Annotated in this window: 82 protein-coding genes (1 of these 82 only partly in view); 46 read left to right on the top strand and 36 right to left on the bottom strand. The window is 61.7% G+C overall.

What is annotated here, in order from left to right:
• On the bottom strand, window positions 1-651 hold the 5' portion of the coding sequence (locus OO25_RS01135) for an MFS transporter (protein ID WP_040178078.1). Its footprint begins 528 nt before the window's first position; 651 of the gene's 1,179 nt are visible here — the first part of the coding sequence; the start codon lies at window positions 649-651; its stop codon lies off the left edge, out of view.
• Between the two features lie 173 nt (window positions 652-824).
• On the opposite strand from OO25_RS01135, the gene OO25_RS01140 reads away from it, so the two are divergent.
• Complete coding sequence (locus OO25_RS01140; RefSeq protein WP_040178079.1) at window positions 825-1,979, top strand: DUF3095 domain-containing protein; 1,155 nt, start codon at window positions 825-827, stop codon at window positions 1,977-1,979.
• 33 nt (window positions 1,980-2,012) lie between these two features.
• On the opposite strand, the gene OO25_RS01145 is transcribed toward OO25_RS01140, so the two are convergent.
• Window positions 2,013-2,663 (bottom strand): carbonic anhydrase, encoded by a 651-nt coding sequence (locus OO25_RS01145; protein WP_040171620.1) that lies wholly within the window; start codon window positions 2,661-2,663, stop codon window positions 2,013-2,015.
• Window positions 2,664-2,801: 138 nt separating this feature from the next.
• Here OO25_RS01145 and OO25_RS01150 point away from each other — a divergent pair, with 138 nt between their 5' ends.
• The 3 genes from OO25_RS01150 (at window position 2,802) to OO25_RS01160 (ending at window position 5,746) form a co-directional block, all read left to right on the top strand.
• Window positions 2,802-3,197: a hypothetical protein gene (locus OO25_RS01150; protein WP_175304789.1), complete on the top strand. Its 396-nt coding sequence runs from the start codon at window positions 2,802-2,804 to the stop codon at window positions 3,195-3,197.
• Window positions 3,198-3,494: 297 nt separating this feature from the next.
• Window positions 3,495-4,889: a M17 family metallopeptidase gene (locus OO25_RS01155; RefSeq protein ID WP_040178080.1), complete on the top strand. Its 1,395-nt coding sequence runs from the start codon at window positions 3,495-3,497 to the stop codon at window positions 4,887-4,889.
• An 11-nt stretch (window positions 4,890-4,900) separates the two neighbouring features.
• Window positions 4,901-5,746: a C40 family peptidase gene (locus OO25_RS01160; RefSeq protein ID WP_040178082.1), complete on the top strand. Its 846-nt coding sequence runs from the start codon at window positions 4,901-4,903 to the stop codon at window positions 5,744-5,746.
• 37 nt (window positions 5,747-5,783) lie between these two features.
• Here the strand turns inward: OO25_RS01160 and OO25_RS01165 are convergent, their stop codons facing one another.
• Together OO25_RS01165 and OO25_RS01170 are read right to left on the bottom strand one after the other, a co-directional pair.
• A complete protein-coding gene (locus tag OO25_RS01165) occupies window positions 5,784-6,128 on the bottom strand; it encodes a DUF2794 domain-containing protein (RefSeq protein ID WP_173677666.1) in 345 nt (114 codons plus the stop codon).
• A 68-nt stretch (window positions 6,129-6,196) separates the two neighbouring features.
• Window positions 6,197-6,898 (bottom strand): helix-turn-helix transcriptional regulator, encoded by a 702-nt coding sequence (locus tag OO25_RS01170; protein ID WP_175304790.1) that lies wholly within the window; start codon window positions 6,896-6,898, stop codon window positions 6,197-6,199.
• A 163-nt stretch (window positions 6,899-7,061) separates the two neighbouring features.
• Between OO25_RS01170 and OO25_RS01175 the strand changes: the two genes are divergently transcribed.
• The gene (locus OO25_RS01175; protein ID WP_040178085.1) at window positions 7,062-7,610 is read left to right on the top strand and encodes a cytochrome c; all 549 of its coding nucleotides are present in this window, start codon (window positions 7,062-7,064) and stop codon (window positions 7,608-7,610) included.
• A gap of 26 nt (window positions 7,611-7,636) precedes the next feature.
• On the opposite strand, the gene OO25_RS01180 is transcribed toward OO25_RS01175, so the two are convergent.
• Window positions 7,637-8,260, bottom strand: coding sequence for a TetR/AcrR family transcriptional regulator (locus OO25_RS01180; protein ID WP_040178087.1), 624 nt, complete (start codon window positions 8,258-8,260; stop codon window positions 7,637-7,639).
• 358 nt (window positions 8,261-8,618) lie between these two features.
• Between OO25_RS01180 and OO25_RS01185 the strand changes: the two genes are divergently transcribed.
• The 7 genes from OO25_RS01185 (at window position 8,619) to OO25_RS01215 (ending at window position 15,112) form a co-directional block, all read left to right on the top strand.
• Window positions 8,619-9,557, top strand: coding sequence for an AEC family transporter (locus OO25_RS01185; protein WP_040178088.1), 939 nt, complete (start codon window positions 8,619-8,621; stop codon window positions 9,555-9,557).
• Between the two features lie 177 nt (window positions 9,558-9,734).
• Entirely contained in the window at window positions 9,735-10,568 is an 834-nt protein-coding gene (gene fghA / locus OO25_RS01190) for an S-formylglutathione hydrolase (protein WP_040178089.1), read from the top strand.
• Window positions 10,569-10,571: 3 nt separating this feature from the next.
• Window positions 10,572-12,065 (top strand): Si-specific NAD(P)(+) transhydrogenase, encoded by a 1,494-nt coding sequence (gene sthA, locus OO25_RS01195; protein ID WP_040171639.1) that lies wholly within the window; start codon window positions 10,572-10,574, stop codon window positions 12,063-12,065.
• Window positions 12,065-12,517 carry a YaiI/YqxD family protein gene (locus tag OO25_RS01200; protein WP_096788418.1) on the top strand — a complete coding sequence of 151 codons (453 nt, stop codon included), beginning with the start codon at window positions 12,065-12,067 and terminating at the stop codon, window positions 12,515-12,517. Before sthA ends, OO25_RS01200 begins: the two co-directional genes overlap by 1 nt.
• Before the next feature lie 80 nt (window positions 12,518-12,597).
• Window positions 12,598-13,563 (top strand): DMT family transporter, encoded by a 966-nt coding sequence (locus tag OO25_RS01205; RefSeq protein ID WP_040178090.1) that lies wholly within the window; start codon window positions 12,598-12,600, stop codon window positions 13,561-13,563.
• A gap of 11 nt (window positions 13,564-13,574) precedes the next feature.
• On the top strand, window positions 13,575-14,195 hold the full coding sequence (locus OO25_RS01210) for an HAD family phosphatase (RefSeq protein ID WP_040178091.1): 621 nt from the start codon (window positions 13,575-13,577) through the stop codon (window positions 14,193-14,195).
• On the top strand, window positions 14,192-15,112 hold the full coding sequence (locus OO25_RS01215; protein WP_040178092.1) for an ornithine cyclodeaminase family protein: 921 nt from the start codon (window positions 14,192-14,194) through the stop codon (window positions 15,110-15,112). Before OO25_RS01210 ends, OO25_RS01215 begins: the two co-directional genes overlap by 4 nt.
• Before the next feature lie 19 nt (window positions 15,113-15,131).
• Here the strand turns inward: OO25_RS01215 and OO25_RS01220 are convergent, their stop codons facing one another.
• Window positions 15,132-16,373, bottom strand: a complete 1,242-nt coding sequence (locus OO25_RS01220; RefSeq protein ID WP_040178094.1) for an MFS transporter — start codon at window positions 16,371-16,373, stop codon at window positions 15,132-15,134.
• 224 nt (window positions 16,374-16,597) lie between these two features.
• Here OO25_RS01220 and zapE point away from each other — a divergent pair, with 224 nt between their 5' ends.
• Entirely contained in the window at window positions 16,598-17,668 is a 1,071-nt protein-coding gene (gene zapE, locus OO25_RS01225; RefSeq protein ID WP_040178096.1) for a cell division protein ZapE, read from the top strand.
• A 127-nt stretch (window positions 17,669-17,795) separates the two neighbouring features.
• On the opposite strand, the gene OO25_RS01230 is transcribed toward zapE, so the two are convergent.
• The 4 genes from OO25_RS01230 to OO25_RS01245 all read right to left on the bottom strand — a co-directional run bounded on the left by OO25_RS01230 (window position 17,796) and on the right by OO25_RS01245 (window position 24,205).
• Window positions 17,796-19,064, bottom strand: coding sequence for a folylpolyglutamate synthase/dihydrofolate synthase family protein (locus OO25_RS01230; RefSeq protein WP_040178097.1), 1,269 nt, complete (start codon window positions 19,062-19,064; stop codon window positions 17,796-17,798).
• 95 nt (window positions 19,065-19,159) lie between these two features.
• The gene (gene accD / locus OO25_RS01235) at window positions 19,160-20,104 is read right to left on the bottom strand and encodes an acetyl-CoA carboxylase, carboxyltransferase subunit beta (protein WP_040171652.1); all 945 of its coding nucleotides are present in this window, start codon (window positions 20,102-20,104) and stop codon (window positions 19,160-19,162) included.
• 62 nt (window positions 20,105-20,166) lie between these two features.
• Complete coding sequence (locus tag OO25_RS01240) at window positions 20,167-21,087, bottom strand: CPBP family intramembrane glutamic endopeptidase (RefSeq protein ID WP_040178099.1); 921 nt, start codon at window positions 21,085-21,087, stop codon at window positions 20,167-20,169.
• Entirely contained in the window at window positions 21,077-24,205 is a 3,129-nt protein-coding gene (locus OO25_RS01245) for an ABC transporter transmembrane domain-containing protein (RefSeq protein WP_242406960.1), read from the bottom strand. Before OO25_RS01245 ends, OO25_RS01240 begins: the two co-directional genes overlap by 11 nt.
• A gap of 347 nt (window positions 24,206-24,552) precedes the next feature.
• On the opposite strand from OO25_RS01245, the gene OO25_RS01250 reads away from it, so the two are divergent.
• The 3 genes from OO25_RS01250 to OO25_RS01260 all read left to right on the top strand — a co-directional run bounded on the left by OO25_RS01250 (window position 24,553) and on the right by OO25_RS01260 (window position 26,540).
• Window positions 24,553-25,197: a hypothetical protein gene (locus OO25_RS01250; protein ID WP_242406961.1), complete on the top strand. Its 645-nt coding sequence runs from the start codon at window positions 24,553-24,555 to the stop codon at window positions 25,195-25,197.
• A gap of 182 nt (window positions 25,198-25,379) precedes the next feature.
• The gene (locus OO25_RS01255; protein ID WP_040178101.1) at window positions 25,380-26,141 is read left to right on the top strand and encodes a DUF6478 family protein; all 762 of its coding nucleotides are present in this window, start codon (window positions 25,380-25,382) and stop codon (window positions 26,139-26,141) included.
• Between the two features lie 21 nt (window positions 26,142-26,162).
• Window positions 26,163-26,540, top strand: coding sequence for a hypothetical protein (locus tag OO25_RS01260; protein ID WP_040171658.1), 378 nt, complete (start codon window positions 26,163-26,165; stop codon window positions 26,538-26,540).
• A 61-nt stretch (window positions 26,541-26,601) separates the two neighbouring features.
• Here the strand turns inward: OO25_RS01260 and OO25_RS01265 are convergent, their stop codons facing one another.
• Window positions 26,602-27,534: an ABC transporter ATP-binding protein gene (locus tag OO25_RS01265; protein ID WP_040178103.1), complete on the bottom strand. Its 933-nt coding sequence runs from the start codon at window positions 27,532-27,534 to the stop codon at window positions 26,602-26,604.
• Window positions 27,535-27,605: 71 nt separating this feature from the next.
• Here OO25_RS01265 and OO25_RS01270 point away from each other — a divergent pair, with 71 nt between their 5' ends.
• The 3 genes from OO25_RS01270 (at window position 27,606) to polA (ending at window position 33,091) form a co-directional block, all read left to right on the top strand.
• Window positions 27,606-27,788, top strand: coding sequence for a zinc-finger domain-containing protein (locus OO25_RS01270; RefSeq protein ID WP_040171662.1), 183 nt, complete (start codon window positions 27,606-27,608; stop codon window positions 27,786-27,788).
• Between the two features lie 207 nt (window positions 27,789-27,995).
• On the top strand, window positions 27,996-30,050 hold the full coding sequence (locus OO25_RS01275; RefSeq protein ID WP_040178104.1) for a bifunctional diguanylate cyclase/phosphodiesterase: 2,055 nt from the start codon (window positions 27,996-27,998) through the stop codon (window positions 30,048-30,050).
• Window positions 30,051-30,277: 227 nt separating this feature from the next.
• Complete coding sequence (polA, locus tag OO25_RS01280) at window positions 30,278-33,091, top strand: DNA polymerase I (protein ID WP_040178105.1); 2,814 nt, start codon at window positions 30,278-30,280, stop codon at window positions 33,089-33,091.
• A 209-nt stretch (window positions 33,092-33,300) separates the two neighbouring features.
• On the opposite strand, the gene OO25_RS01285 is transcribed toward polA, so the two are convergent.
• From OO25_RS01285 to OO25_RS01295, 3 genes are all read right to left on the bottom strand, one after another.
• Window positions 33,301-33,570 (bottom strand): DUF2798 domain-containing protein, encoded by a 270-nt coding sequence (locus OO25_RS01285; protein WP_052465578.1) that lies wholly within the window; start codon window positions 33,568-33,570, stop codon window positions 33,301-33,303.
• A gap of 148 nt (window positions 33,571-33,718) precedes the next feature.
• Complete coding sequence (locus OO25_RS01290) at window positions 33,719-34,471, bottom strand: hydroxypyruvate isomerase family protein (RefSeq protein ID WP_040171668.1); 753 nt, start codon at window positions 34,469-34,471, stop codon at window positions 33,719-33,721.
• A 277-nt stretch (window positions 34,472-34,748) separates the two neighbouring features.
• Complete coding sequence (locus tag OO25_RS01295; RefSeq protein WP_175304791.1) at window positions 34,749-35,366, bottom strand: DUF1285 domain-containing protein; 618 nt, start codon at window positions 35,364-35,366, stop codon at window positions 34,749-34,751.
• Window positions 35,367-35,430: 64 nt separating this feature from the next.
• Between OO25_RS01295 and OO25_RS01300 the strand changes: the two genes are divergently transcribed.
• Genes OO25_RS01300 through OO25_RS01315 form a run of 4 tightly spaced genes read left to right on the top strand, consistent with a single transcriptional unit; the run spans window position 35,431 to window position 42,350 of the window.
• The gene (locus tag OO25_RS01300) at window positions 35,431-36,438 is read left to right on the top strand and encodes a MoxR family ATPase (RefSeq protein ID WP_040178106.1); all 1,008 of its coding nucleotides are present in this window, start codon (window positions 35,431-35,433) and stop codon (window positions 36,436-36,438) included.
• On the top strand, window positions 36,435-37,358 hold the full coding sequence (locus tag OO25_RS01305) for a DUF58 domain-containing protein (RefSeq protein WP_040178107.1): 924 nt from the start codon (window positions 36,435-36,437) through the stop codon (window positions 37,356-37,358). The genes OO25_RS01300 and OO25_RS01305 overlap by 4 nt, the downstream gene beginning before the upstream one ends.
• Window positions 37,355-40,273, top strand: coding sequence for a DUF4159 domain-containing protein (locus OO25_RS01310; protein WP_040178108.1), 2,919 nt, complete (start codon window positions 37,355-37,357; stop codon window positions 40,271-40,273). Before OO25_RS01305 ends, OO25_RS01310 begins: the two co-directional genes overlap by 4 nt.
• Before the next feature lie 16 nt (window positions 40,274-40,289).
• Entirely contained in the window at window positions 40,290-42,350 is a 2,061-nt protein-coding gene (locus OO25_RS01315) for a membrane protein (RefSeq protein WP_040178109.1), read from the top strand.
• Between the two features lie 34 nt (window positions 42,351-42,384).
• On the opposite strand, the gene pbpC is transcribed toward OO25_RS01315, so the two are convergent.
• Window positions 42,385-44,412, bottom strand: a complete 2,028-nt coding sequence (gene pbpC, locus OO25_RS01320) for a penicillin-binding protein 1C (protein ID WP_040178149.1) — start codon at window positions 44,410-44,412, stop codon at window positions 42,385-42,387.
• 59 nt (window positions 44,413-44,471) lie between these two features.
• Window positions 44,472-49,940: an alpha-2-macroglobulin family protein gene (locus tag OO25_RS01325; protein ID WP_369808841.1), complete on the bottom strand. Its 5,469-nt coding sequence runs from the start codon at window positions 49,938-49,940 to the stop codon at window positions 44,472-44,474.
• 148 nt (window positions 49,941-50,088) lie between these two features.
• Here OO25_RS01325 and OO25_RS01330 point away from each other — a divergent pair, with 148 nt between their 5' ends.
• Window positions 50,089-52,383, top strand: a complete 2,295-nt coding sequence (locus OO25_RS01330) for a response regulator (protein WP_040171677.1) — start codon at window positions 50,089-50,091, stop codon at window positions 52,381-52,383.
• Window positions 52,384-52,410: 27 nt separating this feature from the next.
• Here the strand turns inward: OO25_RS01330 and yaaA are convergent, their stop codons facing one another.
• The 3 genes from yaaA to OO25_RS01345 form a co-directional block, all read right to left on the bottom strand.
• Window positions 52,411-53,175 carry a peroxide stress protein YaaA gene (yaaA, locus tag OO25_RS01335; protein ID WP_040178110.1) on the bottom strand — a complete coding sequence of 255 codons (765 nt, stop codon included), beginning with the start codon at window positions 53,173-53,175 and terminating at the stop codon, window positions 52,411-52,413.
• A gap of 29 nt (window positions 53,176-53,204) precedes the next feature.
• A complete protein-coding gene (gene recQ, locus OO25_RS01340; protein ID WP_175304792.1) occupies window positions 53,205-55,283 on the bottom strand; it encodes a DNA helicase RecQ in 2,079 nt (692 codons plus the stop codon).
• Between the two features lie 223 nt (window positions 55,284-55,506).
• On the bottom strand, window positions 55,507-55,794 hold the full coding sequence (locus OO25_RS01345; protein ID WP_014873231.1) for a YggT family protein: 288 nt from the start codon (window positions 55,792-55,794) through the stop codon (window positions 55,507-55,509).
• A 134-nt stretch (window positions 55,795-55,928) separates the two neighbouring features.
• On the opposite strand from OO25_RS01345, the gene OO25_RS01350 reads away from it, so the two are divergent.
• From OO25_RS01350 to OO25_RS01400, 11 genes are all read left to right on the top strand, one after another.
• Entirely contained in the window at window positions 55,929-56,516 is a 588-nt protein-coding gene (locus OO25_RS01350) for an acyl-CoA thioesterase (RefSeq protein ID WP_040178112.1), read from the top strand.
• 74 nt (window positions 56,517-56,590) lie between these two features.
• Window positions 56,591-57,955, top strand: a complete 1,365-nt coding sequence (locus tag OO25_RS01355) for an MFS transporter (protein ID WP_040178114.1) — start codon at window positions 56,591-56,593, stop codon at window positions 57,953-57,955.
• Window positions 57,952-58,875 carry a penicillin-insensitive murein endopeptidase gene (gene mepA, locus OO25_RS01360; RefSeq protein WP_040178115.1) on the top strand — a complete coding sequence of 308 codons (924 nt, stop codon included), beginning with the start codon at window positions 57,952-57,954 and terminating at the stop codon, window positions 58,873-58,875. Before OO25_RS01355 ends, mepA begins: the two co-directional genes overlap by 4 nt.
• Entirely contained in the window at window positions 58,848-59,777 is a 930-nt protein-coding gene (locus tag OO25_RS01365) for an esterase-like activity of phytase family protein (RefSeq protein ID WP_040178116.1), read from the top strand. Before mepA ends, OO25_RS01365 begins: the two co-directional genes overlap by 28 nt.
• A gap of 181 nt (window positions 59,778-59,958) precedes the next feature.
• A complete protein-coding gene (locus tag OO25_RS01370; RefSeq protein ID WP_040178117.1) occupies window positions 59,959-60,591 on the top strand; it encodes a queuosine precursor transporter in 633 nt (210 codons plus the stop codon).
• A 365-nt stretch (window positions 60,592-60,956) separates the two neighbouring features.
• Window positions 60,957-61,376, top strand: a complete 420-nt coding sequence (gene arfB / locus OO25_RS01375) for an alternative ribosome rescue aminoacyl-tRNA hydrolase ArfB (protein ID WP_040178118.1) — start codon at window positions 60,957-60,959, stop codon at window positions 61,374-61,376.
• 66 nt (window positions 61,377-61,442) lie between these two features.
• Window positions 61,443-62,204, top strand: a complete 762-nt coding sequence (locus OO25_RS01380) for an SDR family oxidoreductase (protein ID WP_040178119.1) — start codon at window positions 61,443-61,445, stop codon at window positions 62,202-62,204.
• A gap of 125 nt (window positions 62,205-62,329) precedes the next feature.
• Complete coding sequence (locus tag OO25_RS01385) at window positions 62,330-63,367, top strand: P1 family peptidase (protein WP_040178120.1); 1,038 nt, start codon at window positions 62,330-62,332, stop codon at window positions 63,365-63,367.
• A 154-nt stretch (window positions 63,368-63,521) separates the two neighbouring features.
• Complete coding sequence (locus tag OO25_RS01390) at window positions 63,522-63,986, top strand: cytochrome c family protein (protein ID WP_040178121.1); 465 nt, start codon at window positions 63,522-63,524, stop codon at window positions 63,984-63,986.
• Between the two features lie 258 nt (window positions 63,987-64,244).
• Entirely contained in the window at window positions 64,245-64,793 is a 549-nt protein-coding gene (gene idi, locus OO25_RS01395) for an isopentenyl-diphosphate Delta-isomerase (RefSeq protein WP_040178123.1), read from the top strand.
• Between the two features lie 102 nt (window positions 64,794-64,895).
• Entirely contained in the window at window positions 64,896-66,152 is a 1,257-nt protein-coding gene (locus OO25_RS01400) for a flavin-dependent oxidoreductase (RefSeq protein ID WP_040178124.1), read from the top strand.
• Window positions 66,153-66,273: 121 nt separating this feature from the next.
• On the opposite strand, the gene glpK is transcribed toward OO25_RS01400, so the two are convergent.
• From glpK to panB, 3 genes are all read right to left on the bottom strand, one after another.
• Window positions 66,274-67,758 (bottom strand): glycerol kinase GlpK, encoded by a 1,485-nt coding sequence (gene glpK / locus OO25_RS01405; RefSeq protein ID WP_040178125.1) that lies wholly within the window; start codon window positions 67,756-67,758, stop codon window positions 66,274-66,276.
• 67 nt (window positions 67,759-67,825) lie between these two features.
• Window positions 67,826-68,683, bottom strand: a complete 858-nt coding sequence (gene panC / locus OO25_RS01410) for a pantoate--beta-alanine ligase (RefSeq protein ID WP_040178126.1) — start codon at window positions 68,681-68,683, stop codon at window positions 67,826-67,828.
• Window positions 68,684-68,690: 7 nt separating this feature from the next.
• Entirely contained in the window at window positions 68,691-69,554 is an 864-nt protein-coding gene (panB, locus tag OO25_RS01415) for a 3-methyl-2-oxobutanoate hydroxymethyltransferase (protein WP_040178127.1), read from the bottom strand.
• A 160-nt stretch (window positions 69,555-69,714) separates the two neighbouring features.
• Between panB and OO25_RS01420 the strand changes: the two genes are divergently transcribed.
• Window positions 69,715-71,193 carry an ABC transporter substrate-binding protein gene (locus OO25_RS01420; RefSeq protein WP_040178128.1) on the top strand — a complete coding sequence of 493 codons (1,479 nt, stop codon included), beginning with the start codon at window positions 69,715-69,717 and terminating at the stop codon, window positions 71,191-71,193.
• 71 nt (window positions 71,194-71,264) lie between these two features.
• On the opposite strand, the gene OO25_RS01425 is transcribed toward OO25_RS01420, so the two are convergent.
• Complete coding sequence (locus OO25_RS01425) at window positions 71,265-72,449, bottom strand: acetoin utilization protein AcuC (RefSeq protein WP_040178151.1); 1,185 nt, start codon at window positions 72,447-72,449, stop codon at window positions 71,265-71,267.
• A gap of 196 nt (window positions 72,450-72,645) precedes the next feature.
• Between OO25_RS01425 and OO25_RS01430 the strand changes: the two genes are divergently transcribed.
• From OO25_RS01430 to OO25_RS01450, 5 genes are all read left to right on the top strand, one after another.
• A complete protein-coding gene (locus OO25_RS01430; protein WP_040178129.1) occupies window positions 72,646-73,593 on the top strand; it encodes an ABC transporter permease in 948 nt (315 codons plus the stop codon).
• Between the two features lie 121 nt (window positions 73,594-73,714).
• Window positions 73,715-74,530 carry an ABC transporter permease gene (locus OO25_RS01435; RefSeq protein ID WP_040178130.1) on the top strand — a complete coding sequence of 272 codons (816 nt, stop codon included), beginning with the start codon at window positions 73,715-73,717 and terminating at the stop codon, window positions 74,528-74,530.
• Entirely contained in the window at window positions 74,527-76,134 is a 1,608-nt protein-coding gene (locus OO25_RS01440; RefSeq protein WP_040178131.1) for an ABC transporter ATP-binding protein, read from the top strand. Before OO25_RS01435 ends, OO25_RS01440 begins: the two co-directional genes overlap by 4 nt.
• Window positions 76,131-76,604 (top strand): GNAT family N-acetyltransferase, encoded by a 474-nt coding sequence (locus OO25_RS01445; protein WP_040178132.1) that lies wholly within the window; start codon window positions 76,131-76,133, stop codon window positions 76,602-76,604. Before OO25_RS01440 ends, OO25_RS01445 begins: the two co-directional genes overlap by 4 nt.
• A complete protein-coding gene (locus OO25_RS01450) occupies window positions 76,597-78,054 on the top strand; it encodes an aldehyde dehydrogenase family protein (RefSeq protein WP_040178133.1) in 1,458 nt (485 codons plus the stop codon). Before OO25_RS01445 ends, OO25_RS01450 begins: the two co-directional genes overlap by 8 nt.
• A gap of 126 nt (window positions 78,055-78,180) precedes the next feature.
• Here OO25_RS01450 and pncB read toward each other — a convergent pair whose 3' ends face one another.
• The 3 genes from pncB to pncA form a co-directional block, all read right to left on the bottom strand.
• The gene (gene pncB, locus OO25_RS01455) at window positions 78,181-79,470 is read right to left on the bottom strand and encodes a nicotinate phosphoribosyltransferase (RefSeq protein WP_040178152.1); all 1,290 of its coding nucleotides are present in this window, start codon (window positions 79,468-79,470) and stop codon (window positions 78,181-78,183) included.
• Window positions 79,471-79,534: 64 nt separating this feature from the next.
• A complete protein-coding gene (locus OO25_RS01460; RefSeq protein WP_369808844.1) occupies window positions 79,535-81,673 on the bottom strand; it encodes an ATP-binding protein in 2,139 nt (712 codons plus the stop codon).
• A gap of 183 nt (window positions 81,674-81,856) precedes the next feature.
• On the bottom strand, window positions 81,857-82,462 hold the full coding sequence (gene pncA, locus OO25_RS01465; protein WP_040178153.1) for a bifunctional nicotinamidase/pyrazinamidase: 606 nt from the start codon (window positions 82,460-82,462) through the stop codon (window positions 81,857-81,859).
• A gap of 121 nt (window positions 82,463-82,583) precedes the next feature.
• Here pncA and OO25_RS01470 point away from each other — a divergent pair, with 121 nt between their 5' ends.
• The 3 genes from OO25_RS01470 (at window position 82,584) to OO25_RS01480 (ending at window position 85,027) form a co-directional block, all read left to right on the top strand.
• Window positions 82,584-83,498, top strand: a complete 915-nt coding sequence (locus tag OO25_RS01470) for a rhodanese-related sulfurtransferase (protein ID WP_040178134.1) — start codon at window positions 82,584-82,586, stop codon at window positions 83,496-83,498.
• Between the two features lie 310 nt (window positions 83,499-83,808).
• Window positions 83,809-84,033, top strand: a complete 225-nt coding sequence (locus OO25_RS01475) for a hypothetical protein (protein WP_040171796.1) — start codon at window positions 83,809-83,811, stop codon at window positions 84,031-84,033.
• 4 nt (window positions 84,034-84,037) lie between these two features.
• Window positions 84,038-85,027: a Hint domain-containing protein gene (locus OO25_RS01480; protein ID WP_040178135.1), complete on the top strand. Its 990-nt coding sequence runs from the start codon at window positions 84,038-84,040 to the stop codon at window positions 85,025-85,027.
• A gap of 93 nt (window positions 85,028-85,120) precedes the next feature.
• Here the strand turns inward: OO25_RS01480 and hpaH are convergent, their stop codons facing one another.
• From hpaH to OO25_RS01530, 10 genes are all read right to left on the bottom strand, one after another.
• The gene (gene hpaH, locus OO25_RS01485; RefSeq protein WP_040178136.1) at window positions 85,121-85,921 is read right to left on the bottom strand and encodes a 2-oxo-hept-4-ene-1,7-dioate hydratase; all 801 of its coding nucleotides are present in this window, start codon (window positions 85,919-85,921) and stop codon (window positions 85,121-85,123) included.
• Window positions 85,918-86,772, bottom strand: a complete 855-nt coding sequence (locus OO25_RS01490; protein WP_040178138.1) for a fumarylacetoacetate hydrolase family protein — start codon at window positions 86,770-86,772, stop codon at window positions 85,918-85,920. Before OO25_RS01490 ends, hpaH begins: the two co-directional genes overlap by 4 nt.
• Window positions 86,769-87,752 carry a 3,4-dihydroxyphenylacetate 2,3-dioxygenase gene (gene hpaD, locus OO25_RS01495; RefSeq protein WP_040178140.1) on the bottom strand — a complete coding sequence of 328 codons (984 nt, stop codon included), beginning with the start codon at window positions 87,750-87,752 and terminating at the stop codon, window positions 86,769-86,771. Before hpaD ends, OO25_RS01490 begins: the two co-directional genes overlap by 4 nt.
• Window positions 87,752-89,263, bottom strand: coding sequence for a 5-carboxymethyl-2-hydroxymuconate semialdehyde dehydrogenase (gene hpaE, locus OO25_RS01500; RefSeq protein WP_040178141.1), 1,512 nt, complete (start codon window positions 89,261-89,263; stop codon window positions 87,752-87,754). The genes hpaD and hpaE overlap by 1 nt, the downstream gene beginning before the upstream one ends.
• Entirely contained in the window at window positions 89,260-89,649 is a 390-nt protein-coding gene (locus tag OO25_RS01505; RefSeq protein ID WP_040178142.1) for a 5-carboxymethyl-2-hydroxymuconate Delta-isomerase, read from the bottom strand. Before OO25_RS01505 ends, hpaE begins: the two co-directional genes overlap by 4 nt.
• A 62-nt stretch (window positions 89,650-89,711) precedes the next feature.
• Window positions 89,712-90,971 carry a Tm-1-like ATP-binding domain-containing protein gene (locus tag OO25_RS01510; protein WP_040178156.1) on the bottom strand — a complete coding sequence of 420 codons (1,260 nt, stop codon included), beginning with the start codon at window positions 90,969-90,971 and terminating at the stop codon, window positions 89,712-89,714.
• Window positions 90,972-90,982: 11 nt separating this feature from the next.
• Entirely contained in the window at window positions 90,983-92,467 is a 1,485-nt protein-coding gene (locus OO25_RS01515) for an aldehyde dehydrogenase (protein ID WP_052465579.1), read from the bottom strand.
• 5 nt (window positions 92,468-92,472) lie between these two features.
• On the bottom strand, window positions 92,473-93,990 hold the full coding sequence (locus OO25_RS01520; protein ID WP_040178143.1) for a tripartite tricarboxylate transporter permease: 1,518 nt from the start codon (window positions 93,988-93,990) through the stop codon (window positions 92,473-92,475).
• A 12-nt stretch (window positions 93,991-94,002) separates the two neighbouring features.
• Window positions 94,003-94,542: a tripartite tricarboxylate transporter TctB family protein gene (locus tag OO25_RS01525; RefSeq protein ID WP_040178144.1), complete on the bottom strand. Its 540-nt coding sequence runs from the start codon at window positions 94,540-94,542 to the stop codon at window positions 94,003-94,005.
• A 64-nt stretch (window positions 94,543-94,606) separates the two neighbouring features.
• Window positions 94,607-95,551 (bottom strand): tripartite tricarboxylate transporter substrate-binding protein, encoded by a 945-nt coding sequence (locus OO25_RS01530; RefSeq protein WP_040171735.1) that lies wholly within the window; start codon window positions 95,549-95,551, stop codon window positions 94,607-94,609.
• A 116-nt stretch (window positions 95,552-95,667) separates the two neighbouring features.
• Between OO25_RS01530 and OO25_RS01535 the strand changes: the two genes are divergently transcribed.
• Both OO25_RS01535 and OO25_RS01540 read left to right on the top strand, forming a co-directional pair.
• Window positions 95,668-96,477 (top strand): IclR family transcriptional regulator, encoded by an 810-nt coding sequence (locus tag OO25_RS01535; RefSeq protein ID WP_040178158.1) that lies wholly within the window; start codon window positions 95,668-95,670, stop codon window positions 96,475-96,477.
• Window positions 96,474-97,820: an aminotransferase class III-fold pyridoxal phosphate-dependent enzyme gene (locus OO25_RS01540; protein WP_040178145.1), complete on the top strand. Its 1,347-nt coding sequence runs from the start codon at window positions 96,474-96,476 to the stop codon at window positions 97,818-97,820. The genes OO25_RS01535 and OO25_RS01540 overlap by 4 nt, the downstream gene beginning before the upstream one ends.
• Window positions 97,821-97,943: the final 123 nt, after the last annotated feature.

Here is a 97,943-nt window from a genome sequence, read left to right on the forward strand (position 1 = left end):
CGGAGCATAGGCCACAAACATCATGATGAATATCGGCCAAAGCACCGGCATGCGCAGAATATCCAGCACCGAGCCCTTCGGGCCATCGCTCATCTCGACCCGCGCCGGGTCCTTCACTGTCAGCGCAATACCAAGCGCTACCGCAGTCGAAATTCCCGCGAGCCCAAACAATGTGCCGCGCCATCCCAGCACCTCAACCGCAAGCGCGGTTGGATAAGACGCCACCAGGTTCCCTAGGGAACCAACACCCAGCATCAAGGCCGCCAGTGTCGCAAAGCGGCGCGGCGGATACTCCCGCGCGAATATGTAATAGGATGCCATGAGGACAGGCGAACATCCCACCCCGATCAGGACCATCGCAAGGCTAATGTGAACCGGCTGGCTGGCCAGCGCAAACACCAACGTCCCGCCGCCGCCACCCAGTAGCAACAACGCTGCGGCAGTACGGCTTGGCCCGATACGATCCAGCGCCCACCCCACCGGCAGCTGCATGACGGCGAAGGTCAGGAACCAAAGCCCGGAGGCAAAGGCAAGATCCTCCGGCGAAGCGCCCAGATCGGTTTGAAGCGCAGAACTGAGCACCGCCAGAAATGCGCGAAAGAACTGGCTGAGCACATAGCCCAGACATAAGATAATCAGCCCCACCTGCATGAAATCCCCCGACTAAGCTGCGCGACCCCGGCACATGACCCGGGCCGGAAATCTGATCGGTCCACAGTGGCGATTTCGCACCAATTCACAAGAGCGCGAAACCACTTAGCCGTGATTGGTCGTGCGTCACAGTCGCGCTAGGCTATGGTGTCTGCAGGATGAACGGATCGCATATGTCACAGGATGGTTTCTACCAAAGCCTCTCGCCCAGCCGCGATTTCGCCGGCCTGACACGGGCGGGCGCGTTTACACCACTGCCCAGAGACTGGATGGTGGGATGCTGCGATATCGTCAATTCCACCGATCTGATCGCATCCGGGCGCTACAAGACGGTGAATACCATCGGAGCTTCGGTGATCGCAGCCATGATAAACGCCTTGCAGGGTGTGCCTTTTCCCTATGTGTTTGGCGGTGACGGGGCCTCCTTTGCAGTTGGCCCTGAACATGCCGACACTGCCCGTGACACCTTGGCTCGGTTGCGCAGCTGGGCCAGCGCGGAGTTTGACATTGACTTGCGGGCGGCCCTGCTCCCGGTGTCCTGGATCCGGGCCGAGGGGCTGGATGTTGCTGTGGCCCGCTACGCTGTATCCGAAGCCGCTGACTATGCGATGTTCGCGGGCGGCGGCCTGAACTGGGCCGAACGGCAAATGAAGCTCGGCGGCTTTGAAGTGCCGCCCGCCCCCCTGCCCGATCCACCGGATCTGACTGGCCTGTCCTGCCGCTGGAACACAATACCGGCCCGCAACGGCCTGATCCTTTCGGTGGTGGTGCAACCCGAACCGACAGCCTCTGCCAAGGATTTTGCAAAAATTGCCAGTGATATTCTCGCCGTGGCGGACCAGCTACAGCGCAATGGCCATCCGGTACCGGAAGGGGGGCCAAGCTTTAGCTTCCCGCCGCCGGGCCTTACCCTTGAGGCCAAGATCTCACGCGGGAAGACTGCTCTGATCCTGCGCAAGGCTCAGCTGTTTATTCAGACAACATTGGCCGCGTACGCCCTTAGCCGAAAGCGCCCGCTAGGCAGTTTTGATGCGCTGCATTATCGCAGGATGCTGGTGGCCAATGCCGATTTTCGCAAATTCGACGATGGCCTTAAGCTGACGCTCGACTGCCCACCACAAGTGCGCGACGACATTACGCGGATCCTGGAGAAAGCCGCGACCGCCGGTCATACCCGATACGGGCTCCATGAACAGGATGAGGCGCTGGTGACCTGCATTGTTCCATCGGTGATGCGCGACGATCATGTCCACTTCATCGATGGCGCCTCTGGCGGCTACACCCAGGCCGCACTGCGGATGGCGGCCTCAGACAGGACGACAGCCTGAGAGCCACTCCGACCCGCCGTCCAGCTGCGCGACTCAGACTTGCTGGAAATTTCCGCTTCGCGGTTCATAGCACTCCAGCCCGCCTTCGCCGATATCAGTCCACAGACCATGCAGGCTCAATGTGCCATCACGTACGGCGCTGTCGATGAACGGGAAGGTCATCAGGTTTTCAAGCGATGCCACAACCGCCTGACGCTCAAACTGACGCGCCTGGGTATCGGTATCCTCAATATCCTCAACCAGCGAAAATTTCGGTTTCAGGATATCCATCCAACGCCCGACGAAGCTCTCCTTGGCATCCAGGGCAGGCGCGTGGCCTTTGCACATATCGATACAGCCCTGCACGCCGCCGCATTGTGAATGACCCAATACGATCAGATGCGCCACTTTCAGAACGGTGACGGCGTATTCGACGGTCGCACTGGTCCCGTGATGGTCACCGTCCGGCTGATAGGGCGGCACCAGATTCGCGATATTGCGGTGGATGAAGAACTCGCCTTGATCGGCGCCGAAAATCGAGGTGACATGCACCCGGCTGTCACAGCAGGAGATAACCATCGCGCGCGGGCGCTGGCCCTCACTGGCAAGCCGCCGGTACCAGCCCTGATTGTCGCTATAGGTCGTGGCTTTCCACCCGTGATAGCGCGTCACCAGATAGCTCGGCAGGGGTTTGGCAAATTGCATCTGTTGTTCCTCGATTGACCTCTGGCAGGTCTGTTATCAAGGATTGTTAGCAAATTCGAGAGATTTGACCACCTGCTTGGAAACCTTTTGACAACTTCTGAGGCGCAAGTTTGGCCCGTGCCGTGGGGGCATGAATAAATGGGGTTTAATGTGGTGGCTCAAATACTCACTGTAATACACAAAGAAAACGTGCGCCTGGACTCCGACAAATTGTCGGATCTCTATGCGCAACTTGGCGAAGCAGGGGCCGAAGATGTGGTCTGCCGCGCGATTGAGGAACTGGCCGTACGCCTGTCTCATTGCGAACGGCTGTGGCGGCAAAACGATATGGCCAACCTGCGCAAAAGCGCGCGATCGCTGATCGCCATCGCTGATCAGATCGGGATGACAGCAATGGCCCAGGTCGCGCGTGATGTGACCGGGGCGATTGATATCGACGATTTCGCAGCGGTGTCTGCGACCCTGTTCCGATTGATGCGGATTGGAGAACGATCCCTAACCGCCGTCTGGGAGCAACAAGACCTTTCAGTCTGACGCGTGATCCTGGGGGGACACGTGCTCAGATACGTCTGACAGCGGATCTGCCGCCGACGGAGCCTGTCTCCACCTGTCAGACCCAGGGTAGACTGCGCACCACATATTGGTTTCGATGTGACGTAAGTTATGCGTCCGGGCTCTTTCCAGGGCCTTTGTCGGCGTTCTATCAACAAAAATTCACCAGCGGCTCCCGCTGGAAACAGCGGGTCGCCCCGCCAACTGCAGGGCTTGCAGACAGCGCTGTGGCAGATACTGTGACGATCAAATCGCCCCCCCGAGCCGGAGTATCCTGCTATGCCCTCTGCCAAGCATCCTGCCTTTGCCAAACCGGACACTACAAGCATCGCTTTGCACGTGCTGGATCAGAAGAGTTGCCAGGGTTGGCTGACCAAAGCACCGGCCGAGACTGCGACCTGGGCGCACGCCAACGGGTTTAACGGTGCCATTGGGCAGGTCCTTACCCTCCCGGACAAAGATGGTCAGCCGCGGCAGGCCTTGGTCGGATATGGTACGGAGAAAGACCGCGCGCGCCGCCGCTTTATCCTGGCCGGTGCACTGTCCAAACTGCCCAAGGGCACATACCATCTCGTCGAAGGCATTGCCCAAGAGGACCGCCCGGCAGAGTGCCTGGGTTGGCTGCTCGCCCAGTACAGGTTTGACCGCTACAAACGAGGGCGAGACGCCGAGACACATCTGATTGCGCCCGAGGGTGTGGATAGCGCCCGGCTCGAAGCCCTCGCTGCGGGGGAGTTCCTGACACGGGATCTGATCAACACACCTGCGGCAGACATGGGTCCGGCAGAGCTGCAGGAGGCAGCCCAGACACTTGCCGACCAACATGGCGCAAGCATCAATGTGATCGCAGATCAGGACCTTCTGGCGCAGAATTTCCCGATGATCCACACCGTCGGCCGCGCCTCTGACCGCCGCCCACGCTTGCTGGAGATGCGCTGGGGCAGCACCGGCCCCAAGCTGACACTTGTGGGCAAAGGCGTCTGTTTTGACACTGGCGGACTGAACCTCAAACCCGGCAGCAGTATGGGGTTGATGAAGAAAGATATGGGCGGCGCGGCCAATGTATTGGGACTGGCCCATATGATCATGGCGCTGCAGCTGCCCGTCGCGTTACGTGTGCTTATCCCGGCGGTCGAGAACAGTGTTTCTGCCAACGCGTTCCGCCCCGGCGATGTGCTGACCGCCCGCAACGGGTTGACCGTAGAGATCAACAATACCGATGCCGAAGGTCGGCTGGTACTGGCCGATGCGCTGGCCTATGCGGCGGAGGAGACGCCCGATCTATTGATTTCCATGGCAACACTGACCGGTGCGGCCCGCGTTGCCGTCGGTCCGGATCTCGCGCCGTTTTATACGGATGTTGACGCTGATGCGGATGCCATCAACGCGGCAGCAGCCAAGGTCGCCGACCCGGTCTGGCGCATGCCCTTCCACGCCCCTTATGAGGCAATGATCGAGCCGCAGATTGCCGATCTGGACAATGCGCCCAGCGGCGGTTTCGCCGGTTCAATCACCGCAGCCCTGTTCCTGCGCCGTTTTGCCGGAGAACACCGCTACATGCATTTCGATATCTATGGCTGGACCCCCAGCGCAGCCCCGGCGCGCCCCAAAGGTGGTGCGTTGCAAGGCGCGCGCGCTGTGTTCGAGGCGCTCCCTCAGATGCTGAAACTCTGAAGGATAGGACGATGGATCCCCGCCGCACACCCGCAAACGACCGCGTAGTCGCCGCACATCTGGCTCTGGATCCCGATGGCAGGCAGATCGTTGAGGGCCAGCCTGCACAGGTTTGTCTACCGGTCGTAAATCTCCTGCGGCGCCCGGACGGACCAAGGGATCGGCAACTGCTCTTGGGGGCTGAGGTCACTATCTACGATGACCATGACGGCTGGGCCTTCGTGCAGGCCGTTGCGGATCGCTATGTCGGCTATATCCCGACCTCGGCGCTGGAACAGTCCCCCGAGCCCGTCACGCATCGGATCTGCACCCCGGCGACCCATGCCTATAGCACTGCAGATATGAAATCCGCAGATCTCTGCAGCCTCAGCCACGGCAGCAGGCTGCGCGTCTCCAGCCTCGGTGAGAAATTTGCTGAAACAAATCAGGGCTACGTCCCGCTTCATCATTTGCGGCCAATTTCGCAGACCGATAGGGATCCGGTCGCTGTCGCGCAGCTGTTCCTTGGGACCCCTTATCTATGGGGCGGCAACAGCCGCTGGGGCATCGACTGTTCCGGTCTGGTTCAGGCGGCGATGCTGGCCTGCGGGGTAGCTTGCCCCGGTGACAGTGACCAGCAAGAGCATGAGTTGGGCAACAATATCCCGCTTGGCAACACGGCGGTGCCCACCGATCTGCAATCGGGTGACCTGCTGTTCTGGAAGGGGCACGTGGCACTGATGCAGGACCCCGAAACCATGATCCATGCAAACGCCTATCACATGGCCGTCGCCTTGGAGCCTGTTGCTGCAGCCGTGGAACGGATCATGTCACAGGGTGATGGACCGGTCACCGGCCATCGGCGCGTCATCCTCTGAGGCGAAACCCGCTGCCGTGCAAACGCGTGTCAGGCCGTCAGGTCACCGATCTGATCAGCTTACGCTCAAGCACCCGCAGCACCATTCGCAGATCATGTCCACGTTTCAGGATCTGACCATCCATGCCGACAACCGCATATTGTCCTTGCCGGTTGCGCAGCTTGGGCCGCTTTTCGATCCGGTACAATGGGTGCTCAGCCGTGCGGCGAAACACCGAAAATACAGCCAGATCCCGTAGGGTGGAAATGCCGTAGTCCCGCCATTCCCCGGCGGCAACCATACGACCATAGAGCGACAGGATCACCGAAAGTTCGGTCCGATGAAAGGCAACCTGCTGCGGGTCAGAAAACGATGAGAAGGGCTGCACTTGGTCAAAGCTCATATCAACAGCGTCGCGCCAAACAGCCCGCAAATCAAGCATTATTGCTGATCGACCGTGCTGCGCCGCCCTCAGGACGGCGAAAGTTCAGGCACAACAGACCGCGTATCCAGGCCAATGATCTGCTCAAATGCCGCCCGACCGGGCGTCGTCAGCAACAAGCCCCGTTTAACGGACTGGCGCTTCACCCACCCCGCATCCAGCGCGTGGGACAGCAACTGACGCCCTAAAGCGCCTGAAATATGCAGACGCCGTTCGGTCCAGTCCATACAAGGGCGGGCAAATGGCTGCCGTCCCGGCTGGTCAGGCAGCACCACGCCAAGCCTGTCCCATTCTGTCGCCGGGATCACCTCAAACCCTCCGTTGCGCTCAACCAGAAGGCCCAGCTCAATGAAACGCGCAGTCATCGCCACAGCCAGCGGGCCCGCAAAATGGTCGTAACAGCTACGGAGCGGTGCCAATTGACCCGCCTTGCGCTGCTGTGCGCGATGCAGATGATCCGATGGCGCAATCGCCGCCAGCTGTTCGAGGGTATGGGCCACCTCCGCACTGGCCAACCGGTGAAACACACAGCGCCCGCGCTTTTCGGCCACCACCAGACCTGCGGACTGCAACATCTGCAAATGCGCGGTGGCAGTGGGCGGGGTGACACCAGCGGCTGAGGCCAGCTCCTTGTTGGTGTAGGACCGCCCATCCAGCAATTCGCACAACATACGGGTGCGGCTGGCATCGGCCAGGGCCTGGCCCAGAATATCAAATCGTGGCGTACTCATGCACAGAGACTAACCCAGCGCCCGGGATCAGGCCCAGTACAAACATTTCGCCCGCCGTCGAAGTGTTCGCTGTTGGAAGTCCGTTTGCGCATTAACCGCGATCTAACCCGATCCGCATAATCTGGCGGCCTTGCGACACATCTGGTTAGGGAAACAGCAGGCGATGACACTCCACCTGACAAAGGACAGCACCCACCCGGCGCGGGTCGTCGCAGTGTCTCCGAACACCCGCCAACTTCTGATCCCTTTCTTTGCGGTGTTGAGTAGTCTGTTGCTGATGGCGGCATTGCTATTGCTCGCGGGCAAGGTTGAGGCAGAAAGCCCCGCACCGAACAAATATGTTGCCGAGCGCATCGCCCTGATGAGCAGTCAGAAAAAGGCGCTTCAGGATCTCACCGCAATGACGCGGGATTATATCGCGTTTGATCGGTCCGGCGCCCGTGCGGCACGACGCAGCCTGATCCGGTCGACACGCCGCATTCCGCGCCATTTCCGCCGCGACGTGACAGATCTCTCGTCCCACGCGCGCGGTGGCATTTGGACGAATTGGGCTGATTTCAAACGCCATGCCGATGATGCTGAAAAAGCAGCGCGCGCGCTGAATACCCGCTCAGCCTCAGGACTAAGACGCAGTTTGCCAAGGCTGATCTCTGCCTGTCACAACTGCCACCAGATCTATCGCAACACGCCCAGGGAATTCACCACCCACTAAGGCCCCTCCGGTCCGTCGCCTAAACTTTAGGCAGACGCGCCATAACGGGCGAGGAATGTGGTGATCGCCGCATCGACCACCCGCTCCCGCTCCTGCAGTCCGATCTCAGCTTCGATATTGAACAGCAAGCGCAAGAACATATCCGCGCGACACAATTCGGCAAACTGATCCGCAGCCAGATCCAGATCGTCGATCTTCAGTTCGCCACGTGATGTTGCCTCCGCCAGATACTCTCGCAGCTGGGACCGAACGGTCGCAGGCCCGCTTTCATAGAACCGCCGCCCCAGGTCGGGAAACCTGTCCGCCTCGGCAACGCAGATGCGAAACATCTTCACACCAAATTCCGACAGGATCACTGAGAGGATATGATGACCCGCCTCGCGCAGCGCCATCTCTGGCTCGCAACAGCCCGACGCGATCGTTACCGCCCTATCCGCCTGACGGGCACACCCGTGGCGGGCAACCTCCATGAACAGCAGGCGCTTGTCCGGAAAATAGCTGTAGAGCGTCGCCTTGGAAACACCGGCTTTGCGGGCGATATCATCAACGCTGGCGCCTTCAAACCCATGGGCCATGAATACATCCCGCGCGCCCTGAAGCACCTGGTCATATTTTCGGCCCTTACGGGGAATGGCGGCTGGCTGGTTCATCCATACTCTCTGCTGTGGCGTCGGGTGCGACCGGATATGTCGCAGATCTCGGGTCCAATCTACACATTCGCAAATGAGGTCAAGCATTGCCTCACGCCCATTTGTAACACCTTGACACCCTGTGAGTTAGCGCGCCGCGCACGCAAGGGAAATAAACCTGCTCTCAGAACGTTGCGACACAGGCAACAGCTCTGCCACCAGCACGGCTGCGCGCCAGACCCATCGGCATTGCAGTGCCGATGGATAGGGCAGTCCGTGGAAACCCAAGTGCCGGGTTCGATACGGGACCGAACACTCGTTCCCGACGGAGACAGAACCCTCTTTCCGCGTTGGTTAATTCAGGTTACCAATTGCGGCGATGCTCGATATATTTCTGAGAACACTTCCGTTTTTTGCAATTATTGGCCTTGGATACTGGGCCGGGCGCAGCCGTTTCTTCTCCGAGGAGGCGACTGCGAGCCTGACTAAATTTGTCTTCTACTTTCCATTGTCGGCGATGATTTTTCGGTTTGCCGCCAATATGTCCTTCTCCGAAATCTTCGACCCACGGCTGATCCTCGGTTACCTGCTGGGCACGATGGCGGTCTATGTCCTGACCACGCTGGTAGCGCTTCTGCGGCGTCTCGATATGCAGACCGCCGCGGTTGAGGCGCAATGTGCAGCCATCGGCAATGTCGGTTTTCTTGGCTTGCCGATGATGGTTCTGCTGTTCGGTCCTGCGTCTGTGGGCCCCATGATGCTGATCCTCAGCGTCGATCTGGTGGTGTTTTCCTCCCTAATCGTGGTTCTGATAAACGTCGGGCGTGGCAGCGGGTTCGGCGGTGATACGCTTCGGCTGGTTGGGCGGGGGCTGCTGCAGAACCCGATGATCCTGTCCATTTGCGCCGGTCTGATATGGTCGGCTCTGGCCCTGCCGATTCCGACGCCTGCCAATGCGTTTCTGGCGCTGCTTGGCGATGCGGCAACGCCGGGCGCTCTCTTTGCCATCGGCGCCTCTCTGGCGTCGAAATCCGCAGAACGGGTCCAGATCGCCAGCTGGCTCAGCTTTGCCAAACTGGTGTTGCATCCGGCCGCCGTGGCCCTCTGTCTACTGCTGCTGATCCCGGTCGATCCTTATGCCGCGGCGGTTGCAATTGCCGCTTCTGCGCTGCCAGTTGCTGGCAATGTCTACATGCTGGCCCAGCACTATGGCGTCGCACCGCATCGGGCCTCCGCCGCTATTCTGCTCTCAACGACCCTCTCTATCCTGACATTGCCGATGGTGATCGCCTGGGTTTCAGTCCTGACGCTGCCCTAACACGTGCCAAGCGTCCTGATGGGCGGATCAGGCCAGCACTTCAGACCGCCAGAGACCGCAGTCTTCAGGTTTTTGCAATCATATGTCGCAAAAACAAGAGCCGCAGACGCGCAGTCACTGGACGCTATGGCTGACCACAGGTAGCGATAGACCAACAAGGAACAAAGGAGTCGCCCCATGGAAACCGTCTCGGAAAATGCCGCCTTCGGAGGCGTGCAAGGCGTCTATCGCCATGCCAGCAGCAGCACCAACTGCGACATGACCTTTGGGCTGTTCCTGCCGGAGGAAGTCGCCGATGGCCCGGTTCCGCTGCTGTGGTATCTCTCCGGGCTGACCTGCACCCATGAAAACGCGATGACCAAGGCCGGGGCGCAAGCCTGGTGCGCCGAACAGGGCATCGCCATGGTTTTCCCCGATACCTCCCCCCGTGGCGAAGGGGTCGCCGATGATGAGGCCTACGATCTGGGTCAGGGCGCTGGTTTCTACGTGAATGCCACGCAGGCCCCTTGGGCTCCGCATTTCCAGATGTGGGACTATATCACCGAAGAACTGCCCGCTCTGCTCGGCGAACAGTTTGCGCTGGATATGGACCGCCAGTCGATCACCGGCCATTCCATGGGCGGGCACGGCGCGTTGACGATGGCGATGAACCTGCCGGGCCGGTTCCGGTCGGTGTCGGCCTTCGCACCGATCTGCAACCCCTCCGCCAGTGACTGGGGTCGCAAACAGCTGTCTGCATACCTTGGCGCGGACGAGGCGGCCTGGGCCCGTCACGATGCCACCCTGATGATGCAGGATAGCGGCTTTGACGGGCCTATGCTGATCGACACCGGAACATCAGACCAGTTTCTCGATCTGCTGCAGCCCGAAGCACTGGCGCAGGCAGCCGCGGCGCGCCGTCAGCAGGCGGTCTTGCGAATGCAGCCCGGCTATGACCACAGCTATTTCTTCGTCTCCACCTTCATGGAGGATCATGTCTCCTTCCATGCCGAAGCGCTGTACCGGGGCTGAACCATGACAGACTACAACTATGATCTCATCATTATCGGCTCTGGCCCCTCTGGCCGGACCGCAGCCATTCAGGCCGGGAAGCTGCACCGCCGCGTGTTGGTGATCGACCGCAAGGATCGGCTCGGCGGTGTCTCGGTCCACACCGGCACCGTCCCGTCCAAAACCCTGCGTGAAACCGTACTGAACCTCTCCGGCTGGCGCGAGCGCAGTTTCTACGGACGTGCCTACCGGGTCAAAGATCAGATTCAGGCCGAGGATCTGAAGGCCCGCCTGCATATGACGCTCGATCATGAGGTCGACGTGCTGGAACACCAGTTCAACCGCAACCATGTTGAGGTTCTGCCCGGCCTGGCCCGTTTTGTCGGCCCGAACGAGGTCGAAGTTGCAACCGAGGCAGGTGATACCACCCGTGTGACTGGCGAGAAATTCCTGATCGCCACCGGCACGCGGACCTATCGCCCGGACTACGTGCCCTTCAACGGAAAAACCGTGGTTGATGGCGATGAATTCCTTGAGATGGAGGAAATCCCCCGCTCGCTGGTCGTTGTTGGTGCAGGCGTGATCGGTGTTGAATATGCCACTATGTTCTCCGCCCTTGATGTGCGCGTGACCCTGATTGAGCCGCGCGACACCTTCCTTGACTTCATCGACAGCACGCTGATTCAGGATTTCACCCATCAGATCCGCGAAAACGGTGTCGATCTGCGACTTGGCTCGGCCATCACCAAGATTGAGGATGAGGGCAGCCATATTGAGGTCAGCCTAGAGAACGGGCGCCATGTGCGCGGCGACATGCTGCTGTTTGCGGCGGGCCGCATGGGCAATACCGAGGCGCTGAACCTTGAAGCCGTCGGGCTGGAGACGGATCATCGCGGTCGCCTCAGCGTGGACCGCAAATCCTACCAAACCGCCGTGCCGCATATCTATGCCACCGGTGACGTGATCGGCCACCCCTCGCTGGCCTCAACCTCGCTGCAACAGGGCCGGGTCGCGGCCTGTCATGCGCTGGAGACCCCAACCCTGCCGGAAAGCCCCTGGTTCCCCTACGGGATCTATTCTGTGCCCGAAATGTCCACCTGCGGCATGTCGGAGGAGGAATTGCAGGAACGGGGCATCCCCTATGAAATCGGCATCGCCCGCTTCCGCGAAACCTCACGCGGGCACATCATGGGGCTTGAGCACGGCATGCTGAAAATGCTGTTCTCCCTCAAAACCCGCCGGGTTTTGGGCGTCCAGATCGTCGGCGAAGGCGCGACTGAGCTGATCCACATTGCGCAGGCGGTTCTGAACCTCAAGGGCACGGTGGACTATTTCGTTCAGAACACCTTCAACTATCCAACCCTGGCGGAGGCATACAAGATCGCCGGCCTTGATGCCTTCAACCGGATGCCCATCCCTGATGAATTCAAGGTGAAGAAATCAGACGCGGAGACATCCAAGCCCGCCGCCAAGGGTAAATCGACAGCCAAGGCGAAGTCGACCAAGGCTGCGGAGTGATGGCACTCTATATCGACGCCGATGCCTGTCCGGTCAAAGCCGAGGCCGAGCGCGTGGCAACCCGCCATAAGGTCACCATGTACGTGGTTTCCAATGGCGGGCTGCGCCCGTCGCAGAACCCGCTGGTGGAAACGGTGATCGTATCAGAAGGCGCCGATGTGGCAGACATGTGGATCGCGGAACGCTGTGGCGCGGGCGATGTGGTGGTTACCGGGGACATCCCGCTGGCCGCCAAATGTATCGAGGCTGGCGCACGTGTGCTGCGCCATAACGGCGAGCGGTTCACTGAAGCCAATATCGGCCAGCAACTGGCGATGCGCGATCTGATGGCAGACCTCCGCGCCGCCAATCCACTGGGTGCGGGCGGCAGCGGCAAGGGGTTTACCAAGGCGGATCGCTCCAGATTTCTGGATGCGCTGGAGCGCGAAATCCGCGCCGCAGCCGCCAACTGACCCACGCCGGTTGCGCAGCCCTTGCCTCTGGCTTCTCTTTGCGCCACTGATCGCAGGGCAGACGACCAGAGGGGGCAGACGTGACGCAGCAACAGGCCAGCCTCTCGGTTCTTGGCGTCTTTGCCGCTATTGGCGCCGCGGTCTGCTTCTCCATCATTGATGTGATCTTCAAATTCCTGTCCGGGGACTATCCGCTCTATCAGGTGGTGATGCTGCGCTCAGTGGTGGCAATGGTTGTGTTGCTGGTGCTGATTATCCCGCTCGAAGGCGGCTACGGTATCCTGCGGACGCGTCAACCTCGCCTGCATTTGCTGCGCAGCCTTGCTGTGCTGTTTGCCAACCTCTGTTTCTTCACCGGTCTTGCAATCATGCCAATGGCTGAGGCAGTGGCCATCGCCTTTGCCACGCCACTGGTGGTGACCAGCCTGTCAGTTCTCTTCCTGAAGGAACGGGTCGGCCCCTGGCGCTGGACGGCAGTTGCGATTGGCTTTGCCGGGATCCTGATCATCATGCGCCCTGGTCCCGGCACCTTTCAACCGGCTGCGATCCTGCCGTTTCTGGGGGCCTGCGGCTACGCCACGCTGCATGTCCTGACCCGACGTGCGGGCGGCGAGGACAAGGCGGCAACGCTCTCTTTTTATCCCACGCTGGGCTTCTTGCTGGTGAGCACCCTTGTGGGGCTGACAACCGGCGATGGGCGCTTTGCCAGTTCTGACAACGCCGGGGTACAGTTCATTCTGCGCGCCTGGGTCTGGCCCGAGCCACAAGACTGGATCCTGTTCCTCATCGTCGGGCTTGCGGGCTCCATCGGGGGCTACCTTGTCAGCCAGGCCTACCGCCAATGCGAAGCCGGTCTGGTCGCCCCATTCGAATATATCGCCATGCCGATGGCTGTAATCTGGGGGGTTCTGGTGTTTGATGAATGGCCTGACGGGCCGGTTTGGATCGGATCCACCTTGATCATTGGCGCCGGGCTTGTTTCAGTCTGGCGCGAAACCCGCCGCAGTCGCCCGGCGCCACGCCCGCGACCGCGCTCGACCGGATAGGAGAGCTGAAGATGACCATCCAAGCCGTCGTTTTTGATATCGGCCGCGTGCTGATCGAATGGGAGCCCGAGCGCTTTTATGATGCCAAGATCGGCAAGACCCAGCGCGAAGCCCTGTTTCACGAGGTCGATCTGCATGGCATGAACCTTGGCATAGACCGGGGGGATGACTTCAAAGACGCGGTTTACGCGCTTGCCGATCAGCACCCCGAATGGGCTGAGGAAATTCGCCATTGGCACGACAGCTGGCTCCAGATGGCCAGCCCTGAAATCCCACACTCCGTCCGCCTGATGCGCGCACTGCGGCAGCGCGGCGTACCAGTGTTTGCGCTGACCAATTTTGGCATTGGCACCTTTGATCTGGCCAAGACCACCTACCCGTTCTTCAACGAATTCGATCAGGCCTTTGTGTCTGGTCATCTGCAGACCCTGAAACCGGAAGCGGAGATTTACGCCCATCTGGAACGCGACACGGGCGTGGCACCAGAACGGCTGCTCTTCACGGATGACCGCCCCGAAAACATCGAAGCCGCCGCCGCACGTGGCTGGCAGACCCATCTCTTTACCCACCCTCAGGGTTGGGCCGATCGACTGATCTCCGAGGGCTTGCTAACAGCGGAGGGCGCCCGATGACCACGATCCTGCAGATCCCCTTTGATCAGGGGGAAGCCAATCTTGACTGGCTCTCATTCTGCGACGCGCTTGCCGCCGGTCACCAGTTGCAGAAGGCCGAGGTCACCGACAGTTTCCTTTACCGGGGCAACGACACGCTGCTCAATCGCGCGGCCTGGATCGATGGTCTGGGTCTGGCGGTCAAAAGTGCCACTATTTTTCCCGGCAACCCGGATCAGGGCCACCCAATGGTCAACGGGGCTGTCTGTCTATATGCGGATCAGTCCGGCATGCTGGAGGCTTTGGTCGATTTCCATCTGGTGACCAAATGGAAAACCGCAGGGGACAGTCTTTTAGGCGCTCTGCGATTGGCCAACCCTGACAGCCGAGAGATCCTGATTGTTGGGGCCGGGACCGTTGGCGCATCGCTGATCGAGGCCTTTGGCACCGCCTACCCCAAGGCACAGCTCCGCATCTGGAACCGCACCGCTGAGAAAGCCGAAGCGCTGGCCGACCGTTATCCGAACGCCAAAGTTGCAACCGATCTGGAAGCTGCCGTGCGGGCGGCTGATATTGTCGTGACCTGCACCATGTCCTCCAGCCCTGTCATCAAGGGCGCGTGGTTGCGACCTGGTCAGCACCTGAACCTGATCGGCGCCTACCGTCCAGACATGCGCGAAGCCGATGATGAGGCGTTGCAACGCGCGGACATCTATTGCGACAGCTTTGACACCACCTTAGATCACATCGGTGAATTCAAGATCCCTCTCGCACAGGGAGTGATCAGCCGCGATGACGTGCGGGCAGATTTCTACGATCTGACAGCCTTCCCCCGCTTCGATCCTGCCAAGATCACCCTGTTCAAAAACGGGGGCGGCGCCCATATGGACCTGATGACCAGCCGACACATTCTGGACCGCTGGCAAGGGGGAACATAGCCCCCCCGCCGCACCACCGTCAGGCGGCGGCCAGCACAGTGCGCGGATGCTCACGGATCGGCAGGTGGACAATGGCGCTGAAAGCTCCGATCCCAACGCCGATCCACCAGACCAGCGTGTAGTCACCATAGATGTCATACATCCGTCCCCCCAGCCAGACGCCAAGGAAACTGCCCAGCTGGTGGCTGAAGAACACAATCCCATAAAGCGTGCCCATATAGCGCAGCCCGTAAAGATGCGCGACCAGACCGGAGGTCAGCGGCACCGTGGCCAGCCACAGGGACCCCATAACGATGGAAAACACGATCACAGTGACCGGCGTGATCGGCACAAGGATGAAGGCCGCCGCCGCAATCGTACGGCCGGTATAGATTGCCGCCAGCAGGTATTTCTTGGAGTACCGGTTGCCAAGCCAGCCCGCCAGCAATGTCCCGCCCACATTTGCCGCCCCTATCAGCGAAATCGCCACCGCCCCAAGCGCCGAGGTGGAGGTGATCCCGATGGAATACAGCGCACCGCCCGGCAGGATCGGTCCGCACATCTCTGTCACGAAGGCTGGGAAATGCGCGGTGACAAATGCCAGCTGATAGCCGCAGCTGAAGAAGCCAAGGAAAATCAGCGTGTAAGAAGGATCCTTGAACGCCTTCTTCAGGATCGCCCCCATGCTCTCTTCCAGCTCAGCCTTAGAGGCCGCCTCAGGTGCCCGCATCAGCGGCAATGTTGAAATCAGCGCCAGAACTACGCCCGCGAACACCAGAAATACGCTCTGCCAGCTGAGGAATGTCAGCAGCCACTCCGCGGTTGGAGCGCCAAAGATCTGCCCGGCAGACCCCGCCGCCGTCACAATGGCCAGTGACATCGACCGGTTCTCATCCGAGCTGGCACGACCAACCACGGCCAGCACAACACCAAACCCTGTACCCGCAATGCCGAACCCCACCAGCCATTCATAGGCCTGCATCTCAAACGGTGTGGTGGCCCAGGCGCTGAACACCAATCCGGCAGCATAGATAAGTGCTCCGATGATGATCGCCTTCCGGTCACCGATTTTCTCGGCAATCGCGCCAAAAATCGGCTGGCCGATCCCCCAGGCCAGGTTCTGAATGGCAATCGCCAGCGAGAATTCGGACCGGAGCCAGCCGAACTCCTCGGCAATGGGGATCTGAAATACCCCAAAAGAGGCCCGCACAGCAAAGCTGACCATGATGACGACACAGCCAACGATCAGAACGGGGGTGAACAGCGGGGCAGGTCGGGTCATGAGGAGGCTCCTTCGCCGGGATATGTCCGGCCAGACGACGGTACGGAAAAACCACATCCGGTCAAATCAGGATTTTTGCGAGAATGGGCAAGAATAATTGATGTATGAGGCACTCCGCTTTCCAAATGGCTCGCGCCCCGGTCACAGCGCTTGCCAAGCAAGCCCGTAGAGACCTGTCGGGACATCTCTTCCCATCCGCATCCCTGCGCGCTATCCCTTGCGGCATGACCCATCTGACCGCGCTCTATCAGCAGAAAATCGACGTCGGCCTGTTGAAACCGGATCCGGCACAGGAAGCCGTGCTCCCCCATTTCGACCGCATAGCCGAGGGTCTCAAAGCCCCTCCTGTCAAGCGGGGCCTGTTTCGCAAGGCCACCTACGAGACGGTGAAGGGGCTGTATCTCTGGGGCGGGGTCGGGCGTGGCAAATCGATGCTGATGGATCTGTTTGTCGACAGCCTCCAAGATGTTCCATCGCGTCGCGTGCATTTCCACGCCTTCATGCAGGAAATCCACGGCAAAATGCACGAGGCGCGCCAGCAGGGGGTCGAGGATGCCCTCGCACCGGTCGCGGCAGAGGTGGCCGGATCGGTCCGGCTCTTGGCCTTTGACGAGATGCAGATCACCGATATCACCGACGCAATGATTGTTGGGCGGTTGTTTGAGGCCCTGTTTGCCGCCGGTGTCACCGTGATCACCACCTCAAACCGGGTGCCGGATGACCTTTACAAGAATGGGCTGAACCGGCAGCTGTTCCTGCCATTCATTGATCTCATCAAGCAGCAGATGCAGGTCCATGAGATGGTCAGCCCGGTCGACTACCGTCAGGATCGGCTCACTGGGGCGCAGGTCTATTTTTCGCCGGTGAATGCCGAGGCCAACGCAAAGATCCGTGCGATCTGGGAAGATTTGTCGGGAGGCCCGGCAATGCCTCTAACGCTGGAGGTCAAAGGGCGCGAGGTCACTCTGCCCGCCTTTCGCAACGGGGTGGCGCGGGCCGGGTTCTACGATCTGTGCGGCAAGATGCTGGGGCCTGGCGACTATCTGGCCATTGCGGAGGTTGTCAAAGTTCTGGTGCTGGAGGACATCCCCCGCCTGTCGCGCAACAACTTCAACGAGGCCAAGCGGTTCGTGACGCTGATTGATGCGCTGTATGAGGCAGGGGTGCGCCTGATCTGTTCCGCAGCGGCAGAGCCAGAAATGCTCTATGTCGAAGGGGAAGGCACGTTTGAATTTGAACGCACCGCCTCGCGTCTGCGGGAGATGCAGGACAAGGATTGGGGTCAGCAGAGCTGAACAAAGTGGTGGAAACGGGCGACGTTGCCGGGGGCGCTGCCCCCTCGAAAGCAAGGCTTTCTCACCCCCGGAGTATTTGGGGAAAGGTGACAGGCGGGGTACGCAGCAAGCACCCCGGCTCTCAGCGTCAGCCGTTGTCACGCAGGATATGACCCGCCAGATAGAGTGAGCCGCAGATCAGCACCCGCGCCTGCGGGTCCTTGGCGGTGATTACCTGCAGCGCTGCCAGTGTGCTTTCTGCCGTGTCGGCCTTGATGCCCACGGACTTGGCTGCGGCTTCGGTCTCTTCGGCGCTGAGCGTATTCACCTCATCCGGGATTGAAATCGCCGTGAGGCTCTCAACATGCGGGGCCAGCGGAGCCATATAGCCGCTCACGTCCTTGGTGTTCAGCATGCCGCAGATCAGATTCGTGGGCCGCGCGGGCAATCCCGCCAGCACCTCCGCCAACGCAAGGCCTGCCGCCGCGTTGTGGCCGCCGTCCAGCCACAGCTCAGCCGCGGGCGCCGCATCTACCAGTGGACCCGTTTTCAGCTTCTGCATGCGCGCAGGCCATTCGGCATTGGCCATGGCCGCCTCGCAGGAAGCCTCATCCGCGCCAAGGTGGCGCAGAACAGCCAGCGCCGCACCGGCGTTCTGGATCTGATGCGCCCCCAGCAGGGCCGGCAGCGGCAGATCCAGCAAGCCGTATTCGTCCTGAAACACCAGCCGCCCGCGTTCCTCCCAGACATGCCAGTGCTGACCATAAGCGATCAATGGCGCACCGAGGCGGGTGGCAGTGGCCTCAATGACTTCCATCGCTTCCTCTGGCTGGGGGCCAACCACAACCGGCACGCCGCGTTTGATGATACCGGCCTTTTCGCCCGCGATCTTGGTCAGGGTGTTGCCCAGAAACTGTTCGTGATCGATGGAAACCGGAGTGATCACCGAGATCTCAGGCGTGATGACGTTGGTTGCATCCAGACGCCCACCAAGGCCGACCTCCAACAGGGTGTAATCCGCAGGCGCGCGCGAAAACGCCAGGAGGCCCGCCACCGTTGTGATTTCGAAATAGGTGATGTTCTCGCCGCCGTTCTTGGCGTAGCACTCATCCAGCACCTCACTTAGGTGCGGCTCCGAAATCAGCTCCCCCGCCAGCCGGATGCGTTCGTGGAACCGTGCCAGATGCGGCGAAGTATAGGCGTGAACACTCTTGCCCATCCCCTCAAGCCCGGCGCGGATCATCGCCTGTGTGGAGCCCTTGCCGTTGGTGCCCGCCAGATGGACCACCGGCGGCAGCTTCTCCTGCGGATTATCCAGCGCCGCAAGCAACCGCCAGACCCGGTCCAGCGTCAGATCGATGATCTTGGGGTGCAGCGCCATCATGCGGGCAAGGATCGCGTCGGAGGTCTGGGTCATTTTGCGGCTCACTGATGTAGGCGATTTTACGAGGGCAATATAGAAACGGCCCGCGCGCAGGACGAGCGGGCCGTAATATCACAATTCTAGCAGGATCAGGTTCCTGATACCGGTGCGTCTGCGGCACCGTTGGCATCATTCGCGGCCTGCTCGCTTTCATCCGGTGCAGGCAGGTCGCCAACAATCTGCGGTGGCAGACCCAGAAGCATCCGGGTGATCTTGATCAACTCTTCCCGCATTTCGGTGCGCGGTGTCACGCGATCCAACATGCCGTGATCCAGCAGGTATTCGGCGCGCTGGAACCCTTCGGGCAGTTTTTCGCGAATGGTCTGCTCAATCACACGCGGACCGGCAAAGCAGATCAATGCGTTGGGCTCAGAAATATGCACGTCCCCCAGCATCGCATAAGAGGCGGTCACACCCCCGGTGGTCGGATGGGTCAGCACCACAATATAAGGCAGACCTGCCTCTTTCAGCATCTGCACCGCAACCGTGGTCCGGGGCATCTGCATCAGCGACAGGATCCCCTCCTGCATGCGCGCGCCACCGGCAGCGGAAAACAGCACCAGCGGGCGTTTCAGTTTCACCGCCTCTTCAGCAGCGGCAATGATCGCGTTGCCAACATACATGCCCATGGATCCCGCCATGAAGGAGAAGTCCTGCGCGGCGGCTATGATCGGGGTCCGGCCAATTTCACCGGCGGCCACCAGCATCGCCTCTTTCTCGGACGTCGTCTTCTGCGCTGCTTTCATCCGGTCGGGGTAGCGTTTCTGATCCCGGAACTTCAGCGGATCCGCCAGTGGCTCAGGCACGGCAACCTCGGTGAAGATGCCACCATCAAACAACGCCAGAAAACGGTCGCGGGGCGTGATGTGCATGTGATGCCCGCAGTTGTTGCAGACATTCAGATTGTCGCTCAGCTCGCGGTGAAACAGCATGGTGCCGCATTCATCGCATTTGCGCCAAAGGTTCTCGGGAACTTCGCGGCGCGAGAAGATCGAATTGATCCGCGGCCGGACGTAGTTGGTGATCCAGTTCATAAGCCATGCCTTTGTAGGGGCGGTTTGGACCTTCAAATAAGGCCCCGCGCGTCTAAATGCAATCAGCGCCGGATGGCAAGCCGCGCAACCAGCCAGCAAAGCCCCACAACCGCGAAGTCGAGCCACAGCATCTGCCGCAATATGACAGGGTCAGACAGCTCAAACGGCACCAGAAAAAGGGCCAGACCAGACAGGCTGGTTGGAGAGCCAAACAGCAGGATCGCAATGATGTTATTGGCAAAATGGACGGCCATTGCTGGCCCCAGCGTGCCCGCACGCGCGGTCAGATCGGCCATCAGAAGACCAAATCCGCCAGCCCAAAGCGCAATGAGAGGCGCATTCGCCCCCGCGTCCTCCGGCACATAGTGACCCACCGCAAAAATCGCAGATGGCACCAAAAGCCAGATCAGCGGGTGCAGACCCCGCGCAGCAAGTGTCTGCTGAAGATAGCCGCGAAACAGGATCTCCTCTGCACTGATCTGTATGAAGATCGCAATCAACGCCAGCGGAAACAGGCGCAGCCACTGATTTAGCGCAAGATTCGGTGTCAGATCCGACATCACGCCAGCGTCAAGACCACCCGGCAGGATCAGCCAGAGCAGCGCCAGCGCTGCCATCAGAATGGCGAGACGCAAACAGGTGCGGCCAAACTGTTGCAGAGCCAGCGGCATGGGGCCGATCACACTGCGCAAACTGCGCCGATGCAACAGCCGCAGTGTACAGGCGACAGCGATGGTCACACAGAGAAAGCTACTCAGAAGCACCAGCATCGCGACCGGCGATCCACCGGCTGGCAAATCGCGGACCCACGTGCCCGGAAAGGCTGCGATCAGCGTCTGTACCGCGACAGCGGTCAGCGCATAACTCAGCACGCCAATGAGAAGCAGACCCAGCAACAGGCGCCAGAGTTGCGGCGCAGACCGCGCCGGATCGACCAGCAGGTCATGGGCGGCATAGGCGGGTGTCGCGGGCTTAGTGGACATTGCCGGGCCGCTTCTCCGCGACGATCGCGGCAGCTGCCACCGCTGGTGTGTCACCGCCGGTGACATTCTGATCCGCGGCCCGTGCCACGCCTGCCACCTGCACCAGATGCCGCGAGACAGTCTCCAACAGTTGCACGGCAACGCCGGCATCAGCCTCGATCACAGCGCGATATTCTTCGGCACCAATCCTGAGAAAACGGCAATCCTCCACCGCGATCAGATCAAGTTGCCGTGTGTCGTGCAGGATTACGGCCAGATCCCCGATCAGCCGCCCCGGTTCAATCTGCGAAATCGGTGTGCTCTCCGCAGTGCGGTCCGGCCAGAACAAATCCGCCTTGCCGGACAGGCAGAGGAACACCGCGTCGCCGGCGTCTCCATATTGGAAGACGTAGTCGCCCTTGGCCACATCATGCCAGCGCGCCGAGAAGGCCAGCAGACGCTGGTTTCGTGCATCCAGTTTCGAAAACAACTCCGTGCTCTGGATCAGTTCGAGCCGTTTGCCCAGATCGTTTCGTGCAGCACTCTCCATTGGATCGGTCAGATTGCCCTCAACGCCATCAATCCGGCCATTCTGGATTTTCACAAAAATATCATAGCGTTCCGGATGGTTGAACTGGTCTTCCAGAAACAACATCGTGGCATTTGGCATCAGCTTGGAGAGCCGCTCGCGGGATTTGAGCCTGCTGGCGCTGTCATGGCTGGCCAAGGCGCGGTCCAGAATTAGGATATCGGGCCGCTTGATCGCCGCCCGGGTAAAGGCCGCGCGTTCCTGAAACACAGGTTCCAACGCAGTTCCGCCCAGACCGGCCGGCAAGTCATAGAGGATCAGCGCCAGACGCTTGCGCAGACCGTGTTCTTCCAACACTTCAGCGACCAGATCCTCGACCTGCTTGGCCTTGGCCCCCGCGCTGAGCGACAGCCGCCCGTAGAGCACGTTTTCCAACACGGTCAGCCGTGGCAAATAGGCGTCGGGCGTAATGGAGACGAAGAGATCGCCCAATTGTGCCTGCAGAGCCGGTGCCACATCACGTCGCATATCCAGGATGCGCTGCTTGAACCGCTCCGGAAACGCCGTGCCGATCTGCTCCTCCGAGATCAGAAACGGCACCGAGGCCAGCAGCACCCGCTCATCCTCGCGCAGCCCGGTCACCCCAAGCGTCGCCTGGCGGTCGGCAACCTCGGCGATGCGTTGATACAACCCCTCGTCCAGCCCCAGCCGTTTGAACAACGGGTGATTTGTGTCCTCCCGACCAAAGGTCTGCCGCAAGGTTTCCATCACCCCAAGCCCGAAGGTGATCACGTCTTGCTGCAGGCCATGATCCCGCAACGCGCTGATAATCGGCCCGTCCTCCGCAATCAGCTCCTCCGGCGCGAGCGGGCGGGTGGGTGCCGCAAAAAGGATATTACCGCCGAGCGGAACCGCTGGATTGAACACCTCCGGCTCAAACCGATGTACCACATCGGCAAGACCCGCCCGCGCCAGCCGCTCCGCCACAAGAGGGCGCAAGGCAATGATCTGCTGCACAAGGCCAAGATGCGGACCAATCTGAAACCGGGTGTGGAGGGTGCGACGGAACAGCTGCTCGTCGATGCCCATCGCCTCGACCAGCTGAAACCACCAGTCACGCAGTTCGCTTTCGGATCCAAGCCCTGCCAGCGCCGGGTTGATCCAATCCGCAGCCAGCGGATCCGGGCTGTTTCCGGCGCGGCAAGCTTCGGTCATCACACGGCTTTTGCCACGGGATTCGCTGCCTGCAGGCATATGCGGATGATCGCGCAGTGACATCAACACATTGTCGCCAAGTGAGCCGTTGAACAGATAGGGCCGCGAATAGGCATAACCGACGCGCGCCGCGATCACCCCCTGATGCAGCTGGTCCAGCCGATGCCCTGCAATCGTCACCGACCCGCGAAATGGCACAACCTCCCGCGTCAGCAGTGCTGCAAAGGCCGCGCGCTCCGCCTCGCTGCTGCTCTGGATCGCGACACGCCCCCCGGCAGGGATGGTCAGCGACAGATCCTCCAGCACCATATTTCCGTCGGCATCTTTCACCGACACATTGCGCAGTTCAATGGCGCCGCGCAGATGCGGGATATCCGTCGGCGTGCCCTCGATCAGTTCCTCCGGGATCATGCCCTTGGGCGCGAAACGATCGGTCATGATCGACCAGCGCAGGCTCATATCCTGCACCTGATTGTAATAGGTCAGCAGCTCCCGCCATGGGGCTGACAGATCCTTGTAAGCGGCCAAGGCGGCCACCAATGCGCCCACCGTGATGTCACCGCGGATCGCCAGCACACCGCCGGCGGAATAAAACACAAACGGCGTCAGGTGACCGATCATGTTGTTGAGAAACTTCATGAAGTATTTTTTGGTGTAGATCCGCCGTCGAATATCGAACAGCCGTCCCAGACGTGCCGATATCTGCGCCAGCCGATATCGGCGGCCACCATTGATCCGCAGATCCCCGATCCCAGCGGCGGTTTCGCCAATCTCAGCTGAAAAAGCCCGCACCTCCTGGATACGATCCTTGTTCAGCAAATTGATCTGACGTTGCAGCATAGGGATCAGCCAGGCCTGCAGCGGGATCAGCGCCACCGAGGCCAGTCCGAACCACACGCTTTGCATGAAGAGAAACGCGACAATCGTCAGCATCTGCCCGGCCTGAAACACAGGCTGCGCCACGGCGTCGCCCATCAGACCGCCCATCGGTTCTGATTCCGAGGTGATCATGGAGACCAACTCGCCCTGGCTGGTGGTCCTGAAATAGGGCGCTGGAAAACGCATCATCCGGTTGATCAGCGTGTACCGCAGGCGCCGCAGCAGACGTTCCGCGACAATGCCCTTCATGGTATTAAGCCGCATCTTCAGCAGGCCACTGATCAGAACCGCCGCTAAAAACCCGACACAAAGCAAGAGCAGATAGTCGACCTGCCCGATCTGCTGCCCCAGAACCTCAACCTGATCCATCGGCGCACCGATAGCGTCGTTGATAATCCGCTTGGGCAATTCCAACGCCGCATAGAGGAAGGGGAACGTGACCATGGTCAACGCCAACAGACCTATCTGCTGGCGCCGCGAATAGGTCCAGATGAATGAAAACAGGGTGGATTGCATCCCCTGCTCCTTTTGCGTGTCGGAAGATCTTAGCGAGAAATCGCCTGCTGGCTGTGCAGCGGTCAGACCGTAATCATTGCCCCCTGACATTACAAGGCAACACCCGGTCGACTTTTGCGTGAGATGCTTGCTCCGACACGCCCCTCAGACTATGCCAAGGGTGAGCAGGACAACGACAGGCAGAGACCACTGTGACCATCGTAAGCAACGGAAAGAAATCACCTATTCAGGATGGAGAGCAGACTGCGCAACAAGCGGAAAACGGGTATGTCTCTATCCCGACGGGCAAATCTAACTGTGGCTTTTCTACCGCCGTTGCACAGTGGTTTTGCGGTAGCGCACAGCGGATGTCATCAGCGATCAGGCGACGCCGGCTGGCACGACTGGCGCTGATGGTGGTCACCCCTCTTGCGCTGGCGGGATGCACTGCTGGAACCGGCGCATCACTGGTCGCGGATACAGCTGATCCTCAACCCGGCGATATCACCCGTATGAGCTTTGCCAGCGACACCATTCACCTGGTTCCGCCAACCGGATTTTGCATCGATCCCCGCATGACCGGCCACCGGGCCGAAGGGGGCTTTGCCATCGTGGTCCCCTGCTCCAGCCTGCGCCCCGGCCCGTCAGGCCGCAACCGCGCCTTGATTACGGTCGCTGTTGGCCCCGCCGGGCCCGCGGATGGAGCCCTGACCAGCGCGGATCTGTTGAAAAATGCGCCCGGCGCGCGACTGCTGACAGAGCGGAACGACATGATGCTGCCATTGGTCAAACTGAACATGCCGGATCACCGCGCCCGAGGCGCCAGCCCGGTCCATTGGCGCGGTGCCTTCGTGCTGAACGATCAACTGGTGGCGGTTGCGCTTTATGCCCCCGGCGGCAGCCGCAACCTCGGTGGGCGCGGCGCCCGACTGCTGAATGAGTTGACCGCAAAAACGCTTGAAGCCTCCGTAACTGCAGATCTGCCCCCCAGCCCCGATGTCCCCGCGCAATAGTGACCAGTATACGGGCTGGAAACAGGTCGGCGCCCCCGCCAATACCATCGCCCGGCAAGATTACCGGCCCGGAGGTTTGTCAGCGCCCATCGCTTTGGCTAGGGTCAGAAAAAACAATGCGCATGTCGCCACGTGTCGCATCGCGCCAAAAATGACAGGGCGCAGGACAGGATATTGAGCCTATGGGCAGGACGATTGAAAAGCTGCTATTCAAACGCGTGCTGAAGCGATGGCGACGCCTTGCGCAACAGGCCCCCCAAGCCTCACTCAGCCGGTTGAGGGAGCAGCGCAATCGTGCCAGAACACTGCGCCTGCATCTGGATCGACTGATTCATGTTGCCGAAAGTCGGCTGGCGCTGCCGCAAATCGGATCCAATGCCTTTCCGCGCGCCCATGGCACCGACTGGGGATGGCGCCCGGAACTCTGGCGCGGCCCGCTGTCTGCTCCCGGTGCCTCCGCGGTCCCCAGCAAAACCCGGCTCGGCGATGAGGTGCAGCTTTTTCACGACTGTGCCGTCTCGGAGCTCACCCTTCGCCAGCTGCGCAACAACCGCGAGGAAGACCTCGCCCCCTATGGCGTTCGCCTCGATGTGTTCCGCTTTGACGGCTCATTCCTGTCGCTGGTCATTGAGCTGCCGCAAGAGGTGACCCACGGGCTAAGCCGCGATCATCTGTTACGGGTGGATTGCACGGTGGAAACCGAAAACCCGATTGAAATTTTCGCCCGGCTCAACATCAAGCATGGTCCGAACACCGAACAAATGGTTCGTGAAATGCCTATGGGCGACAAGCGAACCCATGTCGAATATGACCTCGCCTATGCCGACCTGAACGAAAAACGCGTCGAGCGGCTGTGGCTGGAGCTGATCTTTGAAGCTCCGGAAATGAACCAAGTGACCCTGCGCGATCTCACCCTATCCCGCAGCCGGCGCGCCAGTCTCTAATCCACCTTCGAAAGGCCCGATATGAGCCAGCTGACATTGACCAAAATTCGTTTTCGCGACGGCCTCTGGGAGGGACGGATCGCAGGCTCAGGAGCTGCAGGCGCCATGCCTGCGATTGAGGTGCGGCACCTGGACCGTCTGGTGCCAAATGTCACCCTTGAGGAAAGTGAAACCGCCAACGAATGGTCCCTCACCATTCCAATTCCAACCGAAGCGATTGCCGATGGTGTCCAGAGTTTTGTGATTTATGATCTGACGAGCGATGCAAAGCTCGGCGATTTCACCCTCATCTGCGGCGAGTTGACCGGCGATGATCTGCGGGTTGAGGTGGAACTGCTGCGCGCCGAGCTCGACATGCTGAAACGTGCCTTCCGCCGTCACTGCGTCGAAACACAATGACGGCTCGCACGAGAAGAATTAGGCTCTAACAAGGGCAGAATGCTGACGCGCCACCACGCCATCAGCTCCGCGATTTTGTCAGCGCCAGGAACACATCTTCCAGATCGGCCTCTTCGGTTTTTACGTCCCGGATCGAAATCCCGGCCTCACGTACCGCCGACAAAACCTCTTCTGCGCTCGTCTGATTGCCGTGGTAGCGCAGGATCACCGCACCATCGCTGCGCAGCTCCGATGCGATCCCATCGCCCACTGGCAGTGTCGTCACCGGATGCGCCGGGTGGACCACCATCGCCTTTGCATCCAGCCGTCCCAGCAGATTTGCCGTGGTGTCGCGCGCCACCAGCTCACCCTGATTGATGATCGCGATTTCATCACACATTTCCTCGGCCTCTTCGAGATAATGTGTGGTCAAAATGATGGTCATACCTTGCGCGTTCAGCTTGCGGATATTCTCCCAAAGCATTTGGCGCAATTCGATATCCACACCTGCCGTTGGCTCATCCAGCACCAGGATATTGGGGTGATGAACCAGCGCCTTGCCCAGCAGCAACCGCCGCTGCATTCCGCCCGATAGGGTCCGGGCATAAGCATGCGCTTTGTCCTCCAACCCGACCATGCGCAGAATATCATCACTGCGGCGTTCGGATTTCGGCACCCCGTATAAGCCCGCCTGCACCTCCAGCGCCCCACGCGGGCTGAAGAACGGATCTAGGTTCAACTCCTGCGGCATCACCCCGATGGAGGCACGGGACTGACGCGGGTTTTCATCCTGATCGAAGCCCCAGATCGTCACCTTCCCTGCGGTTTTCAACACGAGCCCGGCCAAGATGTTGATCATGGTGGATTTGCCGGCGCCATTGGGGCCGAGAAGACCAAAGACCGATCCGCGCGGAATGCTCAGATCCACGCCTTTCAGCGCCTGTTTGGCAGGTTGCCCCCTGCGGCCCTTGTAGGTTTTCTGCAAACCTTCGATACGGATTGCGTCCTCAGTCATTGCGGCCCTTGCCCCCGGTTTTCCCTTGGCTCATAAAAGCCACTAACTGATAACCAAGAGGACCGCCAGAGATGACCATCGAAGCGCCGGAAACCAAGATCGTGGACAGCTACCGCGTCGCCTGCGACGGCAGCGAAGGTGCGCTGGGACATCCGCGGGTCTACCTGCAAATCCCCGAAGCCGAAGGCTTCGTGGAATGCCCCTATTGCGATTGCAAGTTTGTCCACAAGGACACGAGGAGCAAGCTGCCTTAACGAGTTGGCAGATATAACTTATCACAAACGCCGCCCTCCGAGGCGGCGTTTTTTTGTTTGTGCGAATACACTTCGCCCCCGCCAAAAAATAATCCGATTGTAACGAATTTGAGGAAACAAACCGACAAGGATCAGGACGTGGTAGCTGTTTCTTTACGATGATGATGCACTGGATGAAGAGTGTATCTACTACTACCGGAGATCGAGATGTACAGCGTCGTTCAATGCATTACGCAGGAACACAGCCTGGGCCTTGTGGCCGTGGCTGCGCTTGTCTGCGTCATCGGTTCCTGGCTATCGGTTCTGATGACCCAGCGTCTTGGTCGGACGGCTGCCACGGGCAGGCTCGTCCAACTAGGCCTCACCAGCCTGATTAGCGGTGGCACTGTCTGGACGACCCATTTCATCGCCATGCTCGCCTTTGATCCCGGCTACGCGCATGGGTATGATCCTCTGCTGACCGGTGTGTCGCTTGCGGCTGCGGTTGTGGGCATGCTCATGACGAACGGCGTCTATGCATTTGCACAGTCGACTAACTACCGGATTGCGGCCAGCGGCGCGATGTTTGGTCTCAGCGTTTCAACTATGCACTACCTCGGCATGAGTGGTTATCTGCTACCCGGAGAAATCGTTTGGCAAACCACGCCATTGATTTCATCAATCCTGATTGCCGCTGCGCTGGGTGTGGCTACCTATGAATATCTGACACGCTTTGCGACTGGTCGACGATGGATTGTGGCCGTTGTTCTGATGACGCTGACGATTTGCACGATGCATTTTACCGGCATGTCGGCCATCACCGTGCAACTCAGCCCGCTGTATTCTGTCCCCCCAGAAGTGATTTCTGATGCCACTCTTGGACTGTTCGTACTGGGTACCATGGCGATCATTCTGATGATTGGGTTTGCTGCGCTCAGCATTGAAACCAATATGGAGAGTGAGGCACGCAACCAGCTGCAACATGCCGCAATGCATGACCCTTTGACTGGCCTGCCTAACCGGATGGCCCTGACCCGCAAGATTGCAAGCCTGACTGAACTCCTGGACCGCGATGAAACGGAACGCGTTGCGGTGCTGACACTGGATCTCAATCTCTTCAAAGAAATTAACGACCTTTATGGCCATGCCGCCGGGGACACCGTTCTGACCACCGTCGCGAACCGGCTCAACTCCGTGCTGGAAAAAGATGAATTTGTCGCCCGCATTGGGGGGGATGAGTTCGTTGCTCTGAAACAGGGATTCCGCCGGGTCGATCAAGTCTTGGCATTTGCTGAACGCCTGCATGCTCTGATCGTAGAGCCGGTGGATTTTGATAATACATCCGCCATCATCGGTGTTGCGATCGGCGTCGCTACAAGCCTCGAAGACGGCCGGTCCATCCGTGATCTGCTGCACAAATCGGACGTGGCGATGTATCGCGCCAAAGCCGACGCCGATAGGCATATCTGCCTGTTCAATGCGCAGATGGAAAAGCACAACCGCGAGCGTCTGGAGCTGGTCAACGACCTTCGACAGGCCTGTGTCAGGGGCGATCAATTTGAGTTGGTGTATCAGCTCCAGAACGACCTCAGCTCCCTGGCGCCTGTCGGTTTCGAGGTCCTGCTCCGCTGGAACCACCCCAGCAAAGGCCGGGTATCACCTGATACCTTCATCCCCATTGCTGAAGAAACAGGCCTGATCCGTGAGGTCGGTCTCTGGGTTCTGCGCACCGCCTGTCATGAGGCAAAATGCTGGCCGGGGCATTTCAATATCGCTGTCAACGTGGCACCGCAGCAGTTGATACAGCCGTCCTTTGTCGAACATGTGTCAGACATTCTGCTCGAAACCGGACTGCCTGCCGAGCGGCTCGAACTGGAAATCACCGAGGCCAGCATCATCGATGATCAGGTCCATACGCTGAAGGTCATGCAGCAGCTCAAGACCATGGGGCTGCGCATTGCGATGGATGATTTTGGCACGGGTTATTCCTCGCTGGCGATGCTCCAGACGTTCCCCTTTGACAAAATCAAGATCGATCAGAGTTTCGTTCAGAACGTGCATATAGACGCGCAGCGGGCAGCAATCGTTCGCTCAACCCTGCTGCTCGGCGCGGCATTGAACATCCCCGTTCTGGCCGAGGGTGTCGAAGTCGAAGATGAACTGCAGTTTTTGCGGGTGGAAAAATGCGCCTCGGTTCAGGGGTTCTATTTCGGCAAGCCGATGACGCGCGACGAAGTGCGCGAAGTTGTGAAGGCAAATCAGCCCGGTAAAAAAACCGCCTAAGCCACAGTCCCGGGGTCGCGCCCCAAATTCCTCGTTTCGGCACAAATTGGCCTGCTGGACTTGGTCATGGGTTACACCGCTGCGGATCGAGCAGCAGGGGTGAGATCTCTAACAGCCCAAATCAGGCGGCTTCTTCTATGCGGCCTGCAAAGGGCGCGAAACGGCAATTGCTCTCACTCGCGCGATCACCGATAACGGGGACAACGCGAAACACCGGAGCATCAGCCATGACAACAACCCCCTTTGGCACCGGCTGCCACCTGCATCTGATCGACGGATCGGCCTTCATCTTTCGCGCCTATCACGCGTTGCCGCCTCTCACCCGCAAATCCGACGGGCTGCCCATCGGCGCTGTGGCGGGATTCTGCAACATGTTGCACCGCTATGTTGAGGGCAACACCGGCCCAGATGCCCCAACCCATGTTGCGGTGATTTTCGACAAGGGATCGCACACCTTCCGCAATGATCTTTATGATCAATACAAGGCCAACCGCGAAGCCATGCCCGAAGATCTGCGCCCGCAGATTCCCCTGACCCGCACCGCCACCGAGGCGTTCAATATCGCCTGCAAGGAACAGGAAGGATTCGAGGCCGACGATATTATCGCCACGCTTGCCTGCCAGGCCCGCGATGCAGGCGGCCGGGTGACGATTATCTCCTCTGACAAGGATCTGATGCAGCTGGTCGGCGGTGGGGTCGAAATGCTGGACGCGATGAAGAACAAACGCATCGACAGCGATGGTGTCTTCGAGAAATTTGGTGTCGGACCGGACCGTGTGGTGGATGTCCAGGCGCTTGCTGGCGATTCGGTCGACAACGTACCCGGCGCGCCGGGGATCGGGATTAAGACAGCCGCGCTGCTGATCAACGAATACGGTTCGCTAGAAGACCTGCTAGACCGCGCCGAAGAGATCAAACAACCCAAGCGTCGCCAGACCCTGATCGAGAACCGCGCGCAGATCGAACTGTCGAAGCAGCTCGTCCAGCTGGACAACAATATGGAGCTGGGTTTCACGCTGGATGATCTGGGCGTGCGCGACCCCAATGCAGACCAGCTGCTCAGCTTTCTTGCTGAGATGGAATTTCGCACTCTGTCCAAGCGTGTCGCCGATCAATTGGGTAAAGAGGCGCCAGCCATCGTCGACGCCCCCGCGCCAAGCGCTGACGCAGCCGAGGCGCCGACCGTGGCGGATATCCCCTTCGACAGCGGCAGTTATGAATGCGTCCGTGACGCCGAGGCGCTGAAAAAATGGGTGACCCAGATCCGCGAACGTGGCTGGGTGGCGGTGGACACGGAAACCACTGGTTTTGACGAGATGGTGGTGGATCTTGTGGGCATCTCGCTCTGCGTGGAACCGGGCCGCGCCTGTTACATTCCGCTCACCCATAAATCCGGCGGCAGTGATGATCTCTTCGGTTCGGACGATCTGGCGGACGGGCAGATGCCGCTGCAGGACGCACTCGATCTGCTAAAGCCCGTGCTTGAGGACGACAGTATCCTCAAGATTGGCCAGAATATGAAATATGACGCCAAGATTTTTGCCCGCCGGGGCATCGATGTGGCGCCAATCGATGACACGATGCTGATGTCCTATGCGATGCACGCAGGCCAGCACGGGCACGGCATGGACACGCTGTCGGAACGCTATCTGAACCACACGCCGATCCCGATCAAACCGCTGCTGGGCACCGGAAAATCCGCAATCACCTTTGACCGCGTGCCGATCGACGATGCCGTCGCCTATGCCGCTGAGGACGCCGATATTACCCTGCGTTTGTGGCAGCTGTTCAAACCACAGTTGCATCAGGCGGGCGTCACCACGGTTTACGAGACGCTGGAACGCCCGCTGGTGCCCGTGCTTGCCCGGATGGAGCGCGAGGGTATCAAGGTAGATCGCGATACGCTGTCGCGCATGTCCAACGCTTTTGCCCAGAAAATGGCTGGGCTGGAGGCCGAAATACATGAGCTGGCCGGCCAAAGCTTCAACGTCGGGTCCCCCAAACAGCTGGGCGAGATTCTGTTTGATAAGCTTGGCATGGAGGGGGGCAAGAAGGGCAAGACCGGGGCCTATGCCACCGGGGCGGATATTCTTGAGGATCTCGCTACCGAACACGCCCTGCCGGGTCTGGTCTTGGACTGGCGCCAGCTGAGCAAGCTGAAATCGACCTATACCGATGCGCTTCAGGATCATATCAACGCCGAAACTGGGCGCGTTCACACCTCCTATGTGCAGACCGGGGCCAACACCGGGCGTCTGGCCTCGACCGATCCCAACCTGCAGAATATCCCCATCCGCTCCGAGGAAGGGCGCCGCATCCGCGAGGCCTTTGTTCCGGAGGAGGGCAATGTGCTGCTGGCGCTGGACTACAGCCAGATTGAATTGCGTATCCTGGCCCATGTCGCCGGGATTGACACCCTCAAACAGGCCTTTGCCGAGGGGCAGGACATCCATGCGCTGACCGCATCAGAGATGTTCAACGTCCCGCTGGAGGAGATGACACCGGACATCCGCCGACAGGCCAAGGCGATCAACTTTGGCGTTATTTATGGCATCTCCGGCTTTGGTCTGGCGCGCAACCTGCGCATTCCACGGGCCGAGGCGCAGGGCTTCATCGACCGCTATTTCGAGCGGTTCCCCGGCATTCGCCGCTATATGGATGAGACGGTTGCCTTCGCCAAGGAGCACGGCCATGTGCAAACCCTGTTCGGGCGCAAGATCCACACGCCGGAGATCTCCGCCAAGGGACCGCGCGCCGGCTTTGCCAAACGCGCCGCAATCAATGCGCCAATCCAGGGCACCGCAGCTGATGTGATCCGCCGCGCGATGATCCGGATGCCTGCCGCCATCGCTCACTTGCCTGCACGGATGCTGCTGCAGGTGCACGACGAACTGCTGTTCGAGGTGCCAGAAGCCGCCGTGGAAGACACCATAGAAACCGCCCGTCGCGTGATGGAAACAGCGGCAGACCCGGCGGTTCATCTGGACGTGAAACTGGTGGTGGATGCCGGCAGGGGCCAGAACTGGGCAGAAGCCCACTAAGCGGCCTGCCCCATCACACCGACATGGCTGGCTTCCGCTCCTTTTGATCGGGGCGGCAGCAGCGTGATCCAGGCCTGACCGGGCAAGGTCAGCCATCGGCCGGGGCCACAACGCGCCATGCCCCGGCATGGCGCCTGGCCCAACGGGAAGACCGGCATCTTTGATGCTGAGATGACGGGCGGGAGGAGCGCGCCCCTTGGCCTGCGGTGCTAGTCTTTTACGCTGGGAGGTCCTGCGGGGCTGGCTGTTTCTGCCGGCGGCTTCACCATCCAGGCCACCAATCGGCGCACCGCAGGTGCCACCCCCAGCACAACGACGAAGGCCACCGGCCAGCCGAAACTCCAGGCCGACATCCAGAGCCCCGGCGCCTCTGCGCTCAGGCCAACCGCCTTCAGCGTGGCAACACCTGTGACGATGCAGGACATAACCCCAGACAGGATCAGTCCAAACAGGACAGGGGCGAATCGCGCAGGGAACATGATGGTCTCCAGTCTTGGATCGAATACCGCCTTATGCCCTGCGGTCAGTCACATTTCAATTCGCGAATATGTTATGACACCGCAACCGGACCTTTGGCCGCAGCCATTCCATCCTGACAGTGACTGGCGTACCCCGATGCGACCTCCGTCAGCCCATCCAGGCCAGACTGTCTTCTGTCCTTTTGGTACTTGGGGTGTATTCGGCACTGACCCAGCCTTCATAGCCGCTTTCGTCTATCGCCGCGAAGAGCTGTTCGAAATCCACCGGTCCGGTTCCTGGCTCACATCGCCCGGGCGCGGCGCCGATCTGGACATGTGTCACGCGGTCGCCAAAGGCTTCCCAGACCTTGGCCGCATCCCCATGGATGAGCTGCGCGTGATAGGCATCATACTGCAGGCCAACGTTCTTGCGATCCACCGCCTCCAGCACCTCAACCGCGAGATTGTAGTCATCCAGAAAATACCCCGGCTGATCACCGCTGTTCAGCGGTTCAATGGTGAATTGCTGTCCGGGCGCATAGTCGGCGGCCCATTGCAGATTGCGGATCAGCGTGTCTTTGGCCACATCGCCTTTGGCATAACCGGCCATGATGTGGATCATACCGGGTCGCAGCACCTCCGCATAGCGCAGCACCCGCCGGATATCGCGTTGAAACCGATCCGCTCCCATCGGCAACGCCGCATAGCCCGGCATCCCACCAGTATAGTTCGGGGGCGGTGCGTTGATCAGCAGCAGCTCCAGCCCATTGGCCAACAAGGCCCGCTGAGTTTCTTTCGCAGCCAACTCATAGGGAAACAGGATTTCCACCGCTTCAAACCCGGCCCGCGCGGCTGCAGGAAAACGGTCCAGATAGGGCAGTTCCGCAAACAGCAAAGAAATATTGGCCGCAAATTTTGGCATTGGAAAACCTCCTTTGGAGCCACCCCCGATTGGCGGCCAAATTGACATGTGCCGGGCTATGCCACCGCAATAGACCAACCCAGCCCCCGCCGGGTTCACCATTGATCCGTCCAGGATCACACCGCCTCAATCTGCCTCAGATCTCCACCGATTTTGAGCAGGTTTTCACAAGAATTTTCGCTAATTTTACAATACACTCAACTGGATCAGCGGCTTCCCGCCGCATCACCGTGCGACCGGCAGCGCTCTGCCGACGACGCCACGATGTAGGTCAGGGTCAGTCGTCCGGCAGCTCATCCGATGGGATGATGCCGAAGAACGCACCACCCGACCACAGACCAAACCATCCGTCCCGGTGACACCCCAGCTCCACAAGCCGATAAAAGCTCTTGCGATCAATCAGCGCCTCCAGACCAGCCCGCACCATCACATAAGGCGCTGGCTCACCTGTCTCTTCGTCCCGCACCACGCGGATTTTATGCGCAGGCCCGGCCTCAACCCTGTCGCCAACATGGGTTTCAAACCGCAACACCTGCGCCTCATCGGTGCCGTCCACCTCGAAATCCACCGCGACAAAGGGGGCATCCTCCACCGTGATGCCAACCTTTTCGACGGGCGTAACAAGGAAATACTTGCCGTCTTCCAGCTTCAGAATGGAGGAAAACAGCTTCACCAGTTCAAACCGCCCGATTGGTGTGCCGAGGTAGAACCAGGTGCCATCACGGGCAATCCGCATGTCCAGATCCCCGCAGAACGGCGGATTCCACAGATGCACAGGCGGCAGACCGCCTTTGCTCGCCGTCTTGGCCGCAGCCGCCAGCCCCTCGGCGCTGGGGGGTTCTGATCCTGTTTCGGGGGTGTTGCTGCCGGAAGTCACGGGATTTTGTCCGCTCATTGCTTTTGCCATTTTCTGTCAACGCGATACAGTATCACTATATATTCGCCGTGAAGGGAAAGTCATGTCCGAACCCGACGATCTGCTGGCCGAGATTGAAGCGCTTGAAGACAAGCTGACACAGGCCAGGTCCTCTATCACCCGGCGCTTTATCGGTCAGGAGCGTGTGGTCGATCTGACACTGAGCACGCTGCTGTGCGGTGGCCACGGGCTGCTGATCGGTCTGCCCGGACTGGGCAAGACCCGGCTGGTGGAAACCCTGTCTACGGTCATGGGGCTTGCAGGAAACCGGGTGCAGTTCACCCCGGATCTGATGCCCGCCGATATTCTGGGCTCCGAGGTGCTGGATACCGCCAAGGACGGCAGCCGCGCCTTTCGCTTTGTGCCGGGGCCGGTCTTTTGCCAATTGCTGATGGCGGATGAAATCAACCGCGCCAGTCCCCGCACACAATCTGCGCTGCTGCAGGCAATGCAGGAACGGATGGTGACCGTGGCTGGTGCCGACCGTCCCATTGGCACCCCCTTCCACGTGCTGGCCACGCAGAACCCAATTGAGCAGGAAGGCACCTATCCTCTGCCAGAGGCGCAGCTGGACCGCTTTCTGTTTCAGATTGATGTCCCCTATCCGACCCGCCAGACCGAACGCGACATTCTTCTGGCCACCACCGGGGTTGAAGAGGGCAGCGCGCATCAGGTCTTCACGGCCGATGATCTGATGGCGGCACAGACCCTGCTGCGCCGGATGCCCGTGGGGGACAGCGTTGTGGAGATGATTCTGGATCTCGTCCGCGCCTTCCGCCCGGAGGATCCCGCCGCCTCTGAACGGGTGCAGCAGACCGTCGCTTGGGGCCCGGGGCCGAGGGCGGCACAGGCGCTGATGCTGGCGGTGCGGGCCCGCGCGCTGCTGCAGGGGCGCCTCGCCCCCAATGCGGATGATGTGCTGGATATGGCGCAGCCCGTGCTCAGCCACCGGATGGCGCTGAACTTCGCCGCCCGCGCCCGCGGCGAAAGCCTAACTGATCTGATCGCCACCACAGCCGAGAGCATGGCACAACCCGGCGTCGCCGCGTGACACAGGCGCGCGCCCCTCAGCCAGACGGACCCGCTGGCAGCGGCCAAGGCCCCGCAGCGGATCTGCGCCACCGCGCAGAAAGCGCGGCTAGTCGCTTCCCGCCGCTTCTGGTTCGGGCGCAGCAATTGGCCGGGTCCGTGCTTCTGGGCGAACATGGCCGCCGTCGTGCCGGCATGGGCGATGATTTCTGGCAATACCGCCCGGTGCAGGCCGGGGACAGCCGCCGCATGATTGATCACCGACGGTCCGCCAAGGGAGATCAGCAGTTCGTACGTGAACGGGAATGGCAGATCGCCCAGACGGTGCACCTCTGGGTCGATCAGGGCGCGTCCATGCGCTTTGCCTCCACCCCGGCGCTGCCGCAGAAAATTGACCGCGCCCGATTGCTCGGGCTGGCCGCCTCCGTGATGATGCTAAGAGCGGGGGAACGTGTCGGTCTCACCGGTGGCCGCCTGCCGCCCCGACGCGGCAATGCCCAGATCCTGCGGCTGGCCGACGCACTCAGCCTAGATGACGACGGCGACTATACCCCACCCGAAGATCGCGCCATGCTGCCACATGCGCGGGTGCTGTTTCTCTCCGATTTTCTGGGCCCCTTCGCACCGCTGGAACAGGCGCTGGCCAAGGCCGCAGACCGTGGGGTTCACGGCGTGCTGATGCAGGTGCTTGACCCGGCGGAGGAGGAATTTCCCTTCGACGGGCGCACCATTTTCGAAAGCGTCGGCGGCGGGGTGCGCCATGAAACGCTGAAGGCTGGTGCCCTCAAACAGCGCTACCTTGATCGGCTTGCCGAACGACGCGACGCGCTGGATCACCTGTGCCGCGCGGCAGGCTGGCGTCTGGGCACGCATCACACAGGCGATAGCGCGCAAGCGGCCCTGATGTGGCTGTTTCACGCCATGGAAAGAAGCGGCTCATGACGACCATTGCCGGCATCGGCTTTACGGCCCCCTGGCTGATGCTGGCGCTTCTGGCGCTGCCGCTGTTGTGGCTGCTGTTGCGGGCGGTGCCCCCTGCCCCGCGCAAACGCCTGTTTCCGGCGGTCACCCTGCTTTTGGGGTTGCGCGATGACGACAGCCTGTCGGATCGCACCCCATGGTGGCTGTTGTTGCTGCGACTGCTGGCGGTGGCGGCCGCCATTGTCGGACTGGCCGGGCCGGTTCTCAACCCCACCACAACCCCGACCGGGCGCGGCCCGTTGCTGGCGGTGTTGGATGGCAGCTGGGCCGGTGCCCCGGACTGGGACCGCACCCGAGAGGAAATCGACCATCTTCTGGCTGAGGCCGGACGCGCGGATCGCCCCGTCGCCGTGCTGCGCCTGACCGCACCTCAGACGCCTCAGTTCCAAAGCGCGGCAAGCTGGCGTCGTCAGATCATCGGTGAGCCGCCGCAAGCCTGGCAGCCCACGCCAGAGCAACTGGCGCGCGCCCGGACCCAGATAGATGCCATTGAGGGTGGGTTTGACAGCCTCTGGTTCAGCGACGGACTGGAGTATGCTGGCCGCGACGATCTGCTGGCGGCGCTGCGCCAACGCGGCAGGCTGACCGTTTATGAACATGCCACCCCCCGGCTGGCGCTGCGCCCGGTTGTCTATGTGGATGGCGCAATGGAAATCACCGTCGCTCGCCGCGGCCAGCGGGCCACCTCAGGTGACGGGGCTGTAACAACAGCCCTTGGCGCAGGTGCAGATCAAACCGTGACTGTCCTTGCCAAGGGGCCCGACCCGGGCGGCACCATGCGCACCCTCGGCTCGGTGACCGTGGATTTTGCCGACCCGGACAGCACCTCCGCCGACGGCAGCGAAGCCACCGCCCGCCTGTCTCTGCCCGCAGAGCTGCGCGCGCGCATCCGCCTGTTTGAGCTGCAGGGCCAAAGCAGCGCCGGGGCCGTATCGCTCGCCGATGATGGGCTGCGCCGCCGCGAAGTGGCACTGATCTCAGCCCAAAGCGGCAACGAAGGGCTCGCCCTCCTCTCGCCACTGCACTATCTGCGCCAGGCGCTGGCACCGACCGCTGACCTGCTGGAGGGTGGGCTAAGCGATCTCCTGCCCGCCAATCCCGACGTGATTGTCCTTGCCGACACCGCCCGTCTGCCCCCCGATCAGGAGGCGGCAGTGGTGGATTGGGCCTCTGACGGCGGGCTGCTGCTGCGGTTCGCCGGTCCGCGACTGGCTGCAAGCGATACCGCCCGCACCGATGAGGAACCGCTGCTGCCCGTACGCCTGCGGATTGGGGGCCGCAGCATCGGCGGCGCGATGAGTTGGGGAGAGCCAAAAACCCTCGCCCCCTTTGCCGAAGACTCTCCCTTTTTCGGACTGAACATTCCCCCTGACGTCACCGTCAGCTCGCAAGTGGTCGCCCAACCCGACCCCTCACTGGCAGAGCGGGTGATTGCGGAACTTTCCGACGGCACACCGCTGGTCACCCGCAAGCCGCTGGGCAATGGCCAGATCGTATTGTTTCACGTGACCGCCAATGCGGAATGGAGCAGCCTGCCGCTCTCCGGCCTGTTTGTGCAAATGATGGAGCGGCTGGCGATTTCCTCAGGCTCCAAACCGGCGGAGGCCGTCGATCTGGACGGCACCACATGGGCGCCGCTTCAGGTGCTGGACGGTTTCGGCGCGCTCTCCGATGCTGATGCCCTCCCCGGTGTGGCCGGGCCGGACCTGATCGCCGCCCCTGCCGGACCTGAGCTGCAACCGGGGCTCTATCAAAACAGCGATCGGCGGATCGCCCGCAACGTGATGCGCGCTGAGGATCAGCTGACCCCGGCACAGTGGCCGCTCAGCGTCCCTGTCAACGGCTATGGCGCCTCCCCTGAACGCCCGCTGGGCGGCCTGCTGATCAGCCTCGCCCTCATCCTGCTGGCCCTTGATGTGATTGCGGCGCTGTTGCTCTCCGGGCTTCTGGCGCGCCAGACCCGGACCTCAGCGAACACCATCCGCAACCTGACCTCGCTGCTGCTGTTGGCCACCTCTGTCTGGGTCATCACCCCTGGTCACGACATGCGCAGCCACGCCCAGGGCAACGCCACTGCGATTGAGGAGGTAACCCCCTCCCCCCCATCTGATCCCGCAGCCGATGCCGTGGCGGCAGAGCGGGCAGCCGAGCTGACATTGGCCCATGTACTCACCGGCAATCCGCAGGTCGATCAGCTGGCCCGCGACGGACTGCAGGGGCTGTCAAACACGCTGCGCTTCCGCACCTCGGTCGAGCCCGCCCCGCCCGCCGCTGTTGATCTGGAGCGCGACGAGCTGGCCTTCTATCCGCTGCTCTACTGGCCGGTGACCGCCAATCAGGCGATGCCCTCGGGTGCGGCCTATGACCGGCTCAACACCTATCTGCGCACCGGTGGGATGATCCTCTTTGACACCCGCGATGCCGATCTGACCCGCGCCGGCGCCAGCAGCCCCGCCGGGCGCCGCCTGCAACAGCTCGCCCTGCGGCTGGATGTACCACCGCTGGAGCCACTGCCCGCCGACCATGTGCTAACGCGCGCATTCTATCTGCTGCAGGATTTTCCCGGACGTCACAGCCGCGGCGCCGTCTGGGTCGAAGCCGCGCCCGCTGACGCCCAACAGGTCGAAGGCATCCCATTTCGCAACCTCAATGACGGTGTGACACCGGTTGTGATCGGCGGCAACGATTGGGCCGCCGCCTGGGCCGTGGACGACAATGGCCGCCCCTTGCTGCCGGTTGGGCGCGGCTACGCGGGCGAGCGTCAGCGCGAACTGGCCTACCGTTTTGGTGTCAATCTGGTGATGCATGTTCTGACCGGGAATTACAAATCCGACCAGGTGCATGTCCCGGCGCTGCTTGATCGGTTGGGGCAATGATAATGAGGCTGGATAAATGACGCAGACCATCCTCTTCGACCCGCTGGTCCCCTGGCCGGTGATCTGGCTGCTGGCAGCCCTTTCCACGGCAGTACTCAGTCTCGCGGTCTGGAAACGCTTGGCCGGATGGCCACTGCGTGCCCTTGCAGCCCTTGTCCTGATCGGCGCCCTCAGCGGTCCGGTTTATCAGATTGAGGACCGCGCCCCGCTCAATGATATCGTGCTGGTGCTGGAGGACAAAACCGCCAGCCAGTCCCTTTCCGACCGCCGCGAGCAGACCAGCGCCGCCGTGACCGCGCTGGAAGCCGCCCTCGCCCAGCGGGCCAATACCGAGGTCCGTCGGATTCCGATCGACAACGTGCCCGCCCGCGAGGGCCGCAGCGACAACAGCGGCACCCTCCTGATGGGCGCGCTGGCAGAGGCGCTGGCCAATGTGCCACGTGGACGGGTCGCCGGGATCATTGCGCTCAGCGATGGTCAGATCCATGACATTGCACAAACCCCGGCCCTACCGGCCCCGCTGCATCTGCTGCTGACCGGCCGCCCCGGTGATTGGGACCGGCGGCTGATCGTGAAGAACGCCCCGAGCTTTGCCATCATCGGCGAACCGGTGACCCTGACCCTCAGGATCGAGGATCAGGGCGACGCCCCGCCTGCGGGCGCACTGGCGGAATTGGCAATTTCCATCGGTGGCGCCGAGCCGCAGCGCTTCAACCTGCCTGTTGGTGTCGATTTCGACCTGCCGCTGACGCTGCCTCATGGGGGGCGCAACGTAATCCAATTCACCGTCCCCACCGCCGAGGGTGAGTTGACGGATCGCAACAATGCCGCGCTGGTCCAGATCAACGGCGTCCGCGACCGCCTGCGTGTGTTGCTGGTCTCGGGTGAGCCACATCCCGGCGGGCGCACCTGGCGCAATCTGCTGAAATCCGACAGCGCCGTGGATCTTGTGCATTTCACCATTCTGCGCCCGCCGGAAAAACAGGATGGCGTGCCGGTGGATGAGCTGTCGCTGATTGCCTTCCCCACGCGGGAGCTGTTTCTGGAGAAAATCAACGACTTCGATCTGATCATCTTTGACCGCTACAAACGCCGTGGCATTCTGCCCGCGATCTACCTCGACAATGTGGCCGACTACGTGCAGCGCGGTGGCGCTGTTCTTGTCGCCGCCGGGCCGGATTTTGCCAGCGCCGACAGTATCTATCGCTCACCGCTCTCCAGTATTCTGCCCGCCAGCCCCTCGGCGCGGGTCTTGGAACGTGCCTACCGGCCCGAGATCACTGATCTCGGCCAGCGCCATCCTGTCACCGCTGATCTGACCGGCGCCGCTGATTGGGGCCGCTGGCTGCGGCAGATCGAAGTCGACGTGCCCGAAGGCCATGTTTTGATGAGCGGCGTCGACGCCCGCCCCCTGCTTGTGCTGAACCGTGTTGAGGAAGGGCGGGTGGCGCTCTTGGCCTCCGATCATGCCTGGCTCTGGAGCAGGGGATATGAGGGCGGCGGCCCTCAGCTGGAACTGCTGCGCCGTCTGGCCCATTGGATGATGAAAGAGCCAGAGCTGGAGGAGGATGTCCTCTCCGCCGAGGCCACCGGCCAGCGCATGCGTATCCAGCGCCGCAGTCTTGACGCGGATGTCGGCGAGGTCACCATCACCACTCCGGATGGCAGCACCGCTACGGTCACCCTGACCCAGACCGCACCTGGCCGGTGGGAAGGCCGCTATGAGGGACCGGAACCCGGCCTCTACCGGCTGGAGGAAGGGGAGCAATCCACCGTGATCGGCCTCGGCCCTGCGGCCCCGCGCGAATTTGAGCAGACCATCGCCACCGGAGAGGTCATGACCGCCGCTGTAGCGCAGACACGCGGCGGCGTGCGGGCGCTGCATGATGGCATACCCAGCCTGCGCAATATACGTGCCGGACGTGTCGCAGCAGGGCGCGGCTGGATCGGCCTGACGCCGCGTAACGCCTATCGCACCATTTCGGTCAGGCAGACACCGCTGCTGCCCGCCTGGCTGGTTCTGCTGATGGCCAGCGCCGCGATCATCGCAGGATGGCTGCGCGAGGGGCGGCGCTGATCCCACATCCCGGAACCGGACAGCTCCCTGAAAATTACTCGTCGGGGCGGGTGATGCGCACCCGCACCTGATCCGACCGGCCGTTACGATCGACCACCACCAGCGTTGAAAACCCGCGGTCCAGTCCCGGCAAATCGATGCTGCGACGGCGGGCACCGGTCACCACAGGCGTCTGATTGGCCAGCACCAGAAACGGCGCCTCGCCGCCCTTGATCCGCAGGGTCATCTGCCCGCCCTCCGCCAGCAGCAGAGCAGCCCCATCCGGAGGAAAGGCCAGCTGCAGCCGCGCACCGGGCGGGCCACCAACACCCCCCCTGTCAAAGCGCTGCAACGGCAGCGGCAACTCCGCCGTCGCAACGCGCAGGGTCGAGGCAGGTTCAGCTGGAAAAGGTGTAAACCCACGACCAATCCGCCCAAAGGCCTCAAACAGCAGGGGCGCCGCCAGTTCCGCACCAAAGGCTCCCGGCACCGGTGTGCCATCCGCCCGCCCCAGCCAGACACCCACCACGTAGCGTCCATCCCATCCGATCGCCCAGGTATCGCGGTGCCCGTAGGATGTGCCTGTTTTATAGGCCACCATACCCGCAGGCGCCCCGGCGGGAGGTGGCACGCCGCGCAGAATATCGCCGATCTGCCAGGCGGAGACCTTGCTCACCAGACGCGGCATCCGCTCGTAAGGGGCATCCAGACGCGCCCTTAGCCGGGGGCTTTGCCCACCAGCCGCCAGCCCCGCGTAAACCTGCACCAGATCCCGCAGCGACACGCCGACCCCACCGAGCGCCACCGCCAGCCCTGGCTTGCCACCGGGCAACCGGGGGTGCGCGCCGCCTCGCCGCAACGCCGCCATCAGCCGCGCCGGGCCCAATGCCTGCATCAGCTGTATCACCGGTGTGTTCAGCGACAGCTGCAGCGCCCGCCGGATTCGCAGATCCCCCCGAAAGCGGCCATCGAAATTCTGCGGTGCATAGCCATCAATATCAATCGGACCATCGTGGATCAGTGTCTCGGGATGGGCCAGCCCCTGATCGAAGGCAAGACCGTAAACCAGCGGTTTCAGCGTCGATCCGGGGGACCGTGGGGCGCGTGTCATATCGACAAACCCCTGCCGCAGATCATCGCGGTACCCGGACGATCCGACAGAGGCGAGGATCTCGCCGCTCCGGTGGTCCGCCACCAGCACCGCCGCCGAGAGCCTCGCATCCTGCAGCGCCACACTCTGCGTCAGCAGCTGCGCCAGACGCTGCTGCAGTCCCGCCTCAAGGGTCAGATCAATCCGCGCCTGCTCCGGTGTCTCTGCCACCAGATCATCCGCCAGATGTGGCGCCAGCTGTGGAAAACCCCGCATGCGCCGTGGCATCGGCGCCCGCGCTGCGGCCTCAGCTGCGTCAGCCGTCAGCAGCCCGGCATTACGCATCCGCTGCAACACCCGGTCGCGGGCCAGCCGTGCCTTTTCCGGCGCGCGATCCGGGCGACGCGCCTCAGGGGCCTGCGGCAACGCCACCAGCAGCGCAGCCTCTGCCGGGGTCAACCGCGACGGCTCCTTGCCGAACCAGGCATAGCTCGCCGCCCGCACCCCTTCGAGATTGCCTCCAAACGGCGCGTGGATCAGATACAGCTCTAAAATCTGGGCCTTGCTGAGGCGGCGTTCCAACGCCAGCGCCAGCCGGATCTGCCGCAGCTTGCCCGCCCAGCGCCCGGTACTGCCATCCTCCAACAGCCGCGCCACCTGCATGCTCAGCGTTGACCCGCCTGAGACCACCCGCCGCCGCCACAGGGCCTGTGCCGTCGCCCGCAACAACGCCAGCGCATCGACACCGCTGTGGTCATAGAATCGCTTGTCCTCATAGCGCAGCAACATCGCGCGATAGCCCGCGTCGACCTGATCCACCGTTGTAGCCATACGCCAGATCCCATCCGCCACCGGATAGGCCCGCAGCAATTGCCCGTTGCGGTCGCGAACCTCTGTGGCAGTCTCCGCCAGCGTCGCGGGCATCGGTGTCTTATCGACCCAATCATCAAAGGCGACACCGCCGATCACCGCGACCGCACATAGGCCCATCAAAGCCGCAGTGATCCAACGCCATCGCCGGAAACGACGCAGGGCCGGAGCCAACGGGCGGATCACCGGACCTGGACGCGGCCCGTCGCGGTGCGAGCGCGATAGGCAGGCCGATACATATCCTCAACCGAGGCCGCCGGATGATGGAACAGACCCGGCGTCACTGCGCGCGCCACATAGGCCAGCGTCACAGGCGAGCCCGCCTCTCCACCGCGCCCACGCCGCAGGTCGATCGCCGCCAGAAACCGATCCGCACGGAACTCCGCATGGCGGGCCTCGCTCAGCGTGAGCCAGTCGAGACCGCGCACATCACCGGAGCGCAGCAGGCTCGGGTTATCGATCTCCAGCCCCGCAGGCAGCGGATCATTGATCATCAATCTTGCGCCAACCGGCTCAAACGGAACCACCCGCAGCACCGTGACAAACCGGTCACCAACGGTGAACTGATCCGGCGTCAGCGCCTCACCTTCCATCGAATAGTACCTGCGTTCGATGCTGTAGCCGGTTCCGCCCGCAGGGGCCGCAACCAGCGGCACACCCAGCGTGGTCAGCGTGATGTCCACATCCCTACCGGAGGCAGCGGTCAACGCCAGCGGGTCCTGATCTTGGCTACCGTCCAGCACCTCAACCATGGGGCCATCTGCGGCTTGCCCATTGACCAGCAACCCGGATCCGCCATCCCCACCAATCAGCGCATGGGCCGCCATCAGCGTCCAGGCGCTTTCCTGTGTGGAGAGCCCCCGACCCTCCCCGACCAACCCCGCACTCAGGGCGCGACGGTCCACCGCGTCGGACCCGGCCTCACTGGCAAGGGCCAGAACCCCGGCCTGATCGCGGCGCAGGCTGCCATAGTCGGCGCGCCACAGGGTTGGATCGGGATCAGCGCCTTGCAGCATCGCAGCGGCACGGGCGAACATCTGATCTGCGCGACGCTGATCGCCATAGGTCGCCAGAGCCGCCCCCACCTGCGCCACCGCCAGCGGCGTGGCAAAATCGCCCGCCTTCACATCCGCATAGTAGCGCAGATCCCCCATTGCCGCCTCGCCCTCGCGGGCCAGAACCAACAGCGCATAGGCGATATCTTCGCCACCCATGTCAAAATCGGGCGCGTAGTTGACCCGGTTGCGCAGATTGTCCAGCGCCTGACGGAACCGGGTGTCGGCCACCTGATAGCCCTGCGCCCGCGCACGGCTCAGAAAATCGCTGGCATAGGCATCCAGCCAGAAATCACCACTTTCGGCGCGCCACAGGCCAAAGCCACCGTTGCTGGCCTGCCGCGCCAGCACCTGCCGAATGGCGCCGTCGATCTTTGCGGTGACCTCAGGCGCATTCCCCAGTCCCGCGGCCTCTGCCACCGATGACAGATACAGCAACGGCAATGCGCGCGAGGTCACCTGTTCGGTGCAGCCATAGGGGTAGAGATCCAACCCGTTGAGCAGCCCCGGCACATCAAACCGCGCCAGTGGCCCGGCAGACATCACCGCCCGCGCGCCCTCCGGTCGCAATCCGGTAAAGACGTCAGAGGAGAATAGGAAACTGTTCCCCGCCGCCAACTGGAAACGGCGGGTGGTCGCAACCGCTGGATCATTGGCCCGCACCGGCAGGCGCAGGGTCTGGATCAGGGTTTCGCCCTCAGCCGTAGTCAGCGTCAGCTCTATCTCCGGGTCGCCAACGGACAGCGCCGCAACCGGCAGGATCACGGTCTCGCTGCCGCCAGGCGCCAGGTCAAGCGATTGAGGCAGCGCCCCGATTTCCAGCCCCGCCCCAAGGGTGCGGGCCGCAAGCTCCAGCCGACCAGCAGGACCATCCGCATGGGTGACCTCGATCTGCACCCGGCTGCTATCGCCCGGCGCCAGGAACCGCGGTGCCGATGCACTGACCACAATCGGATCCCGAACCAGCATGTCTTCGGCGGCCTGACCCACCGCACCCTGTGACCAGGCCACAGCCATCACCCGTACCGTTCCGTTAAAGGGCGGCAGCGCGATCGGCACCTCGGCGTGCCCCTCCGCGTCAAGCTTCACCGGGCCGGAAAACACGGCCATCAGATCCTGCGTCGGTGGTGGCGACTGCAACCGCATCCCCGCGCCCGCATCCCCGCCCGAACGCACCCGGCCAAGCGCCCCGGTGCCAGTCTCAATCAACCGTCCGTATAAATCGCGCAGCTCCATCCCCAGCCGTCGCTGGCCATAGTAATGCGCCGACGGGTCCGGGCTCTGAAATCCGGTCAGATTGAGGATCCCCAGATCAACCGCCGCCAGTGTCAGCCAGACCTCTTCACCGGGGGCGGCGCCGCGCACCTCAACCTTGGCAAGCTCGGTCCTGCGTGGCCGGGCCACCTCGGGCAGGTCTAGCGCCACCTGCAGTTCCTGTCCGGGGCGGATGACCGTTGCATGCGCCAGCCCCAGCGCCCGGGTCGGACTTTGATCCGCCTTGCCTTCCAGCGGCTGTACCACCATGGCAGAAACATAGGCACCACTGCCCCAATCAGCGGTAACATTCAGCGGGACCACGGTTTCCCCCGCAGGTACCTCGACCATCTGGCGGCTGATCAACCGGTTCGACATCACCGACACCAGCGCGGTTCCGGCCGCACGGCTCACCACGCGCAGGCGGGCAGTATCCCCCGGCTCATAGCTGTCACGATCCAAGGACACCTCCAGCTGGTCCGGCGTATCCGCCCCCTCGTCCGGGACGTACCAGCCTGCATAGAAATCACTGGACGCCGCGACATAAGGCACGCCCTGATGCTCCACCACCAACTCATATCTGCCCCAATCGACAGGCTGGTCCAGCACCAGTGGCGTGGTGGCATTCACCTGCGCCGCGCCGGTTGCAATACGGCTGCGACGGGTCGTCGGCTCCCAGTTCCAGTTACCGTAAAGCTGGTACCACTGGTAGCGCGTTTCCACCCGGTTCAGCGTCCACGTGACCGACATATCCTGCGGGTTGCCATCCGGAGCCAGCGCGACAATGGAAAACCGCGCCGCATCGCCCTCTGCGACAACATCCTCAAACAGCGGTTTGATGCCAATCACCGGGCCGTCCGGCTGCAGGGCCACGCTCCGCTGCCGTTCAACCGGGCGGGCGCTGCCATCACTCAGACGGGTGGTCACCTCCGCGACAAGCGGCTGCCCCAGCGCCTCAATCTCGGGCAGTGCCACCGAAAGCGTCCCGATCCCCTCCGCATCCGTCCGCGCGCCGCCGAAATGGCGGCTTTGTGGGGATACTACATCGTCGTAGCGGCCAAAGCGGTAGCCGTCCCAGCCCGCCACCTGATCCGCCGGGCGCAGCGTGACCTCGCCGTCGATACTGAGATCCCGGCCCGGCGCACCAAACAGATACCGCGCCTCAATCCGCAAGGGACTGCTGGTACCGGGGCGCAACGCCTGCCCGGTCGCTGCTGTCAGTGTCTGGGTGAAATCAATGCGTTCAGGCAGAAAATCCTCAACCAGAATCTGTCGGCTAGCCAGTGCCGGTGCCTCGGGATCAGACAGGATCGACAACCGCCAGGTGCCACGCGGCGCGGTCTCTCCCACCGACAGCGCAAAGACATGCCCGCCAGCCACCCCCTGATCCGAAATCAGCCGGGCATATTCGACCCCATCGGGGCGGGTCAGAACCGCGATCAACGGCAGGCCCGCGATCGCCTGCGCCGTCGCATCACGGGCAAGGGCTGTGGCATGGATCACCTCTCCGGCACGATAGGCGCCGCGATCCGTGGTCAAAAACACATCAACCGGCCCTGGCGCCACGCGCCCCTCAACGCCCCGATCCGACAGGTCAAAGGCGGCATCCCGCAGCGAAAGAAAGGCAAAATCAGCGGCAGCCTCACCTGCCGCGCCCGTTTGCGCCATCAGGACAGCCGGAGCAGACGCGCCCTGTCCACGGGTCAGACCCGCATCAAATTGCGCATAGCCTTCGGCATCACTCACCGCAGTTCCCAAGACGGCGTTGGCGTTGGAGATCAGCTCTACCCGCACACCAGCACGCGGCGCAGCATCGGAAAGCCCCTGCACCTGCACATGCAACCCGTCACTGCCCAGCATCGTACTCAGCCCCAGATCGGTCAGCACAAACCACTGGGTCGCGGCCGGGCTCTCATAAGGGTCGGCGCCGGGCAGCTGCGCACTCAGCGCGTAGATCCCCACCGGTTGATCCGCCAGCGCCTGATCCAGCGGCAGTCGTGTGGTCACCGCTTGGTTCAATGTCTGCGAGACCTCGGCGGTGCCGCTCCAGATCTCCTCGGCGATATCGCTGGCAAACTGTTCCTCCTGCCATTGCGACAGCGGTCGGGCAAAGTAGTCCTCCTGCAGACTGCGCAGCAGATTGCGGTCACTGACACGGCGCAGGCGCAGCTCCAGCGTGGTGGCATTCACCGTCTCCACCGGCACCGCCACCTGATCGCCCTTGGGCAATACGTAAGACCGACCGGAGAAACGGACACTCGGCCCGCGATCCCGCACGTAATGGGTCAGCGTCACATCCTTGGCCAATGTCTCACCGCTGCCGGCAGGCAGCCCCCGGCGCAGCATCAGCCGGTAGCGGGTGCCGTGATCGACCCCATCCACGCAAAGCTCCCGCCCCGCCGACTCAGCCACCAGACGCGGATCCGCCAGCTTGATGAAATCATCGTAGACGACCCCGCTTGGTGCCAAATCTTCGGAAAATTCGACACATATACGGGGCGATGCGCTGTCGCTTTCTACCCGGCTTCCGGTGACCCGAAATCCAAATTTGGCAATTGCGTCGTCCAGACGGGCCGCCAGTTTCGGGCTGTTGTCCCGCTCAGCCGCCAGCCGCAGAACTGCCAGCGCAGCACGCCCGCGCCCCAGCTGTTCCAATGCCCTGGCCGCAGTGGCCAGAGCCTGCGCCTCAGCGGCATCATCCGGGCCACGCAGATAACTGTTGAGCGCCGCCGAAAGGGCCGCCTCATGGGCGCGCCGCTGCGCCGATCCTTGCACCTCCTGCCGCAACAGCCGCCGGGCATAGTCCAGCCACAGATCGCTCCGGTCACTCAGCACCACCGCTTCCGCAATCCAACGCAAGCCTGTCCCGGGCGACGCGCTCTGCGCCGCCGCAACCAGGTCATCAACGCTGCCTCCCCCTATGGGAAAGCGCAACCCAAGGTTTTGAGCCTGTTTTGCCGCCTGCGCCAGGTCATTTTTCTGCACCCCCTTCAGTGCAGCGGCCCGCACCTCCGCCGCCTGCCTCTGGGCGCGGCTACTGGTTAGCTTATGCGCCGAAAACGCGCCTTCATAGGACGATGGCTGATCCATCGCGGATTTCGGGAAACAGGCGTTCGATCGGCTGTTGAAAGCGAACCCGACGCAATCCACCTGTGCCGAACAGGCCCGTGCACAGCTACGCAAATCAGTGTCAAATAGCGCCCCCAAGTCAGCGCCAAAATGATCGGTGTCACGTCGTACGGCGTATCTGGTTTCAGGAAAAAATGAATCAGCATATGCAACTAAAGGTTGAACTATCAAACCGCACAAAACTACAATAAACGGAACAAGAACGCGTACCATGGAACCCTCCAAACCAGTCTCAAGGCTGGCATGGGGTTAACGCCATGGCAAGATATCGCAGCGTAACAGATGGGCTAATCTCAATTTAATCTCTGCCCCCCAGACTAGGGCGGACAAGTCGTGTTGGTTTTATGTGGAGTTCGCAGGGATGAACCTTGCTGACAGATTGACGGAAGAACGACGCGCGCGTCTCGCGGCGGAACGCCTGCTTGAGCTAAAGCAGGCGGAGCTTTCGGCAGCCAACCGCAAACTGGGGCGCCATGCCCTGGCCCTGACCCGGCAAATTGGTGTCACGCAAGCGGAAGTGGCCACTGTCCGCGACGAAAATGCCAAGGTGAAATCGGATCTCTCGACTGCCAATGAGAAAGTCGAGCGCGCCGAGCGTCGTCTCTGGCATTCGATCCAAGCCTTTCAGGATGGGTTTGCCTTTTTTGATTCAGACAGCAAACTGATTGGCGCCAATACCGCCTATCTCGATCTGTTCGACGGTCTGGAGGAGGTGACGCCGGGCGTCTCCTACGTGCGGATCCTGCAGATCCTCACCGATGAGGGGCTGGTCAACACCGGCGAACAGGACCCGGATCATTGGCGCGCGCAGATGTCGGAACGCTGGTTGTCCCCCTCCCCGGAACCGGTGGTCGTGCGGATGTGGGATGATCGCTACCTGCGGCTCTTGGATCAACGTGGCCACGGTGGTGATATGGTCAGCCTTGCGCTCGATATCACCTCTACCGTTCAATATGAGGAAGAGTTGCAGGCCGCCCGTGAACGGGCTGAGGCTGCAAACCGAGCAAAATCCGCTTTCCTTGCCAATATGTCCCACGAGATTCGCACCCCGATGAATGGGGTTGTCGGCATGGCGGAGCTGCTCAGCGACACCAATTTGAGCGAGGAACAGCAGCTCTACGCCAACACGATCAAGAATTCCGGAGAGGCGCTGCTGGTCATCATCAATGACGTGCTCGATTATTCCAAAATCGAAGCGCAGAAACTGCAGCTGCACCCCGAACCCTTTGATCTGGAACGTAGCGTCCATGAGGTGCTGATGCTGTTGCAGCCCACCGCGCGGGACAAGGGGCTGACACTGCTGCTGGATTATGACCTGTTCCTGCCAACCAGCTTTGTCGGGGACCCCGGACGCATTCGTCAGGTTCTTACCAATCTCGTGGGCAACGCGGTAAAATTCACCTCCGAGGGGCATGTCGCGCTGCAAATCACCGGCATCTCCAATGCGGATGACAAAGTCTCCTCAATCCACGTCACGATCGAAGACACCGGCATCGGCATCCCAGAGGAGAAGGTTCAGGACATCTTTGGCGAGTTCAATCAGGTCGAGGATGAGCGCAATCGCCAGTTTGAGGGCACCGGCCTTGGCCTTGCGATCTCCAAACGCCTGATTGAATTGATGGACGGTGAGATCTGGGTCGAAAGCCAGGAGGGCAAGGGATCCTGCTTTGGCTTCCGCATGGAACTGCCGCTGGCGGAAGGCGCCTCCACCAGTATTCCCACCCTGCCCAAGGGGTTGTGCCAGATCGCCGTCATTGATTCGCAATCGGTGATGCGCGATGTGCTCAGCAAACAATTGGCCATGCTGGGGTTGGAAGTCACGGTATTTGACAACGGCGCCGCTGCGATTGCCGGCATGCCAGACGATGTTGATCTGGTGGTCTGCGACGAACAATTGCCAGATCAGAATGGTATCGAACTGGCACAAAAACTGCGCTCTGGACCTTTTGCGCAGGTGCCGATTCTGATGCTCAGCAGCGATCCCACTGCATCCAGCAATTCAGATGTGCAATCGGTGACGGACAGCGTGCTTCTGAAACCGATCCAGCGGGATGAGCTGTTCCAGAGGCTGGTCGAACTGCCCGGCCGCGGATCAGCGACCGGCCCCTCTGCCGCTCCCGAAACCGTGGTGACACCACCAGAGCTGAGCAGCGTCGCAACAGATCCCGATCCACCCCAGCCTACTCCGGCCGCGCCCCCTCCTCTCGCCGCCGTCAGCACGCGCCCGACGCAGCGGCTTATGCGGGTGCTGGCCGCAGAGGACAATCGCACCAACCAGCTTGTCTTCCGCAAGATGGTGAAGGATCTGAACATAGACCTGCAATTTGTCAGCAACGGGATAGAGGCGCTGGAGGCATATCAGTCATTTCAGCCGGATCTGATCTTCATGGACATTTCCATGCCGGTCATGGATGGCAAGGAAGCAACCCAGAAAATTCGCGCGCTGGAACACGGCACGGGCACCTACGTCCCGATCATCGCGCTGACCGCCCATGCCATGGCCGGTGATTCCGATGGCATTCTCGCTGCAGGGCTGGATCATTACCTGACCAAACCCCTGCGCAAGGCGCTGATCCATGAACGCATTCACGCCTATCTCCCGGCGGAGGCAGCGCCTCTCACCCACGAGACGATCACCCAGACTGGTGCCGCCTGACCCGGCAGTCCCCTGCTCCTCTTGCGATCAGCCCGCGCGCAGAAACACCGGCTGATCCGGCTGCGACATCTCCGGCATGTAGCGATAGCCGCCGCTGTCAAAATCCAGCAATGCCGCGGGATCGGTAAGCCGGTTCTGAATAATGTACCGCGCCATCGCGCCCCGCGCCCGCTTGGCGTAGAAGCTGACAACCTTGGGCGTCCCGTTCTTGTCTTCCATGAATACTGGCGTCACCACGCGCAGCTTCAGCGCATCACGATCCACGGCCCCGAAATATTCCTGGCTGGCACAGTTCACCAGCACATCGCCGTCCACGGCCTCCCCCTGCGCATTCAGCGCATCAGAGATTTCGCGCCCCCAATAGTCATAAAGGGTCTTGCCCTGCTCGGTTTTCAGACGTGACCCCATCTCCAGCCGGTAGGCCTGCATCGCGTCCAGCGGCCGCAACAGACCGTATAGGCCCGACAGAATGCGAAAGTGATCCTGCGCCCACCCCATCTCCTCAGCCTCCAGCGACGCCGCCTCCAGCCCTTGATAGGTATCGCCCGCAAAGGCCAGCGCCGCCGGGCGAATGTCATCCGCGCCAGGATCAACCGCAAACCTCTGGAACCGCTCATAGTTCAGCTTTGCCAGATCCTCGCTGATATGCATCAGCTTCATCAGATCGGCGACCGACAGATCGCGCGCCACCGACGCCAGTTCCACCGCCGCGTCATGCATGGCGGGCCACGTCATCTCAACGTCGCGTTCGCTCCAGTCCAGCTTTTTCGCCGGAGAAGTCACTACCAGCATTTTCTGCCCCCGTTTGTTCTGGACAAGACCTAGCCCGCGCCGCGCAGGACGTCCAGAAACGCCGCCGCAAAACGTTCGGCGCGGCGCTCCCCTAACAGCCTTGTGATCGCCATTTCGTCCTGAGGACGCATCTGCGCCAGTTTCGCAAGCTGCGCCGCAGAACAGCTGAGCGGTTTGTCGGTGCCGTCATCGCCCCGCGCCAGACGGGTCTGCGTCTCCATCAACGCATCATAAAGCGACCCGGCATCGCGCCCGGCCAACTTGCGCCGCATCGGATGCAGCGCCTCACTCTCACCAGTGATCACCGCCAGGAATGCGCTGCCATAGCGCTCCAGCTTCTTGGCGCCGACACCGCCAATCCGCGCCATCTTGTCCAGCGTATCGGGACGTGTTTCTGCCATTTCGATCAGGGTTCGATCCGGGAAAATGACATAGGCCGGCACTTTTTGCGCCTCCGCCAGCGCGCGGCGTTTGGCTTTCAGCGCCGACAGCAGCGGCGCATCCTCATCAGACACCAGCGCCTTAACCGCAGGGCTGCGCTTGGCCGAACTGATGGTGTCGCGGCGCAGGGCAATATCCTGCTCGCCGCGCAGCACCGGCAGCGCCGCCTCGGTCATCCGCAAGGCACCGTGGCGTTCGGGATCCGGGCGCACCAGATCATGCCCCATCATCTGCCGGAACACCGCCTGCCACTGCCGCTTGCCGTATTCCTTGCCACAGGCGAAAACCGACAGATCATCATGCCGCTTGTCGCGCACCCGGTCGGTGATATTGCCCACCAGAATGTCGATCAGATGCCCCGAGCCATAGGTCTCATTGGTCCGCAGGATCGCCGACAGCGCCTTGCGCACCGCCGTGGTGCCGTCGAACACATCCACGGGCTGGTCACAGAGATCACAGTTGCCGCAGGGTTCAGCCGCCTCACCGAAATAGGCCAGCAGGGTTTGCCGCCGACATTTCAGCGCCTCCGCCAGCCCCAGCAAGGCATTGAGCCGCGCGTGGTCTGCCCCGCGCCGCTCCGCAGGCGCCAGCCCTTCGTCAATCTGGCTGCGGCGCAGGCGAATATCCTCCGGCCCGAACAGGGTCAGCGTCTCAGCAGGCGCGCCATCCCGGCCACCACGGCCGATTTCCTGATAATAGGCCTCGATGGATTTGGGCAGATCCGCATGGGCAACCCAGCGAATGTCTGGCTTGTCGATCCCCATGCCAAAGGCAACGGTTGCCACCACAATCAACCCATCCTCGCGGGCAAAGCGGGTCTCCACGCCTCGCCTATCTTCTGCGTCCATACCGCCATGATAGTAGCAGGCCGCGTGGCCCGCCTCTCGCAGCCCCGCCGCCAGCGCTTCGGTCTTGGCGCGGGTGCCACAATACACGATACCGGACTGCCCTTTTCGCGCGGCCGCAAATTCCAGAATCTGTCGGCGCGGGCTGTCTTTGGTGGCAAAGGCGAGATGAATATTGGGCCGATCAAACCCCCGCAGGAAACTGCGCGGCGCCTCGCCATCAAACAGCTTCTCGACAATCTCCTCGCGGGTTTCCTGATCTGCCGTCGCGGTAAAGGCTGCCAAAGGCACATCCAAGGCACGTCGCAATTCCCCGATGCGCAGGTAATCCGGGCGGAAATCATGCCCCCACTGGCTGACGCAATGCGCCTCATCCACCGCGATCAGGCTGACACCGATACGTCGCAACATGCCCATCGCCGCCCCCGAGGCCAGACGCTCCGGCGCCATATACAGAAGCTTCAGCCGCCCCTCCTCAATGGACTGCCAGACCGCTTCGGTCTCCTCCTCCGTATTGCCGGACGTCAGCGCCCCGGCGGTCACGCCCACCTCTTGCAGTGCCCGCACCTGATCCCGCATCAGCGCTATCAATGGCGAGATCACCACCGTGACCCCCTCGCGCAGCAGTGCCGGCAGTTGGAAACACAGGGATTTGCCGCCGCCGGTTGGCATAATCGCCAGAACATTCTCGCCAGCCGTCACCGCATCAACGATCTCTTCCTGACCGGGGCGAAACCGGTCAAAGCCGAAGATCTCGCGCAACAGCGGTGTTGCATCGGTTGCGGACACGGCAGGTGACGTCGCACCACTGGGGGCGGTCATTTCCGGCGAAACTGCGGACATAGGGGCGGTGGGCCTCGTTTTTGGTGATCTGCTCGTCTTACCGCCACAATCCCACAACCAGATTCAGGCGGCAAGGGCCGGACCCCCTATGCAGAATGCCGCACAGACAGAAAAAGACCGCCAGCGACCCATGCCGTGGCGGTCCAACTGTAGATCGAAACGCGCATGATCTCTCTGACCAGCGGCGCTGCGGCCTGTAGGCCTAGTAGAACATCGCGATATTGTTGGTCAGAATGATCCGCAGCGCGTAAACCGCGATCAACACTACCAGCGGCGCCAGATCCAGCCCCTGCATATTCGGCAGGATACGGCGAACGGGGGCATATAGCGGCTCTAACAAGCGGTTCAGACCATACCAGACCTGCGCCACAAATTGCTGATTGAGGTTCAGAACCTGAAAATTGATCAGCCAGCTCATGATCACATGGGCAATGATGAAGAACCAGACGATGTCCAGGATCAGCATCAGAATTTGAAACAGCGACAGCATCTCTTTAATTTCCCTTTTTGGAGCCTGTTCACAGGTAAGCGTGCCCGCGCAAAATCGCAAGACTGCCGCGAGGTTGCGGTTGACGTGCTGTAAACACATGGCAACACGGGTACATTATACAGGAGATCGTTCCCATGTTTCCCATCGTCCGCCTGATCAAGGATCTGCTGGTTGCCCGGCGGATGCCGCCGCTGGATCTGACTGAGACCCATGTCTCGCGCCACATTTGCTGGCCTTGGGATCTGGACATCTGGATGGAGCTGAACAACGGTCGTGCGATGACGCTCTATGATCTGGGCCGCACCATGCTGGCCCAGCGTGTCGGCCTGATCGGGGCTTTGCGCAGCCGTCGCTGGGGCATGACGGTTGCGGGCACCACCGTGCGGTTCCGGCGTCGTATTCGCGGGTTTGAACAGTTTGAGATGCGCAGCCGCGCGGTCGCCTGGGACGATCGCTTCATCTATCTCGAACAATCCATGTGGAAATCCAATGGGGACTGCGCCAGCCACGTGATGCTGCGCACCGCGATCACCGACGCCAAGGGGATCGTCTCGCCGCAGGAGGTGCTGAAAACCATCGGCCGCACTGACCGTGCCGCGCCGGAGATGCCCGATTGGATCAAGGCCTGGTGCGAGGCCGATGCAGGCCGCCCCTGGCCACCGATGATGCCGACACAAACCGTAGCTTCCGGCGTGTCGGCTGCTGAGGACACGCTTGCCTAACCCCACACCGGCCTGTCATACCAAAAGGTAACGACAAAAGACCACGACAGGCATCGGGCGAGGGAAGACGAGGCATGACGCAGATTTCCATGCGCAAGCGCATCTGGGGCTGGTGGGCCTTTGACTGGGCCAGTCAGCCCTATCACACGCTGCTGGTGACCTTCGTTTTTGCGCCCTTCTTTGCTGCTGTGGCCGCCGATTATTACCTCACCCAAGGGCTGGCGGAGGAGGCCGCAAAGGCGCAGGCGCAAACCGTCTGGTCGATGTGCCTCACCATCACCGGGCTGCTGATTGGTCTTGGCGGGCCGTTCCTTGGCGCCCTTGCCGATATTTCCGGGCGTAAACTGCCGTGGATCATGGTCTTTTCGCTGATGTATATCATCGGCGCCTGGGGGCTGTGGTTCATGGATCCCGGCGGCGCGAACCTGTGGTGGATGCTCATCAGTTTTGGGGTTGGCTTCATCGGTGCCGAATTTGCGCTGATCTTCGTCAACGCGCAGCTGCCGTCACTTGGCAGCAAGGAAGATGTCGGCACCATCTCCGGTACCGGTTTTGCCATCGGATATCTTGGCGGGGTGATCGCGCTGTTTCTGATGCTGACGCTGTTTGTCGAGCAAGCCGACGGCAAGACCCTGATCGGCATCGACCCCATTCTGGGACTGGATGCAGCACTTCGCGAAGGCACCCGCGCCGCCGGTCCGCTGACAGCGATCTGGTTCGCGGTCTTCATCATCCCCTATTTCCGCTGGGTGCATGATGATGCCATCACCGGCACACGGGGCCGGTTTCGCGATGCCATCCGCTCGGTCGGGCGCGCCATCGCCAACCTGCGCCACCGCGCCAGCCTGACCGGCTATCTGATTTCGTCGATGCTCTACCGCGATGCGCTGAACGGGCTTTATGCCTTTGGCGGAATTTACGCGCGGCTGGTGCTGGGCTGGGAAATCACCCTCATTGGTATCTTCGGTATCATCGCGGTGATCTCCTCGGCGCTGTTCAGCTGGCTGGGTGGTCTCGCAGATCGCCGGTTTGGCCCGAAACCCGTTATCACCCTGTCGATCCTGGTACTGACGGCTGTGTGTTTTCTGGTCGTGAACATGTCGCGCGACCAGTTCTTTGGCGTCACCCTCGCTGCAGGCTCCGGCCTGCCTGACACTGTGTTCTTCGCCTGCGGCGTGCTGATCGGCGGCTTTGGTGGCATTCTGCAAGCCGCCAGCCGCAGCCTGATGGTGCGCCACACCACCCCGGAAACCGCGACCGAGGCCTTTGGCCTCTATGGTCTTTCGGGGCGCGCAACTGCCTTTCTTGCACCTGCATTGATCGGCATCGCCACCACCCTGACCGGCAGCGCCCGCCTTGGGATTGCACCGGTCATTTTCCTGTTCATTATCGGGCTCATCGTCCTGCGCTGGGTCAATGCAGAAGGAGACCAGAGTTGAAGTTCAGTCGATACATCGGCCTCACCGCCCTCCTGTTAACCGCCTGCGGCCCCGCCGCGGACAGCCGCTCGCCCACCGTAAACCCAGTGGTCAGCCGCTCTGCCGACACCGGTGTGCCCGCAAAACAGCTGTTCGGGGCCAAGCGTAGCGGCTCAGCCCAGAAACCTGCGCCGCATGGCTCCTACGCCAAGGGCTGCGTCGCAGGCGCGGAACAGCTGCCCCAGACCGGTCCCACCTGGCAGGCCATGCGCCTGTCCCGAAATCGCAACTGGGGCCATCCCGAAACCATCGACTTCATCAAGGATCTGAGCCGTGTCGCCGCCCGCCAGAGCGGCTGGAACGGGCTTTATGTCGGCGACATCAGCCAGCCACGCGGCGGGCCGATGCTGTCGGGTCACCGCAGCCATCAGATGGGCATGGATGCCGATATCTGGATGCTGCCGGCCAAGCGCCTCGATCTGTCCGTGGCCGAACGCGAGAAGATCTCCTCGATCTCTCTGCGCCGGGCCAAGGGCGCCTATACCAATTCCAACTGGACCCCTCAGCATCACGCCATCCTGCGCGCCGCCGCCAAGGATGATCGCGTCGCCCGGATCTTTGTCTTTCCGGGCGCCAAGGTGCAGATGTGCAACGACGAGAAAGGCAACCGCGACTGGCTGCGTAAAATTCGGCCTTGGTATGGCCACCACTACCACTTCCATGTGCGCCTGAAATGCCCGCCCGGTGCCCGCGGCTGCGTCAATCAGGATCCACCGCCCCGCGGTGATGGTTGCGATGATGCCCGCCAATGGGTGAAGGACATCCTGAGCCCACCACCCCCAAAACCCCGCGACCCCAATGCGCCAAAGCCCAAGCCCCGGCGTGACTACACCCTATCGGATCTGCCACAGCAATGCGCCGTCGTTCTGCAATCAAACTGAGCCTCGGCGTCGCAACCGCCCTTGGCCTCGCCCTGACCGCGCTGGTGGCCTATCGCCCTGTCGCCTCCGCCGCCCAGCCCGGCGGAGCGCAGTTCATTGCGGCCTATCGCTGGACCCACCCTGCCAAATGGTTCGGCGGGTTCTCGGCGCTCTCCCTGTCAGCGGACGGGCGGCAGATGACCGTGGTCAGCGACCGCGCCACCATCGTCACCGCCCGGATTGAGCGCAGCCCGGAGGCGATGCAACCGATCAAGGCGGTGACCCCGACCGAAGCCCACCGGCTGCGCGCCTCCGATGGCGCGCTCCTGCGCGGGCGCATCGTCGATGCCGAAGGTCTGGCCGTGGCGCGCGACGGCACTCTGTTCATCTCCTTCGAAGGCGTCTCGCGCGTGGCCCGTCACCGCCGGGGCGACAGCCGCGCCGAGGTCCTGCCGCGCCCCAAAGCGTTCCGCCGCCTGCCTCTGAACAAGGCACTTGAAGCCTTGGCCATCGACACCAGGGGCCATCTCTACACCCTGCCGGAACGCGCCCTGACTGCGGCGGGTGATATTCCGGTCTGGCGTTGGAACGGGACCCGCTGGGATCGCCCTTTCGTGCTGCCCAGCCGGGGCAATTTCCTGCCCGTGGGGGCGGATTTCGGGCCTGACGGGCGCTTCTACCTCTTGGAACGCAACTTCGGCCTGATCGGATTTCGCAGCCGTCTGCGGCGCTGGGATCTCACGCCGGATGGCATCAGCGGTGAGGTTACCTTGCTGGAAACCGGCCTTGGGCTGCACGACAATCTGGAAGGCGTGTCGATCTGGCGTGATCAAAGCGGCGCGCTGCGTGCCACCATGGTCTCCGACGACAATTTCAAATCGCTGCAACGCACCGAACTGGTGGAATACCGGCTGCCTGACTAGGTCCTCACACGCCGCGCACCGGCATCAACACAGGTACCTACACCGGCACCGACACAGAAACGGCACAGGCGCCCGCCCTGACAAAACCCTTGCCCAAACCGCAGCTTTTCCGCTATTGGGCCTGATCTTTCGCATTGGCGAAACAAGTCTCCGCGACCTTGTCTAAAAAACGGACTGCAAAATGACACGCTCTTATCTTCCTGGCATTCTTGCCATGGCCGCCGTTGTGGTGGCCTCCAACATTCTGGTGCAATTCCTGTTCGGCCAATGGCTGACTTGGGGCGCCTTCACCTATCCCATCGCCTTTCTCGTCACTGACGTGACCAACCGCGTCTACGGCACCGGCCCCGCCCGCCGGGTGGTGCTGGCCGGTTTTGTCGTCGGCGTCATCTGCTCGCTGATCGGGACGCAGATCATGGGCGAATTCGGCCCGCTGGTGACCCTGCGCATCGCCGTTGCCTCTGGTCTCGCGTTCCTCACTGCACAGCTGCTGGATGTCTCGATCTTTGCTGCCCTGCGCAATGGCGCCTGGTGGCATGCGCCGCTGGCCTCCACCCTGATCGGGGCCTCCGTTGATACCGCGCTGTTCTTCAGCATCGCCTTTTCCAGCGCGCTGGTCTGGCTGGAACCCGGCAATGACGTCAGCTGGGCCGGAGAAATGCTGCCGGTTCTCGGCACTGGTCCTGTCGCCCCGCTCTGGGTCTCGCTCGCGGTGGCCGACTGGGGCGTAAAGGTGGCGCTGGCGCTGCTGGCTCTGGTGCCTTTCCGCCTGATCGTGGCCCGCCTGACCCGCGCCAAGGCGGCAGCCAACTGACCGCCCTGCTGACACCTCTACTGACACCATAAATAGGAACACTTCAGTTTTTATTTGGAGATCCGCCCGTTCCGTGCCACCATCAAAGGTAACGGAAACAAAGAGAAAAGGAGGTGATCCAGTGTCAAGAAAGGTATTGGAGCAAGGCGTAGCAACAACCGGAGCGGCGGGCCTCTGAGGCAGCCCTCTCTGGCAGCAGCCATCCGGCTGGGTCGCAGACCCTAACCTGCCTTTGCTCTTACAGACTTTCGGAAAGGGCCGCCTCGCATGGGGCGGCCCTTTTTGCGTGGCGCAGAGCCCACAGTGACGGCACCACCCCGGCTTTCGCTTGGACCTCCCGGACCAGCGGCCTTATGCTCCCTCTCATGTTGCGTATCACCGACACCATCGCCCTGCAGGACTGGGAACTGACCGAAAGCTTCATGCGCGCCTCCGGCCCCGGCGGGCAGAACGTGAACAAGGTCTCCTCAGCCGTTGAACTGCGATTCGAGGCCGCACGCTCTCCGGCGCTGACGCCTGCGGTGAAGTCCCGCCTAAAACGACTGGCCGGGCGCCGCTGGACCAAGGATGGCGCCATCATCCTGCAATGCGACGAAACCCGCTCGCAGCAACGCAATCGCGATCTGGTCCGTGAGCGGCTGGCCGAGCTGATCCGTCAGGCTCTGGTCCCGCCAAAACGCCGCATCGCCACCAAACCCACGCGCGGCTCTGTGCGCCGCCGCCTTGATGCCAAACGCCAGCGCAGTGATGTCAAAGCGACGCGCGGTAAGATCGACCTCGACTAACACAGGCAATTGCACTGCCCGCCGCGCTCGGCCAAGCTGCCGCAAAGTCAATCGGGGAGAGAGCATATGCGGCTGGCAGGAAAATGCGCCATTGTAACCGGCGGGGCCTCGGGCTTTGGCGCCGGCATCACCACCAAATTCCTGGCAGAGGGCGCGCGGGTGATGATTGCGGATATCAACGGCGACGCCGCTGCTGCAGTTGCGACGGACGCTTGCGAAACCTATGGAGCAGACCGGGCCATCGCCCAGACCGTCGATGTCTCTGACCGCGCCTCAGTGGATCAGATGGCACAGGCAGCGCTCAATCACTTTGGCCAGGTCGATATTCTGGTGAACAACGCCGGTATCAGCCACCTGCCCACCCCGCTCGAAGATGTCAGCGAAGACGACTTCGATCGCGTCTTTGCGGTGAATATGAAATCGGTCTATCTCACCGCCCGCGCGCTGGTGCCGCATATGAAATCCCGCCAGTCCGGCGCGATCCTCAACGTCGCCTCCACTGCCGGCATTTCTCCGCGCCCGAACCTCAACTGGTACAATGCCTCCAAGGGCTGGATGATCACCGCCACCCGCACCATGGCAGTGGAACTTGCTGCGTCAGGCGTCCGCGTCAATGCCATCAACCCGGTTGCGGGCGAAACCCCACTGCTGAAAACCTTCATGGGGGAAGACACGCCGGAGCTGCGCGCGAAATTCCTCTCCACCATCCCCATCGGCCGCTTCTCCACCCCGGAGGATATGGGAAATGCCGCCTGCTATCTCTGTTCGGATGAGGCCAGCATGGTCACCGGCGTTGCCCTGGAAGTAGACGGCGGCCGCTGCATCTGACCACGGCCCTTGGCGGCAGGGCGGGCCCTTCTGTCATCTTTCCCCAAATACTCCCGCCGGAGGCCGCGCGCGCCAGCGCGCCCCTGCCACAGACCCGCACCAAGCCAACGACAAAGGACACGCCCATGCACCCCGGCCCCCTGAACCTGATCACCGATGTGCCCGGCCTCAAGGTCGGCAACGCCGAGGACCGGCAGTTGAAATCCGGCACGACGGTGCTGACTGCCGATCAGCCCTTCACCGCCGGGGTTCATGTCATGGGCGGTGCACCGGGGACACGCGAAACCGATCTGCTGGCGCCGGACAAATCCGTCGCCCAGATTGATGCGCTGGTACTATCGGGCGGATCCGCCTTCGGGCTGGATGCCTGCTCCGGTGTGGTTGCGGGACTGCGCGCTGCCGGGCGCGGCTTTGCGGTTGGACCCGCCCGCGTGCCTATTGTGCCGGGTGCCATCCTCTTTGATCTGCTGAATGGCGGCGACAAGGACTGGCCCGACAATCCCTATCCCGCCCTCGGCCGCGCCGCCTATGAGGCTGCAGACCACCAGTTTGCGCTTGGCACCGCCGGGGCGGGCACCGGCGCCCTCGCCGCGCGGGTGAAGGGTGGGCTTGGGTCGGCCTCCTTTGTGCTGCCGGATGGCACCACGGTGGGCGCCCTGGTGGCGGCCAATCCGCTTGGCTCCGTCACCACGCCGGGGGATCGCCATTTCTGGGCCGCCCCTTTTGAGATCGACGGCGAATTCGGCGGCGCGGGTGTGGATCCCGCCTCCGGCTTCACCACCCCCGCCCCCAGCCTGAAACTCGCCTCAATGCAGAAGCTGGCCGCCGACGCCGCGATCCCGGCAGAGGGCAGCAACACCACCATCGCCATCGTCGCCACCGATGCGCCGTTGACGAAATCGCAATGCCAGCGCCTTGCCATTGCCGCCCATGACGGGATCGGGCGGGCGATTGTTCCGGCCCATTCCCCCGGCGACGGCGATCTTGTGTTTGCCGTCAGCACCAGAGATCCGGGTGCGGCAATCACTGATGGCGAACCCGGCGCTGATCTTGGCGAAATCGGCCACGCCGCCGCCCTCTGCCTCAGCCGCGCCATTGCCCGCGCCGCCGCCTTGGCCCGCCCAGAGCCCGGTGACCTGCTGCCCTGCTGGCAGGAGATTTGACCCCGCGGCCGTCCCTTCCTTGACCTGACGCAGATCAGATACACTTCAACGCATTGAGCGTATAGCAGAGAGCGGACGCGGCAATACGCCCGTTTGACTCTGCGCCGCATCACGCGCGTATTGACCAAGCCAACTCAATTTTGGAGCAAGCGAAATGAAACTTCTGACTGCTGTAGCGACCTTGGGCCTGATTGCGGCCCCTGCCTTTGCCGAAGGCGATGCCGACAAGGGCGAAAAGGGCTTCAACAAATGCAAATCCTGCCACATGGTTGTCTCCGACAGCGGTGACGTGATCATCAAGGGCGGCAAAACCGGCCCGAACCTCTGGGGCGTCGTCGGCCGCACCGCCGGCACCTATGAGGGCTACAAATACGGTAAGGACATGGTCGCCGCCGGCGAAGCAGGCCTGGCCTGGGACGAAGCCTCCTTCACCGCCTATACCGCCGACCCCAAAGCCTTCTTGCGCGACTATCTCGGCGACAAGAAAGCCAAGTCCAAAATGTCCTTCCGCCTGAAGAAAGGCGCCGAAGACATCTACGCGTTCCTTGCAATGCACGGTCCTGCTGATGCCGCCGACGCCGATGTCGAGGCCACTACGGAAGAGACCGCAACCAACTGATCCTTGGTCTGCAGACAAACTGGCAAAAGCCGCGCGCCCCCGGCCGCGGCTTTTCGCACAATTGATTTTCATATGTCTCTGCGATATTGACCGTCCCGCGCAGGCCTTTGGCCCCTGCATCCAGTAACCCGCCGATCCGGGCAGCCTCATTTGTGGGATTGATCTCCACCTGATGACCACCATATCTGCCCGATCCCGTGCGCCCGGTCCGATGGCTTGGCCGCCCGCCTCCTTGCTCAATCCTTGCGAGTTCCTGCAATGACCCACAAGATTCCCGCCTGGGTGAATGGCACCCTGACGCCGGTTGATAAGCTGGCCGCCCATGAACAGGGGCTGAAGCACAAGGCCGTCTCGGTCTTTGTGGTGAAGGGCGGCGAAATCCTGATGCAACGCCGCGCGCTCGGCAAATATCACACCCCCGGGCTCTGGGCGAACACCTGCTGCACCCACCCGCAATGGGGGGAGGCCTCCTCGGCCTGTGCGGTCCGCCGTATGGAAGAAGAACTCGGCATCACCGGGCTTTATCCTGAGTTCCGCCACCATCTGGAATACCGCGCCGATGTCGGCAACGGGCTGATCGAACATGAGGTGGTGGATGTCTTTCTCGCCCATGCGCACCGCGCGCCGGATCTCACACCCAACCCCGAAGAAGTGATGGAGACCCGCTGGGTCGACTATCACGACCTTCTGGCCGAGGTGCAGCGCCACCCGGATCGCTTTACCCCCTGGCTCAAGATCTATCTCAACAGCTACTCCGACGTGATCTTTGGCCCTGACCTCAGCCTCGGCAGCAATGAGGACGGGTAGACGCGCAAATATCAGGCTCTAACCGCGGCATTTCCCCATCTTGTTCCGTCGCGCGCATCATGGTTCTAATGCCGCAAAGCGCGCAGGAACGGGGAGTGCCAGATGACGGTGATGATTGCAGGCGCAGGGATCGCCGGGCTGACACTTGGCCTCACCCTGCACGAATTGGGCGTGCCCTTTCACATCTATGAGGCCACAGAAACGCTGAAGCCGATGGGCGTCGGCATCAATCTGCAACCCAATGCGGTGCGCGAACTCTTTGATCTGGGGCTTGAGGCCGAGCTCTCCGCCATTGGTGTGCGCACCCGGCGCCTGGGATTTTACTCCAAGCTGGGCAAGACCATCTGGGAGGAGCCGCGCGGCGAGGCCGCAGGCTACAGCTGGCCGCAGTTTTCCGTCCATCGCGGCGCGTTGCAGATGATGCTTTACCACGCGCTGCTGGCGCGCGCAGGCAGCGGCGTCATCACAACAGGTGCGCGCGCCACCGGCTACGACACCTCGGATCAGGGCGCCTGCCTGCATCTGGAAAATGGCCGCTCGGCCCGTGGTGATCTGCTGATCGCCGCCGATGGGATCCATTCCGCCATCCGCGCTCAGATGTACCCGGATGAGGGCGCGCCGATCTGGAATGGCCGCATCCTCTGGCGCGCCACCACCTTTGCCCCCGCCTTTCACGGTGGCGCGGCCATGGCGATGATCGGCCATGACCAACTGCGCCTTGTCGCCTATCCCATCAGCGCGGCGGACGATACAGGCACCGCCACCATCAACTGGATTGCGGAAAAACAGTTCGACCCATCCGCGCGCTGGAACCGTGAAAGCTGGAACCGCGCCGCCGACATCCGTGATTTTCTGCCGGATTTTGCCAACTGGCAGTTCGACTGGATTGATGTTCCTGCGCTGATCAACGGGGCTGAGATCGTCTACGAATACCCTATGGTGGATCGCGACCCGCTGCCCCGCTGGCAGGATGGGCCGGTCAGCCTGATGGGGGACGCCGCCCATCCAACCTATCCGGTGGGTTCCAACGGTGCCAGCCAAGCCATCGTTGATGCCCGCCTCATTGGCGCGCAGATGCTGGCCCATGGCGTCACACCCCAGGCCCTGGGCACCTATGAGGCAGCGGTCCGCCCGGTGACAACCGCCGTCGCCTTGGCCAATCGCGCAGGCGGCGGCCCCGACGGCGTGCTGCAACAGGTCGAAACCCTCTGCGGGGGTGATTTCAGCGATATAGGCGAGGTAATCCCTCAGGCGGAGCTGGCCGCCCACGCCGCAAAATACAAATCCATCGCCGGCTTCTCGATTGAGGAGCTGAACGCCCGCCCGCGCACCATACCCGCAGGCACCCGCCTGACCTAAGACGACTGACACGCGTCTCAGCAACGAGAACGCCGCGCATCGCGCGGCGCCACCCCCAACTGTGCAGGCCCAGTCCCCGACTGTGGCGGAGCAGGCGGGAGACCCCGCCTGCGGCAGTGCCTCAGACCCCGATCACAGCCTCAACCGCGCGCTTCCAACGCGCATAGGCAGCGCTGCGGCGATCCTCATCCATCTCAGGGGTGAACTGCTGATCCAGCGCCCAGGTCGCGGCAAAGCCCGCCTGATCCGGGTAGACCCCCGCCCGCATCCCCGCCAGCCAGGCCGCACCCAGCGCGGTGGTTTCCTGCATCACCGGACGATCCACCGCGGCGCCCAACAGGTCCGCAAGGCTCTGCATGGTCCAGTTGCTGGCGCTCATGCCGCCATCCACCCGCAGGGTCACCAAACTGTCACCGTCCCAATCCGCCCGCATCGCTTCCCACAGGTCGCGGGTCTGATAGGCCACGCTTTGCAGTGCCGCCCGGGCAAATTCCGCTGGTCCCGAGTTGCGGGTCAGACCAAACATGCCGCCCCGGCAATCCGGCTTCCAATACGGCGCGCCCAGCCCGGTAAAGGCCGGCACAAGGATGACGTCCTGCCCCGGATCGGCATTGCGCGCCAGGGCACCGCTTTCCTGCGCTGAGCCGATAATGCCAAGCCCATCGCGCAGCCATTGCACCGCCGCACCCGCAATGAAGATCGAGCCCTCCAGCGCATAGGTCGGCGCGCCGTCCAGCTGATAGGCGATGGTGGTCAACATCCGGTTTTGCGACACAACCGGCGTATCGCCAGTGTTCAGCAGCGCAAAGCAGCCGGTGCCATAGGTCGATTTCATCATCCCCGGCTGGAAACAGGCCTGTCCAATGGTGGCGGCCTGCTGATCGCCAGCCACCCCCAGAATGGCAATCTCGCCGCCCAGAAACTCAGCCTTGGTAGTGCCGAAATCGGCGGCGCAGTCCTTCACCTCCGGCAGCATATCGCGCGGCACGCCGAGGAAGCCACAGATCTCGCTGCTCCAACGGCCCTTGCGAATGTCATACATCAGCGTCCGCGCGGCATTGGTGGCATCGGTCACATGGGACGCACCACCCGTAAGGCGCCAGATCAGGAAACTGTCGACAGTGCCAAACAGCAGATCCCCGGCCTCAGCCCGCGCGCGCGCCTCCGGCACCGTGTCCAGAATCCATTTCAGCTTGGTGCCAGAGAAATAGGGATCCAGCAGCAGGCCGGTTTTCTGCCGCACTCTGTCCTCATGCCCGGCGGCCCGCAGCTCTTCGCAGATGGCGCTGGTGCGCCGGTCCTGCCAGACAATCGCATTGTGGATCGGCTTGCCGGTATGACGATCCCAGACCACCGTGGTTTCGCGCTGGTTGGTGATGCCGATCCCGGCAATCTCCGCCGCCGTAACGCCCTGCTCTGCCATCACCTTGCGGCAGACATCCAGCGTTGTGGACCACAGATCCTCCGGGTCATGCTCCACCCAGCCCGCCTGCGGAAAATGCTGGGCGAACTCCTGCTGGGCAGAGCCCTGCGCCTGCATCTTATCATCAAACAGGATCGCTCTGGTCGAGGTTGTGCCCTGATCTATCGCCAGAATATACGTCATCTTGCCCCTCCCCTGGGTCGTTTGGGGCAGAGATTAGACGCAAAAGTGCTATCGCTACCAGCCCCTACTAATCATTTAGTTGATCAACCGAGATATTGTCGATCAACCTGATGCCATCCAGCCATGCCGCGACCAGCAGGCGGGCCGGACGATCAGGCCGCGACAGCGGCGCCAGCGTTTCGGCGCAGCGCAGGTCCAGATATTCCAGATCGCCAAACCCGGCCTTTGTCAGACGCGCCTTGGCCGCCGGAAGAATGTCGTCAAACACCGCCCCTGCCCGTAACTGATCGGCCAGATCCCGCAGCACCGGATAAAGCTGCCCAGCCTTGCCCAGCGCCTCAGGCGAGAGCCGCAAATTGCGCGACGACATGGCCAGGCCAGAGACCTCGCGCACGGTGGCGCAGCCCTGCACGGTGATCGGAATGTCCAGATCCCGCGCCATACGGGTAACCACCATCAGCTGCTGATAGTCCTTCTCGCCAAAAAACGCCGCATCCGCACCGCTTTGCAGGAACAGCTTGGCGACCACCGTGGCCACCCCGTCGAAATGACCGGGGCGAAACTCGCCCTCCAGCACATCAGTCAGCCCCGCCACCGACACAGTGGTCGCGTAGCCCTCCGGGTAGATCTGATCGGGATCCGGCACATAGATCGCATCAACACCGTAGGGGGCCAGTTTCTCCGCATCCGCCAGTTCCGTGCGGGGATATTTCGCCAGATCCTCGGCATTGTTGAACTGCTTGGGGTTCACAAAAATCGTGACGATGACCCGGTCGCAGGCCGCCTTGGCCGCAGCGACCAGCGACAGATGCCCCTCGTGCAGCGCACCCATGGTGGGCACCAGACCAATACGGGCACCCTCGCGGCGCCAGTCGGAATGCAACGCGCGCAGGTCGCTCAGGCGGCGCAGAATCGGGGCAGTCATGATGGGGTCAGTCCTTTTGCGGGGCCGTGGATGCGGCCGTCTTGGCGGCAGCCGGGGCCTGGTCTGCAAACACATGCTCGGGCGCGGGGAAGCTGCGCGCGCGCACCTCGGCTGCATACTCGGAAATCGCCGCCTCTGCCAAGGGGCCGAGATCGGCATAGCGTTTCACGAACTTCGGCTTAAAGGCGGTGAAAAATCCCAGCATGTCATCCACGACCAAGATCTGGCCATCACAGCCCGCACTGGCCCCAATGCCAATGGTGGGAATGGCGACCTCCGCCGTGATCCGATCCGCGAGCCCCTGCGGCACCTTCTCCAGCACCACCGAAAACGCGCCAGCCTCCGCCACCGCATGGGCATCGGCCAGCACCGCCTCCGCCTGCGCATCGCGGCCCTGTACCTTGTAACCGCCAAGCGTGTTGATCGACTGGGGCGTCAGGCCAATATGCGCCATCACCGGAATGCCACGTTCGACGAGGAAGCGGATGGTTTCTGCCATCTCCACGCCACCCTCCAGCTTCACCGCGCCGGCGCCCGTCTCCGCCATCAGCCGCGCGGCATTGCGAAACGCCTGCGCCGGGCCTTCCTCATAGCTGGCAAACGGCATGTCGATCACCATCATCGCCTGGCTCAGCCCGCGCGCCACCGCCTGCCCATGCAGGATCATCATCTCCATGGTGACCCCCAGCGTGGACTTCAGCCCATGAAGCACCATGCCGACGCTGTCGCCCACCAGCACAAAATCGCAGTGACCATCCATCACCTGTGCCATCGGTGTGGTATAGGCGGTCAGGCTCACCAGCGGAGGGCCGCCTTTGCGGGCGCGAATATCCTCGGCATTGGGTGCCATTTTGCGGGCCGTTGCACTCATGATGCTGTCCTCTCCGTTCGCATTGCGCACCGCTAGCAATTTACGCTGCGCGCTTCTAGGGGGCGAAATGTCCCGTCAACCTTGATTACCTGACGGAAAATGCGGAACAGTTTTCCGAAAGGTCACAAAAGACCGCCACCACAGTAGGGAGACACCACCGATGACACGACTGCCATTCCTGTTTGCCGCCAGTTCCGCGCTGGCCATTCTGGCCGGGGCCGCCTCCGCGCGCGACACCGTCACCGTGGCCCTGCAGCTTGAACCGCCGCATCTTGATCCCACCAGCGCCGCCGCCGGTGCCATTGATCAGGTGCTCTACTCCAACGTCTTTGAGGGGCTGACCCGCTTCATGGGCGATGGAGCGGTAGTGCCCGGCCTTGCTGAGAGCTGGGAGATCTCCGAGGATGGGCTGACCTATACCTTCGCCCTGCACGACGGCGTGACCTTCCATGATGGCACCACAATGGACGCGGAGGATGTGAAATTCAGCCTCGACCGCGCCCGCGCCGAGGAGAGCACAAACGCCCAGAAAGCACTGTTTGCCGATATCGCCAGTGTGGATGTAGTGGATCCGCTGACGGTGCGGCTCACCCTGTCACAGCCCAACGGCAACCTTCTGTTCAACCTCGCATGGGGGGACGCCGTCATCGTCGCGCCAGAGAGCATCGACACGATCAAGACTGCCCCCGTCGGCACCGGTGCCTTCACCTTCACCAACTGGGTGCAGGGCGACCGCATCGACCTTGCCCGCAACCCGGATTACTGGGGGGAGGCCCCGGCGCTAAGTGCGGCGACCTTCAAATTCATCTCCGATCCGACCGCCGCCTTTGCCGCGATGATGGCTGAAGATGTGGATGCCTTCTCCGCCTTCCCCGCGCCAGAGAACCTGCCGCAGTTTGAGGCCGACCCGCGGTTTCAGGTGCTCATCGGCTCCACCGAGGGGGAGACGATTCTGTCGATCAACAACAAGCAGGCGCCCTTCGACAACGCCAAGGTCCGCGCCGCTGTGGCCCATGCGATTGACCGTCAGGCGATCATTGATGGCGCGATGTTTGGCTACGGCACCCCGATCGGCAGTCATTTCGCCCCCCACAACCCGGCCTATGTCGACCTGACCGGCACCAGCGCCCATGACCCGGAGAAGGCCCGCGCGCTGCTGGCTGAGGCGGGCTTTCCCGATGGCTTCATCACCACGCTGCACCTGCCGCCGCCGTCATACGCCCGTCGGGGGGGAGAGATCATCGCCGCGCAACTGGCTGAGGTCGGCATCACCGCCGAGATCATCAATGTGGAATGGGCGCAGTGGTTGGAAACCGTGTTCCGGGGCAAGAATTTTGGCCTCTCCATCGTCAGCCATACCGAACCGATGGATATCGGCATCTACGCCCGGCCCGATTACTACTTCCAGTATGACAACGCCGCATTCCAGGATTTGATGGCAGATCTGACCGGCACCACCGATCCCGACGCCCGCACCAAGATGCTGCAACAGGCGCAGGAGATCATCGCGCAGGACTATGTGAACGGCTTCCTGTTCCAGCTCGCCGCGCTCAGCGTGGCCAAGGCAGATTTGCAAGGGCTCTGGGCCAACGCCCCCACCCAGGCCACTGACCTGACCGGGGTTAGCTGGGCAAAATAGGCCCAAATACCCAGTATTAGAGCCGAAACGACAGCGCCCCTGACCGGGCGCTGTTGTCTCTTCCCCGTCTTTCAGCCAAGCCCACGACGCCGACGCAGCTGCGCCACCGACGCGCGGATCTGATCGCGCACGGGGCCGGGGCGCGGTGTATCCCGCAAGGTTGTGAACCAATGCTCTGGCGGGTTCCGCCCCAAACGATGCCCCTTGAACTCCAGCCCGCGCAGGACTTGCTCTGCCGCTGGTGGCAGACGATCGGGGATCTCATGCCCGTTCAGCGTCGCCCACACCCCGGTCCACAGCCGCCCGACCGACCAGGGGTTATAACCCCCGCCGCCCAGCACCAGATAGCGCGGCGCAAGCGGTCGCAGCGCCGCAACAACCGACCAATGGGCAGTGTTGGACAGGTCCAGATGCGCCAGCGGATCCTCGGTGACTGCATCCGCCCCGCATTGCAGAACGACCGCATCCGGCGCAAAATCCGCCACCGCAGGCAGAATCAGCTCCTCACGGATATAGGCCATCTCACTGTCATTGAACCTGCGCGGCACCGGCAGGTTCAGCGCACTGCCGCCCGCATCATCGGCCAGCTGCCCCGTCTTGGGCCAGAGGTTCTCCTCATGGGTTGAGATCATCAGCACATCCGGATCGCCGGCAAAGCCATGCTCGACCCCATCCGCGTGATGGGCATCGATATCGACATAGGCAATCCGCTGCGCGCCGTGATGGCGCAGCGACAGCATCGCCAGCACCGGATCATTGAGATAGCAAAACCCGTTGGCCCGATCCGGCATCCCATGATGGGTGCCCCCCGCCGGGTTGTAGATCACGCCCCCTGCGGCCAACCGCTCCCCCGCGAGGATCGACCCACCCGCCGCCGTGGCGGGCCTGCGATAGATCTCCGGGAACACCGGGTTGGAAATCGTTCCGATATGATGCCGCGCCTTCACCTCATCGCTCACCGCCTGCGCCCGCTCCGCCGCCTGAAGCGCGGCGATATACTCCGCACTGTGCCAGCGTTCCAGCGCCGCCGGTTTCGCCCGCGGTGAGGTCTGATACTGCGCCGACGGCAACCAGCCCAGCGCCCGCGTCAGATCCATTACCGTTGATACGCGCGGTACCCGAAGCGGATGCATCCGCCCATAGCTGGACCCGCGATAGATCTCAGAGCCGATAAAAACCGGCGCCCCCAGCGGGTCGGAGGGCGGGACCGCATCAGCGGTGGCAGACAGAGCAGAAGCAGCAGGAAATTGTGTCATGCGCCCAGAAATAGCGCGGAACTTTGCTGCGCCAAACCCCGCAGATCCAACGGCAGCAACAGCCGCGCGATAACCGCACATCTTCGCCTTTTACGATCATGCTATGGCGCTGTGAAATAAATGTTTTTGCCGTTTTCTCCAAGTCGGAGCCTGCCCGCTCTGGACCCGCGCCCAGCGCCCCCCTAACCTGCCGCCAATGGGACGCTACCTCGCCAAACGCCTGCTGTCGCTGATCGTCAGCCTTGTGATTGCCTCTTGGGTGATCTTTTTCGTGATTGAGATCGCGCCGGGGGATCCAGCGTCCTTCATGCTGGGCATCAACGCGCAACCCGACACCATCGCTGCCCTGCGCAGTGAGTTGGGATTGGATGAGGGGAAATTCGCCCGCTATATCAGCTGGTTCACCGGTATGTTGCAGGGTGATTTCGGCACCTCCTATACCTATCGTACGCCGGTCGCGCAGATGATCGCCGACCGGCTCTGGGTGTCGCTGCCGCTTGCGCTTTATGCGCTGACGCTGTCAACGCTGATTGCCCTGCCTGCTGGCATCTATGCCGCCGCGCGTCGGGGCAGGTCAGGCGATGTCGCGGTGATGGGCGCAACCCAGCTAGGGGTCGCCGTCCCGAATTTCTGGTTTGCGATGATGCTGGTTCTTGTCTTTGCCATCAATCTGCGCTGGTTCAGCGCCGGTGGCTTTGTCGGCTGGGAGGCCGGGCCGTTTGCCGCGCTGCACTCCCTCACCCTGCCCGCCATCGCGCTTGCCCTGCCACAGGCGGCCATTCTGGCCCGCGTCATGCGCTCGGCTCTCTTGGATATTCTGGGCGAGGATTTCATCCGCACCGCCCGCGCCAAAGGGCTGAGCCAACGCCAAGCGCTCTGGCGTCACGGGCTGCGCAATGCGCTGATCCCGGTGCTGACCATCATCGGGTTGCAGTTTTCCTTCCTCCTCGCAGGCGCAATCATCATTGAGCAGGTGTTCTACCTGCCCGGTCTGGGGCGGCTGGTGTTTCAGGCCATTTCCGCCCGTGATCTGATCGTGGTGGAAAGCGTCGTAATGCTCTTGGTTTTTGCCGTCATCATGGTGAATTTCCTGGTCGATCTGACTTATGCGCTGGTCGATCCCAGACTGCGGGGGCGCGGATGACAAACCACATGGCTCACACATGTCCGGCACAGCCGGGCAGCGCCCGACCCTCCCCCCGGGAGGGCGCTTTGCACCCACCCAGGGTCGGACGCAAGCCACTCCGCGACACGCGAGGTCCCCGATGACCCGTAGTCTCATCCTTGGCGGAATCCTCTCCGCGCTGGTGCTGCTGGCCGCACTGCTGTCCTTCATCTGGACGCCTTACGACCACACTGCCCTGAACATCCCCGCCAAGCTGCAAGCCCCAAACGCCATACACTGGCTTGGCACCGACCACTTTGGCCGCGATATCCTGTCGATGATCATGGTCGGCGCGCGCACCTCGATTGCAGTGGCGCTGGTCGCCGTGGGGATCGGCATGGGGCTTGGCGTGCCCTTGGGCCTAGCCGCCGCGGCCAAACGGGGTTCCTGGCTGGACGAAGGCATCATGCGGGCCAATGATCTGGTCTTTGCCTTCCCGTCGCTGGTGATCGCCATCCTGATCACCGCGATCCTTGGCGCCGGTGCGATCAATGCCATCATCGCCATCGGCATTTTCAACATTCCCGTCTTTGCCCGCGTCACCCGTGGCGCGGCGCTGTCGCTTTGGCAGCGGGAGTTCATTCTGGCCGCCCGTGTCGCTGGCAAGGGGTCGGCGCGGATTTCAGCCGAACATATCCTGCCCAATGTCGCCAACCTGCTGATCGTGCAAGGCACCATCCAGTTCTCGCTCGGCATTCTGGCCGAAGCCGGCCTCAGCTACGTCGGCCTTGGCGCGCAGCCGCCTGTGCCCAGCTGGGGGCGGATGCTGGCGGATGCGCAGACCATGGTCAGCCTCGCCCCGCATATGGCGCTGGTGCCGGGCTGTGCGATCATCCTCACCGTTCTGGGCCTCAACCTGATGGGCGACGGGTTGCGTGACTGGCTTGATCCCAAATTGCAGGACGGCCGCGCATGACCCTCCTTGATGTCACTAACCTGTCGCTCTCCATCGGGGCCTTTCCGATTCTGCGGGAGGTCTCCCTGTCGGTGGACCCTGGCGAGATCCTGGCCATCACCGGCGAAAGCGGGTCCGGGAAATCCCTGACCGCACTGACTATTCTGCGCCTCCTGCCCACTTGCACGCGTCTGTCGGGGCATCTCAGCCTTGAGGGGCAGGATCTGTTGGCGCTGAGCGAAGAGCAGATGTGCGATCTGCGCGGGCGCAAAATCGGCATGGTGTTTCAGGAACCGATGAGCGCGCTCAATCCGGTGCAGAGCATTGGCGACCAGGTGATGGAAACCCTCCTCCTGCACAGCAGCGCGACCAAAGCGGATGCCGAAGCCGAGGCGCGCAGCCTGCTGGACCGGGTTGGCCTGCCGGCGGAGCGCTTCCCGCTCAGCCGGTATCCGCATGAGCTGTCTGGCGGGCAGCGACAGCGGGTGGTCATCGCGATGGCCATCGCCATGCGCCCCGCCCTGCTCATCGCGGATGAGCCGACAACCGCGCTGGATGTGACCACGCAGGCGCAGATCATTGATCTGCTGCGCGATCTGGTGCGGGACTACGGCATGGGGATGATCATCATCACCCATGATCTCGCGGTTGTGGCCGACATGGCCGATCGCATCGTGGTCATGCGCAAGGGCGAGGTGGTGGAGACCGGCACCACGGCGCAACTCCTTGCCACGCGCCGCCATCCCTATACCCAGAAACTCTTTGCTGCATCGAACCATCAGGCCAACCTGCCCGCCGCCACTGCTGCGGATCCGCAGAGCACGCCGCTGTTGGAGGTACGCAACGCGGTGCGTGACTATCCCCTGCCGCGCAGGGGCCTGTTTGCACCCGCCGAACAAATGCGCGCGGTGGACCACGTCAGCTTCACTCTGCAGCGAGGGGAGCGGCTGGGACTGGTCGGGGAATCCGGTTGCGGGAAGTCCACCCTGACCCGCGCCATACTGGGGCTGGAACCGCTGCAAGGGGGCGAGATCCTGCTGGATGGCTCCCCCCTGTCGGGCAAGGGGCTGACGACAGAGCAACGGCGCAAAATGCAGGTGGTGTTCCAAGATCCCTTTGGCAGCTTCAACCCCCGCCACCGGGTGGCACGGCTGATCACCGAACCCTTCCACGGCGTCCCTGACGCCCCCACCGGGCAGGAGCGGGACAATCGTGTAGCCGAAGCGCTAAGCGCGGTTGGCCTCACCCCCGATGATGCAGGGCGCTATATCCACCAGTTCTCCGGCGGTCAGCGCCAGCGCATTGCCATTGCCCGCGCGCTCATCACCCGGCCTGATCTAATCCTGTTTGATGAGGCGGTCTCGGCGCTGGATGTCTCCGTGCGCGCGCAGATCCTTGATCTGCTGGCCGACCTGTGCCGCACCTATGGGCTCAGCTATCTGTTCATCAGCCACGATCTGCATGTGGTGCGCAGCATGACCGACCGCTGTCTGGTCATGCAAAAGGGCCGGATCGTGGAACATGGCGATACCGAAGACCTCTTTTGCAACCCGAAACATTCCTACACGCAATCCCTGATCGCCGCCGCCCCGGTGCTGCCTGATCTGGAAACGGGGTCGGCATGAGCTTTCGACTGACCTTGATCCTGCCCCGCGAACGGGCGCGGCTTGCGGCGGCGCTGACCCGCTATTATTCCGAAATTGCCCCCGATCTGCGGATCGACCCAAGCGAACGGGCTGGCCAGATGCTGCACCGCAAGGATGTCACCGCGTTCTGGATCCGCCAGGGTGAGGATCGCATCGGCTTTGCCATCGTGCTGAACCTGCCCGATGACCGCCGTGAGCTGTCGGAGTTTGCGATTGATCCGGCCTATCGCAGGCAGGGGCACGGCCATGCAGCCGCCAGCCTGATCTTTGCCGAATTTCCCGGCTACTGGCGCATGGGCATTTCTGCCGGATCCCCAAATGCGGCGGCGTTCTGGGGCACCTGCCTGAGTGCGATCAAAGGGGTTGAACAACTGCGCGATGGCGCCCCGTTCACCGAACATCAGGTGAAGAGCTACAGTTTTTACATTGCAGGAGACCAGAATGACTGACGCAGCACCGCTTTGGTTTGATCCGGCACTCTGCTTGATTGGTGGCCGCTGGGAAGCGCCTGCCGGGGGCGACACCCTGCCGTTGACAAACCCGTCGGATGGCAGCCCCCTTTGCCAGATCGCCTGCGGTGACGCGCGCGACATTGATACGGCTGTTGCCGCAGCCCGCGTCGCCTTGGAGGGGGATTGGGGAGAGATGACCGCAACCGAACGGGGGCGGTTGCTGGCCCGGATGGGTGCGATGGTGCTGGACCGTGTCGAGACCCTCGCTCAGCTGGAGGCGATGGACGTCGGCAAACCGCTGACACAGGCGCGCGCCGATGCGGTGGCGCTGGCGCGGTATCTGGAATTCTACGGTGGCGCGGCGGATAAACTGCATGGCGAAACCATCCCCTATCAGTCCGGCTACACCGTCTACACCCTACGTGAACCGCATGGGGTGACGGGGCATATCGTGCCCTGGAACTATCCGATGCAGATCATTGGCCGCTCGGTTGGGGCGGCGCTGGCCATGGGGAATGCCTGCGTCCTGAAACCCGCTGAGGAAGCCTGCCTGACCGCACTCGCCTTTGCCCAGATCGCGGTGGAGGCCGGGTTGCCCGCAGGTGCGCTGAACGTGGTGCCCGGCATAGGTGCCGAGGCCGGCGCGGCATTGGCGGGGCATCCGGGTGTTGATCATATTTCCTTCACCGGGTCGGTCAGAACCGGGGCGCTGGTGCAGCAGGCCGCAGGGGCCAATGTGGTGCCGGTCACATTGGAGCTGGGCGGGAAGTCCCCGCAGCTGGTGTTTGACGATGCCGATCTGGATGCTGCCCTGCCCTTCCTTGTGAATGCAGGGATCCAGAATGCCGGCCAGACCTGTTCTGCCGCCTCGCGTATTCTGGTGCAGCGCGGTGTTTATGATCAGCTGCGCGCCGCAATGGCCGAGGCCTATAGCCAGCTGACCGTCGGCCCGGCCCTGTCTGACCTGCGTCTGGGACCGCTGATTTCCGCCCGCCAGAAAGAAATCGTTGAAGGCTATCTGGCCAAAGGTGCGGATCTGACCATCGCGGGCCAGGGCGTGCTGAGCGAGGAGGCCAGCGACAGCGGCGCCTATGTGTGCCCGACGCTGTTTGCCGATGTCGCGGCGGATCATCCGCTGGCGCAGGAGGAGATCTTTGGCCCGGTGCAGGTGCTGATCCCGTTTGAGGATGAGGCCGAGGCGGTCAGGATTGCCAACAGCACCGATTATGGTCTGGTTGCAGGCCTCTGGACCCGCGATGGTGCGCGGCAGATGCGGCTGGCCAAACGCCTGCGCGCGGGTCAGGTGTTCCTCAATAACTACGGTGCCGGGGGCGGGGTTGAGCTGCCTTTTGGCGGGGTTGGCAAATCCGGCCACGGGCGCGAGAAGGGCTTTGAGGCGCTGTATGGGTTTTCGCAGCTGAAAACCGTCGCGGCGTATCACGGTTAGACTGACGCCCGGCGTTTAGGTCATAGGATCTGCCCAATTGTTTCGCGTGCGAAACATTGGGGCAGATCTGTTGCCGCAACTTGTTGGGACCCTTGCCAGACCGGCCGCAAAATACGCGAAGTATTGCTAGACGATTACCGCCTGGCTGGTCTGTTCTCCGACGCCAAACACCCGCTTGTAGCGGTCGATTTCCGCTTGCGGCCCCATCGCCTTCTCCGGGTTGTCGGAGAGTTTCACGGTAGGGTTACCATTGGCAGAAACCGCCTTGCACACCAGCGAGAAGGGGGCCAGCGCATCGCCCGGCACCAGCCCGCGGAAATCATTGGTGAGCAGCGTTCCCCAGCCAAAGGACACTTTGGTCCTGTCTGAGAATTGCGCGTGCAGTTCCTTGATCTTGGCCACATCCAGCCCGTCGGAGAAGATCACCCGTTTGTCCTGCGGATCCTCGCCGCGGTCCTGCCACCAGCGAATGGCGGTTTCCGCGCCGCTGGCCGGATCGCCGCTGTCGATGCGGATGCCGGTCCACCCCGCCAACCAATCAGGCGCGCGATCCAGGAAGCCCCGGGTGCCATAGGTATCGGGCAGGATGATGCGCAGATTGCCTTCGTGTTCATCATGCCAGTCGGACAGCACGTCATAGGGCGCCTGAGCAAGCGCCGCATCATCCTTTGCCAGTGCAGAATAGACCATGGGGAGTTCATGGGCATTGGTGCCGATGGCTTCGACCTCGCGACGCATCGCAATGAGGCAGTTGGAGGTGCCGGTGAATTTGTCGCCCAGCCCCTCCATCATGGCCTGCACGCACCAATCCTGCCATAGAAACCCATGCCGACGGCGGGTGCCAAAATCGGCAATACTGAGGCCATCGATATCGCGCAGCTGTTCGATTTTTTCCCAGACACGGGTCATGGCGCGGGCGTAGAGCACCTGCAGTTCGAACCGGCCCATGCTGTTGATCACCGCGCGGCTGCGCAGTTCCATCAGTACCGAGAGCGCCGGGATTTCCCAGAGCATGACCTCGGGCCACTTGCCCTCAAACGTCAGCTCATATTGGTCGCCCTTACGCTCCAGCTCATAGGGGGGCAGGCGCAACCCTTCGAACCACTCCATGAAGTCGGGGCGGAACATCTGGCGTTTTCCGTAAAAGGTGTTGCCGCGCAGCCAGGTGCTTTCGCCACGTGACAGCGACAGGGAGCGGATGTGGTCCAGCTGTTCGCGCAGCTCACCCTCGTCAATCAGATCCGCCAGCGGGATATGTTTGGAGCGGTTGATGAGCGAAAACCGTACATGGGTGTCGCGCCGATTGCGAAACACCGACTGGCACATCAGCAGTTTGTAAAAATCCGTATCGATCAGGGATCGCACAATCGGATCAATCTTCCACTTGTGGTTATAGACGCGGGTTGCAATGTCCACAGGCGGCCTCATCCATCGTGTTTCAATGGTTGATAAAACAGCCCGCAGCCGGGAGCAAAGGAAATCAGACCACGACGCGACGCCCTTGCGCAGGGCTATGTTTGCGCAGGACAGCAAGCAGATCATCGCGATTGATCGGTTTGCTGAGGAAATCATCCATTCCCGCCTTCAGACAGGCCTCGCGGTCGGAGTCAAAGGCGTTGGCGGTCAGCGCCGCAATCACCGGCTGACGAATGTCCATCTCGCGGATATTGCGGGTGGCATCCAGCCCGTTCATCACCGGCATCGACATGTCCATCAGAATGACGTCGGGGTCGAAGCCCGGCGTTTTCTCCATCGCCTCCGCCCCATCCATGGCGAATTCGAGTGTAACAGGTTCATCCTGCAGATATTTCTCCACGAGAAGGCGGTTGATCCGGTTGTCCTCCGCCACGAGGATGCGCATCCCGTCTAGGGACCGGCCCAGGTGCTGGGCGCTGTCGGCAATCTCGGCGAGGCCGGATCCGGTGGCAGGTTGCATCCGCATATGCACCGAGAAACAGGCCCCTTTGCCCGGGTCCGAGGTGACGTCAATTTCGCCGCCCATCGCCTCGCACAGCAGGCGCGAGATGGTGAGGCCAAGACCGGTGCCACCAAACCGCCGGGTGATCGCCGCATCGGCCTGAGAGAACCGTTCAAAGATCTGATCCTGCTTCTCCTTGGCAATGCCGATGCCGGTATCGGCCACCGAGAAGCGCAGGCGCAGCCGGTCCCCAACGCGGCTGGTGGAAACCGCGACCCGGACGCCGCCGGATTCGGTGAATTTCACCGCATTGCCGACCAAGTTCAGCAACACCTGACGCAACCGCCGGTCATCGCCGTTGATCATCCGCGGCACATCCGGTGCAATATCCAGCTCAAGGGTGATGCCTTTCTCCTGCGCCTGCGGTTCAAACAGTTGCAGGGTCTGCTGGAAACAGGCAGGCAGATCAAAATCCACCTCGCTGAGGATCACCTCACCAGCGTCCATCTTGGATAGGTCAAGCACATCGTTGATCAGCGACAGCAGGGTGCGCGCCGAGCCGAGGATGGTGTCGGCATAGAGTTTCTGGTCCTCATCCAGCTGGGTGCGTTCCAGCATCTGCGCCATGCCGATGACCCCATTCATTGGGGTCCGGATTTCATGGGACATGGTGGCGAGGAATTCGGATTTCACCCGCGCGCCCTCCTCGGCGGCGATCCGGGCATCTTTCAGCTGCTGTTCATATTGTTTCGCGGCGGTGACATCACGCTCAACCGCGATGATGGTTTCCACCGTACCATCGTCACGCAGCATCGGCACCTGATTGGTCTCCAGCCACAGAAGCTGGCCATCCTTGCGCCGATTGCAGATCTCCAACCGGAAGGGTTTGCCGGTGGCACGCCCTTTCTCAAGCGCGCGGACAACGGCCATATCGGTGTCATTCCCGTTGAGCAGCGTACCCGGCATCTTGCCAATCGCCTCATCGTAGCGGTAGCCGGTAATCCGGGTAAATGCCTCATTCACCCAGGTGATCCGGCCCTCCTCATCCATGAGGAATACGCTGTCATTGGCGTTTTCTGCCACCAAAGCAAGCCGCTGTGCTTGCAATTGCTGAGCCTGAAGTTTGGCATTGATCTGAGCCAGCTGCTTGTGCTGCAGCGCCATCGCCAATGTGTTCTTGCGGCTGCGATTGTAGCGACCGGAGATAAAACTGACGAAGAAGAAGACACTGAAGTAGAGCACGCCCAGACCAGCCATCTGGAACAGTTGCACATCGGCTATCCCACCGCCGGTTCCATTGACGGTTTCAATCGCAATCGTTGCCAAGGGAGTCAGGCCATAGATCGCAAGACGCGTAACCCCGGCAGACACATGGTAAGGCAGGATCACGGTGGCATTGATTGCTGCACCAACCAGAATACCAACGGTAAAAAGCGGCGTGGCGTGGGCCTGATGAAGATGATCCTCAGAATGCATGAATATCGACGGTGACCAAGCCAGAAACGCCAGCGATAGGGCCTGAATAGCAGCGGTGATCGTGCTGATCACCTGCACATGCCGATAGCGGGCGGTCTCCCCAATGGGAGCCGACCGAGCCAGGTACACCGTATCCAGCATGTCCCCAAGAAAGGCGACGAAGAAGACGACCAGACCAACCAGGGGAAAGGTGAGCAGTCCGATCAGCGCGGAAAGTCCCGCCATCGTCATTTGACGATAGGCAAAATAGCGACCCCGCCCTTCCGCATACCGGTTGAGCAGCCCGCGCTGGCTGTATCGCCTATTGTAGGTTTCTAATGGCCCAGTTTTGAGCGCATCGGCCTGCGGCATCTGTTTGCTAGGTCCCTGATGACGACGAGTCTTTAGTATCGTCAATTCGTTAATAACTTACCCAAGGGTACCAAGCAGGCACACGCCTGCTGCCTCCATATTGGCAGTGGCCCTCTTCAGGGAGCCATCGAGATCTATCGCCCGGCAGGCCGCCAGATCAACCGTGACATCATAGCCCAACCGCGCGGCATCCAACGCCGAGAAGGCGACGCAGAAATCCGTCGCCAGACCCACCAGCGTCAGGCGGTTAATCCCACGCTCTTGCAGATAGCCATGCAGCCCTGTTGGTGTGCTCTGATCATTCTCGAAGAACGCCGAGTAGCTGTCAATCTCACGGCGGTAGCCTTTGCGCAGAATGAGATCGCCACGCAGATCCAGTTTTGGATGGAACTGGGCGCCTGCGCTGCCGATCACACAATGATCCGGCCACAGAACCTGTGGACCATAGGGCATCTCGATCACGTCGTACGCGGTAGAATCGCGATGTTGCGAGGCAAAGGAGCTGTGGTCACCGGGATGCCAATCCTGAGTCATCAGGACGGCATCATATTGCGCCATCATCGCATTGATCGGGGCCACAACCTGATCCCCCTCCGGCACCGCGAGAGCGCCGCCCGGGCAAAAATCCATCTGCACATCAATCACGATCAAAGCTTTGGTCATAAAGGTCTCCGCATCTTTGGTGACAGGGGTACGCGTCGCACACCCACCCGTCAACAAAGCTGCGCCAATGTCGCGGCCCGTGACCTTGCAGCGGCTTGTCTGCTTGGTGTAAAGCGGCGCCATGTATACGATTGTTGCGCTCTATCACTTCACCCGTTTCGACGACCCTGCCGCCATCAAACCGGCGCTGCTGACGCTGTGCGAGGCGCAGCAGGTCAAAGGCTCTCTGCTGCTGGCGCAGGAGGGGATCAATGGCACCATCGCCGGTCCGCGGGCCGGGATTGATGCGGTGCTGGCGCATATCAGGGCGCTGCCGGGATGCAGCGATCTGGACTGGAAAGAAGCCAGCAGCGATAAGCCCGCCTTTGGCAAGATGAAGGTGCGGCTGAAAAAAGAGATCGTGACCATGGGCCAGCCGGACATTGATCCGCGCGCCCGCGTTGGCAACTATGTGGAGCCGGAAGACTGGAATGATCTGATCCGCTCCGACGATGTGGTGGTGATCGACACCCGCAATGACTACGAGGTTGCCATCGGCACCTTTGAGGGCGCCATAGATCCGAAGACCGAGAGTTTTCGCGAGTTCCCCGCCTGGTGGGAAGAGAACAAGGACCGGTTTCACAACAAACGCGTGGCGATGTTCTGCACCGGCGGCATCCGCTGTGAGAAATCCACCAACTTCCTTATTGGGCAGGGTGTTGAGGACGTCTATCACCTGAAAGGTGGCATCCTGCGCTACCTTGAGGAAATGCCGAAAGAGGACAGCAGCTGGAATGGCGAATGTTTCGTCTTTGACAGCCGGGTGTCTGTTGGCCACGGATTGCAGGAAGGCCCGCATGAGCTGTGCAACGGCTGCCGCCGTCCCATTCTGCCTGAGGACAAGGCCAACCCCGCCTTTGAACAGGGCGTATCCTGCCATCTCTGCATCAATGAAACCTCAGAGGCGGACAAGGCCCGGTTTCGTGAACGCCAGAAACAGATGAAACTGGCGCGGCAGCGCGGCGAGGATCATCTGGGGCATCTGCCGCTGCGCTGATCCTGACGCAAGGCGCAGCCCCTGGGTTTGTGTCTGCGCAATAAGAACGCCCGGCACCAGACCGGGGTTTAACCGACCGGCGCGCAAACGACCGGTGCGCAACAGACCGGGGTGCAACAATCCCGCGCGGAGCTTTATGCCCCCATTGTTGCCACGAAAAACCCCGGTTAAATTCCCCTAGGTCAGCTGCCATCCGAGCGACAGCCGGCACCCGGATGGCCGTGCAAATGGATAATATGTTTGGAGAAACGGCACACTGCCCTAAAGTGGTAGAGAGTCCTGCCTGAAGAGTGAGCCGAGGTTTATGGCGATGAGCAAGAACGCAGCATTTTGCGCCGCACTGAAATCCAGCAACGGGGTTGCGGTTGATCCGGCGGAACGTCAGCCGGTTGAGGCTGACCTGGGAGCTGATGCAATCCAGTATAAATTGACCCCAGCCGGTCTGCGCCAGCTGTTCCAATCGCTGTCGGACCAACCACTGTCAGATCAGTCGCTGTCGGGCGGTGCCCCCGCCGATACCGGATCGCGAGGGTAGCGCGATGCCACAGTATACAGTCACAGCCTTCAGGTGGAGCGGGACCGGCTACAACGCCCAGTACAACACCTCCTACACCGCCACCTTGGACGATGACGACGCGTCCTATCAGGGGAGTGGCGACGGCAATGAAAGCATCAGCATCAACGGCGGTGCCTTCAACGGGTCTACGGGGACGCCTTATGCGATCAATGTCTCCTTCACCGACACTGGCGGCACCGGACATGTCGAGACCTTCTATTTCTTCAACACCGGTGGCAGTTGGTATTTCGTGCCCGCACCGGATTCTGAATTTACCGTCGGCGCGACGTTGGGCAGCTATCAGAACCATACCTCGGGCTGGAATTATGCCGACATCACCTGTTTTGCGCGCGGCACGCTGATTGAAACGGATCGCGGTCAAATCGCGGTCGAGGCCCTTGTAGCCGGCGACCGGGTTCGGGTCGCAGACGGCAGCTATCGCCCCTTGCGCATGGTGATGAGCCGCAAGCTCTCCGCCGCCGACGTGGCAGACAACCCCAAGCTGAGGCCGGTCAGAATCACCGCGGGTGCCCTGGGTCATGGGCTGCCGGAGCGCGATCTTCTGGTGTCGCGACAGCACCGGATGCTGGTGTCGTCGAAAATCTCGGAGCGGATGTTTGTAGCCCCCGAGGTGCTGGTGGCTGCGGTGCGCCTGACGGAGCTTCCCGGTATTTTAGTTGAGCCGAACGACGAGGCGGTCGAGTATTTCCACCTGCTGTGCGATCAGCACGAGGTGATTTTCGCCGAAGGTGCCCCGACCGAAAGTCTGTTCACCGGCGCCGAGGCGCTGAAGGCGCTGCCCCCGGAGGCCTATGAGGAAATCACCCTGCTGTTCCCCGAGCTGCTTGCCCCGCAGGCCGCAGCCCGCTCAGCCTGCCCGATCCCCAGCGGCAGACAGCAACGCCAGCTGGTGGCGCGCCATCTGAAGAACAACAAACCCGTCCTTGGGGGCGTTCCAACAGAGGCGCCGTGACCTGCGCCCGGCCGACCATTGCAGGCTAGGGGCTCCTCGGGAAAATTGGACTGAGACAGCAGAGCGCGGATCGCCTTCGGCCGTCTGACGTTATTATGCAAAACCGATCTCTACTGAGCCGAAGGGGCCGAAATCCGCAGCGATCTCTGTGCCAGACGGACATTCGACCGGGCGGATAAAGCTGCCCGACAGGACGATCTGACCCGGCTCAATGCGTTGACCATATTGCGCCATGCGGCGGGCCAGCCAGACCACGCTTTCGACCGGATCGTTGAGAACACCCGCCCCGAGACCGGTTTCCTCAACCTGTCTGTTCCGGCTGGTGATCGCCCCGACCCAACGTAGATCAAAGGCATCAACCGAGTGGCGCTGAGCGCCCAGCACAACACCTGCATTGGCGGCGTTGTCGCTAATGGTGTCAAAGACATTCCGGCTTTGGCCGGTGGCATGGTCCTGGCGCGCGATGCGGGTGTCGAGAATTTCGAGGGCGGGCGCCACATAATCGGTGGCGGTCAGCACATCGGTGCGCGTGACATTGCTGCCGCCAATCGCGGTTTTCATGACAAAGGCGATTTCCGCTTCGACCCGCGGCTGGATAAAACGGCCCTTGGGGATGCGCCCACCATCGGCAAACAGCATATCGTCAAAGAGGATACCGCTATCTGGAATGTCGATATTCAGGGCATATTGCATCGCCTTCGACGTGAGCCCGATTTTCCACCCGATGACCCGGCGCCCCTGGGCCAGCTTGGCCTGATGGATCGCTGTCTGGATCGCATAGGCATCGTCCATGCCCATCTCCGGGTGCCGCAGGCTGAGCAATCCGATCTGCTGGCCGGTCTTCTCCGCCTGCAATAAATCCGCAGCGGCCTGCGCGTGGTCCTGCGGTGTCATGGCTGTTCGTCCTCAATCGTATTCCTGAGAGTACCGATCCCTGTCACCTCGACCTCAACCACATCGCCGGGTTTCAGGTACTGAGGCGGATCAAGCCGCGCACCGGACCCGGTCGGCGTGCCGGTCACGATGACATCGCCCGGCTCCAGCGTCATAAAGGTGGAGATATATTCGATCTCCCGCCGGATCGGGTGCATCATGCGCGACAGGACATCGTCCTGTCGGATATCCCCGTTCACACGCGTAATGATCCGTGCGGTGTCCAACTGCGCAGGATCATCGAAGGGCACGAGCCAAGGGCCGATGGCACCGGAGTTATCCCAGTTCTTGCCCTGGGTGACGTTGAATTTTGCGTGCCGCACCCAATCGCGGATGGTGCCCTCGTTACAGATGGTCAATGCCGCAATATGGTCATAGGCGTCGGCCTGCGCGATGCGCCGCCCGGCTTTGCCAATGATGATCGCAACCTCGCCTTCGTAATCGAGCATATGGCTCTCGGGCGGGCGGATAAGAGGGCGGTTGTGACCGGTGAAGCCGCTGGCAAAGCGGGGGAACAGCGACATGTATTTCGGCTGCTCACTGCCGTCTTTGTATTCGGCGTTGCGGTCCGGGAAATTCACCCCGACACAGAGAATACGCCGCGCATTGGGCAGCACCATTTCAAAGCGAACGTCCCTATGGGTGATAGGTTGGTCCGTCGCTGCGACGGCAAGTTGATCGAGACCGCCCTCCCGGATCACATCCAGGAGCGTTGGCCACGCCGGAAAACGGGGGCTGAGCGCGATCATCCCCGCATCGGTTGCGGCCCCGTAATACACCTGCCCGTTGGCGCTGTAGGTTGCAAACTTCATGGTGCGATGATCGGGCTGGCTTGCAACTCCGGCTCCCTTGGCGTGACGCCAACAAAACGGCTGCCATGTTTGAACCAGCTTTCCGGGGCCGGCGCCCCCCAGAGCGTCTGGCGCTGCGGATCCTTCAGATCCCATTTCATCGGCTCAAGGTCGGGATCGACGGTCTGATAATCGGAACAGTAGATCTCAATCCGGTGGCCATCGGGATCGAGGATATAGAGGAAAAAGGCGTTGGAAATACCGTGTCGCCCCGGGCCTCGTTCAATATTGTCGACATAACCGGTGGTCGCCATCAGATCGAGCAGGTCGATGATATTAAGTGGGTTTGGCACCCAGAAGGCAACGTGATGCATGCGCGGGCCGGTACCGTTGGTAAAGGCCATATCATGCACGCCACCTTTGCGATGCAGCCAGGCCGCCCAGAGTTTCTTGCTCTCCTCGTCTTCGGTGTATTCTGTCACACGGAAGCCAAAGTCACTGTAAAAGGCGACCGAGGCATCTACGTCCTGGCTGAAGCAGTTGAAATGGTCGATCCGCAGCGGCTTCACTCCGCGATAGAGCTGGTACTGCTGGTGGATCGGCGCCAGACGGTCCATTTTGTGATAGAATTCCAGCGGGATACCCATGTTATCCGAGGTCAGCAGTGTGCGCCCCTGATACGGGCGTTGCACCCATTCGGTTGGCCGTCCCTTCTTGCGGAAATAGGCATCGGCACGATCCAGATCTTCCTCATCAAAGGTCTTGAACCCCATCACCTCAACCGTGCCCGGCTGGTCCGATTGTTGCAGGATCACGCAATGGTGGCCGCGTTCCTCCATCGCGCGCAGATAGATACGGTTTTCATCCGCATCGCTGACCTGCAGGCCAAGGATTTCGGTATAGAATTTTTGAGACGCGGCCAGATCCTTGACGTTCAGACAAACATGGCTGAGCCGGATGGTGTTGAAGTCGGGATAGAGATTTGGGGCTGGGACTGGCATCAGAGCGCTCCTAACTTCGTTATCTTGTGGGAGCCGGTGGCGAAACCGATGTGCTTTTGCTCCATGTAGAATTCAAACGACCAATCGCCGCCGTCGCGACCAATACCGGACGCCTTAACGCCGCCAAACGGGGTCGGCAGGTGGCGCACATTTTCAGAGTTTACCCAGATCATGCCCGCTTCCAGCCTGTCGGTGAACCGTAAGGCCCGGGTCAGGTCATTGGTCCAGAGATAACCGGTCAGCCCGTAAGCCGTGTCATTGGCCAGTGCCAGCGCTTCCTCTTCGGTGGTAAACGGGATGGATGTCAGCACCGGGCCGAAGATCTCCTCTTGGGCGATGCGCATGTCATTGCGCGCATCCGTGAACAGGGTGGGCCTGATGAAATACCCCTCGTCGCCAACGGGTTCGCCGCCGGCCGCAATTGTTGCGCCCTCTTCCGCCGCGATGTCAAAATAACTGGTGACCTTGTTGAAATGCTCTTCGCTGACAAGCGGGCCGATTTCTGTCGTGGGGTCCAGCGGGTGGCCAACCTTGATGTTGTTGACGCGCGCGATCAGCCGGGCCTCAAAATCGTCCCTGATGCTGTCCTGTATCAGCAACCGCGACGACGAAGTGCAGCGTTCCCCGTTGATCGAGTAGATCATGAAAATCACCGCATCCAGCGCGCGCTCAAGATCTGCATCCTCAAAAACGATGACAGGGTTTTTACCGCCCAGTTCGAGGTGGTTGCGCTTCAGCGTGTCGGCGCCCTGTTTGGTAATCAGACTGCCGGTGCGCGACTCACCCACAAAGGCGATGGCCCTGATGGCTGGATGTTCACAAAGCGCCTTGCCTGCCTCATCGCCAAACCCGTTGACCGTGTTCAGCACGCCGGGGGGCAGGCCGGCCTCCTCAGCGATTTCGACAAGCACGCGGGCCGTCAGAGGCGAGGCTTCGGCGGGTTTGTGAACAACCGTGCAGCCTGCTGCCAATGCCGGCGCAATCTTCCACGTAGAGAGCATAAATGGCGTGTTCCATGGGGTGATCACCCCAACCGGGCCGATGGGGACACGGGTGGTCACATTCATAAGCGTCGGGGATTGCAGGTGCTGGCCGTCCCGAGCCTGCACCACCTGATCGGCAAAATAGCGAAAATTCTCGGCACCGCGCAAAGCGGCCTTGGACATGAATTTATAGGCTTGCCCGGTGTCCCAGCACTCGCAGAGTGCAATTTCCTCCGCACGCGCCTCAATGCCCTCGGCAATGCGGATCAGTATTTTCTTGCGCTGGACCGCAGGCAAATCCCGCCATTCCGCGAAGGCCTGCTGCGCCGCCTGAGCGGCCGCGTCGATGTCAGCCGCCGTTCCATGCGCCACATCACAGATCACGCTTTTGTCGACCGGGGATATGGTCTGGAATACGCCCGCCCCTCCGGCCACATCCGCACCCGCGATCCGGTTCCGGATCCCCGTGTCGCGGAACCGTGCAAGATAGCCGTCCAATTTGCCGATATTGCTGTCGAGCTGGCTCATGCCTTGTCCTCCAGATGGTCGCGGATGTTTCCGAATTTGGGTGAAAGCTCCGCGTCGATGTCGCGCATCTCCGCGGAGAGGGCGATGGGGCGGCTCTCCATCGCGCTGCGGGCAAAATCGCAGAGCACCGCAAATATGCGCGCGGTGGCGTCTTTCTTGACCGCAAGGCTGCGCCCTGCGCGCAGACGGATGGACAGATCAATGAACCCGTGGACGGGGTTGCCATCCGCCATCGCCACATGGTCCACCCGAACGGCGCGAACGCGGATCCCGGCGGTGGGAAAGGTGTCAATCTGCGCCGCTTCGGCACGGAGCGCCTCGCAGAGTGCCGTCATGTCCAGCGCCCCCTCAAGGTTGGCAGAATATTCGATCTGGAAATGCGGCATCACGGATCCTGCGGGTTATTGGTGATATATTACTTATCAAGTTAAGTAAAAAATCGCCTGTGTCAATGTGGTGATCCACCAATTCGCCGTTCCGGCGAAATGATGCCTTCGGCGCACCAGCTGTCGAAAATGTCCAACACCTTGTCAGCGAAGGCGGCATCGTTGATGTGGCTGTCGATGCGATGTGCGGCGACATGGGCGGGTAATCTTGCCTCAAGCTCCGCCAGGAAGCGCGCCAGCCCGGCGCTGTCATGGAGATCCGCGCCGTCCCGATCCCATTCGCCCAGCCCGCGTTCAGGTAGTATCACTGCGACGGGACCGGTGGCTGTCGCCAGCTGCGTCGCGTGGGCCTGCGCGACCTGCCGCCGCTCCTGCGTGTTGAGCACAACCGAGGTCAGCAGGCGATTATGCGCATGGGTCGGATGGTCGGCCCATTTCTCCGCAACCGGTTGCCAGCCGACCACATCCACGAGATCGTAACAGCCAGGCGCGACGATCTGCGGGATCCCTGCGAGACCCGCATTGGTCAGCCGGTCCGCTCCGGCGGAGATGGCTGATCCGTGGATCTGGTTCCCAAGTTCCTGCGTACAAAAATCAAAAACACAGGCAAAGGCGCGCTGTTTTGCGAGGCTTTCAAACGCCTGCCCCCCCATGCCTGTGGCGTGAAATACAGCGACCTCAAAACCGCGTGCCTCCAGCGCCGGTTTCAGCGGGATGACATATTTCAGCGCAGAGGTTCCGAGGGACATGATCCCGATCAGCGGTTTATCCGGGTCCGGCATCTGCACTGCCCGCGCCGCGCCGAGAACCGCCCCAGCTGCCTGGCTAAGCGAGGCCCTGCACACCGAGTTAAGACCATATAGCCCTCCCGCCCATAAGATCATCTGGGTGTCAGGGGCCAATCGCTCGGCTGGGATCAGCGGCGAGAAAGCAACCGTTGAGACGATGTACTTCGGCACGCCAAGCGGCAATGCGGAACAGACATCAAGTGCCAGATCGGTGCCCATGGTCCCACCCAGAACAATCACGCCATCAAAGGCTGCGGCGCTGTACAGCCGTGCCGCCAGTACGCTCGCCCCGCGCGCCATGATCTGCATCGCGGTGTTTTCGTCACCACTGTCGATAGCGGTCTGAATAGAACTGTCACCAGCCGTCGCCACATCATGTTTTGAATAGTCGGTCGGGGTCGCAGGATCGCCCAGCACCGAGACATCCATGGTCAGCACCTGGCCGCCCTGGTCACGGATAACCCCCGCAAGGAAGCTCAACTCATCATCTTTGGTATCATAGGTGCCGATCACCAGAATGGTTTTATTGGTCATGACACCCCCCTTCAGAGCTTCATCCACGCGGTTTTCAGATTGATGTATTTGTCGATGGCATGGAGCGATTTATCTGAGCCATTTCCGGATTGCCCGACCCCACCCAGAGGCACCGTGCCGTCGGCACCGCCATAGGTGTTGACGTGCATAACGCCCGTTCTCACGCCCCGCACCATGCGATGGGCCCGGCTCAGCCCGGAGGTCCAGACCGCGCCCGCGAGGCCGTAGACCGTGGCATTGGCAATCCGCAGGGCTTCGGCGTCAGTCTCAAACGGAGTGACCGCAAGCACCGGGCCGAAGACCTCCTCCTGCGCCAGAGTTGCATCAGGCGTCACACCAGTGACAATCGTGGGCGCCATGTAAGAGCCACCGGTTTCCGGCAGCAGACGCTGCCCCCCGGTGACGATCTGTCCTCCCTCCGCTTCTGCTTTGGCGACACATTGCAGGTTTCTGGCCAGCTGTGCTTCGGAATTGATCGCGCCGATCTGCGTGTCGAGCCGGAGCGGGTCGCCGACCCGCATGGCCTGTGCTGCCTTCACCACCTCTTCGACAAAGGCGTCATGAATCGAGGCCTCCACCAAGAGTCGCGATCCCGCCACGCAGACCTGACCGGCGTTGCGGAAAATACCCGCAGCGGTGACCTTCGCCGCCTCTGTCAGATCTGGCGCGTCGGCAAAAACGATATTGGGGGATTTACCCCCCAGCTCCAGATACACACGTTTCAGATTGGAGCGCGCGGCATATTCCATCAGACGGCGCCCGGTTTGCCCGGACCCGGTGAAGACCAAAACGTCAACATCCATGGAGAGCCCCAGCGTCTCTCCCACAACCGCGCCTTCCCCGGTGACCGCGTTCAGAACGCCCGGCGGCAGCCCGGCCTCCAATGCCAGTTCCGCCATACGCATCAGCGAGAGTGACGCCATCTCAGACGGCTTCAGAACCACAGAGTTCCCCATGGCCAATGCTGGCGCCAGCTTCCAAGCGCCGATCATCATCGGGAAATTCCAGGGAATGATCGCGCCGACAACGCCGACCGGTTCCTTGTGGATCATCCCAAGGATGTCCCCGGCGGTTGGAGCGATTTCGCCATAGATCTTGTCCAGCGCTTCGGCATAGTAGCGAATGGTCGCAGCGGCGGATCCCGGTTCGGCCTTCAGCGCCATGCTGATCTCGGTGCCATTATCCCGCACACCCAGAACCGCAAGGTTCAGCGCGTCGGCCTCAATCAGGTCCGCCCATTTCATCAGCACCTTCTTGCGCGCAGCCGGGGGTTGGCCGGCCCAGCGGCGGTCCTCAAAGGCGGCGCGGGCGGAGGTGATGGCACGTTCCATATCCGTTGCTGTTCCCCGCGCAATCCGGGTCAACACCTGCCCGTCGATGGGCGAAAGTACATCCATCGTCGCACCATCGGAGGCGGCAACCTGCTGCCCGTCAATCAGATGTGAAAAACACGGCACAGGCTGCGCACGCAGGGTGTCAATTTTGGTTTGGTCCATTGGGGTTACCTTGTCTGGCTGTCGTGCAAATCATGGTCTTCATCCGGTTGATGCAGCTGCCATTCCCGCATCAACGCGCGGATATGCAGCGCCAGAACCAAGACGATCAGCGCGAAAAGAATGAAGGAAATCGGCCGGTCAATCATATCAAGCGGTGTTTTGAGTCTGGGCAGGGCAGAGCGCAGCTTGACCTCCATGATGCCGCCCAGAACCATGCCCAGAATGATCGGCACAATCGGCAGGTTCAGGCGCTTGAGGATCAGGCCGAACACGCCAAACCCCGCAGCAATCATACAGTCCGTGAGGGAGTTCCGCAGCGAGTAGACCCCGACAAAGGACAACAACAGGATCAGCATCCCCAGAAACCGGGTCGGGATCCGGATGATCCGGGTCAGCAGGTTGGTGGACACCATCAGAAAGGCCACCACGATCACATTCAGCAGGATCAGCGCCAGATAGAGACCATAGACCAGATCGATATTGTTCTGAAACAATTGGGGGCCGGGAATGACATTGTGAACATAGAATACCGACAGCATCATAGCCGTCAGAGCCTCGCCCGGAATGCCAAGCGCCAGCAGCGGGATCATGGCCGCCGCCGGGACGGCGTTGTTTGCAGCCTCTGAGGCGATCAGCCCTTCGGGAGAGCCTTTGCCAAAGAGATCCGGCGTCTTGGAGGTTTTCTGAGCATAGGTGTAGCTCATGAACTGGGCCGTGAACTCCCCGGTGCCGGGGATCATGCCCAGGATCACACCGCAGCCGGAGGCCACCGTGGCAACCCGCTTGTGGCGCATCAACTCACGCAGGCCGGCGCTCATGCGACCGGTCACCGGTTTGGCGTCAGGACTACTATCCGGGGTCGTCAGCAGAAAAAACGCCTGACTGAGCGCAAAGAGGCCAAGCACGACCACTATCAGATTCACGCCGGAACTGAGAAAGGTCAGACCAAAGGTGTAGCGCTGGGTATAAGTCACCGCATCCAGGCCGATGGTTTGCAGAAAAATACCAAACATGGCCAGGACACCGGCTGCGAATATCTGACCGCGGTGGGCGAGGATCACCAGAATAACCCCAAGAAGCGCAGCCAGAAATATCTCTCTGGACCCAAACATCGGAGCCACCAGCGCCAAAACCGGCGACAACAGGATCAGGCAACCAATGCCAAATATTCCGCCCCAGAAAGACGCGCTATAGGCCAGCGAAAGCGCACGGTGGGCGTCGCCTTTCTGTGTCATCGGGTGGCCATCGTAGGAGGTGAGCGCATTGACCGCTGTGCCGGGTGTATTGATCAGGACAGCCGGAATGGCACCGCCATACATTGAGGAGCCGTAAATCCCCAGCAGCATCGTCAACCCCACGATCGGGTCGAAAGCAAAGGTCGCGGGCAGGAGGATTGCGATGGCGACCGCCGGGCCAACGCCTGGGATCGCGCCGATCACGACGCCGCCGATTGACCCGACCAAAAGCGCGACAACCACGTCCCAGCGTGCAAGCATCTCGGCTCCGGCGAGGAGGTTTTCCATCGAATGTTCCGTTCAGAAATAGGTCAGCATGATCTGGCGCAACCCGTCCGGCAGCACCTCATAAACACGGCCAGCGGGCAGGTTCACCTTCAGCAAGGTTTTGAACAGCAGCACGATCACCCCTGCCGAGACTGCCGCACCGGCAAGCGCGGCTGGTCGCCGGTATCCGGCACGCAGGGCCAAGGCGACTGCGAATAGGACCGTGGCCGGAAGGTAGCCCGCATAAGGCACGACGGCCGCATAGGCGATAAACCAACCGGCATATTCCAGTGAGGACAGCCAGAGCCAGACCTCCTGCCAGCGGCCTTGGATGCGCTCAGACAGGGCCGAACCCAACAGATGCAATGCCGCAAACCCTGCCATGCCTGTTAGGGAAACCGCCGGCCAGAACCGGGGTTGGGCAAACAGCGGCCCACCCTTGCGCCACGCGGTCTGGTCGTAAAGCTGCGCCAACAGCAGCAGCGCCACAATGAGGATAATCCAGGCAAACACGATATCGCCCGGTCGGCGATAGCGTTTGAATAAGGCTTGAAGCGTATTGACCCGCGACATCTGTCCCCCCGCTCGTGAATGGCCGTGACCGGGCGGCCGCACCGCCCGGCGTCCCCGGTCGTGCTTATTCGGAGAGCATTTTTTCAATCCGGGCCATGGTCTCAGTGTCGGTCTGGATCTGCGTGACGACGTCTGCCGCGGGCTGCCAGTAGACCGCCGCGCCTGTTTCTGCAGCAAGCGCCTGAGCCCGATCGGACATCACGGTTTTCTGGGCGACAGCAATAATCTTGTCGCGCACGTCCTGTGGGGTTTCCTTGTGAACAAACAGCCCATTCCAAAGAGAGACGTTCAGATCCGGCGCCAGCTCTGCGACGGTTGGCGCCTCGGCCGTCAATGGGATCCGCTCTGAACCGATGGAGGCAAGCACCTTCACCTCATCGAGGCACGGCAGGATCAATTGCAGCGTGGTGTTGATCACATCCACATCGCCTGAGGCCAATGTGTTGCAATCCAGCGCGTCAAACGCCGCATCGGAAGCGTAGGAAAACCCCAGCTCTTTGGCCAAACCCAATGTTACCTGGGTTGGGACCAAGGGCGCACCGAAATGCCCCAGCACAACATCGTTCTGCGCCGCATGAGCCGCCAGTCCGGCGATATCATCGTAAGGCGCATCAGCGCCGGCGGCGATCACAAACGGATAGGTCAGAAAATTGCCCAATGGGACAAATGGATCCGGGCTCAGCTGCGGAATGCCGATCTGCGGACCAACCACCGGGATCGCGATAATAAAGGAGCCGATGGTGTAGCCATCTGCAGGCGCCTCTGCCACCGCAACCGCGCCAGGAAATGGCCCACCGCCACCGCCGGGTTTGTTCACTACAGCAGTTGGCACATCATAGGCCGCCGAGAAATCCTCAGCAATCATGCGGGTTAGAACGTCCTCCAGATCGCCGGGCGGCCATGGCACCACAAATTCTACGGGTTTTTCCGGGTATTCGGCATGAACCGCACCGGCAGCAGCAGCGGCGACCAAGGCAAGCGCGGCAACAGATTTTTTGAATTTCGACATGTTTCCCCTCCCGTTGACTGGTTCATATATCAAACCAGTGTTTCGCAAAAAAGGTTGCCTTGCTATCTATCATGTGTCAAATTTTTTCTGACTCCACAGGAACGGTGACCGACGACATGTCCTCTGCAACCAAAACGCTGGCATTACTGTCGCACTTCTCGGCCGACCGCCCGGAAATCGGCCTGTCGCAGCTGTGCAGGATTGCCGGGCGCGACAAGGCAACCACATATCGCCACCTCCAAGCCCTTGAGACAGCTGGATTTGTCGAGCAGAACCCAACGACAAGACACTATCGGCTGGGGCCTGCTGTCCTACAGTTGGCGCAGGTGCGGGAGGCCACTGTCCCGCGCAAGCTTGGGGCGCAATTGCCATTGTCGCAGCTCGCCGACGTGACTGGCGAGACGGCGCATGTCTCGGTGGTGTCGGGCACCACACTCTACGCGCTTGCGTCCTGCGAATCGCCTCGTCATGGCACACGGGCGATCATCGACATCACAACATTTCCACTCCATGCGACGGCATCAGGCCTTTGCGCGCTGGCTTTTGGCCCTGACGCGATGCTGGAGGCCGCACTCTCCCAGATGGATAGGTTCACGCCGCATACAGCCACCACAGCGGAGGCGTTGAGCGATCTGATCACCGACGCGCGCGCTACCGGCTTTGGCTGTTCGGACCGCAGTTTCGAAGCGGAAATCCACAGCCTCTCTGCGCCGCTCTACGATCAGACTGGCCTGTTTGCGGGCGCCGTTTCGGTGGCCAGCGTCGCCACACGTGTGTCTCCCGAGCAAGAGCGGTTGATCAAAACAGAACTGATCAAAGCGAGCCGCGACATCACCCGAAACTGGGGGGGGCAACTCCCCGCAAATGTGACATCCGCCTGGGCCAGTGAGTCCAGTCGGCACTATGAAACGGATTCCACATCATGACAGAGTCAAACTTCCTCAAGGAACACAACGGCCGCCTGATGTGGCATCCGATGACATCACCGCAGGACAGTGTCGCGCAGCCGCCCAAGATCATCACCAGTGCCGAGGGCGTGTCCATCACAGACATTGACGGCCATCGGGTCATCGACGGGGTTGGCGGCCTCTGGAATGTGAACCTCGGCTATTCCTGCCAGCCGGTTAAGGACGCGATGGCTGCACAGCTGGAGAAGCTGCCGTATTACTCTACCTTTCGCGGAACATCGAATGATGCGGCAATTGAGCTGTCCTATGAACTCAGCCGGTTCTTCGCTCCGGATGGCCTGAGCCGAGCCTTCTTCACCTCCGGTGGCTCGGATTCCGTGGAGACCGCGCTGCGGCTGGCGCGGCAATATCACAAACTGCGTGGCGACGGCGGCCGAACCAAGTTCCTCAGCCTCAAGAAAGGCTATCATGGCACCCATATCGGCGGCGCCTCGGTAAACGGAAACGCCAACTTCCGGAATGCTTACGAACCCCTGCTTCCTGGCTGTTTTCATATCCCGGCCCCCTATACCTATCGCAACCCCTTCAACGAAAGCGACCCGGAGCGTCTGGCCCAGCTTTGCGCCGCCGCGCTGGAGGATGAGATCGCCTTTCAGGGCGCCAATACGATTGCCGCGATGATCATGGAACCCATCCTCGGGGCAGGCGGTGTGATCCCGCCCCATCCGTCATTTGCGCCAATGGTCCAGGAAATCTGCAATCGCAACGGCATCCTGCTGATCACCGATGAGGTGATCACGGCTTATGGGCGCACAGGGGCCTGGTCGGGGGCCCGGCTCTGGGGCCTCCAGCCCGATATGATGTGTACCGCAAAAGCGATCACAAACGGCTATTTCCCATTTGGCGCGGTCATGATGGGTGACCGGATGATTGAGGTCTTTGAGGAAAACCCCGATGCCAAGATTGGCCATGGCTATACCTATTCCGGCCATCCCGTCGGTGCGGCGGCCGCGCTCGCCTGTCTGGCAGAGATGCAGCGTCTGAATGTGACCGCAACAGCAGCGGCACGCGGCACCCAACTGTACGAGGGCTGTCTGGCCTTGAAGGACCGTTTTGATGTCATTGGCGATGTCCGGGGCGGCTATGGGCTGATGACAGCCATCGAACTGGTGCGTGATCGCCAGACACGGGCGCCGCTTGACGGGCGCCGGGCTCTGGCCGTGCAGGAGGCCTGCTATGAAGCCGGTGCATTGATCCGGGTTTCGGGTGCAAACGTGATTCTGTCCCCGCCGCTCGTCATGAGTGAAGCAGATGCACGCGGTTTGCTGGACGCGCTGCGGGTTGGACTTACTGCAGCATAGGGTCTGCGTTTTTGTCAGCTTTTAGGGAGCGTTGCAGGGTTTTCGGTGTCTTTGGTGAGGCCTTCCAGCCTTACCGTCCTCATCGCGCCCACAAAGTTTGATTTGGCCGCCAGCCCAACCGCA

Origin of the sequence: Phaeobacter sp. S60, assembly GCF_000826845.1 — a bacterium.
GTDB classification, from domain to species: domain Bacteria; phylum Pseudomonadota; class Alphaproteobacteria; order Rhodobacterales; family Rhodobacteraceae; genus Phaeobacter; species Phaeobacter piscinae.

What these genes read in the sequence shown, in the direction of transcription:
- OO25_RS01370 (WP_040178117.1), top strand. Translation starts at nt 59,959, where the DNA reads ATGACACGCTCTTATCTTCCTGGCATTCTTGCCATGGCCGCCGTTGTG.
- OO25_RS01420 (WP_040178128.1), top strand. Translation starts at nt 69,715, where the DNA reads ATGACACGACTGCCATTCCTGTTTGCCGCCAGTTCCGCGCTGGCCATT.
- OO25_RS01180 (WP_040178087.1), bottom strand. Translation starts at nt 8,260, where the DNA reads ATGAACCAGCCAGCCGCCATTCCCCGTAAGGGCCGAAAATATGACCAG.
- OO25_RS01240 (WP_040178099.1), bottom strand. Translation starts at nt 21,087, where the DNA reads ATGTCCACTAAGCCCGCGACACCCGCCTATGCCGCCCATGACCTGCTG.
- OO25_RS01540 (WP_040178145.1), top strand. Translation starts at nt 96,474, where the DNA reads ATGACAGAGTCAAACTTCCTCAAGGAACACAACGGCCGCCTGATGTGG.
- panB (WP_040178127.1), bottom strand. Translation starts at nt 69,554, where the DNA reads ATGAGTGCAACGGCCCGCAAAATGGCACCCAATGCCGAGGATATTCGC.
- OO25_RS01315 (WP_040178109.1), top strand. Translation starts at nt 40,290, where the DNA reads ATGACGCAGACCATCCTCTTCGACCCGCTGGTCCCCTGGCCGGTGATC.
- idi (WP_040178123.1), top strand. Translation starts at nt 64,245, where the DNA reads ATGACCCACAAGATTCCCGCCTGGGTGAATGGCACCCTGACGCCGGTT.
- OO25_RS01460 (WP_369808844.1), bottom strand. Translation starts at nt 81,673, where the DNA reads ATGGCGGGACTTTCCGCGCTGATCGGACTGCTCACCTTTCCCCTGGTT.
- OO25_RS01365 (WP_040178116.1), top strand. Translation starts at nt 58,848, where the DNA reads ATGCGCCGTCGTTCTGCAATCAAACTGAGCCTCGGCGTCGCAACCGCC.
- OO25_RS01470 (WP_040178134.1), top strand. Translation starts at nt 82,584, where the DNA reads ATGTATACGATTGTTGCGCTCTATCACTTCACCCGTTTCGACGACCCT.
- OO25_RS01155 (WP_040178080.1), top strand. Translation starts at nt 3,495, where the DNA reads ATGCCCTCTGCCAAGCATCCTGCCTTTGCCAAACCGGACACTACAAGC.
- OO25_RS01425 (WP_040178151.1), bottom strand. Translation starts at nt 72,449, where the DNA reads ATGACACAATTTCCTGCTGCTTCTGCTCTGTCTGCCACCGCTGATGCG.
- OO25_RS01325 (WP_369808841.1), bottom strand. Translation starts at nt 49,940, where the DNA reads ATGGTACGCGTTCTTGTTCCGTTTATTGTAGTTTTGTGCGGTTTGATA.
- arfB (WP_040178118.1), top strand. Translation starts at nt 60,957, where the DNA reads ATGTTGCGTATCACCGACACCATCGCCCTGCAGGACTGGGAACTGACC.
- OO25_RS01530 (WP_040171735.1), bottom strand. Translation starts at nt 95,551, where the DNA reads ATGTCGAAATTCAAAAAATCTGTTGCCGCGCTTGCCTTGGTCGCCGCT.
- OO25_RS01435 (WP_040178130.1), top strand. Translation starts at nt 73,715, where the DNA reads ATGACCCGTAGTCTCATCCTTGGCGGAATCCTCTCCGCGCTGGTGCTG.
- OO25_RS01355 (WP_040178114.1), top strand. Translation starts at nt 56,591, where the DNA reads ATGACGCAGATTTCCATGCGCAAGCGCATCTGGGGCTGGTGGGCCTTT.
- OO25_RS01165 (WP_173677666.1), bottom strand. Translation starts at nt 6,128, where the DNA reads ATGAGCTTTGACCAAGTGCAGCCCTTCTCATCGTTTTCTGACCCGCAG.
- OO25_RS01535 (WP_040178158.1), top strand. Translation starts at nt 95,668, where the DNA reads ATGTCCTCTGCAACCAAAACGCTGGCATTACTGTCGCACTTCTCGGCC.
- OO25_RS01265 (WP_040178103.1), bottom strand. Translation starts at nt 27,534, where the DNA reads ATGACTGAGGACGCAATCCGTATCGAAGGTTTGCAGAAAACCTACAAG.
- fghA (WP_040178089.1), top strand. Translation starts at nt 9,735, where the DNA reads ATGGAAACCGTCTCGGAAAATGCCGCCTTCGGAGGCGTGCAAGGCGTC.
- OO25_RS01430 (WP_040178129.1), top strand. Translation starts at nt 72,646, where the DNA reads ATGGGACGCTACCTCGCCAAACGCCTGCTGTCGCTGATCGTCAGCCTT.
- OO25_RS01310 (WP_040178108.1), top strand. Translation starts at nt 37,355, where the DNA reads ATGACGACCATTGCCGGCATCGGCTTTACGGCCCCCTGGCTGATGCTG.
- OO25_RS01480 (WP_040178135.1), top strand. Translation starts at nt 84,038, where the DNA reads ATGCCACAGTATACAGTCACAGCCTTCAGGTGGAGCGGGACCGGCTAC.
- OO25_RS01295 (WP_175304791.1), bottom strand. Translation starts at nt 35,366, where the DNA reads ATGAGCGGACAAAATCCCGTGACTTCCGGCAGCAACACCCCCGAAACA.
- OO25_RS01520 (WP_040178143.1), bottom strand. Translation starts at nt 93,990, where the DNA reads ATGGAAAACCTCCTCGCCGGAGCCGAGATGCTTGCACGCTGGGACGTG.
- OO25_RS01245 (WP_242406960.1), bottom strand. Translation starts at nt 24,205, where the DNA reads ATGCAATCCACCCTGTTTTCATTCATCTGGACCTATTCGCGGCGCCAG.
- OO25_RS01215 (WP_040178092.1), top strand. Translation starts at nt 14,192, where the DNA reads ATGACCACGATCCTGCAGATCCCCTTTGATCAGGGGGAAGCCAATCTT.
- OO25_RS01260 (WP_040171658.1), top strand. Translation starts at nt 26,163, where the DNA reads ATGAGCCAGCTGACATTGACCAAAATTCGTTTTCGCGACGGCCTCTGG.
- pncA (WP_040178153.1), bottom strand. Translation starts at nt 82,462, where the DNA reads ATGACCAAAGCTTTGATCGTGATTGATGTGCAGATGGATTTTTGCCCG.
- OO25_RS01210 (WP_040178091.1), top strand. Translation starts at nt 13,575, where the DNA reads ATGACCATCCAAGCCGTCGTTTTTGATATCGGCCGCGTGCTGATCGAA.
- recQ (WP_175304792.1), bottom strand. Translation starts at nt 55,283, where the DNA reads ATGACCGCCCCCAGTGGTGCGACGTCACCTGCCGTGTCCGCAACCGAT.
- polA (WP_040178105.1), top strand. Translation starts at nt 30,278, where the DNA reads ATGACAACAACCCCCTTTGGCACCGGCTGCCACCTGCATCTGATCGAC.
- OO25_RS01445 (WP_040178132.1), top strand. Translation starts at nt 76,131, where the DNA reads ATGAGCTTTCGACTGACCTTGATCCTGCCCCGCGAACGGGCGCGGCTT.
- OO25_RS01255 (WP_040178101.1), top strand. Translation starts at nt 25,380, where the DNA reads ATGGGCAGGACGATTGAAAAGCTGCTATTCAAACGCGTGCTGAAGCGA.
- OO25_RS01230 (WP_040178097.1), bottom strand. Translation starts at nt 19,064, where the DNA reads ATGACCCAGACCTCCGACGCGATCCTTGCCCGCATGATGGCGCTGCAC.
- OO25_RS01380 (WP_040178119.1), top strand. Translation starts at nt 61,443, where the DNA reads ATGCGGCTGGCAGGAAAATGCGCCATTGTAACCGGCGGGGCCTCGGGC.
- OO25_RS01150 (WP_175304789.1), top strand. Translation starts at nt 2,802, where the DNA reads ATGGGGTTTAATGTGGTGGCTCAAATACTCACTGTAATACACAAAGAA.
- sthA (WP_040171639.1), top strand. Translation starts at nt 10,572, where the DNA reads ATGACAGACTACAACTATGATCTCATCATTATCGGCTCTGGCCCCTCT.
- OO25_RS01400 (WP_040178124.1), top strand. Translation starts at nt 64,896, where the DNA reads ATGACGGTGATGATTGCAGGCGCAGGGATCGCCGGGCTGACACTTGGC.
- OO25_RS01200 (WP_096788418.1), top strand. Translation starts at nt 12,065, where the DNA reads ATGGCACTCTATATCGACGCCGATGCCTGTCCGGTCAAAGCCGAGGCC.
- hpaD (WP_040178140.1), bottom strand. Translation starts at nt 87,752, where the DNA reads ATGCCAGTCCCAGCCCCAAATCTCTATCCCGACTTCAACACCATCCGG.
- OO25_RS01270 (WP_040171662.1), top strand. Translation starts at nt 27,606, where the DNA reads ATGACCATCGAAGCGCCGGAAACCAAGATCGTGGACAGCTACCGCGTC.
- panC (WP_040178126.1), bottom strand. Translation starts at nt 68,683, where the DNA reads ATGACTGCCCCGATTCTGCGCCGCCTGAGCGACCTGCGCGCGTTGCAT.
- OO25_RS01290 (WP_040171668.1), bottom strand. Translation starts at nt 34,471, where the DNA reads ATGCCAAAATTTGCGGCCAATATTTCTTTGCTGTTTGCGGAACTGCCC.
- OO25_RS01450 (WP_040178133.1), top strand. Translation starts at nt 76,597, where the DNA reads ATGACTGACGCAGCACCGCTTTGGTTTGATCCGGCACTCTGCTTGATT.
- OO25_RS01185 (WP_040178088.1), top strand. Translation starts at nt 8,619, where the DNA reads ATGCTCGATATATTTCTGAGAACACTTCCGTTTTTTGCAATTATTGGC.
- OO25_RS01285 (WP_052465578.1), bottom strand. Translation starts at nt 33,570, where the DNA reads ATGTTCCCTGCGCGATTCGCCCCTGTCCTGTTTGGACTGATCCTGTCT.
- OO25_RS01140 (WP_040178079.1), top strand. Translation starts at nt 825, where the DNA reads ATGTCACAGGATGGTTTCTACCAAAGCCTCTCGCCCAGCCGCGATTTC.
- OO25_RS01350 (WP_040178112.1), top strand. Translation starts at nt 55,929, where the DNA reads ATGTTTCCCATCGTCCGCCTGATCAAGGATCTGCTGGTTGCCCGGCGG.
- OO25_RS01475 (WP_040171796.1), top strand. Translation starts at nt 83,809, where the DNA reads ATGAGCAAGAACGCAGCATTTTGCGCCGCACTGAAATCCAGCAACGGG.
- OO25_RS01145 (WP_040171620.1), bottom strand. Translation starts at nt 2,663, where the DNA reads ATGCAATTTGCCAAACCCCTGCCGAGCTATCTGGTGACGCGCTATCAC.
- OO25_RS01250 (WP_242406961.1), top strand. Translation starts at nt 24,553, where the DNA reads ATGTCATCAGCGATCAGGCGACGCCGGCTGGCACGACTGGCGCTGATG.
- yaaA (WP_040178110.1), bottom strand. Translation starts at nt 53,175, where the DNA reads ATGCTGGTAGTGACTTCTCCGGCGAAAAAGCTGGACTGGAGCGAACGC.
- hpaE (WP_040178141.1), bottom strand. Translation starts at nt 89,263, where the DNA reads ATGAGCCAGCTCGACAGCAATATCGGCAAATTGGACGGCTATCTTGCA.
- accD (WP_040171652.1), bottom strand. Translation starts at nt 20,104, where the DNA reads ATGAACTGGATCACCAACTACGTCCGGCCGCGGATCAATTCGATCTTC.
- hpaH (WP_040178136.1), bottom strand. Translation starts at nt 85,921, where the DNA reads ATGACACCGCAGGACCACGCGCAGGCCGCTGCGGATTTATTGCAGGCG.
- OO25_RS01275 (WP_040178104.1), top strand. Translation starts at nt 27,996, where the DNA reads ATGTACAGCGTCGTTCAATGCATTACGCAGGAACACAGCCTGGGCCTT.
- OO25_RS01385 (WP_040178120.1), top strand. Translation starts at nt 62,330, where the DNA reads ATGCACCCCGGCCCCCTGAACCTGATCACCGATGTGCCCGGCCTCAAG.
- OO25_RS01505 (WP_040178142.1), bottom strand. Translation starts at nt 89,649, where the DNA reads ATGCCGCATTTCCAGATCGAATATTCTGCCAACCTTGAGGGGGCGCTG.
- OO25_RS01220 (WP_040178094.1), bottom strand. Translation starts at nt 16,373, where the DNA reads ATGACCCGACCTGCCCCGCTGTTCACCCCCGTTCTGATCGTTGGCTGT.
- OO25_RS01345 (WP_014873231.1), bottom strand. Translation starts at nt 55,794, where the DNA reads ATGCTGTCGCTGTTTCAAATTCTGATGCTGATCCTGGACATCGTCTGG.
- OO25_RS01525 (WP_040178144.1), bottom strand. Translation starts at nt 94,542, where the DNA reads ATGTCGCGGGTCAATACGCTTCAAGCCTTATTCAAACGCTATCGCCGA.
- OO25_RS01300 (WP_040178106.1), top strand. Translation starts at nt 35,431, where the DNA reads ATGTCCGAACCCGACGATCTGCTGGCCGAGATTGAAGCGCTTGAAGAC.
- OO25_RS01490 (WP_040178138.1), bottom strand. Translation starts at nt 86,772, where the DNA reads ATGAAGTTTGCAACCTACAGCGCCAACGGGCAGGTGTATTACGGGGCC.
- OO25_RS01160 (WP_040178082.1), top strand. Translation starts at nt 4,901, where the DNA reads ATGGATCCCCGCCGCACACCCGCAAACGACCGCGTAGTCGCCGCACAT.
- OO25_RS01510 (WP_040178156.1), bottom strand. Translation starts at nt 90,971, where the DNA reads ATGACCAATAAAACCATTCTGGTGATCGGCACCTATGATACCAAAGAT.
- OO25_RS01175 (WP_040178085.1), top strand. Translation starts at nt 7,062, where the DNA reads ATGACACTCCACCTGACAAAGGACAGCACCCACCCGGCGCGGGTCGTC.
- zapE (WP_040178096.1), top strand. Translation starts at nt 16,598, where the DNA reads ATGACCCATCTGACCGCGCTCTATCAGCAGAAAATCGACGTCGGCCTG.
- OO25_RS01440 (WP_040178131.1), top strand. Translation starts at nt 74,527, where the DNA reads ATGACCCTCCTTGATGTCACTAACCTGTCGCTCTCCATCGGGGCCTTT.
- OO25_RS01330 (WP_040171677.1), top strand. Translation starts at nt 50,089, where the DNA reads ATGAACCTTGCTGACAGATTGACGGAAGAACGACGCGCGCGTCTCGCG.
- OO25_RS01390 (WP_040178121.1), top strand. Translation starts at nt 63,522, where the DNA reads ATGAAACTTCTGACTGCTGTAGCGACCTTGGGCCTGATTGCGGCCCCT.
- OO25_RS01515 (WP_052465579.1), bottom strand. Translation starts at nt 92,467, where the DNA reads ATGGACCAAACCAAAATTGACACCCTGCGTGCGCAGCCTGTGCCGTGT.
- OO25_RS01170 (WP_175304790.1), bottom strand. Translation starts at nt 6,898, where the DNA reads ATGAGTACGCCACGATTTGATATTCTGGGCCAGGCCCTGGCCGATGCC.
- glpK (WP_040178125.1), bottom strand. Translation starts at nt 67,758, where the DNA reads ATGACGTATATTCTGGCGATAGATCAGGGCACAACCTCGACCAGAGCG.